Below are 115,343 nucleotides of genomic sequence, written 5' to 3'. Positions count from 1 at the left end.
TTTCGCCCAGCATTTGATTCTTCTCGATCACATGGAGTGTCTGTGCAGATAAGGATTGGGAATGGGATTCTACTTCTGCAGCCATCCTAGCTTCCAATAAATTGATGTTTTCCTTTTCCGTAGCAATCAATTTCTCTTTTATTTCCAATAGCTCTTTTTGTCTTTCTAATAAATCCCTGCTGCTCCGGATTTTGATTTTTTGACGATTCAACATCAGCCAAGCCAAAACGATCAGAGCAAGAACAATTAAACTCAACAGCCAGCGTGTGAGAATTTCCTTTTCATGTCTGTGCTCAAACTCTGCCAATTGGGTGATTTTCTTATTTAATTCATACTGGACCTCCCTGATAGCCAACTGTCGTGCTGCTTCTTCAGAAAATATCTGATCATTGAGCTGTCTGGATAACTCCAAATAATCATAGGCTTCAGAAAATTCTCCCAATAGCTGAAGGCTTTTGGCTACATCCACAGTGGCGCTTCTAAGCTGATATGTATTACCTAATCTATCACTCATATCCATCGCCAGTTTTGAATACTCCAATCCTTTTTCAAAATCACCTGATTTGCGATATGCATCCCCGAGGTTATTGAGATTACCAATCATATTGGAACTGTCTCCTGCGATCAAATGCAGTTCATAGGATTTTTGAAAAAAGTATTTTGCAGAATCATATTCCTCTAAATCCTCTTTGATACTGCCTATATTCTCTAGAACGATGGCAAATGCAGTGATATCCTTTGCCGACTTCACTAAATCCATTGCTTCCCACTGATATGACAAAGCCTTTGAATAATCTTCTAGCTTCTCATACATGGTACCAATAAACCCTAGAGTTTTGGCCATTCCCAATACATTGTTTGTGTTTTTGTAAATTGATAAGGCCTGCTCATGTCTGGCCATAGCAGCTTCAGGAGATTTAATCTTGTAATAGATTTCCCCTAAAGAATTATGGGTCTCAGCAAGGCAAGGCTGACAATTCAATTCCTTGAATAATTCTTCAGAAATATAAAGCGCTTCTACTGCCTCTTGGTATAAAGCAAATTGAAATAGAAGTTGTCCCTGGAGCTGATGAGCTTTTGCTTTGATCAAAGGACCTTCACTTATGTTATTTTGAAGAACTTCAGAAACCAAACTAAATGATCTCTCAGGTTCAGAATCAGCAATGTTATTTGCTTCTTCTAACTTTTGGGCAACCTGAGAATCGATTTTCTGAGCAATAGAAAGAACTGTAATCAAACAGCAAAAAAGAGAAAACAGCAATCTTAGTAACATAAGGTAAAATTCAGAAATTGCCTTCACCCCAGTGTTACCAAATTATTTTCAATTCATTACATAATTACCCATGGTTCACTTAAATTACTAACATTCAATGGGTATACCTTGGTCGTAATTTTAATTACTCCTATTTTGAATCCTGTTTCAAAAAACCCTTTAAACCTATGAGAAAAATATCATTCTCTATGTTGGCTTTACTAGCCATAATTTTTAGCTGTTCACCGGAAAAACCTAAACTTACTGACGAACAATATTCTCAATTAACGGATGAGGAAAAACGCTCAGCAGACCATGCTATAGATGGAATAGTGGTAGCTGATGACCGGCTTGACCTGACACTTTTTGCATCCGAACCTATGATGATCAATCCAACAAATATGGACATCGATGACAAAGGTCGGGTTTGGATCACTGAAGCTTATAACTATCGATCCAATCTCAATCCAAGAAATCCCACCAGATCTGATGGCGATCGGATTTTAATCATGACGGATACCGATGGAGATGGGGTTGCAGACGAGTCAAAAGTTTTTTACCAAGGAGAAGAGATCAATGCAGCGCTTGGAATAGCTGTTTTGGGAGATAAAGTATATGTTTCTGTCAGCCCTTATGTTTATGTTTTCACAGATGCTGATGGAGATGATGTGCCTGAGAAAAAAGAAATTTTATTCGAAGGTGTGGGTGGCGTGCAGCATGATCATGGTATGCATTCCTTCACTTTTGGTCCTGACGGAAAGCTCTATTTCAACTATGGAAATGAAGGCAAAGGAATTCATCATGCCGATGGTTCTCCGATTTTAGATCCTTTGGGAAGACCCGTTAACAGCCAGACCCAACCTTATCGAGAAGGAATGGTATTCAGAATGAATCCTGATGGATCGGATGTGGAAGTGTTGGCATGGAACTTCCGGAATAACTACGAAGTCGCAGTTGACAGCTACGGCAGAATGTGGCAATCAGATAATGATGACGACGGCAACCGAAGCACCAGAATCAATTATGTCATGGATTATGGCAATTATGGATTCAAAGATGAAATGACAGGAGCCGATTGGAGAACCAGAAGAATCAATCTAGAGGATTCTGTTTACCAGCAACATTGGCATCTTAACGATCCGGGCGTGGTTCCGAATATGCTTCAAACTTACGCAGGATCTCCAACAGGAATTTTGGTTTATGAAGGAAAATTACTTCCTGAAGAATATCAAAACCAATTGATCCACTCAGATGCAGGTCCAAACATTGTCAGAGCCTATATTCCTTCGCAAGATGGAGCAGGTTTTTCTGCAACAATCAAGAACTTGATGGATGGAAATTCACGTGATAATTGGTTTAGACCTTCCGATGTGACTGTTGCACCAGATGGATCACTGTTTGTGTCAGATTGGTATGATCCAGGAGTGGGTGGACATGCCATGGGAGACCAAGACAAAGGTCGTGTCTATCGATTGGCACCAAAAGGTGTGGATTATAAAGTCGAGAAGCCAGATTACACCAGTGTTCCTTCATTGATCAAATTACTTCAGAATCCAAATAGAGCAACTCACTTCAAAGCCTTCATGGCATTGGTGGACAAAGGAGACGAAGCCAAAGGAGCATTGGAAGAGCTTTTTGCATCTGCCGATTCCAGAATGAAAGCCAGAGCATTTTGGGTGTTAACAAAGCTTCCTAATGGAAACGAATACATTCAAATGGCATCCACAGATTCCGATCCATTGATTCGCGTTGCCGCAGTTAGAGCATCAAGAATTAATCAGCTAAACGATCCTGATTTCTTGTTAAAGATGGCTGGAGATGAGGATATTCAGGTTCGAAGAGAAGTGGCACTGGCCATCAGGTATCAAAATAATGAAGATGTTTGGCTGAAGCTTGCGAACACCTATCAGTCAGGCGACCGATGGTTTTTGGAGGCTTTGGGAATTGCTGCCGATGGTTTCTGGGATGAATATTTAAGTGCTTATCTCTCTGACAAGCAAGATTCTTGGATGAAAACCCAAGAAGCAACTGACATCATTTGGAGATCAAGAAGTACCGAAACTCCAGAACTTTTGGGCAAAATCATCCTATCGCAACCCGGAAGGAACAATGAAAGGTATTATAGAGCGCTGGACTTTCAAGAGCCAAATAGCAAAACGAAAATCCTGAAATCTCTCCTCGCAACTGCTCCTGAGGAAGATCAATTGATCATTTTAAGACAGATTAATTACGATGCGGCTTCTCCAGACAGAGAGTTATTGGCTTTGGCAAAATCAACCGCGGGAAGCATCGCTGATAATAGAGACTTCCTCGATATCGTCAGAAAATATGAAATCAAAGACCAGAAAGACAGATTGAAAGAATTGGTTTATCAATCCGAAAACAACCAACATTCGCAAATGGCCGCCAATATTTATTCATCGCTATACGGCATGGATGATATTAAAAAAGAGATTGATCAAGGAGACGAAGCTCATATGATTATGGCAATCGAGAAGTTCGGATCCATCGATAACGAAGGCATGGCAAAGCTTTTAGCAGGATATTATACAGATGAATCAAAATCAACGATCATTAGAACTGCTGCAATGGAAGCTGCGAAAGGATTTAATTCTGAACCTTATTTATGGGAAATGGTGAAAGAAGACAAAGTCCCAGCTGACGTGCTTCCAATCGCTCAGAAGATATTGCTTTCTTCCTGGAATGGAAATCTTCGAGCTCAGGCAAATGAGTTTTTTGGGGATGCAGCAAAAAGTGATTACGATTTACCAAAAATGCTGGCTGCCAGTGGAAATGTAGAAAACGGAAAAACCATTGCTTCTAATTACTGTTTGGCATGTCACAAAATCGGAGCTGAAGGAATTGATTTTGGCCCTGGACTCACAGAAATCGGCGACAAACTATCCAAAGAAGGGCTATTCAATGCTATCATCAACCCTTCTGAAGGAATGGGATTTGGGTATGAGACTCAATTAGTCAAGCTGAAAGATGGAACCGAATTCACTTGTATCGTCAATTCAAAAACAGAAAATGACCTGATCGTAAAACTGGTGGGAAGTAGTGAGCAGAAGATTTATAAACTGGCAGATGTGGAAAGCGTCACCCAGCAGGATCAGTCTCTGATGCCAAAATTTCCACTTTCTGAAACAGAACTGGTAGATTTAGTGAGCTATTTGGAAACTTTGAGAAAGTAAATTTTTCTCTTCTCTAAAATTTGATCCCAGCTTATAAAAATAGGCTGGGATTTTGTTTGGTGGAGAATCACATAATTTTCGTTTCATTACCTCTTCAAAATCCCATGAAAACATTCTCTCTTTTCACTTTCTTTTTCATCAACTGCTTTATTTTCATTGCAGAGGCACAACAAAAAAGCAGTTCCTATCAATCAGAAACCCTTCAAATCGAGCAAATAAGCCCCAATACTTTTCTTCACATCAGCTACCTGAACACGGATGATTTTGGGAAAGTGGCATGCAATGGAATGATCGTAATCAACAAGGACGAAGCTTTGGTTTTCGATACACCTGCCAATGAGGAAGCCAGTCTGGAATTGATCGACTGGTTGGAAAATGAAAAGCAAGTAAAAGTCAAAGGAGTTGTTGCCACACATTTTCATTGGGATTGTTTGGGAGGATTGAATGAATTTCATGCTAAGGGAATTCCTTCTTATGCGTCTGCCAAAACCATTGAATTAGCGAAGTCAGCAGGATACCCAGTTCCTGAAATCAGCTTTAAAAAGAAATTAAACCTAGAAGCTGGAAGTATAAAAATCGTCAATCAATTTTTTGGAGAAGGCCATACAAAAGACAATTTCATCTCATATGTCACTACCGACCAAGTCATTTTTGGGGGTTGCATGATCAAGGCTCTTGGAGCTGGAAAAGGTAATCTCGAAGATGCCAACCTTTCTGAATGGTCCGCTACTGTCAGAAAGGTAAAATCTGCACTTCCAGATACGCAGATTGTAATTCCCGGACATGGAAAAATCGGTGGAACGGAGTTGCTGGATTATACGGTGGAGATGTTTGAGAAGAAATAAAAATGCCCCGATCTGAGAACGGGGCATTTAACCACTAATTAAACCACTCAATTTTCTTCAATCCGAAATTTTTGCTCTCCAAAATGAACTTGTCCAAATCTGTCAGTTGCTTGTACCCGAATGACATGCTCACCAGTTTCCAGTCCAGAAGGAATGTTTACTCTCCATAAGTGCATACTTTGGGCAGGATTAGAAGGCCTTCTTCCATCTAGCAGCTCTTCAGTCACATCCCATTGTAGCAAATCCACCAAATACCGTGGATCATAATCTTCCACTCTGTTCATGGCTTTCATCTCAGATCCATCAATGCTGATCAGTACTTCATCTTCCGGCGAACCCATAAAAAAGTTTACATAAATTCCCGCAGTGGTTCTTTTCCCTTTTTCAAGGACTCTTGGAGCAAAAATCTCCATTTGATAATCACTGGACTTGCCAGCAACCTGATATCGGATTTTATATTGATTTCCTTCGAAATGAATCAAAGCATATCCTTTTGGAGTGCCATCCCGCATAGTGGAAACCGGAATACCTTTTTCGTCCAAAGTCCCTTTATACCAGTCCCCGGAAGTGGTTCCCACATTGTAGTGATGATGGGGTTTATCCTGCCTCCAACCGTCCTCTTTGTAAAATAAATCCTGCTTTTGGAGATGGGTATGTGCTGAAAGAGACAAAGTATTTGGATAATCCTTTAATAGATCAAACAATTTTTGGCGGTCCTCATCCCGAAATGAATCACCTTGTTCCTTCAATGGAATATGCATCGAGATTACAATCAAATGATCCTTTGGAACGAATTGAAGATCATTTTCCACGAATTGAAGTTGATCTGGGCGCATTCCTCCCCAATACCCATTTTTATCTCTCGGGTCCGGCCATAAAATATCATCAAGCACGATAAAGTGAACTTTCCCTACATTGTAGGAATAGGTACTTGGGCCAAAAACAGCCTCAAAAGATTCGTCAGCCAACTCATCCTGATCCACGTCATAGTTTTGATCATGATTTCCCATAACATTATACCAAGGCAAGCCAACTTTCGATACAGCTTTGGCATAAGGGCCAAATAAACTCAAATCATCCCCTACGAGATCTCCTAGAGAAAGTCCAAAAGCTACATTTTGAATTCCCTCAACCTCACTGACAATACCTCGATCAAAGAAGTCCACTTCTTCCAAAGTATAAGGTTGCGGATCACCGAAAATCAAAGCTGTAAAATCATCCGGTTCATCTGTTTTTACCATAGCAAAATTGATTTCTTTTGGCAACTCTCCTGTAGGCTTTGAACCCGCATATTTAAGTTGAGGAGATCCTGAAGGTTTGTGGGTGTAATAGAATTGAGGCTTGTTTAAAGAATCCAAAGGCGCAGAATACCCACTAGGCTTGATCACAAAAAGAAGTTGCCCTTCTTTTAAACCAATTTCAAAATATCCCTTTTCATCAGTTTGTACTACTTCTATTCCATTGGAAACGCTAACACAGGCAAGTCCCGCTTCACGACGCTGCTTTTTCCCGTTTCCATTTTCATCATGAAACACATAGCCCTTTACCAAATCTTGTGCATGGGCAGTCAAGCATGTTAAAATAAGGGCTGCTAAAAACCCTGTCTGGATCATTCTTTTCATTTTTCCCACCATACTTTTGTATTGATATCATCTGCTCCCATTCGTGCTACGGCAGCTGCATAGTTATCAGGATTATTAATTTGTACACTTACCGGATATCTGAATCTTACCGGCATTATTTGATCATTTAGCATCCCATCATTTTTAGGGAGAACAGGAAGGCCAGTCCTTCTGTATTCAAACCACTGTTGGGTATCATTGAAATAAAGCGCTACATATTTTTGAAGCATAATTCTTTCCAAAGTACCGTCATATGCAGCTGCAGGATTGGCGAAATATCCCTCGGTCAATTCCACTCCCCATTGCTCCATGGCAGACTTGACACCTTTTTCATAATGTTCCTTTGCATCAGAAGAAATCACTCCTCTTTGTGCCAATTCAGCTTTGATAAATTCTACTTCGGCATACGTTAAAATCAAAGAAATCATCGGTGCTTGCACCAAGGCAATATTATGATTACTTGGCAAAAACTGAAACTGGCTTTCATTTCCATCAAAACCGCTTGGAATCCCCTTATATCCAATCGTAGTGGTACCATCCAAATCTCTGGCTTGAGTCATAAATTTTGATCTTCTAGGATCCTCCAGCGCATTTAATTGGTCTGCAAAAAACTCAGAAATAGAACGAAAAGTAGTAAAATCTATCGCTCTGCCCCAAGGAGATAAATTTGGAGTTACCCCTGTAATTTGCAAGATGCCCGATTCGGCAGTGTTTTCAAAAACCGGGTAGTTTTCAGGGTTATTCACCATACTTGCCAGTTTACCAAAAGCATTAACCTCCGTACGATTAGAAACCCTTAAAAGCAATCTCATATGGAGTGAATTGGTGAATTTCCTCCACTTTTTCACATCATTATGAAATAGAATATCATCTCCAAATACCATTGCCTGGCTATCATCATACAAGGAATTAGCCCGCTCCAGATCTTCAAAAATCTGGGCATAAACCTCTTCCTGAGTATTGAAAGAAGGCTGGAAAATTCCATCTTCTCCTCTACTTGCCTCATCCATAGGAATATCCCCAAAACTATCTGTCAATTGACTCAAGGCCAAGGCTCTCAAAGTCAAAGCAATCGCTTCGTAATTCACGTCTACATTGGCGATGGCTGATGCTTCCATTTCTTTGATATTTACCAACCATCTGTAGTAAGTATTCCAGGTAGAATTGCCAGCCGACTCGGTAATATCATAACGGTGAATACCTCCGGAAACACTTGGAAATGGCAATGCCACCTGCATGATCTGAAAAGTAAAAGCATCAGCTCTGTCAGTATTAAAGCTTGCAATGCCATAAATCGTTGGATTCAATAAAGTTCCTGGACTGATCTGGTCAATCCTGTTTGGATCTGTGTTGATCTCTTCAAAATCCTGGGTACAGGAAATCGAAGCCCAAGCCAAAGATCCGATCAATAAAGATGAGATATATTTTTTCATTTGATTTCTGATTAAAACTTAAGTGTAAGATTCACTCCCATGGTTCTTGGAGTCGGAAGTTGCCCCATTTCCACACCTGGAAGAAGAGTGCCTCCATTCAAAGCAGCTGTTTCCGGGTCAAACATTGGAAACTTGGTCCACATAGCTAAGTCCCTTCCGTAGAAAGCAATCGACGCTTGATTGATACTTGTCTTTTGTAAGAATCTTGCTGGAACAGCATACTCTAATCTGACCTCACGAAGTTTCACAAAAGAAGCATCAAAGGAATTGGACTCTACGTTTGCCCTTCTGTAATAATCTGCATAATAGCTCGCTAAATTGACCTCGGTGGTATTTGGAGAAAAAGTCCCATCTCCATTATCAACTACGCCTTCGCCTACAATAAATCCGTCTTCACGGCCTTTTAAGGTATGAGTCAATTTACCTTGCTCAGACATTTTATGGTGTGTTTGAGAATACACAATCCCTCCATATTGTCCATCCAACAGGATACTCATCCGAAGATTTTTATAGATAAACTCATTTCTGAATCCACCTTTCCATTTTGCATAGGCATTACCTATGTATTGGATTTCTGAAGGTCTTGCAGGCAGACCATTTGCGCCATAAACAATTTCACCCTCTGGGGATCTTACAAAACCAAATCCGTAAATATCTCCTGTGGTGCCACCGACTTTGGCAATAATTGAAGCATTTCCACCTGTTCCTATTACCTGGCTACCATCCACTTCATCGGGTAGAGAAAGGACCTCATTCTTATTTTTTGCCCAAGTGACAAAGGAATTCCATTGGAACTTATCATTCTTGATTGGGCTGCCATTCAGCACCAATTCAATCCCTTGATTTCTTACTTTTCCAGCATTCAAAATCGCTCTAGAAAAACCTGTGGTGATGTCTACAGGAACTTCCAAAATCTGATTTTTAGTCTCAGTAACATATAAGTTCAGGTCCAATCCCAACCTTCTTTGGAAGAAAATCAACTCAATCCCTGTTTCAAAACTGCTCGTGATTTCAGGCTTGAAGTCTACATTGTATAGTGTGGAAGGAACAGAGGCTGAGCCAGGAAATTCACTTTGCCCATAATATTTAGAAGTTCTATAAGGCTCTGTGTCATTTCCTACCTGAGCTCCAGAGACCCTAAGTTTTGCAAAAGAGATTTGACTAGGCAAAACAAAAATGTCTGAAAGTACAAAGCTGGTGCTGATTGAAGGATAGAAGAAACTGTTATTTTGAGTCGGTAAAGTACTTGACCAATCATTTCGGCCGGTAATGTCCACAAAGATCTTTTCATCAAAATCCAAAGTCATCAATCCGTAAAGAGAGTTAATTACTCTATTTGCATCATTGGTAGCTAAAACTGGGTTATTTACTCCATTTGCAAGTTTGTAAACACCTGGGATCACCAACCCATCCACATAAGCGCTCATCATCCGGTATTTTCTGCTCATATGATTACCACCCACACTCGCTCTCAAAGAGATTTTCTCTGCCAGATTGCCCTTGTAAGTCAGTAAGAAATCCGAATTCTGCTCGTAATTGGTAACATTTTGCTCCTTGTAATAACCTCTTTGGAAATTTGCCGTGCTGTAAGGCCGCTGTTGAGCTCTCTCCTCCTGACTCATTGCCAAACCGGATCTCAACATGAGTTCAAAATGATCATTGAATGTATAATTCGCTGATAAATTTCCAAAAACAGAATTGTTATTCACCGAATTGGTCATTTCGTAAGCGATCAAATAGGGATTATCAATGAAAGAACTGAATGGATGAACCTGATCTACATTTTCCTGACCTTGTTTCCAGATTGGTCGATACCATTCCAAATCAATACTTGGATTTTGGAAAATCATAAAGTAAGCAATGGACTGGTTGTTATAACCCGTGGCAGGCAGGTTATCTGAATTCTTATTGGTGTAGTTTACTTTGGCATTCAATCTCAATTTCTTGCTGATTTGCTGAGATGCAGACAAAGCCGCCACCAATCGATCAAAACCCGTGTTTGGCATGATCCATTCATTTTTTGTCTGTGTAATCGATGCTCTCAAAGAACCTGAATCATTATTTCCGTCCAATGAAACAGAATTGATCATATTAAATCCCGTTCTCCAAAATCCGGTTACGTTATCTTCATAAGGTCTCCAAAGTTGACGCTCGGCAGATTGACCTTCGAGAGTTGGATCATATTGAAAATAGGATTGGCCATCGAACTTAGGGCCAAAAGCACTACTGGTTCCACCTGTACTAGCTCCGTCTTCGGAAGCACCATAGCTGTAGTAGAGTTCTCCATCTGAATTAAAAGCCCTACCAGTACCTTGTCCATATTCATATTGTCTGTCAGGCCATCTCAGTACATTTTGGAAACTGATGTTAGAATTAATCGTCACTCCAAGACCTTTGTTTTTTTTCGATCCACTTTTCGTCGTTACGATCAAAGCTCCGTTTGCTGCCCGACTACCATAAAGTGCCGTGGCACTTGCTCCTTTTAATACCGTGATGTTTTCAATGTCATCTGGGTTAAGATCAGCTATTCCATTTCCAAAATCCACGGGAACGTCATTTCCAGATCCAGCACCATAAGCATTGCTAACTCCTGATGAGGTCAATCCAGAATTCATTGGAACTCCATCCACTACAATCAGGGCAAAGTTTCCATTTGGATTTAGGGAATTATCGCCCCTTAAGCTAATCTGTGAGGAATTCATAGGCCCTGAACCTGCGGAAAGCACATTCAGACCGGCTACTTTTCCTCGCAATGCATCCGACCAGCTATTAGACCTTGCATCCAGAAGTTCTTCGGAATCTACCTTCTGAGTAGCATAACCAAGGGCTTTCTCTTCTCTTTTGATCCCCAATGCTGTGACAACCACTTCACCTAAAGCCTCGCTGTCCAGCTGCAGCCCAATGGTAAGTTCAGTTTGATTTTCGATCAAAACTTCTTGTCTGTCATATCCTACATAAGAAAAAACAAGTGCTTCTCCGGAATCTACCGTCAACCCGAATTTACCGTCTAAATCTGTTGTAGTACCTCTAGTGGTTCCTTTGATAATGATATTCACCCCAGGCAATGTTTCACCTGTTTCAGCATCCTGAACCACTCCGGTCACTCTTACTCGTTCGATTTCCACTTTATTCAAAGGAGTTTTCTTTTGGGAAGAAACAGCAATGGTATTGTTAATCTGTTTGAACTTTAAAGAAGATTGAGCTGAAATCAACTCCAAAACTCTTTGAAGATTCGCTTTTCTGGAAGCAAAGGTGACTTTGCTGGATAGATCCAATCCACTTTCATAAGAAAAGCTAAAATCTGACTGGTTTTCTATCTGCTTGAATGAAGCAGACAAAGACATTTCCACAGAAGAAAGCGTAATCTGTGTTTCCTCTAATTTCTGTGCTGTGAGCACATTGGCAAACACCATGGAGTGAATCCAACAACTGAGAAGGCAAGCCGTAAATAATCTCATAACCAAGGATTTTAAGGCTGGTGGTAACTTTTTTTTCATAAATTTGATTTGTTCATGTGATGAATGTCGAAAGCGTTTTTCCCTGAACTGAATGGATTCGTTGGCGCGGATCCATTCGCTTTTTTAAGGGCAGTTTTTAAAATGTAGGCTTACATGATTGCCATTGATTTGATAGGTTATAGGAATAGAATAATTGATTAATTCAAGTAGATTCTCCAGGCTCTGTTTTTTAAATGTACCGGAGATTTCACAGGAGATTTGTTTGGAAAGATTGTGCTCTATGGTGACTCCATACCAATCTTCAAGTTCTGAGACCATCGTGCTCATGTCTGTATTTTCAAAAACCAGCACATCTTCTGTCCATGCAAAAAGAGGGGCATTTTCAGGTATTTCTCTCACATTGCCAGAACCATTCGAAAAATCCAGAAGGTAATTGGGTTCAAGAATAAAGCTAGTGTCTGCTTGGTCAGAGACTTTCACCAGACCTGATTTCACTGCTACTACTTCCTTTGCATTCTCTAAATTTTGGATCAGAAATGAAGTGCCGAGAACTTCAGTAACCAGATTTTGGGATTCTACTCTAAAAGGATGGATTGTATCCCTCCGAACATCAAAAAAAGCTTCCCCTGATAGTTTGAGATACCTGTTTTCACTGAAATTCTCAGCAACCTGGATTTGGGAATTATGATATAGCTGGACAGTTGATCCATCAGGCAATTTGATCTTCTTAAACATGCCCGTTCCATTTTCAAAAGTCAGGAAAGACAGGCTTTTTGTTGTTTCAGGTTTTTGCTCATATACCAATTGGTGGAGCAAGATCCCAACACTTAAGAAAAGGAAGATCGAAGCTGCTATCCATACAGGGGATAACTTTATAATATTTCGGATTTTGGATGTGTCAGTTTTTTGAATCTGAGTCGTACGTTGCCTGATTTTAAAAAATATTTCCTTTTCAATATCAGATTTACTTCTTCCTCTATGGTCCACAATTTCCAATCCATCAGAAAGGTCTGAATCATACCACTGATTAAACTGCCCCATTTCTGACGGGGATGCTTTGCCCCGAAGTATTTTACCGATTATTCCTAAAAGGGAAGATTGCAATCTCATGACTTTTGTGTTTCACTGTTATAGTGTCAAAAGTCCTGTCCGACTACCGCTGATTTTTATTAAGTATTTGTGAATGTTTTGATGTCAAAAAATAACTTTGAGGTAACAGTTTCAAGTTTAACCCCCTATGCATAATAATACGATAGGGGTTAAATGCTTGAGCTCACCACGGATTATTTTTAATGATTTAGAGATCTGATTATGAACCGTTTGGGGAGAAATATTAAGTTTCTCAGAGATTTCCTCGACTGAATATCCCTCTATCCTGCTCATTTTAAAGATCAATTTGGATTTCGGAGGTAGAATATCCATTGCCACCTCTATTTGATCAAAAATTTCATCCAAACTCTGTATCTCTTCTTCATATAAGTCAGGCATTTCTGATATGGCTATCATTCGATTTTTCTCAATCGAATCAAAATGCTTCATGACTTGGTATTTGACCGCAGTCAATAAATACCCTTTTACACTCATCCTGATTTCAAGGGATTCGCGCCTTTGCCAGATATCTATAAACACCTCTTGCAGAATATCTTCCACTGTAGTTTGATCTGGGATTTTGCGATAGGCACTTTGATACATCAGCTCCCAATGATCTTTGAAGACTTGCTCGAAATAAGCTGGATTCTGAAAAGTGGCCATAAACCTGATGAAGATTTCCTCCAAAATTAAATCTCAGGCCGACTAAAGTGTAAAATGGAAGATTAAGATATTATTAACAGATTATCTTCAACCCAAAAACCAACCACAGGATTCCTCCAAATCTTTTATTTGAAAGACTGAGCTTACATTATAAACTAAATCCTAATTTTGAGCAATGAAAAGAATCCTTCCGTTAGCTATTAGCATTTTTATGCTCCTTTCCTGCGTTGAAAGTGAAAAACCCAACTCAACAACATCTGACAAATTCAAAGTTAAAGCCATTAATTATATAGCAGACAATGAAGTGATGTATGTCATCTTACATGATTCGATTGGTACGGCACTTGGCTTTCACCAAATCCATAATGGCGAAACGGTAGAATTCGACGTTGACAAAAGCAAAGACTATTTCGTAAGTACCTATACCATCCGTGAAGGTGAATATGGTCTTCAGGAATATATGAGCACATTTACCAATCGGGATTTGACCTTCGACATGATTTTAGAAATAGGAGAATCAACGGCCCCCGTTCAAACTGGCACTTTCAAAGTAAGAGCCAATGATAATGATGAGCCCATTGGAGTTTTTGTGACCGCTAAGGATTGGATATCTGATTTCTCCGTCTCTACTAATCTCTATGATGAGAATGCTAAATTGTTTTCTGGAGTAAATCGATACATGGTTATTGCGAACCAAGGCACTGAAAGACGATTTTCTTATTTAGATAATCCTCAAAAAGATAAAACCTATACCCTTCAATACGACCAAATGCAGGCTTTTGACATTATTTTGGAAGTCCCAAATTTAGATTACTACTATTTCAATTATAACATCAAAAGTTTGGAAGAAAGAAATGGAAAGATTTATCCAAATTTTATCTTCGGAAATTACGGATATTATAATAGTCAAAAAGAAAAGTTTCAACTTCTTTATACTAGTGAAATAAAAAAGTACAGTACGAATATCACTATAAACAAGGCATCTTATCCAAATGTATCCTTTATTTATTCTAAAATAGGAAGTCCACCATCTCAGATCTCATTTTTAGATTTAAAAGAAATAAAGATTGCCAAAAACTCGATCTCAGATTTCCAATTTGAATCTACAGTAGAGGATGCGGAGTATTATAGTGTAGGGTTCCAATCTTCCAAAAGCGTTTCGAATGGATTACCCTCTTCCCGCTCTTTCAGCTGGAGTATCAATGGCCTAGCTACTTCATTTTCTCTAACGGTTCCTGAAGAATTAGTAACAGCTCATCCATTTTTTCTTTCAGATTTCTCCCACCTATTTTTATCAAATGCAGGGATCTCTAAAAAATTAATAGAAACAAAATCTTCAGGGGAAATTGAAATTGAAAATTTCACGATACTCCAATTTTTTGATAATTAATGAACCTATTTGTTCAACTCATTTTGTTAGGAATTTTGTAAATCATTTATGCAGAAATCTCCTCTTGATTTATTATTAGCGACATTCCTGAACTCAACTCGGGAATTGTTGTTTTACATTCATTAAAGAACCTAAAAAATCCATGCAATCACTAAAAGGAAAAACAGCGCTGATTACAGGCGCAGGAAAAGGTATAGGAAAAGCAGTTGCAATAGCTTTGGCCCAGGAGGGAGTTCATTTGGCAATTCTTTCCAGAACAGAATCCGATCTAATCAAAGTAAAAGAGGAAGTTGCAGGAATTGACTCCTCATTGAAAGTGGCAATCGCCGTGGCTGATCAGTCAGATTTTTCAAGCGTGAAAACTGCCATCGCTTCATTGAATCAAGAAGTTGGAGTACCGGATATTTTGGTAAATAATGCCGGAACGGGCAAGTTTGGCAAATTCTTGGATCTCGATGTCAGCGAGTGGGAACATATCGTGAAAGTCAATCTTTTTGGCGTGTACTATGTCATCCATGAAGTTCTGCCGGGAATGCTGGAAAGAAAATCAGGGGATATCGTGAACGTCTCCTCCACTGCCGGCCAAAAAGGAAATGCGATGACAAGTGCTTATAGTGCCTCTAAATTTGGATTAAACGGACTGACTGAATCACTGATGATGGAAGTAAGAAAATCAGATATTCGTGTTTTCAGCATGAGCCCAAGTACCATTGCAACAGACCTAGCCATGGACAATAATTTAACTGATGGAAATCCAGAGAAAGTGTTGCAGCCAGAAGATTTTGCTGAATTGTTGGTAGCGCATCTAAAATTGCCAAAACGTGCATTGGTGAAGGAAGTAGGCCTCTGGTCAACTAATCCATAAAAATATTCTTCAAATGCAACTTTATTGCATTTGTACTGGTTGCTTAACTATTAAAAACCCCTTCAAACTATGGAAAGCAATCAATACGAAGTAATCATTATAGGCGGGAGCTATGCAGGGCTTGCTGCAGCAATGGCATTAGGAAGGTCCTTGAGAAAGGTTCTGGTCATTGATGCTGGCAAACCCTGTAATCGGCAAACCCCGCATTCGCACAATTTTTTAACGCAAGACGGCAAAACACCTTTCGAAATTTCGTCAGTGGCCAGAGCCCAAGTAGAAGCTTATAAAACCATTTCCTTCTATTCTGACACCGTAATTTCAGCATCTAAAAGCGATCCCGGTTTCTTAATCAAAACAAATGATGGGTCCACCTTCTCAGGATTGAAACTCATCTTTGCAACTGGCATCAAGGATATTCTTCCTGAAATTCCTGGCATCCAAGAATGCTGGGGAATCTCTGTCATTCATTGTCCCTATTGCCATGGCTATGAAGTAAGAAATGAAAAAACCGGGATTTTAGCGAATGGTGATTTTGGTTTTGAATTTGGAAAAATGATCACCAACTGGACAAAAGATTTGACGTTGTATACCAATGGAAAATCGACTTTAACTTCAGAGCAATCAGAGAAGTTAACATCCAAAAAGGTCACTATTTCAGAAAAGAAAATAAGCCAAATCATCCATCAAGATGGAAAAATTCAAAGTTTGGTTTTCGAGGATGGATCGCAGGAAAAAATTAATGCACTATATGCAAAACCTGATTTTGAGCAAAGCAGTCCTTTGATTTCAGAACTGGGTTGTGCACTAAAGGAAAATGGCTATGTGGAAATTGATCAATTTCATAAAACCAACGTCCCAGGGATCTTTGCCTGTGGAGATAATACCAATATGTTTCGATCGGTGGCATTTGCGGTTTCCTCTGGAACCATGGCCGGAGCTGCCTGCAACAAGGAATTGATTGACGAAAGTTTCTAATTAATAAAAAGGGCAAATCGATTAAATGATTTGCCCTTTTTCGTTCTTGATTATTTTACCACACCGGATAGTTTTTCAAACACCTCTTTTTTGGGATCCAAGTTCCTGTCAAAAGGCAAAGGGTAATTGGTTCTTCCCCGAACAGGGAAGTTATTCAACCAGCTGTTTCGATCACTTAAACCCCAAAATGTAACTCGTGTGATTTTGTCTTTGTGCTTTTCATAAATCGCAAAAATATCTGCATAGCGCTGGGCCAATTTCGCTTTAGCCTCTGAAGTAATCCCTTCTTTATAGGGATTGTATTCATCTGAATTTGCAAAGTTCATATTCAAATCCGCTCCCTCTGCCCTTCTCGGTCTTGGCAGCACATCCACATCCAATTCCGTGATCATCACTTTAAATCCCGCTTCATGGATATCGATGATTCCTTGCTCAATTTCCTCCAAAGTCGGTGATTCCAGCTGATAATGACCTTGCATGCCAATGGCATCAATTTTAATTCCTTCGGCTTTCATTTCTTTCGCAAAATCCAAAATCCCCTTGCGTTTGGAAGCTCTCCAAACATTGTAATCATTGTAATAAAGCTCTGCTTTTGGATCTGCTTTTTGTGCATTTCGGAATGCCTCTTTGATAAAATCCTTTCCTGCTATCTGAAACCATTTGGATTCCCGGAAACTTCCATCTTCGTTAAAAGCCTCATTCACCACATCCCAACCATTGATTTTCCCCTTGTATCTGCCAGCCACTGTTTCGATATGGTCTTTCATTCTTCCATACAAAACCTCTTTGCTCACCAATTCTCCCGCTTCGTTTTCAAAAATCCAATTTGGCACCTGTTGATGCCAAACCAAACAATGGCCAATCGTGAATGCTCCAAGTTTTTCACCTAAAGCAACGTAGGCATCCCCAAACTCAAAATTGTATTGATCCGGACCGGGATGAACCAATGCCCATTTCAATCCATTTTCGGGACTGAGGCTGTTAAAATTATTTGCGATCAACTCATTTATTTTTGGATCATCGCTATTCACTTGCCTGCCATTTAGGGCAACTCCTATGTAATAACTCTCTTTAAAAATATCTTTCAAGCCTTGCTCTTTTGGTTTATGAGAAGCCAAAAGCAAGGTCATTACTAAGAAAAGAATCGTGTTTTTGATCATGGTTAAATAGGTTTAAGGCAATCTTTTTCTACAGGAGTCGAAAAATCGAAATCCAAAATCTTATATCATACCCCTAGGATCCGCTGCCTTTGAATTGATCTTCTTTATAGGCAAAAAGAACATTGAATGTGGTCAAAGAACCATAACATCTCGTGATATATTGCTGAAGATGCACCCGATCTTCATCATCCAATTTCGGATGATTGTTGATGTTTTGTTCCAACACACGAAGTTTCTCCCTAACCATCACAATCTTATGAAAGAAGGTCTCCATTGGGATTTCTTTCGTTTGAAGATTTTTGTCATTTGGTTCGAAGACTACATTGCCTCCCATCCATTTCCCTCCTAAAGGCACAATTGGAGCTCTCTCTGAAGTTTGCAGCAAGGCTTCTCGAATCGCTTTTTCTACATCTTTCATTGTGAGCATTGGGAAGTCTGGGACTTTCGCATCTTCAATAGTAAATCCCTCATAGTCCCTGGCCAATGTTTTCACTTCCTCTGTGGAATAGAAATAGATTTTATAATAAGTTTCATCCACAGAAAGAATCATTCCTGTGCCAAATTTTGGGTGGGAAAGCTTGCTTCCCGGTGCTAGTTCGCTTGCTGATGCCATTTTTTAAAAAAAAGATTTAGGGAACCAAAATAGGCAATTTTGCGAAAACCTAAACACTTCTGGCTTCGATGAAAAGGTCAAAAACTACCATTAAAAGAAAAGGCTGTAAAACCTTACAACCTTTCCTTATCACATAATTTTTAAACCTTCGAAAGCACCAACTCCTTGTTTTCTGTTTTCACTGCTTTCTTTTTCGCTTTATTCCTTCTGCCCCACCAAATCAAAAAGCCAGTCACAGGAAGGGAAGCAATAATGGCACTTAAAAGGAACGCCAGCACCTTGCCTGGAAGTCCGGCAATTGCCCCAACATGGATGTCATAATTCATCCGCATCAATTTTTGGGCAACATTTGCTTCTTCCAATCTATTATAAAAATGATCGACAGGGATCTCCTCCAACGTGTTCTGATCAAAATATCGATAGTCTGATTTCCAATAGGTCGAAGCATCTGGATTGGCGTTAGCTGCAAGCGCCGAACCTTCGTATTCCGGCGGATGCACCTCTATCCAATCAGCATTGGGATATTCTGCATTCATTTTCATCCATACCGCATCCAGCGCTGGAATCTCCCCTTGATAAGATTCAGTGGAATCTGAAGCTGGATTGTAATACTCTACAAAGTGATCCCCTCCAGAAGCAGTGAAATAAACAGCTTCCCTAAACCATGCAAATCCCCAAATCAATCCGGTAAGCGCGAATACCAAAGCGAATACCATCGTATAAAAGCCCAGCACCTGATGCAAATCGTAATTTTTCCTTCTCCATCTTCCATCCCATTTGATTTTCAAACTCTGCTTTAGGTTTTTCTTTTTCTTTGGCCACCAAAGAATCAACCCTGAAATGATCATAAAAAGGAAAATCAAGGTAAAACTAGCCACTACAGGTTGACCGATTTCAGGAGGCAGCCAAAGATAAAAATGCCCGTCTAAAACGATACGAAAAAAGTCTGCGTACTCATCCTTGAGCTTCAGCACCTCACCAGAATAGGGATTGATGTAGGCGATCTGGTAATGGTCATTTCCCTCTCCATAACTGAAAAAAATCGCCTGCACAGAACGCTCTTTTGTTGGATAGAGCACTGCGTGCAAATGTCCTTCGGGAAAAGCCTGTTGTGCAATTTCGCTGATCTGACTCGGTGGTAAAATAGCACTTTGCTGAGGCTCAACAAACAAAAATGAGTAGGTCAAATCTTTAATTTCCGCCTGAAAAGCGTAAATACAACCAGTCACTGCAACTATAAACACCACAAGCCCGGATGATAGTCCGAGCCAGAGGTGTAGTTTATTTATGGTCTTTTTAAAATTCATCAAAATCTATAATTAAGGCTGATGGATGCATTACGCAAGTTCTGCGGAGTCACGGTAGACCAGCCTGAATAGTATTTCTGATCTGTCAAATTGTTCACTTTCAAAGCCAAGAAATATCTGGAACCAGTATAGGAAAGGGAAGCATTGTAAACCTGATATGCAGGAAGCGCAAAGCTCCCGATATTTGCTCTATTCATAGTGAGGTATTCGCTGGCAGCATTTCCCCCAAATCCTAACCCGAAGCCTTTCAAGGTACCTGCAGAAAAGGAATAGCTTGCCCAGAAATTAAAGAGGTTTTCTGGACCTGCTTCCTCAGGACGAAGTCCTAAATAGCCACTTTCTGCATAATCTTTCGTCACTTCGGCATCATTTGTACTGAATCCAGCTACCAGATTCAATCCTACTATAGGTGTTGCAATCACACTGAATTCAAAACCCTTGCTGACTACTTCCCCACCTTGGATGGAGTTGTTGATATTTGTAGGATCCGTCATCACTCGGTTAGAAACGGTGATATTGTAATAGCTTGCAGTAGCTGAGATCTTGTCTTTGTAAAGATTGGTTTTCACCCCAAATTCCAATTGATTGGCTTTCTCAGGATCAAAAGTTTTTAGTCGGGTATTGGTACCGTCTGCATCGCTTACATTTACAGGAGCAATGTTCACAAAGCCATTCATGTAGTTACCAAAGATGGATACCTTGTCTTTCACTGGCTGATATACAATTCCGAATTTTGGAGAAACTGCAGTTTGGGTATTTTCTTCGGTATCAGTTCCCCAAGCTTCGTTCTTGAAATTATCAATTCTCACACTAGCCATAGCCGAAAGCTGAGGAAGTATTTCGATCACATCAGATACATAGGCACTCATGATGCGTGTGTTTCCTGTGGAGTTTCCTTCGAAGGAATCCTTCAGCAAATCATCCACACCAGCTTGGGTCAAAACACCGGTGTCATTTCCATCAGAAAGCGTCACCACGCCATTTCCTACCCATCCAGTGCTGCTATTTAAAAGATCTGCATCGTAATAATCCAATCCTATGATCATCTTATTTCTCATGGAACCCAAGTTGAAATCACCGATGAAGTTCTGCTGAATATCAGTAGTTACAGTCTGGCCGTTTCTATCAGAAATATATCTGTAGAATGAATCTCCGTCACTTCCGTCAAATAAGTAATGATAATATCCGTCAGTTTTGGTTGAGCTTCTGGAAACCACAGTTTGGGAAGTCCAAGTGTTAGAAAGTTTGTAAAAAGCCTGTGCTTGAAGTGCGTAAGAAGAATTATTAATGCTCAGCTCATTTCCTGTAAAAGATTTCTCATAATTCCGCTCGAAAGGATCAATTGAGTCAAAAGTCAATGGGTTGTTTCTGTTGAGGAAAATCATCGGTGCATTCACAGAATTGGAGTTCAAAAATTCCGTATTGATCAAGAATTTCAGTCTTTCGCTGGCTTCAAACTTGAATGATGGTGCAAAGAAAAACGAGTTTCTTCCTCCTGCATCCTGAAAGGTATTGTTGGACTGATAAGCCGTATTTACACGCATGGAAGCGTTTTCATTCAATGGGACATTCACATCACCGGTGATTCTGTTCAGTCCATAATTTCCGGTAATAAACCCGACTTCGCCTTTGAAAGTATCCGTCGGACGCTTGGTTGTGATATTAATCAAACCACCATAAGAAATCACAGAGCTACCGAAAAGTGTCCCGGATGGACCTTTGATGACATCTACAGTTTCCACGTTTGCAGGATCCAGACCACCGTTGTTCAAGCTTGGCATTCCGTTCACCATAGTTGGCTGGACGGCAAATCCACGCATGGAATAATATTCAGCTCCGTCACCACCACGTCCAGTCGATTCCCAAAGTCTAGTGATACCTGTAGCATTCTTTAAGGCATCATTCATATTGGTCACCACTTGTTCTTTCAGTAATTTTTGGGAAATAGAGTTGTAAACCTGCGGATTCTGAAGGTCAGTCAATGGCAGTTTCCCTACTGTAAAGTTACTATCCGCATAAAATCTATTGGAAGAAAGGTCAGTAACAATCACTTCTGCGAGATCTGTTGAACTTTCTGCCAAGATAAAATTTACAGAAATTGATTCCCCAGCAAGAAGCTGTACACTTTTCTCTTGGGTTTCTATGCCAACAAAGGAAGCAAACAATGTATAGTTTCCGGGTGCAATATTCTTGATTTCAAAAAATCCATTTCTATCGGTAGCCTGGCCTTTAGCTAGGCCTTTGATACCCACATTGACAAATTCCATGGGCTGTTTGTCGGAGGTGGTTACTGTTCCTTTGATGCTTGCAGATTGAGCAAAAACATTTCCTATGCACAGGAAAAAGAGGTTTAAGAGAAGTATACTTATGCGGTTCATATTGGTTTGTTTATCAAATCTGCCACAAACCTATTACTTAGATTAATTCTAAACAAGACTTATTTAGAATTAATCTAAAGAAATTTAAAAAATAATTTCCCCCAAAAGATTCCGATTTATCTGACGCTCTTTCTGGAGGATTTGAATATTTTTATCTTCGATAAACTGACCATATGAAAAAGCTAACTCCATTTGTGATCCAGGGCATTTCTATTTTTCTAGGGTTTACCTTTTGGGGAGCAGGAATGGCTAAACTTTTCTACGAGCATCAGTTTTTTGGATGGATAGGTCCGGTTTGGTTGATTGAGGAACTAACACCCTATGGACTGGGACTTTATGGGGAATTTATTGCCTATAGCCAGATTTTCATCGGCTATTTACTTGTCACCACTAGATACAAATTACTTGGGAGCATCATGATGATTCCACTGATAGGAAATATACTGATGGTCACCATTTCTTTAAACTGGAGAGGCACTCCTATCGTACTTGGATTTTTAATGCTTCTGAACCTCTTTTTGCTTTGGCAATACAGGGATTATTTCAGGCCATTGATTGATGAGAACTCCCTTCGGTATCCTATCAAAAAAAGGATGGAAAGAACTAGAAATGGTCATTTGGTTTGGCTGGCCGGTTTTGTTCTTCAGCTAGTGGCAATCCAAATTTCTTATCTGAATTGGACAATTGCCTGTGGAGTTGTTTTAGTGGGACTGGTATTGTCAGCTTTGAGTTTTAAAGCTGATAAAATAGAGTTATAAATAGTAAATTTCATCTCTGATTCTTTAATAAACTAAATCCCAAAAACTATGAAAATTCATCCTTATTTAAACTTTAATGGACAGGCCAAGGAAGCCATCACCTTTTATAAAAGCATTTTGGGAGGAGATTTTGATGGCGGATTCAGTTACTTCTCTGAAATTCCAGGCATCGACCATTTGTCTGATGAAGAGAAAAATCGAGTGATGCACGTTACTTTAAAAATCTCTGAAGAAGTGAAAATCATGGCAAGTGACATCATGCCAAGTTTGGGACATAAGCTGAACGTGGGCAACCACAATTACATTTCTCTGATGCCAGACAGTAAAGAACAAGGCGAAAAATTCTTTGAAGGATTGTCTGCAGGAGGCAAAATAGAAATGCCTTATGAAAAAGCATTTTGGGGTTCTTACTTTGGAAGTTTTATCGATAAATACGGAAATGGCTGGATGGTCAATTATAATTTGAAAGAAGGAGAAGAATAATTCCAAATTCAATCTGATCTCAAAAAATCCTAATGCTGCTTAGATTCATTGTGGCATTAGGATTTTGTGGTTATTCCGAAGATATTTTTAATTATTTCCCGAGAAAATGATTTAAATTTTATCATTTCAGCAAGATTCTGGCTTGCTTCTTGGTCTTTACGATTTGAAAGTTAATTTTCGTAGTAGGCACATTCTTTTATCTGTCATTATCAAAAGGTACCTGATTAAATTTCTCAAGATCACCGGCATAGTTTTAGGCTCAATTTTGATCCTTTTATTTGTCCTGATACTTTTTATCCGTAGCCCTTGGGGTCAGGGAATCATTGTGGACAAAGCAGTTTCTTACCTTCAGGATAAAACAGGTGCTGACATTTCAATTCAGCGACTCTTCATCACTTTTTCAGGGAATATCTACTTGGAGGATTTTTACATTTCTGATGTAAAAGGAGACACGTTGCTATATTCCAACGAATTGGAAGCTGGTTTGGCGTTGGTTCCGCTGATCCGAAATGGTGCAATTCATGTGAGTAAGTTTGAATGGGAAGGTTTGACCGCAAGAATAAAAAAATCTGAAGAAAGCGGCATCTATAATTTTCAATACTTAATTGATGCTTTTGCAACTACGTCTAAAGACACGGTGGATACTGCACCTACAGCAGAATCCTCACCATTAAACATTTCCTTATCACCCGTCAAACTAAAAGATTTCGATATCGAATATTTGGATGAAGTCATGGGCATTGATGCCTCGTTAAAAATGGGTGTCTTTGAACTGGAGATCCCGAATTTGGATTTGGACAAATTCATTTTCGGCATAGAAACCGTCTCCCTTTCCAACACAAAAATAACTTACAAGCAAACCAAACCTTTCGAAGAAACTGAAGAAAGCCAAACTGAATCAACTCTTCCAGTCGTCCGTCTTGAACAGCTTAGTTTGGATAATGTGGAGCTTGATTATGACAATCAAGTAGACCAACAAAAAGCCCAGCTTGCAATCCAGTCCTTAGGTCTGGCGATGCCAAAATTGGACCTCGCAAAACAACTGGTCGAAATAGACGAAATCACTCTGAATGAATCAAACATCCTATTTCATGATTTTTCTATTCCTTTAGAAACTTCTACCACTGAAACGGATACAGCTAGTTTTACCTGGCCAGAATGGAATGTGAATCTGAAGAAAATCCAACTTGCCGAAAATACTATTGACTACAAGACAAAAGATATCTCGGCAAGTTCAGGTGAATTTAACCCCGAGGTCATCCAACTGAAAAACTTCAATTTTGAAGGTTCTGATATCTTATTGGATAAAGAATCCTTGACATTGAATCTGGAAGAATTCAAGTTTAAAGAAGGAAGTGGCTTTGAATTGAAAGACTTGGGTTTTGTATTAGCTATGAATAAGCGAACTTTGGAAATTGAGAAATTCCATGTGGAAACCAATAAAAGCCGCTTGGTTTTAGATTCTAAAATCGGATATTCTTCTCTGCAAAACTTAATCGAAAATCCTGATCAATCTCAGGTAGCACTGGATATTCAAGAGTATTCTTTGGACGTTAGAGATGGATATTTCTTTGCTCCTGAATTGAAAACCGACACTTTGATTCAGGAAATCGCAAGAAACCCAGTTCAAGGTCAGCTGGCAATATCTGGCACATTATCCGAACTTGAGATAGAGGATTTTCTTGCCAACTGGGGAGAAACCAGAGCAAGTGTAAAAGGGAGTGTTTCCAATACTTTATCCATTGACTCGCTTTACTTTGACTTACCCGAAATCCAACTTAGAAGCAATCGGGAAACGATCAATCGATTTGCAAATGAATCAGATTTTGGGATTCAGTACCCTAATGAGCTGCAAATCCAAGCAAGTGCAAAAGGGACTTTATCTGATATCATTTCGGATTTAAAACTTGTAACAGACCTTGGCTCCATTTCCTTAGCCGCAAAATATCAAGACACCGATCATATTGCCTTCGATTTAGATCTGGATATTGATCAACTCCAGTTAGGAACTATCCTTCAAAACCCTGATCTCGACACTTTGTCTATGGGACTGAAAGCGCAGGGAAGCGGAAGTTCATTAAACGATCTTGATGCCAGTTTGACGTCAAACTTCGAAAAACTTGAACTCTTTGGTCAAAATTATGCTGGTCTCCAGTTGGATGGAAAAATGACTCAAGGCGAAGGAGAAATCAGCCTTTTATTAGATTCTGAGTATTTGGATTTCGACTTTGAAAGCACCTTAGATCTAGACACTGTCAATTCCAAAATCAGCGCAAGTCTTGATCTCAAAGGAGTGGATTTTCAAGAACTCGGATTATCCGGAAAAGAATCAAGGGCAAGATTAAAATTGGATGTTGATTTCGAAGGAAATCTTGAGGACTTTAAAGTCACTACTAAATTGTATGATGGATTAATCCTCTATGATAAAAACACATTCCCTTTAGGTCAAGCAGACATTCAGGCGATGGTTAGTCCCGACTCGACGAGTTTCTCCATATCGAGTAAAATCGCAGATGGCTATTTAAATACCAATACCAATCCTGCCGCTTTGGCACAAGCTCTAGAAAACCACTTTTTACATTATTTAGGGCAGCGAGATTCCACTAATATTCCTTTGGATAGCAGCATTGTGATGCAAATGGATTTCTCCATTTATGAAGATCCTATTTTAAATGAATTTTTACTTCAGGGACTGGAGCAGCTGGATTCCGGCAGCATCCAACTCGCATATTTTCAAGACATAGATTCTTTAGCAGCAACGATTGATTTCCCATACATCAATTATTCGGGGACGGAAATCGACAGCCTTGGCCTGGATATGATCTCCAATCACGATAGCTTAAGTTTGGATTTTGGCTTTATGGCATTGCGATCCGGACCTTTACAGATGGATAAAACGCTCCTAAATGGAGAAATGAAGGACTCAAGAATCTATTTTGATTTCAGTTCATACGAAAAAGATTCTTTACTATTTCATGTCGCATCAGACATTGGATTGACTGGTGATACTGTCAGTGTCCACATTGATCCAAAAGATTTAGTCCTTAAAAAAGCCAATTGGAATATCCCAGAAACAAATCAGGTGCTTTACGCAGACAAATACCTGGATTTTCAGGATTTCAATTTTACCCAAAACACTCAACAGTTAACGATTGAACGGAATATCGAAGGATATACTGACGAAAACATTGCCCTGCTTTTCAAGAATTTTAGGCTATCGACCATCACCAGCTTGTTGAATCCTGAAGAGATTATTGCCGGGGGAAAATTAGAAGGACAATTGGTTGTAGAGAATCCGTTTGATGCGATTGGCCTGATGGGAGAATTGAAAATCGATAGTTTAAAAGCTGTGGGAGTACCTCTTGGAAATTTAAATTTAAAGGCGACAGCAAAGAGTCTAAGCAATTACATTCTCGCACTTGAGTTAAGAGATGACGGGATAGATTTGGATGTTGATGGTGAATTTTCCGCAAACGAGTCCGGAGGAGACTTTGATATTGACATCAATCTGATCAAAGCGGAAATGACAAAAATCGCCGCACTTTCCCAAGATCAAATTCTAAATACTTCCGGTTATCTAGAAGGCAAAATAAAAGCAAGTGGTACCACAGCAGAACCTCAATACCAGGGAGAATTCCAATTTCATGATGCAGCATTTGTACCTGCACAGCTAAGCACTAAATACCTGCTTTCTGATGAGAAATTATCTGTTGATAATGACGGGATTTACCTGAATCAATTCACCGTCCGAGATGCTGATAACAATACTTTCACCATTGATGGCAAGATCACTACTGAAGACTTGACTAATCCTGCTTTTGACCTACAACTCAATGCCAAGAACTTCATGGTGGTCAATTCCACAGATGAAGAAAACGAGTTGATTTATGGAAAAGGGACCATCGATGCGGATGTCAAAATCACCGGTGATTTAATCCTTCCTGTGGTCAAAGCAAATCTCAACATCAAAGAAAATACAGATTTAACCCTAATCATTCCTGAATCCCAATTGGATCTTGTAGAAAGAGACGGGGTCGTCCTTTTTGTCAACAAAGAAAATCCCGACGACATATTGACAGCCCAAGTGGAAGAAACTACTTCCGCATTTTCCGGATACGACATTCAGGCAATGCTGACTGCTGATCCCAAAGCAAAATTCACAGTAGTTATAGATCCAAAAACCGGTGACAATTTATTGATTTCCGGAGAGGCCAACTTACAGATGGACATCAATCCAAATGGAAGAATAACCTTGAGCGGAGATTATGAAATTTCCGATGGACACTATGAGATGTCTTTGTATAATCTGATCAGTAAGAAATTCCTGATTGATCCGGGAAGTAGAATCACCTGGAATGGCGATCCGATGGATGCAACGATGGACATAAGAGCGATCTATAAAGTGGAAACTTCTGCCACAGAATTGATGACTTCACAGTTGACAGGCAGTAATCAGGAAACCAAATCTCAATACAAAAGAAGGCTTCCATTTTTAGTATACCTAAACGTAGCCGGTGAGTTATTAAAACCTGAAATTTCCTTTACGCTTGATATGCCGGAAAACGAGCGAAATGCTTTTGGAGGTAATGTATATTCTCAAGTGCTTCAAGTGAACGAACAGGAGGATGAGTTAAACAAGCAGGTGTTTTCACTTCTCGTATTGAACCGATTCTTCCCTTCTCAGGGAAGTGATGGATCCAATGGAGGTGCAGAAAGTATCGCGAGAAATAGTGCCAGCCAGGTTCTTTCAGATCAAATGAATGCCCTCTCAAATAAATTATTTGGTGACAGCGGTTTCCAAGTTGGATTTGATGTAAACTCCTACGAAGATTATCAATCAGGTAGTAGTCAATACCGAACCGATTTGAACATCAATGCTCAGCAAAGTTTATTTGACGATAGACTTATCGTGCAGGTAGGAAGTCAGGTAGATCTCGAAGGTAGCCCTCAAAATCCCGAGCAAGCCAACTCAATTTTGGCAAATATCAGTTTTGAATATATGCTGACCGAGGATGGAAGATGGAGGATCAGGGCATTCAGAAAAAATCAATTCGAAAGTATCATCGATGGTCAACTAGTGGTCACTGGAGCCGGTTTAATTTTCAATCGTGAGTTTAATGAATTCAATGAGATTTGGAAAGCACCTGTTCAAGATGAACAGAAGACAAATCCGATTGATGAACTGAAAGAAAAGCAAGAAAAAAAGGAGGAAAATGAAAATTAAACAAAGCATCATTTTCTGCATAGGATTATTGATTTGGCTGAGCGGATGCCAGATCAAAAAGTTCATCCCTGAAAATGAACTGCTGTATACCGGTGCAACTCTGGAAATAGAAAAACCAGACGACATCGAAGATTTCAAGAGTGTGGAAGAGGAGTTGAATGGACTTTTAAGACCAGAGCCCAATTCAAAATTTCTGGGAATGTATGTCGGACTTTGGTCTTATTACAAAAGTCAGAAAGATAAACCTGGGTTTATTATTCGATTTATGAATAAGAAATTCGGTGAAGAGCCTGTTTACATGAGTCAGGTAAATCCTTCCCGAACAGAAGAGTTGATTTTGAACAGGCTGGAAAACAGAGGTTTTTTCTATGGAACTGCAACTTCTGAGGAAACCAGAGGGAAGAAATTTGCTGAAGTCACCTATTCTACCACTGTTTCCCACCCTTATCTGTTAAAAGACTTTATTTTGGATAGAGATTCCTTACAAATCGAGCATGACATCCAAAGTCTATTACCGGAGACAGAATTAAAATCCGGAAGTCGTTTTGATTTAAATGCCTTGAACCTAGAGAGAGAGCGATTGGACGAAGGATTAAAGCAAAAAGGCTACTATAACTTTAATAATGATTACCTCATTTTTGAAGCAGACACTAATATTTCAGATTCATCCAGACAGTTTAATTTATACCTAAGACTGAAAAAGGAAGTGCCTGAAAATGGACTTCTACCCTACCGAGTGGATCGAATCCAGGTATTCCCAAATTACTCATTAAATGAAAGTGCTGAAAAGTTGGATACTGTTTCCCTGGATGGAAAAGATTTCATTCAAGGGAATCTGGTATTCAAACCGAGGTTGCTAAAAGATTACATCTTGATTGAAAAAGGAGCATATTATGATCCAAACAAATCAAAATTATCCAGCAACCGCTTAAGCTCTATTGGTAATTATAAATTCGTAAACCTTCGATATGAGGAGTTAAAAAAGAAAGATTCTATTGGCCATTTAGCCGCCAATTTCTACCTCTCCCCTATGACTAAGCGATCCGTCAGAGCAGAATTATTGGGTGTTTCTAAATCCAATAATTTTGCAGGCCCAGCTTTGAATCTAGTTTATAGAAACAGAAATCTGTTTAATGGCGGAGAGACCTTTAACCTATCGGGAAAAATAGGATATGAATTTCAAATCGCGGGCGGAGATCGATCTAATTTACACTCTTTGGAACTGGGTCTAAGAGGTGATTTAATTTTCCCAAGAGTCATATTTTTCGTTCCTATCAAAGAAAAATTCAGCTATTCCGTACCAAAAACAAAAATTAGTCTTGGTACAGAATATCTCAGTCGAGGAGGACTTTATAGACTCAATTCCTATTCGACCTCCTATGGCTACTTCTGGAATGCCAATACCTATGCATACCATGAACTCAATCCTATTAGCATCAGTATCATCAATCTTTCGAAATCCTCTCCAGAGTTTGATGAAATTTTGAACAGCAACCCTTTCCTAAAAAGAAGTTTCGAACAGACATTTATTGCTGGTATCAATTACACTTTTAATTACAATAAACTGAATGATCGATTCCGCGAACATGGATACTTTTTCGGCCTCGGGCTTGATTTTGCAGGAAACACTATAAATGCCATAGAAAAAATATCTGGCAAAGATGATGGAAAGGTATTCGGATTGGAATATGCCCAATATGGCAAAGTAGATCTGGACCTGAGATATCACTTTAATTTCACCAAAACACAGACCATTGCAACGAGATTATTTGCAGGTCTGGGTGCACCTTTTGGCAATTCTTCATCACTTCCATATGCCAAGCAATATTTCTCTGGCGGCCCAAATAGCATTAGAGCATTTAGAATTCGATCGATCGGTCCGGGAAGTTATAGGCCAGAAGCTTTTGATAATAATTCTTATTTTGACCAATCCGGAGATATCCGATTAGAAGGTAACATCGAGTATCGTTTCCCTATTGTTTCTTTTCTGAAAGGAGCATTATTTATGGATGCGGGAAACATCTGGCTGATGAATGAAAATGAGGCTCTGCCGGGTGGTAAATTCAGCTCCAACTGGTGGAAAGAAATTGCGGTAGGTACAGGTTTTGGATTAAGGGTGGATATCCAATTTTTTGTGATTCGATTTGATTTGGCCACACCACTCCGCGTACCTTATGGAGATGAAAGATCTCGCTGGGGCAATAACTTTGATATCGGTAGTAAAACCTGGAGAAGAGAAAACCTGATTTTCAATTTTGCGATCGGTTATCCATTCTAAATAATACTGGCTTAACATCAATTAATAAAGATTGAATCGTTTTCCTTTTTCTGGCAGAAGGAATAAACTATTTTTCTAATAAATCTAGCCCAAATGAAATTCCCTTCGTTAAGCCAACTCCAAAATGATGCTGTCACAGCGATCAATAGATTCCCTTTAAGTTTAGTTTCTGCTGGATTCGGTTCATTTTTATTTATTTATCTCATAGAGATAGACCAATTCCAACAAAACCTGGAATTAGTCAATTTACTGCTAGCCTTTGCACTGGGCATTCCTTTATTTTTCTGTATAGACATCTATTCTGAAAAGAAAAAACTCAAGCCAACCCATCAAAAAATAGGATGGGTCATAGCTCTTATTATTCTGATAATCATATTTTTATCATTCCCACGAGAAAACACTTTTACTACTACAAGGGTCCCATACATTCGGTATCTGGTATATAATCTCACAACGCATCTGCTAGTTGCATTTGTCGGCTATTTGAAAGAAAAAGAAGACCATGCTTTTTGGAAGTTCAATGAAAGTCTCTTTCTCAGAATCGCTCTTGGGGCTTTGTATTCAATTGTACTTTATACCGGCATTTCCCTGGCATTAGGTGCCATCCATTTACTTTTCTCACTTAAAATTGAACCCGAAACTTATTTTCAAATCTTTATTCTGGTCATGGGATTGTTCAACACTTGGTTTTTCTTGGCTGGGATTCCAAAAAATCAAGAAAAAATCATTTCACCTGAAAGCTATCCAAAAGGACTGAAGGTCTTTACACAATTTATCCTAATTCCTCTTTTACTAGTTTACTTGACCATCCTCTACTTTTATGGAGGAAAAATCATCTTGACTTGGGATTGGCCAAAAGGTATCGTGAGCTACATGATTATTGCAATTTCCGTTTTGGGCATTTTTACTTATCTCCTGTTATTTCCTATACGAGATCTGAAGGAAAGTTCCTGGATCAAAACATTTTACCGAGCATTCTATTTTTTATTATTCCCGCTGATAGTTTTACTTTTTCTGGCAATCGGAATACGCGTTCAGGAATATGGATTGACGGTCAATCGGTACATTATTTTATTAATGGGCATTTGGCTCACATTTATTGCACTTTATTTCATTTTTGGAAAAGCCAAAATCAAAACAATTCCTATTTCGCTCGCTGCTTTTATGATTTTCGGGGCATTTGGTCCTTGGAGCATGTTCAACCTAAGTGAATATAATCAGCTGGATCGCTTGGAAAATATTCTTCAGGAGGAAAACATTCTAAGAGATGGTAAGATCCAAAGGGAAGTAAAATGGGAAGTTACAGAAGTAAATAAATTTGAAGCGATAGGTTCTAAAAGCACAAATCAGTTGGATGCAGAAGCATTGGATGAAGTCAACTCCATCGTCCAATACTTGGAAGACTATCATGGTTTAGAGGCGGTATTGGACTGGTTTGAGCAGGATTTATCAGCACTATATAGGAAAGCTTCAGAAAAAAATAGGATTTATTTTTATATAGACTATAGTCAGTTTGTCATCGAGTCAATGGGATTAAAATTTATTCCTGACTATTTGATTGGTCAGGATTACCCTTCAGATAAATATTTCTCTTATGCTATAGAACAAGAAAGTATTCGTATCATAACCGGATTTGATTATGAATTCAACTTTTATTCAAATGAAGGCAACTACAAACATCAATGGACTCTTCCAGCAGGTGTGGAGGCTGATATGGACTTTGATCCGGAAACACAACAGTTATATTTCAGTTTAGAAAATAGTTCGGTGCAATTAGACCTTGCATCTTTCTCAGATGATTTGAAAAATAAATTCGGTTCTGGCCATGTTGGGGAATTGTCAGAAAAAGAAGTTTCCTTCAATTATAGTGATGAATCAGTTCAACTGAGGATCATTTTTCATTCTTTAAACAACAATGGAGGCGAAAATGGAAAAGTAGATCAGTTTTCAGGAGTCATTTTAATCGGCAAAAAAAACTAAAATGAAAATAGAACATTTGGCACTCTGGGTAGAAGACTTAGAAATGATGAAAGATTTCTATTGTCATTATTTTAATCTTTCCTCTGGAGAAAAATATCATAACCCAATCAAAAACTTCACCTCCTATTTCCTTTCTTTCGAGTCAGGTGCCCGAATCGAATTAATGCATAAACCGGGATTACTAAATCATTCTGAAAAAAATAATCTCTTTGGTTTTACTCACATAGCTATCTCCACAGGTAGTAAGGAAAATGTCCTCCACCTCACTGAAACTTTCCGCAAGGCGGGAATTCAAATTATCGGTGAACCTAGAACAACTGGCGATGGGTACTTTGAAAGCGTTATATTGGATCCAGAAGGCAATTCAATTGAACTCACTATTTAAACTTTAAACCATTTAAAATGAAAACAATCAAGTTTTTTACAATTGCTATTTCAGCTTTACTTTTTTTCCAAGTAAAAGTTTTAGCACAGCAGATTGAACCCCCTAAGGGATATTCTCAGGACATAGGCAATATGGTAGCCATGCTGGACGATATCAAAGGTAGAATCCATCGGTTGACGATGAGCATGAACCAAGAACAGGTTGATTTCCTGCTAGATGATCAGGCAAATAGAATCGGGGCGATAATTATGCACTTAGCTGCCACTGAGAAGTTTTACCAGGTTTACACATTTGAAAATCGGGAGTTTAATGAAGCTGAAGAGAAAGAATGGATGACCGGATTGATGCTGGGGGATAATGCCCGGGAGACTTTTCAGGCCAAACCTATTTCTTACTATTTTGAAATCTGGGATCAAGTGAGAGCCGATACCAAAGAACTTTTAAAAGAGAAAGACGACAAGTGGTTTGCATCTAAAATCAAGGATTCTAAAGCAAATAACCATTGGGCTTGGTTTCATGTGATGGAGCATCAATCCAACCATATGGGACAAATTGCCCTGATCCGCTCGAGATTACCGAAGTAAAATATAAAAGGCAGCTAAACGCTGCCTTTATTCATTTCATATAACTTTCACGGATTGCCCTGAATTCAGAATTTGGTTTCCATTTCGGCCAAGTATCCGAATTCGCCAAGTTTTTTCCAACCTCATAAAGAAGCTGAACATCGTCAACGGCTCCTTCTAGATTCCATCTTGTTGGGTCATATTCATCGGATGGGTTATGATAATACTTCTGCACATATTCTTCTTCCATTTCTTTTCCATATTCTTTTCCCTTTTCAAAATGATCAATACCATTGCTGAAATAAAGAGCCGGCACTCCGATCTTCGCAAAATTGAAATGGTCTGATCTGAAATAATAACCCGCAGAAGGTGTCGGATCCGGAGCTGAATATCTTCCTACTTTTTCCAGCTCCACATTCAATAAATCTTCCATCTCCGATTGACCAATCCCAATCAAAGAAACATCTTTCATCTTTCCATAAGGATTAATTCCATCCATATTGATGTTGGCAACGGTCTTTTCTTTTGGGTAAATCGGATGCTGGGCGTAATAAGCGGAACCCCATAACCCCTGTTCCTCCGCAGTAACAGCTAAAAACACAACAGTTCTTTTAGGTTGAGGGTCGGTTTTAAATGCTTTCGCCAAAGCTAAAAGTGCCGCAGTTCCCGAGGCATTATCTAATGCCCCATTGTAAATACTATCTCCAGTTTCATCAGGAGCACCAATTCCGAAATGATCCCAATGGGCCGTATATACAATCACTTCTTCCGGCTTACTAGAACCAGTAACTTTGGCGATGACATTTTTAGAAACATTGTATTCTGAAACCACATTCATTGACGAACTCGCTTTTAGGTTCATCGGAATTGCCTGAAAGTCAGCTTTTCTAGCTTTAGCAAGCAATTCTCTTCCGTCGAGACCAGACATTTCAAAAAGCTTGTTTGCGGTAGGTAAAGTCACCCAACCTTCAAATGCTGGTTTATAATTGTCTGCTCCTCTTCCATCCAGATATAAAATAGGAGAGTTCCATTTTCCCTGCACCACATTAAATCCATAGCCCGCCGGAATAGTATTATGAACGATCAAGCAACCCAAAGCTCCTTTACGGATTGCCTCTTCATATTTGTAGGTCCAGCGACCATAATAAGTCATGGTATTCCCTTTAAAAAAGGCTTCATCTTCTGTTCCAAAACCGGGATCATTGACTAAAACCACCACTATTTTCCCATTGACATCTATGTTTTTATAATCATCCCATCCATATTCCGGGGCGACAATTCCAAAACCTGCAAATACCATTTCAGCATTTTCAAAACTCACCAAGGAGTCTGTTCGCTGAGTCCAAAGCACATAGTCTTTTAATCCTTCAAAACTTACTGTCTCATTCCCTGAGCTTACGGTCATTTCTGCAGCAGGAATAGTTTTTATTGAAACCAAGGATACATCCTGAAAATAAGAATCACCATTTCCGGGTTCTAATCCCATGGTCTTGAATTCACTTTCCAAGTAATCCACTGTGATTTTTTCACCTTCGGTGAATGGCATTCTTCCCATAAATTCATCCGAAGCAAGTTTGCTCAACTGAGGTTCGAGATCTGAAATTTGAAATTTGTAGCTTGGCTTTTCTGAAGGGTTGCAGCCCCAAAAAACAAAAACAGCTAATAGTGCACCTAATATCCGGACTTTCATGTAATTAGAGTTTGGTATTCTTAAATCTAAAGAATTTCCAATTAGATTTTTTGACTTTAGCTGATGATCAAATTTTTCTACTCATTTTATTCCAATAAATTGAAATTCCATTTCCCAAAACACCTATCCTATGAAACGCAGCACGCTAATTACATTGATTTTTCTGATGAGTTTTCAGGCATTTTGTCAGCAGAAACTTAGAGTTGGCGTCGCAGGGTTGACTCATGGGCATGTCGGGTGGATTTTGGATGCTGACAAAAGAGATGATATTGAAATTGTCGGTATTGCAGAGTCGAATAAAGAACTGGCAGAGCGATTAACGAGTCAATATGGAATTTCTATGGACTTGGTTTTTGATGATTTGGAGGAAATGCTGATTGCAACTAAACCAGAAGCTGTAACTGCCTTTGGAAATATTTTTGATCATTTGTCTGTAGTAGAAGCTGCAGCTCCAAAAGGCATTCATGTGATGGTAGAAAAGCCTTTGGCAGTTAGTGTAGACCATGCTGAAAAAATGGCTGCATTAGCCAAAAAGCACCAAATCCATCTGATTACTAACTATGAAACTACATGGTATCCATCGGTAGAAAAAGCCCAAGAAATTCTTTCTGAAGGTGCAATTGGTCCCATGAGAAAACTTATTGTAAGGGATGGTCATCGTGGCCCAAAAAAGATCAATGTCAGTTCTGAGTTTCTAGAATGGTTGACAGATCCAAAATTAAATGGTGGTGGTGCCATTATCGATTTTGGTTGCTATGGTGCGAATCTATCTACTTGGCTTCACGAGGGGAAACGCCCCATCTCAGTCACTGCAGTTACTCAGCAATTACAACCAGAAAACAACCCAAAAGTAGATGATGATGCCACAATAATCCTTACTTATGAAGATTCACAGGTTATTTTAGAACCATCCTGGAACTGGCCTATAGGCAGAAAAGACATGGAAATCTATGGATTGACAGGTGCTCTTTTTGCTGATAATGGAAAAACATTAAGAATAAGAATGGCAGAAGGCTATGATGGATTTGATGAAGAAACTTTAAAGTTTGAAAAAAGAGAAGCACCGTTTGATGATCCTTTCACATTCTTCAAATCAGTGATTAGAGGAGAAATAACACTTTCACCATTTGATTTAAGTTCCTTAGAAAACAATCAAATCGTCGTAGAAATCCTGGAAGCTGCAGTAGAAAGTTCTAATACACATAAGACCGTTTTCCTGAAATAGCAATTTCTTAATTTACAGGATTCACTTCTAGCATGTATTGGGTTTTTTCCACCTTATTAGACACTGGTTCTAAAGCCATCAAATAGCGATAGATAGCTCTTAAATCTACATCTGTCATTCTAGCAAAACTGCCCCAAGGCATGGGGGAATGTTCATATAATCTTCCAGCTCTAAACCTAGCCACAAAAGCATCTTCAGACCAATCTGCAATTATTCCGGTTTCTGGATCCGGCGTTAAATTGGGAGTAATAAAATTAGCTCCTGGCGCTTCTTCAAACTCCAATCCTCTGCTGAATTTTGGTCCTATAAACTCACCACTCATTAGGTCTCTTGGGGAGTGACAACCCACACAATTGGCTACTGAATTAGCCAAGTATTTCCCATAAACTTCTGATGGCTCAATTGCTATAGATTTTGGTGGGGTTCCCGAAGGCCCTTCTGGCTTTATCAAGCCAAAAGCTAGAACAGCTTTGCCCATAAAACTATATTCTGTAGGCTTCACAAAATGATTGACGGGCTCTTGAGATCTCAAATAAGATAAAATCGCAACGACATCTTCATCAGACATATTCTGAAATGGCATCAAAGGAAATATGGGTCGGCCATCAGCTCCTATCGAATTTCTCATTACTCGAGCCACTTCTCCATCTGTCAGCTTCCCTATTCCCGTTTCCAAATCTGGAGTAAGGTTTCTAGATCTGATGACTCCAGGCTCAAATACAAATTCAGCTCCGCCTATCAGTAAAAGATCTTTCCCATTATCTACTTCAAGCGATCGCTCCGCAGTGTTATGGCATCCAGCGCAATGAGCAGGTCCATAAACAAGGTATTTTCCCCTTGCAATCAAGGTAGAATCCGAGCTGGCCGCTAATTCAGGATATGGTGCATCATACTTCTGATCCCATTTGAGGAGAACAAAGCCCACAAAACACAAAACGATGATGACAATAACGCCAACCATCCAACCGAAAAATTTCAAAACTCTTTTCATTCCTAATCTATATTGGTGGAAAATAAATTTCAAATACATGGAATGAATTCAACTTCAGTCTTAAAAAAATCTAAACTGGAGTAAATTCAAAAAATACTTCTACCTAAAAACAGTTTTAACTATTTGAAATGCAGTTTTTTATGGTTTAATAAGTTAAATATAATTTTTTAATCAACCATTGTATTATTCTTAGTTATTAAAAAAACCGGCTTCATTTGAATGAAGCCGGCTTTACTCTTTTCAGTTTCTATGAAAAATCAGAGTGCTACTCGCATGCCTGTCTCAGCAGATTTCAAAATTGCCTGCACAATTCGGATATCTCTCAATCCTTCTTCTCCAGGCACTAAGACTGGTTGATCATCCAAAATGGACTTGGCATCGCGATCCATTTGATATGCCTGTTGACTAGGAACTTGGTAAGGAAAATTAATTTCTCCTAATGGACTTTTCCCTTTGTTGCCATTATATCCTGAGAAAGGAGCTATTTCTATCTTACCCTTTTCGCACTGGATGTTTAGGAAGTTTGTATTCTCAAAAAACGAAGTTTTGATGGTCGCCATTACATTGTTTGGAAACTCAAGCTGTGCTTCCACCACTTCCCCTAATCCATCCTTGTAGATTTCTGGTCGCTCTGCCCATACTTTTGCAGCTTTAACAGCGATTGGCTCCATGCCTGTCCCTAACCTTGCCCCTTGGATCGAATATACCCCCATATCATAAATTACACCGCCCCCCATTTCACGTTTCTGCTTCCAATGGTCCGTTCTTCCCTCACGATATCCTGCTGCGCAGTCCACGTTTAATACATTCCCCAATTTTTTATTATCTACTATATCTTGATACGCCATCGTATTTGGCTCGTGCTGACATCGGTAACCAATCGATAACTTCACGCCATTTTCGTTACAGGCATCAATCATCGCTTGACATTCCTCTGCAGTAACTGCCATGGGTTTTTCACACCAAACATGCTTCCCAGCTTTGGCAGCTCGGATTACATATTCTTTATGCATGGAAGGGGGTAAAACGACATAGACCACATCTATTTCTGGATTATCCGCAATGGAATCGAAATTCTCATAATTATAAACATTGCCTTGAGGGATATTATATTTCCCTCTCCAAACAGGGATTTTTGATGGCGTACCTGTCACAATGCCAGCCAAATAACAATTTTCGGTTTGTTGGAGTGCCGGAGACAAAAGATCTGTGCTATAATATCCTAACCCAACAAGTGCAACACCCAGTTTATCTTTTTTTCGGGTTTTACCGAAAATAGAAAAAGGGGAAATCAAGCTGGCTCCGGTTGCTAGAGTAATACCTTTGATAGAATCTCTTCTGGTAATTAGTTTCATGAAATCAGGGTTTGGTGGATGAATAAAAATTTGGTACTCATTAAGTTAATCGAAAAATAAACCCGAGCCAAAAAAGATGATGCAAGAAAAATGTCTCGAATTAAATAATAAAGGAGCTTGATATTCTAACAAGCTCCTTTATTATTTTACAAATCCCACTTGATTGTCAGTAAACCATACCTAGGTTGAACCAAATAAGAATAGGTACTAATCAGGTTATCTGTAAAGCTATCTCTACGGATGGATCGGGTGTCTAAGATATTCCAAACAGAAACTCTAAACTCCCAAGGGCTTGATTTTCCTTGATAACTCAAAAAAGCATTTAGAAAATCAAATTCACTTTGAGTTCCAGAGCCCTTGTTATTATAGGTATTCAGTGCGTAGTCCGCATTTAGTTTTAATCCCTTCCAAATATCCCAGTCTACTTCGATTTTTGGAGTATGGGTATTGAAAGTGTTTTGAGTGCTCTGACCTTGGTATTTATTGGTCGCAAATGTATAACTCAAATCGACCTCTACTTTTTTGAAAAAGGTAGTAGTCCCTTTCAACTGATAATTCTGCGAGAATTGCTTGTTCTGATTGACCTCATCATTGATCAGGTTATTGGTAGTGAATGAATTCCAACCTCCACTTGCACTCATTTTGAAGGTGTTGAATTTCTTATCCACATTGAAATTCCCATTCAAGGTCTCATTCACCGGCTCAATATTCATTACTGTCAAAAACCGATTAATGCCTTGAAAATCCGTGGTATTTACAATATCATTTTTCTTTCGCTGCCAATTTACAGTCCCATACATATTCAGGGATGAGAAGAAATCATAATGGGTATAGTAAAGTGAATGATTGGAAAACAAGCCATTATCCAACATCCTGTTACCAGTAAAAATGGAATTGTAGTCTTGAATAACAAACCCTTCGGCAAGCTTCTGCACATCCATAAAACTCGCTGTTTGCTGGAATCTGTAAACCAAAGACCGGTTTGATTTAATAGCCCATTTGGCATACATACCAGGCAAGAACAGAAACTTTTCGGTATCTCTTTGGTTTTCAAACTGGATATCCTGCCATGCATAACGATGAGCAAAAACCGATGGACTCAATATTAAATCCTTCCATTTGGTTTTATAAGTCATTCCCAAATACGCGTCCTGAATTCCAAAACGATTGTCATTAGAAAATTCTGAAAAAGAATTCTCAGAGTCTGGCAAAATCTGATTCAAACCGGAAATCATATCCTGTCTGGTATTGGTATATCCTAAATTCCAATTCAAGTGATTGGTGGCATTGAGAATATGATAATAGTTAAAGGACCCCTCTAAAGTCCTCGAATGAACTTCTTGCTGTTGTAAAAACCGGTAAGACTCGCTATCCATCACCGGAAGTAATCCTACAAATGGTTTCTGATTCGTAGTCAAATCATACAGCGGATCCTGATACTTTTTCTCCCAGTTGAGTTCCATCGAAAAAACCCTTTTTTCCGAAGGAGCATGATACCATTCTGCTTTTTGCTGAATGCTGTAAGGTCTTCTTGATTGGAGATTATTGATTTGCTGTCTAAAATTTCCAAAATCAGAATCCATGATATTTCTATTTTGGATATCAGACATTTTGCCAAAGACCGAGTATTTCACATAGGTTTCCTCTCTAGGAGTATAGGTCAAAGCATATTTCATCAATCCAGAGGCGTTCTCTACAGTACTGGCTGTACTCAGATTTTCCTGGTTATTTTCATCATTTCGCAGATAGGTACGCTGAGAATTGCTACCCAGCTTATTCTCAGAAGTTGACCCGATAATAAACCCAGAATGCCTCCATTTAGAACTTGGATGGTAATTTAAATTAAACGCTCCCAATGCAGTTTCTAAGGATGCCGCATTATTTCGTTGCGCCATTGGAATCCCCATATCTTCCCCACTGAGGGAAATAGAAGAACCTGTTCTACTTCCTAGGCCTGACATTCCTCCACTAAACCGGAAATAGTCTTGTAAGGTGAAAGGAAGCTCCCCGACATTATTTGCATCTGCGATTAAATTCAGATTAAGTTTTGGGGAATAATAAAAAGCATTGGCATGTCCCAAATACCTTTCTTTTGGACCTCCTCCAGCTTGCAAATCCCCAAAAACCATCCTTTTCTTTCCATCTTTCAGTTGAATATTCAATGCCAAAGATTCGTCATTATCCAGACCTCGAATCGGAGAAACTTCATTGAAATTTTTTAGTACCTGAACGCGATCCACTGCATTTGCAGGCAAGTTTTTAGTGGCCAATTTGGTGTCTCCGTCAAAAAAATTCTTCCCATCTACCATGACTTTATCCACTGTCTTTCCCTGAACTTTTACTCCCCCATCTTCATCCACTTCAAATCCCGGAAGTTTCTCCAAAACATCTTTGAGCTTTCTTTCTGTTCCGGTGGTGAAAGCATCTGTTTTATAGGTTAGCGTGTCTCCCTGCATCGTTACTGGCAATTCTGTTACCACCTCTACCTGATCCAGCATGGTTTCATCAGTGGACAAAACCACTTGAATAGGCTCGTCAGGAGACCATTCTGTAAACACTCTTTCAAACTGCTTATACCCTACAAATGAGATTCGAATCAAATATTCTGAACCTGGAACCAAAGCTAGTTTAAATCGCCCTTCCGCATTGGTGATTGCAAAAGCGCCGATCTTCTGGGTGCTTTGATTGACAGCCACCACATTGGCGTAACTGATAGGATGATTTAAGGAATCCAAAACTTGCCCTACAAAATTCTTCGTCTGGGAAAAGCCGGAAAAAGACATCAAACTCAGTAGAATTACTCCTACAAAAACCCTAAAAATCAATTTCATGTTGGTTTAGTTTTCTTGATTTTAGCGGTTTATTAATTCCCGATTTTGATAACCATCTGATTCTCTCCCGGCTTTCCTTGGTATTTTTTCATCATATCCTGCATCTTTTCCTCTGCCAAAGCTCGATAATCTGCACTGCTCATTTCCTTCCCTTTATTGGGAATTTGAATCTCTACTTTCTCCTCAGGATTCAGGACAATTTTTTCGCAGATTAGGGTAGATCCAGCATTATGAAGTTCCAAAATCAATCCTGGTAATCCCCAATACTCTGAAGGTCCATGGCTGACAGGAATTTGCGGGGTGTACCAAGCTTCGATAAGCACTGTGTCTTTTACAGATTCCATTTCTTCCATTCCTGTGGAAAAGCGCTTGGAGTCTACAATTTTCGAATAGGTTGCTTTTTGACAGGTGTAATTCCCAATGGTTTTGGTTTCATCCGACAATTCCCAATCGTAACTATTCAATTTATCATTGACCAAAAATTCTTTTCCCATCAGATCCTTTTCTTCAAGATATTTTTGATCGGCTAGGTTTTTATACAAAACCAAGTCGCTGCTGCCGGTGTTGATGACGATTGTCGCTCCACCAGAAGAAGCTGAAGCTGGGCCAGACCCCAAACTCTCTGCTTGTTTCCAATTCGATTCCCCTTGTGTGAAAGTCAGTACATACTCTTTTTCCATTTGCTTTTTCAACTGGCGTTGAATATCTGCCATTGCCTCTGGAGCCATTTTGGAGCTATCCATGGAAAACTTGAAACTTGATGAAGACTTATAGTAAGCTCTTCCAGTCAATCCTTGAGCATTCGTCGTTCCGACAAAAGCCATTAAAACAATAAATCCGAGTAGTAAAATTTTGGTTTTCATAGTTATCTTTCTTTGCTACAAAGAACTAAAATCGGCCTAAACAGCTGAGTTAACCAGTGTTAACGTGTGTTAACATTCAGGTTTTCAATTTCTATGCTCCTAATTTAGCATCGTGAAAAAGCTGCAATTCAAGCGTATTGGTATCCTTATCGGGTTCACTTTGGTGATCAGCATCGCTGTGCAGATTTACCGAAACATCTCTCAATTTCATCAAATTGAGGATCAGCTAATCAGTGATATCCAGTTGAGTTTAGACAATGCTTTGGAAGCCTATTTTGCTGATTTGGCAAAAACTGATGTTTTCACCTTTACCGAATCCACTCCTAAAACAAGCACCGTTACTATCCCAGACTCAGTTGACACCGATAGCATCAAAGGAAGCTTTTTTAAAAGAATAGGAAAGAGCAAAATGATTCTGAGAACATTGGAATCGGCAGAAGGATTTGATTCTCTTAGAGCTTCTTTGTCCACTGGAGATTCAATTGGCGATTTTGATTTTATTCCAAAACTGAGTTTTGATTCGCTGAAAAACATGGCAGTGGATGAGGTAAATCACATCAACATTTTTCGAGGATTGGAATCGGCGGACAGCATTCACAGACTCAAAGCTTTGACCAATACGATTATCATTTCGATCACTCGTGATTCATTGAATTTCAATAAAATCAATGAACTGTTTCAAGCAGATTTGGACCGAAAAGGGATCAGCATAGATTATGGAATGTTGCATTTCGAAAAAGACACCATCGCTGGTTCCTATAATTATCCGGCCTTGGAGCAAATGCCTTTTAAAACTGTTTCTAATTCTACTTTCTTGCCAAGGGGACAAAAATTAGAATTGTATTTTGAAAACACTGCACTCAATATTCTCAAAAGAGGAATCTTCGAGATTTTGACTTCTTTGATCTTTTTAATGATCATTTCTTATGCTTTCTACTATCTCTACCAGACGATAAAAAATCAAAAAGAAGTAGCAGAAATCAAGCAAGACCTGATCTCTAACATCACCCACGAATTCAAAACCCCTATTGCGACCACCCTTTCGGCGATCGAAGGAATCGAGCAGTTTAACCCGACAAACGACCCTGAAAAGAACAAGCGATATTTGGGGATTTCAAAAATGCAGTTGCACAAACTGAACCTGATGGTGGAGAAGTTACTGGAAACCGCCACCTTGGATTCGGAGCAATTGATGCTGAGAATGGAAGAAATTGACCCTGAACCGATCCTCCGAAGCCTGCTTCAAAAGTACCAGACTTTGGCACCAGAGAAAGAAATCGAACTGCAGGTCCCAGCTCAGATTCATCCGATTTTGGTGGACTCTTTTCACTTCGAAAATGTAATTTCTAACCTGCTGGACAATGCCATCAAATATGGTGGTGATCAGATAAAAATCAGTCTGGATCAAAGCAATAAAACCAAAATTAAGATTTGGGATAATGGAGGAAAAATATCCTCAGGGCAAAAAGAACGGATTTTCGAACAATTTTACCGCATTCCGCAAGGAAATCTTCATGATGTAAAAGGCTTTGGAATTGGTCTTTATTACGTCAAAAAAATCATTGAAAAACACGGAGGAGAGATCGATTTACAGATCGCAGCAAAAAGCACTTCCTTTACCACGACTTGGCCATGAATGCAAAAACAAAAGTAGTACTGGCGGAGGATGAAATCTCATTGGGGATGATCATCCAGGAAAGTTTGGAAAGCCGGGATTTTGAGGTAATTCTATGCTCAAACGGGGAAATTGCATGGGAAAAATATAAATCTAACAAACCTGATATTTTGGTCTTGGATGTAATGATGCCTAAGAAAGATGGATTCAGCCTTGCCGAGCAAATAAGGAAAATCGATCCTTTTACGCCTATCATTTTTCTCACTTCAAAAGGCCAGACTGAGGATGTTGTCAAAGGGTTTGGATACGGTGCAAATGATTATATCCGAAAGCCATTTAGCATGGAGGAATTGATCGTCAGAATTAATGCACAACTGGACAGAAAAGCTCTTAGAACCCAGCAAAGTGATTGGCTTCAGATAGGTAAATTCGAGTTTCATCCTACGAGACAATTGCTAAAATTAGGCGACAGTGAATCTCCATTAACTGCCAGAGAATCCCAGCTACTTCAAATTCTTCTAGAAAACTGCAATGACATCACCGACAGAAGTCTGATTTTGACTCAAATCTGGGGAGCAGATGATTTCTTCAACGCCCGTAGCATGGACGTTTTTATCACCAAACTCCGCAAGAAACTTCAGGATGATCCAGAGATCCAAATCCTGAATATTCGGGGATATGGGTACAAATTAGTTTGCTAAAAACCTTTCGTCACGAATCATTTTTCCACAGGCAATCTTGCTCCAGTCTCTTCTAGCCACTTCTCAAGTTTGATTTGAAGCTGATCGGCAATGGCTTTACGCGTCGAAATAACATTGACTTTTTCCTCCATATCAAAATCAAGATTATACAACTCATCCTGACTTCCATCAAAATAATGGATCAACTTATAATCTCCTGATCTGACAATCGCATAAGGAACTATGTCATTTAATCGATAATGAGGAAAATGCCAAAACAGATCCCGATCAACTTTCTGAGACGGGTTTTCCAAAATTGGCTTCAATGAAATTCCTTCCAATCCTTCCTGAACAGGGTTCTCTCCCATAAAATCCAAGATAGTCGGTATCCAATCCATCGTAATTATTGGGCTTTCACTAAGAGCTCCCATCGGGAGTTTTCCTGGCCAACTGACAATCGTCGGCACCCTGATTCCCCCTTCGTATGGATAGCCTTTCTGTGATTTTAGTGGATAATTATTGGTAATTGGGTTCTCATAATCCCAAATCAAACCACCGTTATCGGATGTAAAAATCACTAATGTTTTTTCTCTCAAGCCCAGCTTATCTAAAGCTTCAATCACTTTTCCTACATTCTGGTCTACGCTTTCCACCAAGGCAGCATACTCAGGATTTCTTTGATTTCCTGGCTCTTTTTGCTTGTATTTCTCCACCAGATCAGGCTTTCCCATGATCGGCGTGTGAACAGCATATGGAGCCCAATGAATAAAAAATTTCTTCTCTTTTTTACTTCGAATGTAGTCAACTACTTCATCCCCTTCTCTATCAGTTAGGAATTCACCTTCTTTCCGTGGCTTCAAAGTGGTGATCTCATAGAAATCTCTTGGTTGAGCTGGCAAATAGGGATCAAAATAACTCGGTGGTTGGCCCAAATCATTACCTCCTATATTCACATCAAAACCTTGGTCTGTAGGATAAAAGCCTTCTTCTCCCAAATGCCATTTCCCCACATGAAGGGTCTCGTAGCCATAACCTTTCATCCTTTCGGCAATCGTCACTTCTTCGAGTGGCAAAAAGCCTTGGATTTTTGGGGTCTTAAGTGGTTTATCTTCAAAAACTTCATACTCTCTTGGCAAACCGGAAGTAGTCACTCCTTGGAATTTTGCACGTATCCAATCCGTAATCCCCAATCTTGCCGGATATTTCCCTGTCAGCATCGCCGCTCTGGTTGGAGAACAAATAGCCGCAGCAGCATAGGAATTGGTAAATAGAATCCCTTCGGAAGCGAGCCGATTAATATGAGGTGTTTCATAAAAATCACTTCCCAATGGCTCAATATCTGCCCAGCCCAGATCATCTACATGAATAATCAGGACATTGAAATCTTGGGGAAATGCAGGTAACGCAACTAAGCCTATAAGGGAAAGCACCAAAAATATTCGCTTCATAAAATTTGAATTTGCCTAAAAGTAAAAATTCCGAGTGAAAACCCGGAATTCTGATAAAAGCAATTCAATTAATATCAATTTTGACTTGCGAGCATTTCTTTACTCTTGGCAAGATTTTTCCTGAATAATTCTAAATCGCGATGGGAATTCTCAGTCCCCAATTCAATCGCTTTTTTAAAGTAAGGAATCGCTTCTTCGATTTTCCCAAGAGCAAGTAATCCATCTCCATAGGAATCATAAACATTGGCCGATTCAGGATTTCTTTCTAGATTTTTCTCGAATAAAACTAAAGCCTGTTCATTTTTATCGTGTCTCATAAGACTATAGCCTAGCATATTGTAGACCCTCTCACTCAAAAGCGACTTTATAATGTAGCTTTCTAAGCCATTTATAAATCCTTCAAATTCTTGAGGGTCAGATTCCAATGCAGCTGACATGATAGACAGATTAACATCCGTATTAATTAATTGCTTTACAGCCATTGTGATCTCCAACGATCTTTGATTGGGAAGAAAATTCATTCCTCCTGAAGTCAAGACCAAGGAAGCATTTTTGTTTTCAAGCGTGTATTCCTCAAAAAATTCAACTTTTCCATCGATAATAAGTTGGTAGAATTCTCTAGAGTTCATGGAAAGCTTGCCCATCATAGGATACATATCATTTCCTCTCCCAAGTATTATGATTGATTTCTTGTTGGGATTTTCTTTGGCTTTCCAGTTAAGCTTATTCTCTTCTAAAAGCCCCAAAAATGAATTTACTTCCTGTTCGTTTACGTCTGAATGGCGACTTTTTAAAAATTTCTGAAATTCAAGATATTCTTGCCCAAGCAACTCGCCATCTAATCCTTTTTCATCTAAATATGCGGTCAAATTTGCAACATTCTCCAAATCCATCACTGGATCAAGGTAGATCATTCCTTTGACTTGATTTGGGTATTTAACAGCAAACTCTCGGGTCACTTCATTCCCCCAATTATTTCCAACCAAAATATAGGGAGGCTCAATTTCAAGAGTTTCCAGTAATAATTGAAGCTGATCCGCCCTACTTTCTACAGTAACCTTCTCTCCCATTAGTTCAGACCATCCTATACCGGAGCGGCTATAAGATAGGACCGGTGAAAATTCAGCTACCTGATCTACCACTTGATCCCAAACATTCAATTCCTCAGTCAACCCAGCCTCAAAAATGACTATTGGCTGCTTAATTTTTCTTTCCTCTAAACCAATCTTTCTAACTTGTATTTGGCTCCCATTGACCTCAACAGTATCGTACTTCACTTGAGCTTGAAGGGAACAATTAATAGTTAAAACCACTATCAGTCCTGCTAAAAATATCTTTTTCATTTGACAAGGGATTATAATGAACTAATAATTTATGTCATATAATCTGCTTTTCAAATATTTCTGGCTGATTTATAGAATTTTAACTAAAAATCAAATGGATTATTTGGCTCTATTTTTCCCATTTTCTATTCTAGAGCATTAATACTTCAAGCTCTTTAAATAAGCAATACTTTTTGGTAAGTTTTCTAACTCTTGATCACTTTCATCCTCGATAAACATATGTTTGATTCCAATCCGATTTGATTCGCGAAGAATACCCGGAATATCCAGCTCTCCTGTCCCAAGCGGCACATCATTTTCAGGACCTGTCAAACCTGTCATATCTTTTGGGGCACCTTTTCGGAAATCTTTCAGATGTAGAGAAACCCATCGATTCCCGTATTTTTTCAACAATGCCACTGGATCGCCACCTCCAAAATGTGTCCACATCACATCCATTTGGAGTGAAACATATTCAGGATTCGTGTTTTCGATGATATAATCCAGTAAAGTACCATCTCCGTAAGGCTGAAATTCATATCCATGAACGTGGTATTTGAAAATAATCCCGTTTTCCTTCAACACCTTACCTCCTTCATTGAATGCTTTGATCGCACGGTCTGCATTTTCTTTTGTGAAATCTCCATTGTGAGGAATCCAAGCACACATCACGTACTTGGCTCCGAGAGCTTTCACGCGATCTGCCACTGCCTGTGGATTTTCCTCCAACTGCTCAAAGCCGGTTCCAGTAGATGGGATACTGATTCCTCGCTCCGCACAGAGTTTTTTGAATTCTTCCGGCGAAAGGCCAGCCGTTCCTCCTTCGTATTCTTTAAATCCCAGTTTTTGGATAATGTCCAGAGTTTGCTCAACTCCTTTCGGAAACTCATTTCTAAAAGTATAAGCTGCTATTCCCAATGGAGCCTGAAACAAAGGATCTCCTTTTTGCTGTGCAAAGGAGTCCACGGATCTAAAGGAGATTAAAAAAGTAACTAAAACGAGAACGAATATTTTTTTCATTTCTATAAAATTGAATTCAATATTTTTTGAAGGGATTGAATAAAAAACCGACCGAGGTTGTTTTCGGCCGGCTCATAATTACAGATTCTGCTTATTTAACTCTTCCACTGCGTGATTAGCAGCTCTTGCCGTCAGAGCCATGAAAGTCAGAGTTGGATTTTGCGTACTAGTACTGGTCATGCAAGCACCATCGGTTACGAAAACGTTTTTACAATGATGCAGCTGATTCCATTCATTGAGCAATGAATCTTTAGGGTCTTTCCCCATTCTTACACCTCCCATTTCATGAATATCTGAGCCAGGAGCAGAATGCGAATCCTCCACTTTGATGTTTTTAAATCCTGCTCGCTCATACATTTCTGTTTGTTGAGCCACGAAATCAGCAGCCATTTTATCATCATTTTCTTTCCATTCTACCGAAAGAATAATCTGAGGAATTCCATATTTATCCACTTGATCTGGACTGAGTCGCATATGATTGTCCTCAACCGGAACAGTTTCACCCTGCATCCAAGAAGCTAAGCCCCAGACATCATTATACTTTTGGTTAAGCAAATTATCGCGCAATTCATCTCCAATCATACTGGTATCAGAACCCAATCCTCTTCCACCCGACATGCCGATGGAATATCCTCTTAGAAAATCAGTGTCCTGCTTAAACACATTTCTAAACCTTGGCACATAGGCATGGCCAGGATTCCTTCCCAGATTGGCTTTATCCAAAAATCCTTCAAAGGTCGCATATCCTTTTCCTCTATAGTTATGACATGCTAGAAATTTACCCATCAAACCATTTTCATTTCCGATTCCACCTGAAAATGTAGAAGATTTCGAATTCAATAAAATCGCATTGGACGCAATGGTAGAAGCATTAACAAAAATAATTTTCGCATAAAACTCAATCGCTTCTTTGCTATGCCTGTCGATGATTCTTACCCCTGTCGCTTTGCCCTTGGCATCGTCATATATAATGGATTCGACAACAGAATCAGGTCTGATCGTTAAATTCCCTGTCTTCTCAGCCCAAGGAAGTGTCGATGCATTGGCGGAAAAATATCCTCCATAAACACAACCGCGATTACACATGGCCTGATGCTGGCATTTATTTCTACCCTGTTGCTTATGGATTTCCTGAGGATCTGTCAAATGCGCGCATCTACCTTGAATCAAGTGTCTATCTCCATAATTAGACTTCAGCTGCTCTTTGTAATAATTCTCGATACAGCTCAATTCAAAACCTGGCATTACCTCAGAATCCGGAAGTTCGGGTAATCCGTCCTTACTTCCTGCAATTCCTGCAAATCGCTCCACATATTCATACCATGGATTTAGATCTTTGGCTCGAATCGGCCAATCAACTGCAAATCCATCTCTGGCAGGGCCTTCAAAATCATAATCCGACCAGCGCTGAGTGGCTCTGGCCCAAAGCAAAGATTTTCCTCCTATATGATAGCCTCTAAACCATCGAAACGGTTTCTCTTGGATAATTGGCTGCTCATCATCTGCCAATGCCCAATGGGCGGTTTCTTCTCTCAACCATCTACCTCCACCGACTCCTGATCTCTTTTCTAAAGGCACAGCACCACGGAATTCAAACTCCCAAGGAGCTTTGGAGGCAGTTGGATAATCTTCAATATGTTTGACCATTCTTCCTCTTTCGAGCACGAGTGTTTTCAAACCTTTTTCCGTCAATTCTTTTGCTGCCCATCCACCACTGGCTCCAGAACCAATAACTATGGCATCGTATGTTCTTTTTTCTTTTGAATCTTGTAGCATTTTTTCTGTCTCTTAAGCTTGGGCTGGAACATCTGCACATCCGGTATAAAAACCAGGGGCAACTTTATAATCTCTATAATCCACCATTACTTCTTTCACAGTGGTAAATCCTGTAATCGTTTCTGATTTCATCAGGTCAAAAAACTCCTGATCAGCTTCGACTTCAGAATCTTTCAAGCTTAACAACATCGCTTCTCTCTCTTCTTTAGAAGCTTTCAGAAAGCCTTTTTCATCCAAACTCGCCAATTGCAATTTGATTTGATCCTGATCTTCCTTTTCGAAGCAATGTTCAAAAAGCTTCATCATATAGATGTCTGTTCCGGTGCTTAATGCTCCAATGGGTTTGGCATCTGGAGTTGGAGTTTTTGGAGGCAGACCTTCAGGGATAATAGTGTCTGCTATGGCGGAAATAAGCTTTTCCTCCTTAAAAGTAAAAAATCCTTTGTGATTGATTCCGTCCAGGAGTTGCCACTTCCAGTCTGCGAGGACCAGTCCGGTAATACCAACTACAGTTCCTCCCAGAATCTTGAGAGACTTTCTTCGGTTCATAATAGGTTAGATTGGGTTATAATTTTACCAATATACTTAAACTAGCTAAATCCAAAACCCCAAATCCGCTAATGGTGAGACAATTGGATCAATGGTTTCTTGACAACCATTCTAAAAAATCACTTTATCCTTCTTGACGATATACTGGAATAATTCAAATTTCAATTTATCTTGAACAATTAAATCCAAACAAACCTATGAACAAAACCTTATTGAAAATCACTCCAGCAATTGGAATCATTGCTGTTTTGGTATCCTGTAGCAAACCCTCTGGCAATTCTGAAACCGAAATAGCCACAGAAGTAGAGGAAACAGATTCTAACTATCTTTCCCAACCATTAATTACCGACAACTTTACCGCTGATCCTTCAGCACATGTTTTTGATGGAAAAATCTACATCTATCCTTCCCATGATATCGAATCAAATGTTCCTCAGGATGATCTGGGGTCTCATTTTAATATGATGGATTATCATGTTTACTCAATGGACTCTCCATCTGCGACCCTTGTAGATGAAGGAAAGGTCCTCGCAGTAGAAGATATTCCTTGGGCAAAAAGACAACTTTGGGCACCAGATGCCGCCGAAAAAGACGGAAAGTATTATTTGTATTTTCCGGCCAAAGATGAAAACGATATTTTCAAAATAGGGGTGGCAGTGGGAAATACACCTACCGGACCATTCACTGCTCAGCCGGAAGCTATCAAAGGTAGCTATAGCATCGATCCTGCTGTTTTTGAAGATTCAGATGGATCCTATTATATGTATTTCGGAGGCATCTGGGGAGGCCAACTTCAGAAATACAGAAACAACAAATTTGATGATAAAGGATCTGCTCCAACGGATGGTTTACCTGCAGATGATGAACCTGCTTTAGGTCCAATTATCGCCAAGATGAGCGATGACATGCTAGAATTTGCAGAGACTCCTAAAGAAATTAAGATTTTGGATGAAAACGGATCTCCTCTATTAAATGGTGATAACGCAAGAAGGTTCTTTGAAGCAGCCTGGGTTCACAAGTATGATGGAAAGTATTATTTATCCTATTCCACAGGCGATACTCATTTCATCGCATATGCCACTGCTGACAATCCTTACGGACCATTTACCTACCAAGGCGTTGTATTGAATCCTGTAGAAGGTTGGACCAACCACCATTCTATAGTAGAAGTAAACGGGGATTGGTACTTATTCTATCATGACACTCAGCTTTCCGGAGAAACGCATTTGAGAAACATCAAAATGACAAAATTAACCCATCAGGCGGACGGGACTATCCAAACTATCGATCCGAATAATTAAAGGAATATCCTAAGGAAAAGTAGGAGCGTAGTTTATTGTCTTTGTTATTGCTGCTGACTCCAATTGTTATCGGTCCAAGGATGGATTGGTAGGTCATATCAAATCCATATCCAGCATAGGTTTCATCTTTAAAAATACTATTGATGAAACCTTCTTCTTGGAACCTATACGCTTTACTAAATCCCAAATAATTGATTCCTGCTCTCAAGTAGACTTTTTTGATCGGGATAAATTGAGTCGTTAGACCTGCTTTCACAAAATTGGATGTTTTGACTTCTCCATAATTGAGCCCCCAGAAATTGGTGTCATTAAACCGAATATTTTGATATCCTCCCACAAAAAATTCCTGAAAACTTTTTTCTGCGGAGTTATTTGTGACGATTAATGCACCTGCAAACTCAGGTTTTAATTGAAATCCAGGTGTGATTTTCAAAAATTTTGAATACCTCCCCAACAAAGTAATATAAGGATCTGGTGTCAAATCCTCCGCCAAGCCATCCAGAACATCTTTAGGTAAAGAAACGATTACACCATCCAAATTGACATCTACCGTATCAAATCCTGCCTTTAAATTTATTTTGAGTTTATTATCAAAATGGAAAACTGATTCCAATAATCCCTCTGCTCCCCGGGTAGGATAATTTCTATTATCCTGTGAATTTCTATAATACCTAAACCGTAATCCTAAGGTCCTTTCTGTACCATTTTTTAGTGCATCGGAAAATATTCTATTGAAGCGATATCGAGTTTTGCTGAGTTCGTAAACAGCTCCAAATGCAAAAGACTGCTTTAAAGAGCCAGTCGTCATAATCTGAGCAGCAAAATTCGTATTTCTATCAACGGCAACTTCTGTTTCTTTCCCTTCAGTATATTCTGGAAGTTGCTGGCGCAATAAGTTTAATCGGGCATTGAATGCTAGATTTTTATTCTTTGAGAAGTAGTTATAATAATCAATTCGAGCTTTAGGATTTTCTGAAACATCTAACAGAAAGACAGTTCTACTGGATTTGCTTAATAAATCCCTAACTGTATAATTCACTAAAATCCCTGCCGAAAACTGATTATCGTAGTGAACAGCCAAATTCAAGAGTGAAGCTGGTTTTTCTTTTAACCTTACTTTGATATTATACCTGTTTTCACCGAATGGAATTAAGGAAAAATCCACTTTATAAAACCCATTGATTCCGTAGATTCGATCAATTCCTTTTTGGATTTCATCTCTTGTTTTAAAGGAGCCTACAGAAATATTAAATTTAGATTGCAACAGACTGTTGGTGAAAAGTTTATTCCCAACAAACTCAATCCCGCTCACTTGGATAGGGGCTTCTTCAAACCCCAAACCTGAAATCACATCTTTTCTTCCCAAACTATCGGCAAGTTGCTTGAAGTCATCATAGTATTTTTTTCCTGTAGAATCACCGAGAGCCAATATTTCTCGGTAGTTCCCAAAACTTCCTGTGGAATAAACCCCTAAGTCTGGTTTGATATATATTTCGCAATCCTCAATATTATCCTTGGTCTTTTTTAGAGATCTGGACATGGCAACTTGCATCAGAATTCCTCCGAAGCCACCCAATTCATCCACAGCCAAAAAATCCTCATCCGAAACATTAACACCAATGACTATATCTGCTCCCATTTGTTTGACCACATCAACCGGGAAATTATTAACAACACCGCCATCAACCACAGAAGTAGAATCCAGATCAAAGGCAGTAAAGGCGGTTGGGATGGCAATACTGGATCGCAACGCATCATGCAGGTATCCTTTGTCAAAAACAATTTCCTGTCCAGTAGAAATGTCAGTTGCTATACATCTAAATGGAATAGGGAATTCATCAAAATTCTTGTATTTATTCGCTGGCCAAGTATAATACTGTAAAACCTCAGATAGTTTTTGACCTTCTATCAGGCCAGAGGGGAGAGCTACTTTTCCATTTTTCACTGGAAGTTCAACCAAATAACGATTGTAATATTCCTTTTCCTCAAAAGCAATTGAGTTGAACTCCACCCTATTTGAAATCAGCAAATCCCAATCAATATTCAAAACGATTTGCTCTAGTTCATCGGCATTGTAACCTAGTGCATAAAGACCTCCAATCACGGATCCCATGCTTGTACCTACCACAAAATCAGGTTTGATTCCAGCTTTTTCCATGTAGCGGATTACACCCACATGGGCCATACCTTTGGCACCTCCTCCACTTAAAACCAGACCTATTTTAGGTCTGGTCTCAGTAGATGGTTCTTTTTGAAATGAAAATGAATTAAAGCTTGTGAACAAAAAAAGTAGGAGCGTTAAAACATAAATGTTGCTGCTTTGTCTCATGTTCACCAATTCTTATTTCCTGTTATTTTCTGTAGTCTAATGGAGCACTACGCTCTCCAGTTAAAGCTTCATAAGTAAATCCAGCACCTCTTCTCTTATCCAATTCAACTTTGGCTTTTTGAGCGATACTTGGATCTTTCAATAGATCAATGGCTGTTAAGGTAAGTGTTTTTGCTGCCACCATCATCCCTTTTTTACCAATGCTTGTCCCACCGGCAGCCACTGCCTGCCAAGTGTGTGCGGATGTACCAGGAACCCAAGTTGCTGTGCCTAGGCCAGCAGTAGGCACTAACCAGCTTACATCACCTACATCTGTAGATCCACCAGAACCTTTTTCATTTACTTCAAAGGGAGCGATTTTGGTTGCATCTTCAGGAGATACGATCACTCCGGCTGGATAGGTTTTAATGATATCCTCTGCGAATTTTCTTTCCTCATCATTATAAGATACTCCTCCTACCTTTTCTAGATTCTTATGCATTACAGATGCCAAAGTCTCATTTGGTAATAAGTTATAAACTCCATTGATTATTTCATATTCCATCCGAGTCTGAGTACCTAGAGCAGCTCCTTCAGCAGCATCCACCATTTTCGCAAAAATCTCTTTTACTTTCATGGCATCTGGGTGTCTGACATAATGATAGGATTCTGCAAAAGCCGGAACCACATTTGGAGCTTCACCACCTCTTGTGATCACATAATGCATTCTTGTTTCCATTGGCACATGCTCGCGCATTAAATTCACCATGAAGTTCATTGCCTCCACTGCATCTAAGGCAGACTTTCCCCGGTCTGGAGCTGCAGCAGCATGAGATGCCTCACCATAAAATCTGAATTTGGTAGAGATATTTGCCAAGGAAGAATTAGCTCCGGCATTATTGGCAGAAGACGGGTGCCAGTGAAGCATTGCATCTACATCATCCATAATTCCGGATTTAGCCATATATACTTTTCCTCCTCCGCCTTCTTCTGCAGGAGTTCCATAAACACGGATAGTACCTTGAACATTATTTTCCTTCATCCATTCCATCGCTGCTATCCCTGCAGCCACTGAAGCTGTTCCAAATAAATGGTGTCCACAAGCATGACCTGCACCTCCTTCTACAACTGGCTCTCTAAAGGGAACTGCTTTTTGAGACACACCCGGCAAAGCATCGAATTCGGCCATGATTCCTATAACAGGTTTTCCTGAACCATATTCCGCCATAAATGCTGTAGGAATATCAGCAACTCCAGCTTTTACAGTGAATCCTGCATCTGTCAATGTTTTTTGAAGCAATGCGGAACTTTTGGTTTCCAGGTATCCCAATTCTGCATAATCCCAGATAGTTTGGGAAACTTCTGAATAGAAAGGCGCCTTTTCATCCAGTTTTTTCAAAACCTCGTCTTGCGCTTTTACTCCAAAAGCCAAAAGCGAAAGACATGTGATCAATATTTTCTTCATTTGATTAGGGTTGTGGTTGATTTGCAATCGAAAAATAAGGATTGAATAACAGAATATTACAGAAGCTGTCCAAAAAATAAAAATGAATATTTTTCTGATTATGAAATACATTTTAGTATCTATCAAAGATTTTATTTGAAATTATTCATGAATTATAAAGTTTCCACCAACTCGATTTTTTCAGAATAAAATTTTACTTAATTTCCTGATTACCAAACCAAATCATTTTTTATGAAAACATTTTTAAAAGTAATTGGCTGCCTACTTGGAGTGGTAGTAATCATTATTCTTGGTGGATTGGCATATTTACAAACTGCCTTCCCTAATGTCCCAGAACCGGAAGATTTCAAAGTTGAATACAGCCAGGCGAGAATTGAACGGGGAGCCTACTTAGCCAATCATGTGACTGTATGTATGGATTGCCATTCTACCAGAGATTTTTCTCTGTTTTCCGGACCTCCGGTACCTGGTACTTTAGGCAAAGGAGGCGATAAGTTTGACCATAGCATGGGTTTCCCAGGTGTATTTTATGCGAAAAATATTACTCCGGTAGGTATTTCCGACTACACGGATGGTGAACTTTATCGCGTGATCACCACAGGTGTGACCAATGATGGTCGTGCAATGTTCCCTTTGATGCCTTATTTATATTATGGCAAAATGGATCCTGAAGACATCTATTCTATCATTGCCTATATCCGGTCTTTGGATCCTATAACATCTGACATTCCGGATTCTGAAGCTGATTTTCCTGTAAATCTGATAATGAAAACCATCCCTCAGGAAGCGCAGCCTGAATCAATCCCTGATCCTAGCGACCAAGTAGCATATGGTGCCTATATGGTCAATGCCGCAGGTTGTGTGGAATGCCACACCCCAGTAACTCCTCAAGGTCAAATAATCCCAGAACAAGCATTTTCTGGAGGACGAGAATTTGCAAATCCGGATGGTTCAGTATTACGGTCTTCCAACATTTCTCCGGATCTAACAGGTATAGGTCAATGGACCGAGTCTCAATTTGTCCGACAGTTTAAACAATATCAGGACTCAGGATATGTAATTCCAAAAGTAAAACTAGGTGAGTTCAATAGCATCATGCCATGGACTATGTACTCCGGAATGAAAGAATCTGATCTCCAAGCAATTTATGCTTATTTAAAAACGGTGAAACCTTACTCCAACCAAGTTGTGAAATTCACTCCGGCTGGAGCATCCGAATAAATTACCTGTTAAACCAAAATGCTTACTCCTGATATTTCATTGGGGTAAGCTTTTTTTATATCAATTGAAGATGAAAAGGTCTAAAAGCATCCAAAAGTTCGTTGCTTGGATCAAGCTCTGTCACTAAGATATCTACAGCGGACATATCACAAGTCTTGTATTTTTGAACCGAATGCAATTTATCTGAGACGGACAAAATCACCGTTTTCTTTGCTGCTCTGATCATGGCTTGCTTCACTTGGATAACTTCCCAGTCAAATTCGGTGAGTCCAAATTCAGCATCCAAATATCCAGTGCCTAAAATGCACATATCTACTCTCAATTGGGAAAGTGAATTCACAACTGTTCCGCCCACGGCGAACTTGGCATCATGCAATAGCTTTCCCCCTAAAAAAATCACCTCTACCTCAGGAAGTTCCAATAACTCCATTGCCACATGAAGACTTGGAGTAAATACCGTCAAGGCCATCTTTTTAGGGATCATTTTCGCCACTTCCATATTGGTAGTGCCTCCACTCATTAGAATCACCTGTCCTTCGGAAAGCAGTGAAACAGTCTTCTCCGCAATGGCAATTTTTTTGGATTGCAGGTAAACATTTCCCTCATCCTTTCTGAAATTCATAAAGCCAAATGAGGTCGCTCCTCCATGAACTTTTTTTAATTTCCGATCTTTTGCCAATTCTTTGACGTCTCTCCTTACGGTATCGATCGAAACATTTAGACTTTCTGACAAATCGTTTAATAACACCCGATGGTGAAGATGAACCTGATCTAGGATAAACTTTTGTCTTTCTTCTTTCAGCATGATTATATGAATTGAAAGCTTAAACTAACAAATGCTGCAAGATCATGCAAGAATTCTCGCCGATTGTAAAAAAACGGCAAAAAATAGCGAGACCTTTCTCCGATTCCTCCCATTTTCCTACTAGTTTAGCTACTGATTAAAAATTCCGCTATTGCATTATCCCACTGATATTAACCCATAAACCAAGTCCGATTCAAAAAACTATTTGATAAAATGAGACATTTAAAGCTATCCTTTCTTTGGTCCTTATTTTTAGCCTCCATGTTATTTTCCTGTAGCTCCAAAGCTACGTTTCGGATTTTTGAAAAGCCTATTGCATGGAATGAAGAACGGGAACAGCTTTCATTACAATATCTAAAAGAAAGACATGGATTAGATCAAAAGGAGGCGGTGATCAAGCCTACAATGGTGGTAGTACATTGGACAGCTGTTAATTCGATAGAATCAACTTTCGATGTTTTTGATTCTCCGACATTGGGAGGCAGAGCGGATTTAACAAATGCCAGTAACCTGAATGTTTCCAGTCAGTTTTTGATCGATCGAGATGGTACGATTTTTAGGCTATTACCAGAAACCACTTTTGCTCGACATACTATTGGACTAAATTATACTGCGATAGGAATTGAAAATATCGGTGGGCCAGAAGATCCTTTGACTAAAGAACAGCTGAAAGCCAACGAAATGCTCATAAGACACCTTCGAAAAAAATATCCAATAGATTATGTGATCGGTCATCATGAATATCAAAATTTCCAGGAAACAGACATTTGGAAAGAGGCTGACCCAAACTATAGAACTGTCAAAACTGATCCAGGAGATAGTTTCATGCAAAAGCTTAGAAAAAATCTGGAAGATTTAAATTTAAAACCAATACCAACGCTCTGATTACCCATTTTATGAAGTTCCTTTCTAGGTATCTATTTCTTATTCTTGCTTTTGCCCTGCTGATTTCAGCATGTAAAACATCAAAAACTACCAGTTCAGGCTCTACGCCGACGAACCCAATCAAAACCTCTCCTAATACAAATTCCGGGACAAACTTCCCTGTAAAAACATTACCAAAAGCTCCAATTGCTTTGGCTCCTTTGTCCTATCAAATGCCAGAAATGCCTAGGGAATTTAGGGGTGTTTGGATTGCTACAGTTGCAAATATTGACTGGCCAATCTCCCCAGATGATCCTTACGAGAAGCAAAAGAGAGATTTTCTTGAGATTTTGGACTATTACAAAGATCTTAATTTCAATGCTGTCATCGTACAAGTGAGGACTGCCGGAGATGCTTTCTACCCAAGCAATTTGGCTCCTTGGTCCAAATACCTCACAGGAAAACAAGGGAAAGCTCCAAATACCACTGAAAATCCACTCACTTGGATGATCAATGAATCTCATGCAAGAGGAATGGAGTTTCATGCCTGGCTCAATCCATACCGAGCCACAATGGATCTTAAGACTGAGGAACTCAGCCCAGATCATGATTACAACCTTCATCGGGACTGGATGCTGAAATACGGCACAAAATATTATTACAATCCCGCTTTGCCAGAGGTACAAACTCATCTATTGAAGGTCATCAAAGAGATTGTAGACAATTATGATGTCGATGCGATACACTTTGATGATTATTTCTACCCATATAAAATCCCAAGGGAGGATTTCCCAGACAAAGCCACTTACAATAAATTCAAAAAGCCTGGGCAAAGTCAGGACGATTGGAGAAGGGAAAACGTCAATCAATTGATTTTCGCCCTAAATAATACCATCAAAGCCAGCAAGCCTTGGGTTCAGTTTGGCATTTCACCTTTTGGAGTTTGGAGAAATCAGGACAAAGATCCGAAAGGATCTCCCACCCGCGCTGGACAGACGAATTATGATGATCTCTATGCCGATGTACTCTTATGGATGAAAAATGGCTGGGTAGATTACATGATTCCCCAGCTTTACTGGAGTATGGAACATCCTTTGGCATCGCATCGACTTCTGAACGACTGGTGGGCAAGAAATCACAACAATACCAATATCTACATTGGTAATGGTCCTTATAAAATCCGTGAGGACTCAGATGAGGCTTGGAATAATCCAAAAGAGATAAACAGTCAAATCTCTTACACCCGAACGCTGCCGACGATTCAGGGAAATGCCTTTTTCTCTGCAAAATCCATGAAGATCAAAAACAGGGATGTTGCCCAACTGCTAAAAGGTGAGCTTTATAACGAACCGACACTTCCTCCATCTTTCCAGCCTAAAAGCCCTGCAATCATAGATACCCCTACTGTTTTCAGTGTAGAAGCTAATTCTGAAGTCACTTCCATCCGAATGGCAAATCCACTGGATCCTGCGATACGATATGCATTGATACAAGGAGCTGACGAATTGGACTTACTTGCCGATGCAGAAATTCATCCGGTTTGGGTAGGAGGAATGAGAGCCAGAACATTGGAAGTGACCAGCTTAAACACCAAATATCTGGCAATTAGATGGATTGATCATTTTGGCAGAATCGTACAAACCCAAGTCTACCAAATCCCTTAAAATCGATGCTATGAAAGACATGCTTGTGAGATTGATTGGACTTCCAGACACCTCGAAGGAAGAACAAACATTAGCTAAAAAAGAGAGAATTGTCTTTCGTAGAGCCATCGCTCCTGAAAAACACCTAGTCAGTGATTGGGTGAAAACACATTTCGGAGACTATTGGCAATCCGAGGTTGAAGTTGCTTTTGCCAGGCAACCAGTCGCCTGCTGGATAGCCCAGCGGGAAAATGATATTTTAGGTTTTGCCTGCTACGAAAGCACAGCAAAGAACTTCTTTGGACCGACAGGGACAGTAGAAAATGAAAGAGGAAAAGGAATCGGTAAAATTCTTTTGATCAAAGCACTACAATCCCTGAGAGAAATGGGCTATGCCTATGCCATCATCGGGGGAGTGGGGCCTTCAGAGTTTTACCAAAAAGCCGTAGATGCTAAATTGATCGATGGGTCAGAAATCAGTATTTACGAAAATTTGATTCGCAAAAAATGACAAAAAACACCCAAAAATCTCCTTGGCTTTGGATTCCTTCTCTGTATATGACGGAGGGAATTCCATACATCGTGATCATAGTAGTATCAGTGATTATGTACAAAAAACTGGGAGTTTCAAATTCAGACATTGGCCTCTACACCAGTTTACTTTATCTCCCTTGGGTTATCAAACCGATCTGGAGTCCGATAGTAGACCTTTTTGGCACTAAGAGAAAATGGTTTTTAAACATGCAGTTTATTCTGTCCCTGGTTTTTCTAGGGGTTGGATTAAATACAGGAGGTAGTCAGTTTTTCTTTGTCACCTTGGCCTTTTTCTGGATGGGAGCATTTGCTTCCGCCACCAATGATATTGCCTCTGACGGCATGTACTTGATTGCTTTAAAACCGGATAAGCAATCTTTCTTTGTGGGTTTGCGTGGTACGTTTTATCGCATCGGAATGATCACTGGTCAAGGACTTATCGTGATGGTGGCCGGATATCTGGAAACAACTCTTGGAGACACTACCAGAGCCTGGTCTTATACCATGATTACCGTTGCTTTATTGATGTTAACATTAACTTTTATCAATTTCTTAACCACACCAAAAGTAGAAGAAGAAGTTGTCCCGAATAAATCAAATGAGGCTAGTTTCGGAAAAGTTTTCTTCACGTTTTTCACCAAAAAGAACATAGGGATATCTCTGGCTTTTGTCCTGCTTTATCGCTTAGGGGAATCTCAATTGGTGAAAATGGCCTCACCATTTTTATTGGATGCCAAAGAAACCGGTGGACTTGGATTGAGTACTTCTGAAGTGGGATTTCTATATGGAACAATCGGAGTGATAGCCTTGCTACTGGGAGGAATCCTAGGGGGAATCGCAATTTCTCGTGATGGACTGGGAAAATGGATGATTCCTATGGCTTTATCTCTTAATCTTCCCAATTTACTCTACATTGCATTGGCACATTTCCAACCGGAAAGCATTCTTTACGCAGGTACAGTGGTTGTCATCGAGCAATTTGGATACGGTTTTGGTTTTGCTGCATACATGATCTTTTTGATCTACCTTGCAGAAGGTATTTTCAAAACTTCACATTATGCGTTGGCAACCGGGTTTATGGCGATGGGAATGATGTTTCCGGGCATGGTATCCGGCTATATCCAAGAATGGTTAGGCTACACAGGCTTCTTCATCTGGGTAGGTATTGCCATGATTCCAGCCTTGATCATGGCAAAATCCGTAAAATACCCTAAAGAGTTTGGGAAGAAATAGTGTTGAGAAAAATCATTTCTAACACCAAACCATCCTTACTTGATTAATCCAAGTCGAGGATATTCACAACAAAAAAAGAAGCAATAGACCTATTTTACCCAATGAACTCAAACTTATCAAAACGCCAAAAAGTAGCCCAATTATTCTTTCCAGCAGCTTTTGTGCATGATTCTGAAGAGAATTATCAAGCTTTGGAAACCCTGATCAAAGAAGAAGAAATCGGCGGTTTGACTTTTTTTCACAGCAGAATTTCAGCTGCTGCGAATTTTGAGAAAAGACAGGAAGTTCTGGATGTTTCTGATACGTTAGAGAAATTGATTCATCTGATCAATCGCTACCAGGCCGCATCAAAAATCCCATTGATTATTTCTATTGACGGAGAGTTTGGCCTGGCGATGAGAATAGAAAAAACTCCAGCATACCCTTTTGCAATTTCACTTGGCGGAATCAGCTTGGAGGGAGAAAAGCAAGTGGAAGAAGTTGGATATAAAATGGGTTTGGACATGAAAAGTGCCGGCATCCATCTCAACTTGGCTCCATGCGCTGATGTCAACACCAATCCCTTAAATCCCGTCATCGGATATCGCTCCTTTGGATCTGACACCAATAGCGTAGCAAGATTAGCTTTGGCAGCCTATAAAGGCATGAAAAAAGCTGGAATAGGTGCTTGCTTCAAGCATTTCCCCGGTCATGGTGATACTCAAGTGGATTCTCATTTGGGTCTACCAGTTGTCAATAAATCCAAAAAAGAGCTATTGGCAGAGGAGCTTTATCCTTTTCAATACGGAATCGACCACGGTGTGGAAATGATCATGGTTGGGCATCTAGCCGTCCCTGCTTTGAGCAATGGAGCAGAAATTTCAGCGAGCATCAGCCGGGAAATCATCACAGATTTATTGAAAAATGAAATGGGCTTTAATGGCTTGGTGATTTCTGATGCATTAAATATGAAAGCTGTCGCAAACCTGTTCCCTACTCCCGGACAATTGGAGTATGAAGCATTTTATGCTGGAAATGATATTTTATGTTTTTCCGAAAATGTCAAAGAAGGGATCGAAATGATTACCGAAAAAGCTGGGGAACAAGAAATTAATGATGCCTACGAAAAGCTTCATCAGCTGAAATTAGATCTTGGTGTTTTTGAAGCCAAAACAATTGAAGTCCCAAAATTCAATTGGGAAAACCATGAAAAATTTCTGGAAAAACTGTCAAAAGAATTCCTATGCCAATTAACTGGAGAAACCAATTCCATTAAAATCAGGGATCTGGGAGAATCTGGGAATCTTGGACTCAGAAGTTTTCCCAATGGCATTTCTGATATTTTTGCCGGTCAACTCCAAGAAGCATTTGGAAGAAATCTTCAGGATGTATCGGACAAAAAAGCAGATTTGATCATCATTACTTTATTTGTTCCGTCTGCAAAACCAATCAATAATTTCGGACTGGATCAAAATATTATTGATGAGATCAAACAATTGGCGAAAGACAAAAACTGTATCCTTTATCTATTCGGAAATCCGCTTTCTTTGCGTCATTTTGGAGATTTAAAAGCTTTCACAAGTATCATTGTAGCTTATCAAACTTTTGAGGCCACTCAAAAAATCGCTGTTAAACATCTTCTTGGCGAGTGGAAAGCGATCGGAAAAATGAGCGTTACTTTATAAAAAAAATCCCAAATCTTTACGACTTGGGATTTTTCAATTGTGGTAATCTAAGGTTTTTAGAGACCTTCAATACCAATCTCAGCTTTCACCAACAAGGCTTCGGCTTTGTGATCTTTTACGATTCCAAGAGATTTTTCAGCATATCCTGAAATTGTGAAATTCTCACCATTGTCAATTTGATTTTCAAACATAGACATGGAATCATTCAAAAGGTCAACCTGAAAATTGATAAAGGCTTTATCAAATTCCTCCCCTTTCAAAGCAGCTAATTCATCATACTTAGCCTGCATTTCAGAAGTAATTCCATCGGAAATCTCCACGTCTTTACCATCAGCAATTGCGGCCAGTTCCTCCTTGCTTTCCGTGTTTTCATCTACGAGCAATCTGGCATATTCCAAAACAGAATCATCTTCTCCATTAGACAAGGCCAGCTCTCCAAAACTAATTTGTGCATTGGTATGCTGCGATGCGGACATGGCAAAATTCATATCTTGCTCACTGACTGTATCCACAATTGGCTCATCATCTTCATTTTCGCAAGAACTCAAACCGCCAATGGCAAAAGCGGCTAATAATACAGCGCCAGACATCTTCAGCTTATTTCCGAAAGTTCTGACTGGGGTGGATTGTTGAAAATTGGTTTTCATAAGTACTAGTAATTATAGTTGGTTAAATGTTCGACTACTTACTTGCAAACCCTATTCCCAACGCTTCAAATGCCCAATACAGTGATTTACGATAATATCTATGGGTAAAAATTCACCAGTCTGTTGAAAGAATTTCTCGATAAAATCAATTTTCAACAACTTCCCAAATCTCATAAGGATAGTATTCCATCTCTTCATCCCCCTCACTAACTTTTACTAAAAATCTATTATTTGGAAGAGGCATTTCGATCAATCCTGAGGAAATCATGTGCTCGCCTGGCAGCTGAACCCCATCTTTAAAAAGGATTAATCTATATGATTCAGGATCTTTTAATCGACTTTTTATACCGGTGTTTTTTCTAGATTCAAAGGAAGCTTCAGATTCTCCCAAAATATAAACTAATCCAAGTAAATCAGAATCAAACATTAATAGCTTTTGGTTCTCAGCGTATAACTTATATCTTTCTACTCTATCAAAATTCGTCTCTTTAAGAGGTATATTATCTAAAGGTTTAAACTTCTCATGTTTCACTTTAATTCTTTTGACAACAAACCAGTTGATCGGATTATAGACGGTAATCTCATTATCTATCGTTGTAGTCAAGTATAAGAGGTTCTCTTTAGAGTTTAATCCATAAATGGAATAAATAGGCACAGGAGTTTTTTCATCTTGATACCCTTGAAAAACCGCTCTTTCTGATAGAGGAGCAATAGATTGAACTGATTGCAAAGAAGGATCATAATATTCTATCAATTGAGTTTTTGAAGGAACTTCGGGCCCCAATGCCATTCCTGAAATATTTGAAACACTGGTCAAAAATGAAATCTGATCTCCTTTCGACAAGGGAATAAACTTCTCCCTTGGCCCAGAATAAACCTCAGTCGTGAATTTTGGCTCAAAGCGGATTCTTTTGATCACATTAAACTCCCGATCATATTTCAGAAACTCCGTGGAAGTTTGTACAAATATCCCCTCATCAGGAGCAAATCCCATCGTCAAGGCGGAAGAAGAATAATAGTTTGGGCCATCTCCTCTCCTGACTTCACTAACCAAAATTTTTCCTTTCGAGTCAAAAATCGCCAATTCCAATCCATCAGAACCTTTATTGACAAAACCTAGATATTCGTCTTTGACAGGATCATAATCCCGGATACCAACTGGAGCCAAACTCTCAATATTCAAATCGGCAACCTTTTTTAACTGGATTTTTTGGGCAAATCCGGACGAGGACAAAAAAATAGCACCCAGTAAGAGTGCTAAAAAAGTAAGTTTGTTTTTCATGGGTTATTGTTTAAAAAAACAAACTAACTAATTATTTGAAATTCTGAAACTTATCCTTTCGTTATTTTTCTACCTCAAATTTAAAAACTATTTCATGCACATATTTTTCTCCGGGTGCCAATGCAGCTGAAGGGAAATTAGCATGATTCGGACTATCCGGCCAAGCTTGCGGTTCTAAGCAAAAAGCCCAAAAAGGTTGATAAACTTTACCTTCAGCGCCTTTAAAATTCCTCATGCCATTTGAAGTATAAAATTGAACTCCCGGAGCTGTGCTAAATACTTCCATGATTCTTCCACTCTCCGGATGTTTTACTTTGGCGATTTCCTGGAGCTCCGAGGAATTTTCTCTTTTCGTGACATAATTATGATCAAAGCCTCCTCCTTTAGCTTCCATTTGCTCTCCCAAATTCTTTGGAGTTCTAAAATCAAATGGTGTGCCTTCTACCTCGAGTATTTCACCAGTTGGAATTGATTGATTGTCCACCTCAGTATAAGCGTCTGCCATTATTTGAACTTCGTGGTCTTTCACGTCACGCTTGATTCCGCCTAAGTTGAAATAACTATGATTGGTCAAGTTGACAACTGTTTTCTTGTCGGTAGTCGATTCAAAGCGGATTTTGATCTCATTTTCCGAAGTCAGCTCCATATACAACCAAGTTTCCAACTTGCCAGGAAAACCTTCTTCTCCATCTGCACTCATATAATGCATTTTTACGCCGATTCCATTTTCAGAATCATAAGGCTCAGCCTGATCCCAGACTTTCACACCAAACCCTTTTCTCCCTCCATGCAAGTGATTCTCCCCAATATTTTTAGTCACTTCCACTTTTTCTCCATCCAGTGTAAAAGATCCTTTGGAAATCCGATTTGCGTATCTCCCGACTGCAGCGCCTAAATAGGGGCCATTTCCGGTGAAATACTGTGGAATGCTATCCAAAGAAAGGACGACATTCTCAAGAATTCCATTTTTGTCTGGAATTAGGATTTTGGAAATAATCCCTCCAAAATTCGTCATTTCCACTTCCATAAATCCGTTGCCCAAACTGTACTTAAAAACATCTTTCCCTTCCCAGTCCCCTACTTTTTCAGCTTTGAATTCAAAGTTGATTTCTCTGGTTTCTTCCATTACTTTTTTCTCCGCAGTCTTAGTTTGGCAAGCCAAAAACAAAGTGGCAAAGGCAACAGCCCATCTTTTCTTGAATTTTAATTTCATAGCATCTTGGAAAAAAATTATCGTTTATGGTTTGCTTCAATCTTTGCCAGTTCTTCCTGAATCCTATTTTGATCAAAATATTCTCCTCTCATCACTACTGCAATCGGATTTTTCAATGTCTCCAGATCTTCCAAAGGGTTATTTTTAACCAGCACAAAATCCGCAGAAGCTCCATTTTTAATCACTCCCCATTCTCCTTCTTCATCAAAATACCTTGCAGGATTGACCGAACCGGTTTTTAGAATCTCATAATTAGACATACCAGCATCAGACATCAATTTGATCTCATGGTGTATAGAAAATCCCGGTACATTAAAAACCTGTGGCGAATCCGATGTCATCAATACCGGAACACCAGCTTGATGCAAGGTCATGAAAAGCATATTTCTAAACTCCAGATAGGGCTTCACATTTTCTTTGGTCAATACACCGGCATCTTCATAAGGCGTTTTGGCATTGATCCAGTTTTGAACTTGCTCGGCAGACATGTATTTCATCTCTGGAATGTTCCTGTATTCTTCCGCAGGCTTGTACCCAAAATATCGATCAAATAATGTTAAAGTTGGAGCGATCCAAGCTCCAGTTTCCAAAGTCATTTTCACTAATTCCGGAAGCTTGCTCAAATCCGCTTCTTTAACGAGCAACATGGTAAATGGCCCAGCTTGTTTTGGATCCAAAACTTTTGAATAGTCTGGAATCAATGCTTCCACATAACCATCCATATGTTCGATGGATTTATATCCTCCTTTCAAACTGGCTTCCAGTCCCACATTCAAAGAAACATGCCCTCCAAATGGAATATCCAGTTCCTTGGCCGTATTAGAAATCGCCAAAAATTCAACCATCTCCAATCCAGGGTGTAACTTGAGATGATCATAACCTGCAGCTTTCTCATCCCTAACCATTTGTGCGGCTTGTTCGGCCGAAGAAACCGAAGTACCGCTAAAAGAAGGGCCTGAAAGATATAATCTTGGACCATCGATTTCACCACTATCAATTCTCTCTTTTAAAGGTAAATGGGAAGCATGTCCGATCATTCCTCTAACCCTTAAAACGCCATTTGCCAAATAAAGCCACATAGCCTCTTCCTGAAGTTGTGTATTGCCATTTTGAGCCACGGGAATATGAGAATGGAATTCTGCCAAGCCGGGAAACACATAAGCTCCTCCTCCATCGATTACTGTCGAACCTTTATAGTTCCCAACTTCAGACATCGGAAGAATTTTTACAATTTTCCCATTTTCCACCAAAATTGCTTGATCTTTCAAAACCTCATCATTCTCCATCGTGAGCACATGTACATTGCTCACTAGTTGGACTTGGGAAAAGACCTGAACCAGTGGTACGAAGCAACAAATAAGAATATAAACTAGTGTTTTTTTCATAGCTGAATTGGATAGTGACTTTATTAAGTTCGTGTATTCAAAAATTGAAAGCAACCATTTTAGAGAAAGCAAAAACTTCTTCCTCTATAAATTGAATGATTCTGGTAAGTCATACCTCTTTATCTAGAAAGGAAATGGCTTGAGAAATCATTTCCTCGGGGCTTTGTCGGATGGATAAATGCAGTCCATATGCGGGATCTTCCCAAGTGGCAATTTGAGAATCCAGCATTCCTGCTTTCATATAATGATTTTTCCTGGCCAGCATGCGTTCCCAGATTAAATCCCGATCTCCTTTCAGATGAATCCAGCGAACCTGATCTGATACATTTAAAATCTTCCGATAATCCTCTTTCAAAGCCGAGCAAGCCAAAACCGCCCCTCCTGACTTTTGTGATTCGATCAGTTTATTAGCCAAAGCCTGAAGCCAAGGCATGCGATCTTGATCATCAAGTGGGAAACCTTGACTCATTTTTTCAATATTCTCTGCAGGGTGAAAATGATCTGCATCAAAAAATGGTAAATTGAAATGATTTGCAAGTCCGGAAGCAATAGTGGTTTTGCCTGTTCCTGAGACTCCAGTGACAATTATTAACATGCCTCCAATTTAGGAATTTAAATTATTTTCAGGTACTCAAAATTTTTACTCTATGGATTCCTCCATGCTCTCAATTTCCGAACAGTTTTACTCCAAAAGAATATCGGATCTTCATTTTAGACATTTGAGAATCGCCAGTCCGGATACAAGTGTTTCTGATTGTGCCAAAAAAATGGCTAAAGAAAAAGTGAGCTGTTTGTTTATCGGAAAATCCCAGGAAGAAATAGAGGGATATATCACTGATATTACGCTGCGAGACCGACTTCTTGCCGAGGACCTTTCACCACAAATCCCGGTTTCTAAGATCATGGAGTCAGATATGGTCACTATCCATCTTGAAGCCTTTTTAGTGGAAGCATTGGTGCTGATGTTTCAGACCAAATCCCGATATCTTCTGGTGGTCAAAAATGGAAATTATGTAGGTTGGATAAGTAGAACAAAAATCCTGACAGAGCAATCTCAAGGTCCTTTTATGTTTATCCAGTCTGTAAAAGAGGCCCGTCAAATCCCGGAATTAAAAGAAAAATGGAATCGAATGCCAGAGATCATTCACCTCCTTTTATCGAGGGGAATGAAAGCCGGCATTGTAAATCAAATTATCTCCACTATTGCAGACACGATCACCCAGCGGGTAATAGAAAGAGTCATTAAAGATATTGGTCCAGCACCAGCCAAGTTTGTCTTCTTTGTTTTGGGAAGTGAGGGCCGTGGAGAACTCACATTGAAAACAGATCAGGATAATGCGATTATTTATGAAGACAAAGCAAACGAGCATCGGGAAGAAGTCAGGGAATATTTCCTGGATTTTGCCAGCCGAGTCTCTACAGCATTAGACGAAATAGGTATAGTATTTTGTGAGGGAGAGTTAATGGCCATGAATCCGAAGTGGACGCACTCGCTTTCACATTGGAAAAGGAATTACGAAAGTTGGATTCAAGACGCCACACAAGAAACCGCCATGAATTATGCGACATTTTTTGATTGCAGGGCAATTTATGGGGAAAGCTCCTTGCTGGACGAGTTAAAAGATTTCATGGATTTTCAGCTTCAAAAAGCTCCTGAAATTTTTTACACCAAACTTGGACATAATGCATTGCAATATGAGCCGCCGTTGACATTTTTCAGAAAGATAAAAGCTGAAAACATCGATGGTGAAAAGCAGATCAACCTCAAACACATCATGCGTCCTATGGTAGACCTGGCTCGGGTCTATGCTCTCAAATACCGGGTCTTTGAATCCAACACCATCAGAAGGATAGAATTACTCACAGAAAAAGGAGTTTTTTCGAAAAAAGAATCTCAAGAATTAATTCATGCCTTTGATTATTTGATGGCATTGCGTCTGGAGAATCAAGCTTTTTTAATCTTGAATTTGAATGAAAAGCCTAAAAACTTTTTGATCCTTGATCAAATCACGAAAGTTCAATCAGTAACACTTCTTGAAATTTTTAAAGTTTTAGAAGACTTCCAGGCCCGAATAAAGATGGCTTTCACGAGAACTTTGTAAGTATAGTGAAGATACTTTTATAAAATTTTTATTAAAGTGCTTTTTATTCAAAAACTTTTTTTAAATTTGTTTAGTCAGATTTAAAATAATTCTTCTGACTTTTCGCCAAATAATATTTTTAATTATTACATAAAATTAGGCATATTGTCCTTTTAATGTGAAAAAATTATTAAATATTCTTTGGAATTGGAGTTTTACAAAATTATTATTCCCAACAAAACCAAACCTGTTCCAACAGCATGCTAAGTAAGTATCCACTTTCAGAAGTAGAAAAAAGTTTTCTTAAGGAATCCGGGGTTGAGAAAATCAGCACTCTTATCCCCTATTTAACTGTTGACAATTTCCCAAAGCTTGGCCTGCTTACCGCATGTCGATTCTTAGAATGGGCTGCAGAAAACCCAAATGGAGTAATCAGTTTACCAACTGGTAAGTCTCCAGAATTCTTTATTAAATGGACACAGTTTCTTTTAGAAAACTGGGATAATAAGAAAGGTAAAGACGTCAGAGAAAAGTACGGTTTAGGCAATTGCAAAAAACCGGTTTTGAAAGACTTGACCTTTGTGCAGATTGATGAGTTTTATCCAATCTCCTCCAAGCAACACAACAGCTTTTACGATTACGTAAATAAGTTCTATATCCAGGGATTTGGGCTTTCCAAAGAAAATGCGATTCTGATCAATTCAGATGAAATTCCTTTGGCAAATGGCTTGACTTACAAAGAAGTATTCCCAGATCTTAAAGTTGATCTTTCTTTAAGATTCAGAGATCCTCAAAATGACCTTGAGAAACTTCAGCAGGAATCCATCTATTTGATTGACAAATGGTGTGGAGATTACGAGCAGAAAATCCGCGATAAAGGTGGAATCGGATTTTTCTTGGGAGGAATTGGTCCTGATGGACACATTGCCTTTAACACAAGAGGATCACATATATTTTCTGTTACTAGATTGACAGAAACTAACTTTGAAACACAAGCTGTAGCAGCTGGTGACTTAGGTGGGATTGAAGTTTCTGCTAATAGATTGGTAATCACGATCGGTTTGGATACCATTGTATACAATCCTGAGGCAGTTGCGATCATCATTGCTGCTGGGGAAGCCAAAGCGGGAATTGTAAAAGACTCTTTGGAAACTCCTTTGGACAATGTATTCCCTGCTACCGTTCTTCAAAAACTTAAAAATGGTAGATTCTACCTTACAAAAGGAGCTGCTGTGAAATTGACCGATTCCATGGACGCTTACTATGAAAAGGGCGAATGGACTTGGGAAAAGACCGAAAGAGCGGTCATCGATCTTTGTAAAAAAATCGGCAAATACGGACATAGAGTTAAGCTTTCTGATCTGAAAGCAGACAAATACACCAAACTGATCCCGGATCTTTCTGAAGAAACTGTGAGTTTGGTCATGAAAAGTACCGAGGCTAAATTAGCCAAAGGTCTTGAGCAGGAAACCGATGAAGTTTTATTACATACAGGACCTCACCACGATGATATTTCTTTGGGAATCCTCCCTCATATCACCAACCAACTTCATGAACCTTCCAACGAAGCTCATTTCTCTGTATTGACTTCAGGATTCACAGCGGTGACTAACACCTTTGTCATCGATACTTTACAGCACACCAAAAAACTTCTTGACGAGGATCGTATCCAAATGGTCAATTTCGAGGATTTCTTCGAAGTAGGCTACAGCTTGAAGACTGATAAAGACGTGTATCATTTCCTGACCAATGTAGCTTCTGAAAGAGCTGAGGAGCGAGAAAGAGGTCTTTGTCACAGAGTGGTTCGTGCATTGGTGATTGTTTTTGGAGTGAAAAACAAAGCTCAGCTTAGAGAAACAATCAACGAAGTCATCAGCATTTTGAGAAATAGCTATGATGGCGAGAAAAACCCATCAAAAATCCAAAAACTGAAAGGAATGATCCGTGAGTTTGAGGAAGAATTGGTATGGGCACACTTTGGTGTACAAGTGAAGAATGTTCACCACCTAAGATTAGGGTTCTATACAGGGGATATTTTTACGGAGCAGCCAGATAAAAAGCGCGATGTGGAACCGATCGTGGAAATGTTCAGAAAAGTTAACCCAACAAAGATTAGTTTAACACTTGATCCGGAAGGTTCTGGTCCAGACACTCACTATAAAGTATTGCAAGCGACAGCAGAGGCAGTACGTCAGTGGGGAGAAGAAAAAGATATCAGTAACTTAAGGATTATTGGATATAGAAATGTTTGGTTTAAGTTTGAGCCACATGAGGCAAATGTGATTGTTCCAGTATCACTCGGCGATATGTCAGTAATGGAAGATTCCTTTGCTAATTGCTACCTAAGCCAGGTAAATGCTTCTTTCCCTAGTTATTCTCACAATGGAAAATTCAGTACAGTTGCCAAAAGAATTTGGGTAAATCAGCTGAATGACATCCAGTTATTGCTAGGTAAAAATTATTTCTATCAGCATGACAGAGCAAAAGTGAGATCTAGCCACGGTCTGATTTTCTTCCGTGACATGAACGTTGAGGAATTCTTGGCCACTGCCAGAGAATTAGAAAAATCAATCGAAGGAATGCTCTAAAATTAAATAAATGGATTGGGCATTGATGATCCAAACACATCAATGTCCTTCTTTTAAACCTATTAGCTAAACAGTAAACCAAAACGAATGGAAAAAGCCATTTTGGGATTGGACATCGGAGGAACAGGCATCAAAGGAGGTGTATTGATCAATGGACATCTAGAAGATATCCGGTCGATCGCTACTCCTGCCCATCAAGATAAAGAACATATCCTGGAGACGATTGCCTTGTTTATCGAGTCTTATCTGCATCATGATGTCGCAGGAATTGGAATAGGAATCCCAGGCTTGGTAGATGTAAACGAAGGCATAGTTTTAGGCCTTGCAAATATCCCTGCTTTCCAGCACGTGGAACTCAGAAGATTTCTTGTTGAACGCTTCGCAAAACCGGTTTTCATCAATAACGATGCAAACTGCTTTGCCTTGGGCGTACATAAATATGGCGTTGGCAAAGAATTCAAAAACCTGGTCGGAATTACTTTAGGAACCGGCGTGGGAGGAGGAATTGTGATCAATGGTCATCTCTACAGTGGAGTTACTTCTGCTGCCGGAGAATGGTGCAGTGCACCTTATCTTGATAATAATTTTGAATATTACTGTAGTGGTAAATTCTTTCATAATTTTTATCATCAAAGACCAAAATCAATGGCTAAAATGGCCTTAAACGGTGACCCAACTGCCATCAAAGCATTTGAAGAATATGGACATCATTTGGGAGAATTGATAAAACACATCCTTTATGCCTTGGCTCCAGAAGCCATCGTTTTAGGTGGGTCAATCAGAAAGTCTTTCCCCTTATTTGAGAAATCCTTGTATAAAACATTATCCACTTTTCAGTACCCTACTGTTCTGGAAAAATTCCAGATTTTGCTATCAGAGCTTGACGAGACTGCAATTCACGGCGCTGTGGCATTAGTAGAAGTAGAACCTGAAGTGGTAAATAGTTAGTTAATAAGTTGGTTTAGATAGATTAAAAATGCGACTCTTTTTGAGTCGCTTTTTTTTGAAACAGTAAGGTCTTAGGAAATATCCCAAGGCCTTACTTTTATTTTGACTTTAGAAGAAATAAGAATTCTCTCCAAGCTATCAAATTCCTCTTCCAGAAGCCTTCAAAGGAATATCTGTCATATCCTGAACCATTACAGGTTTTCCAGACTCAATGCTATTTCTAGCTGCGATTCCAACTAAGATAGACATCGCCCCATCTCTACTTCCGGCAGATTGCCTCCATGGATCTGCTGCGGCGGGATCTTTGAAAATTTTATCCTTCAATCTGGTATCTCCTCCACCATGTCCACCTCCGCCATGAGGTACCACGATGATTTCACTTTCCCCAAAGTTTTTGGTCAGACGTATTTCATCCTTAGGCTCTTCTTTCCAAGGCTGGCTTTCCTTCACCCAAGCCTCCAAACGACCTTTAGTTCCATTAAATGCAATTCTATAACCTTCATAAGGTGAATAAGTCGTCAAGGAATAACTTACCTGAACTTTATTTTTATATCGGATCTGAACAGCCATTTTATCATAAATATTGATATCCTCTCGGAAAACACAACCATCCCGGTGGTAACCATCATATTTCTCATTTTCCACATAAAGCTTGGTCAGATGTTCATTTTTAGTCACATCCCAATAAAAGTCACACTTCCCTTTGTGAGGACAACTTCTGCACGTCTCTCCTCGGTAGGGACCATTCTTTCCGTAAAACTCCAGCTGACCGAAAGCAAAAACCTCCTCGGGATCTGAATCAAGCCACCAATTAAGTAAATCGAAATGGTGCGTTGATTTATGGACTAAAAGTGTCCCACTCTTTTCTTTATAGCCATGCCATCTCCTGAAATAATCCGCACCGTGAGAGGTGTTGAGATACCAGTGAAAATCAACGGAAGTAATATCCCCTATTTCACCTGCCCTCAACAATTCATAGATCTTTTGTCTATGTGGAGAATAGCGGTAATTAAACGTCACAATAAGTTTTTTACCTGATTTTCTTTCTGCATCAAGAATATCCTGGCATTTAAACTCATCTGTAGTCATGGGCTTCTCCGAAATGACATTTCTCCCAGAATTCAATCCTTTAATGATAAATTCATGATGGGTACTATCCATGGTAGTCACAATAATGACATCAGGTTTAGCCTCAGCTAACATTTTATCAAAGTCAGTATAAACCGGGCAATCCACTCCGATGTATTCTTTTGCATAGGCTACACGACCTTCATTTTTATCACAAAGTCCGACAAACTCCACCTGATCATTATAGACTTGTTTCACACTTCGACCAAACATCGTGGTCCCTCTGATGCCGGTACCTACCAAGCCGATTTTCATCTTTTCACCTGGTTTATCCCATAGAGTTAAGGCTTCTCCGATCGGGTGAATAAAAATAGAACCGGCCAATAAACTACCGGATTTAGCAAGGAAATCTCTTCTTGAATTGAAAGATTTTGTATTCATGGTTTTAAGGGTTTATTCAATTTGGATGAATAATATAATCAATTGATTTTTTTAACAACCTGAAACTTACGGAATCGTTTTTTTCTTGAATCCGTTTTGAAAAAAAGGGTTAATGAACTGATTTAGACTATTTTTGCGTCATGAATGCCATCAGCATGGACAGAACGATTTCTTTTGAAGGACTATTCCGGATCAGTAGACCTATCAATCTACTTATGGTAGCCTTTGCCCAAATCATGACTGCCTATTTTTTGGTTGGCAAAACAAATGCTGGCATCCCAGTTTTACAGGATTACAATTTATACTTATTGGTGTTTTCTACTGTGATTATCGCTGCAGCTGGATACATGATCAATGATTATTACGATGTGAAAATTGATTATGTCAACCGGCCAAATGAAGTAATAGTAGGCAAAGGGATAAAAAGAAGAGTAGTGATTTTCCTCCATACTATTTTGAATCTCACTGGGATATCACTAGGATTCATTGTTTCACCGAAAGTAGGTGTGGTAAATATAGTTGCCGCCTTCCTTCTCTGGATTTATAGTAATCGGTTAAAAAGAGAACCATTTATAGGGAATTTCACGGTGGCTCTTTTAACTGCCACGACCATATATTTGGTTGGGTTTTACTATCAAAAATCTGAATTGCTGATTTTGACCTACGCGATTTTCGCTTTCTTTTTAAACTTGATCAGAGAAATCATCAAAGACATAGAGGATCGTCCTGGAGATCGAAAACACGGTTGCAGAACATTGCCTATCGTGATCGGTTTTCATAATACCAAAAAGGTCATTTTTATGATCGCTTTGATTTTTGTGAGTTCGATCTTCGTAGTGACTTTCAAACTTGACCGACCTATTATATTCTATTATTTCGGTGGTTTGGGGATCTTTTTCAGTTACTTCATGTACTTGATTTATCAAGCTGATCGCAAAGACCAATTCTCCAAATTAAGTACCTATGCGAAAATCCTGATGCTTGTCGGAACGATGAGTATGGGATTATTGTAGAAATTACGAGGTAAGTAATGACCAAATTAATCGGATCTATTATTTCAAATTTCGAATAGATTCTCACTTCAATGCGCCATTCTTAGCAATTCCATTTCATCTTCCCTATTTTCAGGCAAATTTTTCGATTATGCTGAACAGCAAGCTGCTTGTCATCAAAATAGGATCCAATGTACTCACCCAGGAAAACGGCCTTCCTGACATTGAGCGCATGCAAAATCTCGTCAATCAAATCCAAAAACTGATTCAATCAGGCAAAAAAATCGTCTTGGTCAGTTCTGGAGCTGTTGCCTTTGGAAGACAGTCTATTCCGCTCCCCGAAAAATTAAACCCTGTTTTCAAAAAGCAAATCTGGGCCTCAACAGGCCAGGTGAGATTGATCAATCAATACCAAAGTCTTTTCGAAAAACACGATCAGGCAGTCGCTCAGATTTTGGTCACCAAAGAAGATTTCAGAGACAGGAAGCATTTTCTCAATATGAAAAACTGCGTTCAGGCATTGCTTTCGCAAGGAATCTTACCCATCATCAATGAAAATGATACAGTCACCATCACCGAACTGATGTTTACTGATAACGATGAATTAGCGAGTCTGACTGCGGCTATGATCAATGCAGATACGCTGATGCTTCTGACGAATGTGGATGGTATTTTCACCGGCAATCCATCTGACCCAAAATCCCAACTAATCGAAAAAGTGGCTTCCAGTATGCCGGAAGTCAGCAATTATATTTCAGCATCTAAGTCTTCATTTGGAAGGGGCGGAATGCTGACAAAATATGCCATGGCAAAAAAATCGGCCGATCTGGGAATTCAAGTGATCATTGCCAATGGTAAAAAAGATGAGGTACTTCAGGAGTTTTCTGACAAGACACTTCGGTGTACCTGGTTCGAACCAAAAAAGGCAAAGCAAGGAGTCAAAAAATGGCTAGCCCATGGAACGGAATATTACAAAGGCATCATCATAGTCAACGAAGGCGCCAAAGCCTCGTTAAATTCCGAAGTGATTCGAAGCCTCCTTCCTATCGGAATCACCAGCCTTGAAGGTGAATTTTCCAAGGGAGATATCTTATTGATCAAAGATGAAAAAGGTCATAAAATAGGCTTGGGAAGAGCTGAATATTCTAGCAAACATGCCTTGGAACGCATCGGGCAAAAAAACCAAAAAGCATTAATCCATTACGATTACCTCTATATTTTCGATCATGACTGAGTACCAATCTATATTTGAAGAAGTAAAAAAAGGAGCTCGAAAACTGACTGGAATCAGCAATGATCAGGTCAATTTCGTGCTGCATAATCTAGCTGCTCTTGCAGTGGAAAATGCACCTTTTCTTTTAGCAGAAAATGGTAGAGATCTTCTGAAAATGGATTCTGAAGATCCGATGTATGATCGCCTTTTATTGACAGAGGAAAGAATAGCAGCAATTGCTGGGGAACTAGTATCTGTCAGCGCTTTGCCAAGCCCCTTGCATCATGTTTTGGAAAGCAAAACCTTGGAAAATGGACTGTCTTTGGAAAAAATAACCGTGCCATTAGGCGTGGTGGGGATTATCTATGAAGCAAGACCTAATGTCACGTTTGACGTATTTTCACTGGCTCTAAAATCCGGAAATGGCTTAGTGCTCAAAGGCGGTTCGGATGCAGATAATTCCAACCGAGCGATCATGTCTCTCATTCACCAGGTTCTGGAAAACCATGGATTGCCAACTGCTGCATTTCAACTTTTGCCAGCCGAAAGACCAGCTACAAAAGCCTTGCTTGAAGCGGTTGATTATGTAGATGTGATCATCCCTCGCGGTTCGCAAGGTTTAATCAATTTCGTGAGAGAAAACGCCAAAGTTCCGGTGATAGAAACCGGTGCAGGAATCGTCCATACCTATGTGGATGAATCAGCAGATTTGGAAAAAGCAAAGGCAATAATCTTCAACTCGAAAACCCGAAGACCAAGTGTTTGTAATTCGTTGGATTGTTTAATTATTGACGAAATAAGGCTCTCGGATTTAAATTCTTTACTTGACCCATTATTGGAAAAAGGTGTTCAGGTTTTTGCTGACGAAAAATCTTTTGAAGCTTTAGAATCAAATCCATTGATCCAAAAAGCAGATGAATCGCATTTTGGAACCGAGTTTCTAAGCTTAAAAATGGCTATCAAAACTGTTTCATCAATCGATGAGGCTTTAGATCATATTGCACAATACTCCTCCAAACATTCAGAGGCGATTGTTTCCGAAAGTCCAGAAAACATCCAGCGCTTCTTGTTAGAGGTAGATGCCGCTGCTGTTTATGAAAATGCATCCACAGCGTTTACCGACGGAGCTCAATTTGGACTTGGAGCGGAAATAGGGATCAGCACTCAAAAACTTCATGCCAGAGGCCCAATGGCCCTGAAGGAATTATGCAGCTATAAATGGATAATAAGAGGAAATGGACAAGTGAGGACATGAAGTAAGAAAGCTGAATTCAAATGGCTGAAAAAAATCAAGTTTAAAAATATAGCGCCTTCACGCCATTGCGGAAGAATTCCTTTAATTTCGCAGGTATCCAACAAAACCTCCAATCAATTGAAACGTCTAGCAATTCTAGCATCGGGAAGCGGCTCAAATGCCGAAAAAATAATGGCTCATTTTCGGCATTCTGATAAAGCAGAAATCGCCCTGATAGCTTCAAATAAGTCCGATGCATACGTTTTAGAGCGAGCAAAGAAATTTGACGTACCCACTTTCACCTTTTCCAAAAAAGAAATGGATGCTGGGGTCCTTCTTGAGAAACTTCAGGAAGAAAAAATTGATTGGGTGATTTTGGCAGGTTTTCTTTTAAAAATCCCAGTCGAACTGACACGTGCTTTTCCAGATAGAATGTTGAATATTCACCCAGCATTATTACCGAAATATGGAGGAAAAGGCATGTATGGAGCCCATGTTCATGAAGCTGTGAAAGCTGCAGGAGAAAAAGAAACCGGTATTACCATCCACTTAGTGAATGAAAATTACGATGAGGGAAAAATCGTCTTTCAAGCTTCCACTGCAATTGATGAACTTGACAATCCGGATAGCATTGCTGCAAAAGTCCATGAATTGGAACATAAGTATTTCCCTCAGGTGATTGAGGAATTGCTCCTAAAGCAAGAGGATCAATAAGTTGATCCGTTAAACTTGATTACTTTTCTAAATAAATTATTTGTCTAACCATTAGCAAAAGGCATTTTCTAACCTCACCAATCACACCAAATTGGCCTCTTCTGTTTAATCACCCAATTACTTTGATCGGGATTAGATTTCAAAATAAAGACATCAAACTCCTGACTTTTTCGAGTTCTTCCCAAATTATATTTTATTTACCCTCTTTAATCTCTTTTTTCCTACCTTTGCAATCCGCTTTTGCGGACAAGGTTATCCTTTAGAAATCAAACAAATCCATTCCCAAATGGCTACAAAAAAAATTCAATCTGCCTTAGTCTCTGTCTACTATAAAGACAATCTTGAACCTATTATCGCTTTATTGAAAAAACACGGAGTTACTATCTATTCCACAGGTGGTACTCAGAAGTTTATCGAAGAGCAAGGTGCTGAAGTTGTTCCTGTTGAAGAATTGACCAGCTATCCGTCTATCTTCGGTGGAAGAGTGAAGACCCTACACCCAAAGATTTTTGGAGGTATTCTATATAGAAGAGACAATGATGGAGATCTTTCCCAGGCAGCAGAATTTGATATCCCTGCGATTGATTTAGTGATTGTAGATTTGTATCCATTTGAAGAAACTGTAGCTTCTGGAGCATCTGAAGCGGATATCATTGAGAAAATCGATATTGGTGGTATTTCTTTGATCAGAGCTGCAGCTAAGAATTTCAAAGATGTGATCATCATTGCTTCTAAAGATCAGTACAAAGAATTGGAACAGAAATTAGCGGACCAGGATGGAGCAACTACCATCGAAGATCGTCGCTATTTCGCCGCTCAGGCATTCCAGGTTTCTTCTAATTATGACACGCATATTTTCAATTACTTCAACAGAGTTGAAAATATCCCTGCTTTGAAAGTTTCTGAAAACAAAGCTAAAGCGCTTAGATACGGAGAAAACCCTCATCAAGCAGCTCATTTCTATGGCGACATGGATGCACTTTTTGACCAGTTGAACGGAAAAGAGCTATCTTATAACAACTTGGTAGACGTAGACGCAGCAGTGAATTTGATCTCTGAATTTAAAGGAGAGACTGCTTTTGCAATTTTGAAACATACAAATGCTTGTGGCGTTGCTTTGGCACCTTCTGTAAAGCTAGCTTACCAAAAAGCATTTGAAGCGGATACTATTTCTGCATTCGGAGGTGTTTTGGTCACCAATCAAACTGTCGATAAAGATGCTGCTGAAGAAATGCACTCTCTTTTCTTCGAGGTATTAATCGCTCCAGACTTCACTCCTGAAGCTTTGGAAGTGTTGACTTCCAAGAAAAATAGAATTTTGCTTCGTCAGAAGATAGATCTTCCTGGAACAAAAATGATGAAAACCCTTTTGAACGGGGTAATCGAGCAGGATAAGGATTTGGCCACTGAAACCAAAGCTGATTTCAAAGTTGTAACCCAAGAAGCTCCTACTGAAAAAGAAATGGAAGCAATGGTTTTTGCAGCTAAAATCTGTAAGCACACGAAGTCAAACACCATCATCTTGAGTAATGACAATCAGATGTTCTCTTCCGGTGTCGGTCAAACCTCAAGAGTGGATGCTTTGAAGCAAGCAATCACAAAAGCACATGAGTTTGGATTCGATTTGAATGGGGCAGTAATGGCATCTGATGCTTTCTTCCCATTCCCTGACTGTGTGGAGATTGCTGGAAAAGCTGGAATCACTGCAGTAGTTCAGCCAGGAGGATCCATCAAAGATCAGTTAAGCATTGACTATTGTGATCAGCATGGCATGTCTATGGTGATGACAGGAGTAAGACACTTCAAACACTAATTCTGGATACTAGATTTTAAAGCCAAGAATCAAGACCTTCGGAATTATTTATTTCGAAGGTCTTTTTTATTAAATCGCAAACATCATAATCTCTACATTGCAAGAGCTTGCGTCATTTTTTTAAAAAGTGAGTCTTAAGTCAAAGTTTCTAGATCAGAAAAATATTATAAATAAATCATCCTATAAAATTATTAATTTCGTTTATTTATACATCTGGTTTTAAATCATTTAGAAAATGAAAAACGTGCTCAATTATTTTTTGCTTTTTAGTTTAGTTTGGTCCATTACAAGTTGTGAGGTCGGGATAAAAGAGGAAGACATTTTGGAACCTAAAAATGAACCCTATTACTCTTTTGATCTATTGATTCAAAAAGCTGTGCCTTCTCAAACTAAACCTAACAGGGTCACGAGATATCAACTAGATAGATTCATGAATCATAAAGACAAATACTATGACGCTCTGGAAAATGAATTAATGGATATTTATCTCAATGAATCATTGGATACTACAGGGATCACTATCTATTCGTACTCAGAGGATTTAGTTCAGGAATTAAACCACTATTCGAAAAACGAAATGGGGTACTTTCTTTCCTCCACTCTTAAATACCATTATAATTCGGATAATACCTTGAGTCAAACCACGAGAGATGGAGAAAATTACATGTTATATAAATACAATTCCCTTGGTCAAATTAGCGAAATCCTATTGGGATCAAACCTAGAGGTAGCTGATGTCTATTATTATTTTTATGATGAAAATGGAAGAACAATCCGCCAAAAATGGGGTAATCAGAATATTGATGATGTTCCAATACGTGATTGGCACTATATCTATGATGAAAATGGAAAACTCTTATTCAAATCCATCCCTTATTCTCCCTCAGGAGAGCTAATTCCAATGTTTGTCTATTCTTATGACGATCAAGATCGAATGATTCTTGAAGAGGAGCTATATCCTGAATATGGGTTTTCTTCGTATTTCAAAACATTTTACAGCTACAGCACAGTAAACTGAGTTTGGATTAGCATTCTCTTTCATTTCCAAGTCTTAATCCCCTATTTTGCAGCCTGAATCATTTTTGGGCTTTTCCCGTTCTTGATTCTTTATACTTGAATCTTGATTCTATCAATGAAATCGCATCAATTAAAGCTTTACAACACTCTTTCCCGCAAGAAAGAGAACTTCCAAGCCATTAACCCACCTTTTGTAGGATTATATGTCTGCGGGCCAACCGTCTACGGAGACGCACATTTGGGACATGCCAGACCTGCAGTTACGTTTGACACAGTCAATCGATATCTAACTCATCTTGGATATCGCGTCAGATATGTCAGAAATATCACAGACGTAGGACACCTTCAAGGAGATGCTGACGAGGGAGAAGATAAAATTGCTAAAAAAGCCAAACTCGAGCAGTTGGAACCGATGGAGATTGCGCAGCAATACACGGATTCCTACCATCGTGACATGGCCTTATTAAATACTTGGAAACCGAATATCGAACCAAGAGCAACAGGTCATATTCCGGAGCAAATTGCCTTGGTCGAAGCCATTCTAAAAGAAGGATTAGCTTATGAAGTTAATGGCTCTGTGTATTTCGACACTCTGAAATACAATGAGAAAACTCCTTATGGGAGACTTTCCGGCAGAGTCATCGACGAGTTGATGAGCGGAAGCAGAGACCTTGACGGTCAAAGCGAAAAGCGTAATCCAGTTGATTTTGCACTTTGGAAAAATGCAGCACCAGAGCACCTGATGAAATGGGATTCACCTTGGGGAGTGGGATTTCCGGGATGGCATTTGGAGTGTACAGCTATGAGTTCCAAATATCTCGGAACCAATTTTGACATTCACGGAGGTGGAATGGACTTGATGTTCCCACATCACGAATGTGAAATCGCACAAGGAAATGCATGCAATCACAAGGATCCTGTCAACTACTGGATGCACAATAACATGATTACCATCAACGGAAAGAAGATGGGCAAATCTTTGGGCAACTTCATCACATTGCAGGAGCTTTTCAATGGAGACCATGACTTATTGGAGCAGGCTTATAGCCCAATGACGATTCGTTATTTCATGTTGACAGCCCATTACCGCTCAACTTTGGACTTCTCCAATGACGCGCTGAAAGCAGCACAGAAAGGATATAAAAAACTGATCAACGGACTGCGAATAGCCAAAATGCTGGAATATCAAGCTGCAGACGTTGAAGTGGATCAAAAGCAAATAGAGCAGATTGAAAACAGCATCACCAGTGCATATAGCGCAATGGATGATGACTTCAATACAGCACAGGCTATTGGCCATTTATTTAATTTGTTGAAAAAGATTAATTCCATGTACACTGGACAACTTCAGTCTGCAGTACTTGGAGAAGAAGTGTTTAATAAATTGATTTCAACATTTATCACGTTTGTAGAAGATATTCTTGGACTGATTGAGGAGAAATCTGATTCTCAAAATAAGATGATCCAATTGCTTTTAACACTTTATTCTGAGGCAAAAACCGCTCGTGATTATGCCAAAGTAGATGAAATCAGAGCTGGATTGAAAGACCTTGGTTTTGTTGTCAAAGACATGAAAGATAAAATTGACTGGGCATATGAAGAATAGAATTTGGATTCTGGGTTTATTCCTACTGGCGGTTGCTTGTAGCTCTCCGGAGAAGAAAACCGAGACAGTAGCGGAAGTTCCTGCAAAGCCATACCCTTCATTTAGTCCTGATTCAGCTTACTCTTTCATCCAAAAGCAAGTGGATTTTGGGCCGAGGGTACCGGGAACAGCCGGCCATGAAGCAACTAAAAACTGGATCATTTCAAAGTTTGAAAGCTATGGCCTAAGTGTGAGCACCCAGGACTTCGAAGCTAAAACCTATGATAATCTAACTTGGAATCTCAGCAATATCATCGCATCCTATAATCCAGAGGCTAAGAAGCGCATTATGCTTTCAGCGCATTGGGATAGTCGAAGAATTGCCGATAAGGATTCTCAGGACATGGAAAAACCGATTGATGCGGCTAATGATGGTGCAAGCGGGGTTGGCGTTTTAATTGAAATTGCCAGAACCATTCATGCACAAGAATTGAAACCTGATGTAGGAATTGATTTCATCCTTTTTGATGGTGAAGATGATGGGGAGCCTGAGCAAACTACTGTTCGTAATACTTCTCAGGATTTCTGGTGGTGTTTAGGATCACAACATTGGTCCCAAAATAAGCATATCCCTAACTACAGTGCCTATTATGGGATTTTACTGGATATGGTCGGAGCCAAAGGAGCTAAATTTTATTACGAAGGTTATTCTAGACAATACGCTTCGGGGATTCTTAGAAAAGTCTGGGAAAATGCCGCAAAAATCGGTCATAGCGACTTTTTTGTAATGCGTGATGCAGATCCAATTTTAGATGACCATGTATTTGTGAATGCCAAAGCAGGTATTCCTATGGTTGATATCTTGGACTTCTCGCCCGACTATGGTTTTGGTCATTATCATCACACGCACAGCGATAATATGGAATTGATTGATCGCCGAACCTTGCAAGCTGTAGGAGAAACTGTTTTATTTACAGTTTACCAAGAGTAAATAACTTATCTTTCCAATTCACTTCTGTCTAATGTGCAATAGAATGCGCTTTAGCTAACCAAAATTTACCCATGAAAAAAGGGCATCAGGTAACAATGAAAGAAATCGCCAAGAAATTAGGCGTATCGGTTTCTACCATTTCCAGGGCCTTGAAAGATTCTCCAGAATTGCATCCGGAGACCAAGAGGAAAATTGTGGAAATGGCTAAGGAGATGAATTATCAGCCGAATCTTCTTGCACAAAGTTTACGAATCAGCAGGACAAAAACTCTTGGTGTGATTGTTCCAGAGATCACCTCACACTTTTTTGCGTCTTGTATTTCTGGTATTCAGGATCAAGCTACCACTCGTGGATACAATATCATGATCTGCCAGTCCAACGAGCATTTGGAATTAGAAATTGCCAATATCAAAACCTTGGTATCTAGCCAGGTAGATGCGCTTTTGATTTCATTAAGCCGAGAGACTAACCATTACGAACACCTTTTTGAGTTGTATAATAGAGAAATCCCTTTTGTGCTTTTCGATAGAGTACAAGAAGATATTCCAGTTTCAAAAGTTACTTTCAATGACGTAGGTGGAGCCTATCAGGTCACTAAGCATTTATTGGAAGTGGGATGCAAAAGAGTCATGTATGTTTCTGGACCTGAAGATTTGTACATCAGCAAAAAAAGGAAAGAAGGTTATTTAAAAGCACTTTCAGAATTTGGGGTAGCAGAAGATCCAAGTCTTATCAAAATCACTGATTTGACTACGGAAGGTAATATGGCTGTCGCAAAAGAAATACTTCAGATGGACAATAGGCCAGATGGCGTTTTTTGTATGATTGACCCAGTGGCAGTGGAAGTAATGATGCACTGGAAAAGCCAAGGAATCCGAATTCCTCAAGATATTGCACTTGCAGGATTTACAAACAATCCTGCGGCTGCAGTGGTGGAACCTCCATTGACTACTGTATTACAGCCAGGTTATGAAATGGGTAAACTAGCAGTAAGCCATTTGCTGGATCAGCTCGATGGCATTGCTTCGGATGATCCTATTTCTATTGTTTTGGAAACCACACTCATCCCTAGAAAATCCACCGAAATCAGTCATTAAATGCGTGATTTGATCACAACTTCTTTTCTTGAGATTTTTTCTCAGGAACCTATTCTTGCTTTTGCCCCTGGAAGGATCAACCTAATTGGAGAGCATACCGATTATCAGGAAGGTTTCGTTTTTCCAGCAACAGTAGCCCAAGGAATTTGGGTAGGAATTCAAAAAAACAACACGAATTCAGCAAATATCCATTCCCTGGATTTCAAAGAAGATTTTGTTTTTGATGTGACTTCCTTTTCTCCAAAAAAGGGACATTGGGCAAATTATGTGATGGGGATGGTGGCTCAGTTTAAGCAGGCTGGATACCCTGTAAAGGGTTTCAACATGGTTTTTGGAGGGACAATACCGGTAGGCTCTGGGTTATCTTCTTCAGCAGCTTTGTCTGTTAGTATCGGAACAGCTCTTTCCGGACTTTTTGAATTCAAAATACCCAAAAAATCCATTGCGCTCTATGCGCAAAAATCGGAACAACTTTTTGAGGGTCTGAATTGCGGTATAATGGATCCTTATGCTTCGGCATTTGGCAAGGAAAACCATGCTCTATTACTGGACTGCAGATCAAACAGCCATGAGGAAGTTCCTATAGCTCTGGAGAAATATTGCCTGCTTCTGGTAAATACAAAAGTAAAACACAAGCTGGCTGATTCTGCCTACAATAAGAGACGTGCTGCCTGTGAAGAAAGCGTCCGTATACTCTCCGATACTTTCCCCGGGATCAAAACCCTTCGTGACTTAAAAGAATCTCAACTTGACGCAGTGAAAAGCATTTTGCCGGAAGATTTATTTCCAAAAGCAAAACATGTCATCTTAGAGGATGCCCGAGTTCATCAAGCTGGAGAAAGCTTAAAGAAAGGAGATTTGATCAGGTTTGGGGAATTAATGAAAGCCTCTCACGAAAGTTTGAGCAAAGACTATGAGGTGAGTTGTGCCGAACTAGATTTCCTTGCTTCAGAATCTTGGGAGAAAGACTATGTTTTAGGTTCAAGGATGATGGGTGGCGGTTTTGGTGGATGCACTATAAACCTATTGGAAGAAATTCACTTAGCTGATTTTAAAAATTTTATCTCCGATCGCTATCAGGAAAAATTTGGCATTGAGCCTGATTTCATTGAAGTCAAGCTATCTGACGGAGCTCATTTGGTGGATTAATCAAAGATTTTTTTTTGTTCATCCCACAGTCTATTGTCTCAATTAGAAGAAATTGAAATTTCTGATTTAAATATCAGTTGATTTTCGGTTATTTAGGGCGAATTATTTTATAATTCCCTAATTTCCGAAAATTTTGATATTATGAAATTCCCAAAAAACCTACGTAACCTGCTACTATTGGTAGTACTTGTAAGTTTGGGAACCTGGAGCTGTAAGAATAAACGCTCGGGTACACCAAAAGTACTTGTATTCAGCAAGACAGCAGGATTTCATCATGAATCTATTCCTAATGGCATTGCAGCCATACAAAAACTCGGTGCTGAAAACGGCTTTGAGGTAGATACTACTACTCAGTCTGAAAAATTCACCGAAGAAAATCTAGCCCAGTACTCGACAGTCATATTTTTGAGTACTACTGGCGACGTTTTAAACAACTATCAAGAAGCCGACTTCGAAAGATACATTCAGGCAGGTGGTGGCTACGTGGGTATCCACGCAGCAGCTGACACTGAGTACAATTGGGGCTGGTACGGCAGACTTGTTGGTGGATACTTTACAGATCACCCAGGTATCAACGACCCAAATCCTAATGTACAGCCAGGAGCTATCACTGTAGTGGATGCAAACAATCCTGCGACTTCTTTCCTTCCAAACCCTTGGGAAAGAACAGACGAGTGGTATAGCTACAAAAACATGAACCCTGAAGTGCATGTGCTCTTAAATCTTGATGAAGACTCCTACAAGGGAGGCTTTGATATGGGAGAGCATCCAATCGCATGGTTTCACGACTTCGACGGTGGTAGAGCATTTTATACCGGCGGAGGTCACACGGATGAGTCCTACACCGAAGAGCTTTATTTGAAGCATTTATTGGCAGGTATTCAATATGCAATCGGAGACAACCTTGAGCTTGATTACAGCAAAGCAAAATCAAAGAGAGTTCCTGAGGAAAACAGATTCACCAAAACTCCTTTGGCAGTAGGTGAATTCACTGAACCTACCGAGATGACCATCCTTCCAAACTTGGACATATTGGTTGGACAAAGAAGAGGAGAGATTTTATTCTTCGATAATGAAACAGAAGAATTAAAGGAGATTGCGAAGTTGGACGTGTATTGGAAAACTGAAGTAAAGGGTGTGAACGCAGAAGAAGGCTTAATGGGTATCCAGAAAGATCCGAATTATGCTGATAACGGGTATGTGTTTGTTTACTATGCACCTGCAGGTGATGAGGAAATCAACAGACTTTCAAGATTTACTTTCAAAAATGATACTTGGGACATGGCTTCTGAAGTCGTGATCTTGGACGTTCATTCTGATAGAGATATTTGCTGCCATACTGGTGGATCTATTGCGTTTGATAAAGATGGAAACTTGTTCCTTTCTTTGGGTGATAACTCTACTCCTTTCAACCAACAAGATTCTAAATATGTAAACAATGGCTTTGCACCGCTTGACCAAAGACCAGGAAGAGAGCAATTTGATGCTAGAAGAAGCTCAGGTAATGCAAATGATCTAAGAGGTAAGATTCTTCGAATCAAAGTAAACGAAGATGGTTCTTACGACATTCCTGAAGGAAACTTGTATCCAGTAGGAACAGAAGGAACAAGACCTGAAATCTATGTACAAGGAAACAGAAACCCTTACCGAATTTCAGTTGACCAGAAAAACGGATATTTATACTGGGGTGAAGTTGGCCCAGATGCCAATGCTGACAGTATGGCTACAAGAGGTCCTAGAGGTTATGATGAGTTAAACCAAGCGAGAAAAGCTGGTAATTTTGGCTGGCCTTACTTTGTAGGGAATAACTACCCATACCGTGAGTTTAATTATGAAACAGGTGAAGTAGGTGCAGCATTCGATCCGAATGGCCCACAAAACAATTCAGTAAACAATACTGGAATTAAAGATCTTCCGGAATTGGCACCAGCATTTATCTGGTATCCATATGCTGCTTCCCCAGAATTCCCATCTTTAGGTACAGGAGGCAGAAATGCTATGGCAGGTCCAGTTTATTACTCTGACTTGTATACTGCGGACACGAAATTCCCAGATTACTACGATGGAAAAATCTTTATCTATGATTGGATCAGAGGTTGGATTAAGGCTGTAACCATAAAAGAAAATGGAGATTTTGATAAGATGGAGCCATTTATGGCAAGCTCTAAATTCAATGCTCCTATCGATATGGAAATGGGCCCAGACGGAAGAATCTACATTCTGGAATACGGAAATGGATGGTTCTCCAAAAACCCTGATGCTGGATTATTTAGGATTGACTTCAATGGCGGTAATAGAGCTCCTGAAGTAAGTTCTATTAGCGCTGACAAAACTTCTGGTAAAAACCCATTGACTGTCACCTTTACAGCAAAATCTTCTGATCCAGAAAATGATGCCTTGACCTATACTTGGGACCTTGGAAATGGAGAAACCAAAACCACTGACGTTCCTACATTGACTCATACTTTCAATGCAATTGGAGAGTACGATGTGAAAGTGACCGCTGCCGATCCGGCTGGTTTAACCGGTGAAAGTGGCTTTGCAAATGTGTATTCAGGAAATATTGCTCCGGAAGTGAAGATCAATATCAAAGGAAATCAGTCATTCTACTTCCCTGGCAAAAAAGTCGCTTATGAAGTAACTGTTTCTGATGCTGATCATCCTGAAGCTTCCAATGATTTGAGTACTCTGTACGTTTCTGCAGATTACATCGAAGGAATGGATCAGGCAGAATCTGATATGGGACACAAGGTAATGACCGAGGCGATGATTGGTAAATCATTGTTCACGACTTTGACTTGTAAAACTTGTCATAAAGAAGCAGAAGCTTCAGTAGGCCCTGCCTATGAAGATGTAGCTAAAAAATACAGTGCTAGAGATATTGATTATCTGAAAAACAAAATCAAAAACGGAGGCGGCGGCGTTTGGGGAGAAACTGCCATGCCAGCAAATCCTGATTTGAAAGATTCTGATTTGAATGCATTGGTAGCCTATATCCTGTCTCTGGGACAAGAAAGCACTCCTTCTTTACCAGCTTCTGGAAGCATTGATGCTACTTTAGGCAAGAAAGCTGTTCCAAATGGTGTCTTGATGATCAATGCTTCTTTCACTGATCAAGGTGGAGAAAACATTAAGCCTTTGACTGGATCATCTACTTTAATCCTGAAAGGAAATACAGTGGATATGGGTACTACAACGGACTATGCTGGAGGATATAGCAGCATGAGCTATGATGGTAACAATCTGGTTATGGTTCCTAAAAATGAAGCTTCTTTTGCCTTAAATGGAATTGATCTGACAAATGTAGGTTCTGTGACAGCTATTAGTGTAACAATGGGTAGCCTGGGTGATGAATACGAATTTGAATTGAGATTAGACAGCCCTACTGGTGAGTTGGTCGGTTCAAAAACTTTTACTCAAGGTCCTTCAAATGCTCCAGAAGGAGCTCCAAACTTTGCCCCATTTACTATTCCAGTTACTGGAAATGCAGATGGCAAGCTGCACAAACTATTTGTCATCACGAAACCAAAAAATGATGGTGGTGCCGGAACATTTATTATCTCAGGTATGACTTTCAATTCAAAATAATAACCAACCTTATAATCAACAAAAAGCCATCCTCAGTTTGGGGATGGCTTTTTTCTTGTATTGAAAATCTAGGTTTTGGAAACAATCGCCTGATGAAACCAAATAAGCTTATTCTCCAAATACCTTTTTCAGAATCAAACTTTGAATAGCTGTCGGCTCTATTTGTTTTTCAGAAGTTAGAGATTTATCAGATGCGAAAAATACAGGATGATCCAGCTTATCTTCTGGAATCCTTCCATGAGCTCCTTTTACCAAGCTAGCGTCCAATGGAATTACATCCATCAAATACCTGAATCCCAATTTCTTTTTCAAAACCTTCATACCCACTTTGACCATAGGAAGCTTGAATTCAGGATTAACAAATAACTCTACAGGATCATATCCTGGCTTTTGATGAATCGCAACGCATCTTGCATAATCTGGGGCTTTGGCGTCGTCCAACCAGAAATAATAGGTAAACCAGGAATCTTTATCAGCAACCACTACAAAGTCTCCAGATCTCTCATGATCCAAGTGGTACTTTTTCTTCCCTTCCTCATCCAAAATCAACTCAACTCCAGGAGTTTCTTCCAAAAGCTTTTTAACCAAAGGAAGATCTTTTTTGTCTTTTACATGTATATGCGCCAACTGGTGATCTACCACTGCAAAAGCGCGACTCGTCCCTGCATCCAGCGTTTCTAATCCTAATTCATCTTTTACCTGAATCAACCCTGCTTTTCTGAAAACCCGGTTCAAGTGAACAGGATTATTTACAGAAGTTATTCCATATTCAGAAAGCAAAATCACTTCTGCTCCTTGCTTCTCATAATATGTGATCAAATCTTCTAGAACAGCATCAATCTCATTCAGATCTTTAGAGATTTTCGAGAAATCAAGCCCATATTTTTGAAGCCCGTAATCCAAATGTGGAAGATAGATCAATGTAAGCGTAGGGTTCTTCCACTCATCGACTTTTTTGGAAGCTTCAGAAATCCATTTCGTTGAGGAAATATTCGTATTTGGTCCCCAAAAAGTAAATAATGGAAACTGTCCCAATTCCTTTTGAAGGCGGTCTCTCAAGTCCATCGGATGAGTATGGCAATCAGGAATTTTTCTACCATCTGATGGATATAGAGGTCTTGGTGTCACCTGATAATCGGCAGTTGAATACATATTGTACCACCAAAACATATTGGAAACCGTAAAATTCGGGTCTTTTTCCTTTGCCAGATCCCAGACATTTTTGGCCTGAACCAATTTGTTGGACTGTCTCCAGAATTTGATTTCACACTCATCTTGGAAGTACCAGCCATTTCCGACGATCCCATGATCTGTTGGCCATTTCCCCGTCAAATAGGTCGACTGAGCAGAAGTAGTTACGGCCGGCAAAACCGGATTGATAGTGGCTTGATGTGACTTGGAAGTCCACTTTTTTAAAAATGGAGTATGTTCCCCAATCAGTCTTTGTGATAATGCTACCACATCTATGACGACTGTTTTTTTCATGCTTATTTTAAATTATCCGCTACCCAGGAAAGCTCTCTTATGATGGAGCTCTGTATATCGATGTTCATTCCTTCTGGAAGGACATCCCAGGTATAAGTTTCTACTTCAAGATGATCCGCGATCTTTTCTTTTTTTAGGAAATTCAACACTTCCAAAATATCTGACTGTGTCGATGAAACTTTCCCATAATCAGATAAAAAAACAGGCACATGAAAATGGATTCTCCATTCATTTTGATCGGTTTGATCTAATGCCTCCAGTGCTTGATCAAGATCTCTGAAAGACTCCAGTTTATCATTTTGATCTTTGCCAATCACTTGGTGCAAATACGTCGATTCAGCAAATGGCAATAAAGTGTTTCGAATTGCTGCTTTTTCTTCTATCGATTCTGGAATAGCCAATTTTAAGGCGGCAGAGATCTGAATTTTACCGATTTTAATCCCGGCTGCTTTCATCGCATTAAAAACATCCTCCGGCTTTTCGTACACCAAAGCAAAATGGCAAACATCATAGCAAAGTCGAATATGCTCTTTGATGGCTGACTCTGCATCTTCTCTGCTCATCGCCAAGGTGTCCATCAAATCTCTTGTTCCCATAGGAATCAACCAATCCTTGAAGTAGGCCAACATTTCGGCCGTATTCTCCAAAATCCCATCTGGCTCGGGTTCAATATCCAAGTGAAGAACCTTTCCAGTCTTTTGTTTGATTTCAATTAATTTGGCAACAACCTGGGCAAGGTGAGTTGTGGACTTGGTGATTGCTCGATCCAATTCTTGCTGATTATTAAACCAAAATCTATAAGAAAGTGGGGAAGTGGAAATTCCTCCTTCCATTTTTTCAGGAAGCAATTCAGCCAGAATTTCAAAAAGTCGAATAGTGTAATCTCTCCTTTCTCTGGTGGTCCAATCAGGAGTATGAACATCATCTTTTACTACCTGTCCATGAAATCCTCCGTAAGGGAAACCATTCATAGTAAACACGTAGCAGTTATTTTCTTCTAGCCAAGCTTTGAAAGTCTTCAGTTCACCTGGTTTTTGTAAAACCAAACTTGCCTCATTGGAAAGCCGAAGTCCGATACCAAAAGATTGGCTAGAAGCTAATTCTTCCTTGATATTCGGAATGTATTTTTTAAGATTATCGAAGGTTTCCTGCCAGCTTTCCCCAGGGTGAATATTGGTACAATATGTCAGGTGCGTTCCTTCTTTTATGATCATTTTTGTAATTTTTTCTTGATTAAAACCGAACTCAATTTGCGATAAGGCGGTCAGATTGAAAGACCTTCAATTTCTCAACTGCTTCAAGCACAAGAGACTGATCCATCTCATGAACTTCTTGGCCTTTGCCTAGTTTCGAAAGCAGCATAATGGTCAATTCACCACCTAAATGCTCTCTGAACTCTTCTAGTCCTTTGAGTAACATTTCGCCGGAAAGCACTTCATGATAAAGGTTGAATCCAAGTTCAGAAATCATAGAAATTATCCTGTTCAATTCACCTTCCGTTAGCATTCCTTTCAGGAAAGAATAGGTTGAGTCCAATGCAATCCCCATTGCCACAGCTTCTCCATGACGGATTTCATATTTGCTGAGATGCTCCATTTTATGCGCTGCCCAATGTCCAAAATCCAAAGGACGAGAAGAACCCATTTCAAATGGATCTTTGCCTGCAATATGATCCAAATGCATTTGTGCACATTTCACAATTAATTCCTGCATCGGCTCCATCTCACGGGAAGCCAAAGCTGTTGCATTTTTCTCAATCCATTCAAAGAAATCCAAATCCTTGATCAATGCCACTTTAATGGCTTCAGAAATTCCAGATCTCCAATCTCTATCATCGAGAGTTTTTAGGAAATTGAAATCATTCAATACTGCGAATGGAGGAGCAAACGTCCCTAAATAATTTTTCTTCCCGAAGAAGTTGATGCCATTTTTCACACCAACAGCAGAATCATTTTGAGAAAGAACTGTAGTCGGAATTCTTACCAAACGGATTCCTCTATGAGATACGGCTGCCGCAAATCCCACCATATCCAATACTGCTCCACCGCCGATTGCTACGATGTAAGAATGTCTGTCAATTCCATATAGATGAGTTGCCTCCACTACTTTTTCGTAATACTGAGGATCATTTTTGGAAGCTTCCCCACCTGGAACAATCAAAGGTTCAGCACAAAGCTTGAATTTCTCCTGATGAGCAGTGGCATAGGCTTTTACCTGCGAAATCAATTCAGGATGTGAATCTGAAACGCCACTGTCAATTACGAAAAACGCTTTTCCTCCTTTGCCATTATCAAGCAAGTCCGCCAAGGTTTGATCTCCAACATTGAAAATGTTCTCAGAGAAAATTACCGGATAGGTATAAGGCACAGCAAATTTTTGCTCAATTATTCTTTTCATCAATTACTCAATCTAAAACAGGGGCAAAAGGTTCTTTCAACTCGCAATTTATGGCTTTACTCCTTGCTTTGGCTTATGTTACAGCAAATTTTCTCGCCAACCATAAAGAAATTGGCAGCAAGATTAATACGAGTAATGCATACATCCATCCTGCAAATGCAGCAGACAGTGAAGCATTTAATATAATCAATGAAATCACGGCTGCTTTGACAGCTTTGCCGATCAGTTTCGGTTCCTGCTTCTTGATCGCTTTTATCAGAGGTGGGAATACCATGTAAACGAATAAGAGAAGAAAAGGCAGTACTTCCAGAGGCTTCCCTCCTAGCATAAATGCTAATGTTACAATACTTGCTACGATCAGGATATACATCGCCAAGCCTCCAAATAATGCTTTTCGGTTTTTTCCATGAACTTCACCACGACTAATCATCGTAATCGCCGCCACGAAAACAAGGGGGATTAAGCCAATAAAAGCATATTCTTGAACTAATTCAGGGATGACACTGATTCCTAATAGCAAATTAAAAGTTCGGCAAAGCCCCATATTGATAGGGCCTAAAAAGTTTTGATGCTTACCCCAGTAATCATATAACACTGCCAAAACTGCTACTGTCAATGCTATGATTGCCGAAGTAACAGTGACTTGGGCAGCGGCCACAACCCCCATCAGTAATAACAGGAAAGCCATAATCGAGGCACTTTTTACTGTTGCCCGACCGCTTGGGATAGGTCTTTCAGGACGCTCCACCGAATCGAGATCGGCATCAAACACATCATTAAAAGCTACTCCTCCGGCATATAACCCAATGGTGGAAAGTGCCAGCCAGCAAAGATCGGCCAAATACCCTCCTTCATTGGAAAAACCGGTAAGGTAAGCTCCCATCCCTGCGATGGCAAAGCCCGCCATAATATCTGCAATTGCCGTCACCACATTTGCTGGCCTTGTCAGCTGCAAATGGGCAAAAATCCTCGAATTACTCATGTATTAATTTTCCACCCGATCACTTGGTCCGTCTACTCTCGGCACCTGACCACCTCTCAACACTGAATTTCCTGACATTTTTTTGGTTTGGTCGATTGGCTCAGCATTTAACCAATCCAATTCATCCATCTGACCACTTTGGGCGTAAGCTGTCAATGCATTTTGATAGCAGGTCATTCTGATATGTTCTTCTGGAATTCCCATTTTACGCATCAGAGCTGCTGTTTTTGGCACAGCCAAAGGATCAGAAATCCCCCAATCAGCCGCTGAATCAACGATAATCCTTTCTGGACCATATTGCTTCACAATTTCCACCATCCGCTCAGAACCCATTTTGGTGTGCGGATAAATAGTAAATGCAGCCCAATAACCACGATCCAACACCTCTTTTACAGTCTCTTCATTATTATGATCTACGATGACCATATTTGGAGCCAAACCATGCTCCTCACTCACATCCATACTTTTGGTTGTGCCTTTTTTCTTATCTCTATGAGGAGTATGAATCATCACCGGAAGATCCATTTCTTTCGCCAGCTCCAGCTGAAGTCTGTAGAACTTATCCTCCGCAGCAGTCTGATCATCATATCCGATCTCACCGATGGCAACAACTCCTTGCTTTCCAGCATAAAGAGGTAGCAACTCCATCACCTGCTCCGCCAAAGGTTCATTGTTTGCCTCTTTGGAATTCAATCCGATGGTGCAGTAATGCAAAATCCCGAATTGCTTTGCCCGGAATCTTTCCCATCCTACCAAACTGCTGAAATAATCCTTGAAACTTGCCGCTTCAGTTCGTGGTTGCCCCAACCAAAAAGCCGGTTCAATGATGGCTACAATACCTGCTTTTCGCATGGCTTCGTAATCATCGGTAGTTCTGGAAGTAACGTGAATATGGGGATCTATGTACATTTCCATGTCTGGTGATTTTGAGATTCTATAATATTTTTTGAGTTAACCGATCAGATCAGGCGTTGGCTAAAGCCTCTTCACCGATCCAATTCCAATTTAACTTTCCTGATTCTATTTCTTTTTTCACTTCTGGATACTCGTTCAGAAGTGCTTTTGCCCCATTAAATGAGGACATGCTACAAGCTAACAAAGCAGCTTTACGCTCTAGTTCATTTCCAGTTTCTACAACTTTTGAAATATCTTGGATTTTTTCTGAGTCAATAAATGGCCCTACAAACCTCCACAATTCTGGGATTACATTCCTTCCTGCCGACCATCTTTCATGAGAAAAATCGATAATGATATTGGCAAGTTCCTGATTGACTCTGGATTCAGCATGTTGAATTTTAAATAGAGGCCTTTGCATAAATATGGCTTTGACCACCATCTGATTCCAGGCACTTTCATCAAAGTACTTCGCAGGAAATGGATTGTTTAATGCCACCGCATCAAACACAGAAGTGATATTAGTCCTTAATCCTTCTCTTGCTCTACCGATCATTTCTTCAGGATAAGGCATCAGAGGCAATGCTGCATACAAAGCCTCTATTTCCAGCATATCTCCTGTTTCAAATAGCTTTTGCAAAGTTCCCATCCATGATGTAAGATCGGGAGAGGGAAATTGAAGAACTAGATACGTTCTTGCTGTTTGAAGTTGTGTCCAAAGATCCAACCTGATTCCTTCACAAATAGCATCTGCTTCCTCGATCTGCTCTTTGGTCAAGATCAGGCGATTATTCTTAAAGTATCTTGACACTTGGCTAAATGCCATAAAGAAATCCATCTCTTTGCCAGACAACAAGATTTTCTCTCTTTTTTGGGCAAGCCAGACCAAGGATTTTTCCTCCACCTGCTCACTTAATGCTGAAAGTAAAAGGGATGTTATTGGGTTTACTTGATTTGAAATTGACATATCGAACAATGAATTTCGAATGATAAATCTGGGTGAATAAAGGTAAGGCAATATTCTATTTTTTTGATTGTAGAATCATACCAGTGGTCAAAAAAAGCCTGTTTTTCAGCTGAAAATGAGAAAAATCATATTTCTCAATCAGATAAATTTCAGAACCATTTCCAATTCCGACCTTCATTAAATCTAACGAATCACAAGTTTTGAAATACTCTCTACTGCGCTTCTTTTTCGGATCTATAAAATGAGAATTGAGGATTCTGACGATGAGACTCATTCATCAGATTTTCTAATTCTTCCAATTTCTCAGGAAATTCAGCAGCTAGGTTTTTTGTCTCCCCCGGATCAGTACTTAAATCATAAAGCTCGAGAATGGGCTGATCACTTTTGAAAACTTCCAGTTTGACAGCTTTCCATTTCCCCTGACGAACCGCCTGCTTTCCTCCTTGTTCATGAAACTCCCAGTATAAATACTCATGCTCTTTCTGGTCTCCTTCTCCAGTCAAAGTCGGTAAAAACGAAATCCCGTCAATCGTTTCAGTGATGGTATTACCGGCCACTGCTGCAAAAGTTGGTAGCAAATCCCAAAATGCAGCTATATGATCAGTAGTTGTTCCTGCTTTGATTTTCTTTGGCCACCAAGCTATCATCGGAGCGCGAACGCCCCCTTCATACAAGTCTCGCTTGAACCCTCGGAACTGACCATTGCTATCAAAGAATTCTGGATCTGCTCCACCTTCCTGATGCGCTCCATTATCTGAGGAGAATATGATTAGCGTATTTTCAGCAATGCCTTTTTCTTCTAGTTTATCCAAAACCTCGCCTACATATTGATCAATTCGATGAACCATCGCCGCGAAGGTTGCATGCGGGTAAGGCTGAGATTGATATCCGGGAATTCTCATGTCAGGTCCATAATCCGCTCCTTTTCCACCTACGTAAGGTTTCTCTTCTGGAAACATCTCTTTATACTTTGCCAATATCTCATCATCAGGAGCTGCCAGCTCAGCATGAGGAGTAACAATTGGCATAAAAAGGAAAAATGGCTTTTCTGCATTTTCATCTATAAAAGCCAATGTCTTTTCTTGAATTATATCCGGTGCATAGTCACCCGTCGTAGTCCAGTCATTCCCTGGCAAATCAATTTTCTGGTCATTATGCCATAAATAGGCTGGATAATATCGGTGAGCATAACGCTGACAGTTATATCCAAAAAACTCATCAAAACCTTGGTTTACCGGCTCACCTGTAGACCCAATAAATCCTAGTCCCCATTTGCCAAAAGCACCAGTAACATATCCTGCTTGCTGCATTGCTTTTCCAACGGTCATCACAGAATCAGGCATAGGAAACTGCCCTTCCGGCTGCACTTCGGTATTCCCTCTGATTGGCGTATGGCCAGTATGCATTCCAGTCAAAAATGAAGATCTCGAAGGAGCACAAACTGTGGATCCAGAATAGAAATTAGAGAAAAACATTCCCTCCTTTGCCAAGCGGTCGATATTTGGTGTTTCGATATATTTCTGACCCAAAAAACCTAGATCGCCATATCCAAGATCATCTGCCAATATAAAAACGATGTTGGTTTTTGATTCTGAAACCGTTTCTACCTCTTCCTTTTTTGATTCACAACCAATAATGAATGAAGCAAAAGCAAGCAGTATAAGTAGCTTGGAAAAACTATTAAATATTTTCATTAGGGGATCTTTAAGATTACAAAAAAGCTCAATCAAGAATAATTTGATTGAGCTAGTTTTAACATTCTAATTTAGGGAATTTTATTTTTCAACCCATTCCACTCCGGTATCTTTCCAAGCTCGCTCATTGGCAGAATTGATCACTGCCTCACAAACTTTTTGGGTCTCATAAGCATCTCTGAAAGTTGGATGACAAGGAGTTCCTTCATCCAGGCTCTTAAAGAAATCAGCTACTTGATGAATAAATGAATGCTCATACCCAATGGAAGTTCCAGGAATCCACCAACGATCCATATAAGGATGATCACCATCAGTCACATGAATGGATCTCCAGCCCCTCACTTGTCCTTCATCATCATGATCAAAATATTCCAATCTGGTAAGATCATGCAAATCCCATCGGATGGATGCATGCTCCCCATTGATTTCAAAAGTATACAAAGCTTTATGACCACGTGCATATCTTGTCGCTTCGAAAAGCCCCAAAGAACCATTGTCAAAATGGCAATGGAACACACAAGCATCATCAATTCCAACTTTTTTCTTTTCTCCAGTGCCTTGATGAACTCTCTCCTTGATGAAAGTCTCAGTCATAGCCGAAACATCCTTGATTCCACCATTGATCCACATGGCTGTATCGATACAGTGAGCCAATAAATCCCCGGTCACACCTGAACCAGCGGCTTCAACATCCAATCTCCAAAGAGCATCACCTCCCTGAGGCAAATCTGGACTAATCGTCCAATCCTGAAGGAAATTAGCACGGTAATGGAAAATTTTGCCAAGCTTACCGGATGCTACGATCTGCTTTGCCAAGGTAACTGCAGGAACTCTTCGGTAATTATACCAAACAGTATTTTGAACTCCAGCAGCTTCAATAGCCTCTACCATAGATTTTGCTTCAGCCACTGTTCTTGCCAGAGGCTTTTCGCAGAGAATCATTTTACCAGCTTTTGCTGCAGCAATGGCAATTTCAGCATGCATGTCATTTGGTGTGCAGATGTCTACAGCATCAATATCATCCCTCTCCAAAAGTTTCCTCCAATCAGTTTCTACCGATTTGTATCCCCACTGCTCTGCAAATGCTTCCACTTTTTCTTTTCTTCTGGAGCATGCTGCCTGAAGCACCGGTCTATGCTCATATTCAGGGAAGAAATCCGCTAATCTTTTATATCCGTTTGTATGGATTCGACCCATCAGTCCAGTTCCGATTAGGCCAATTCGTATATGTTTTTTATTCATGATTGTAAAATTTTAAAATTGTAAGATTGGGTTGAAAGGTTGGAAAGTAAGAAGGTTGTAAGGCGCTGTATCGACGGAGGCTTGAATTGAAAATAATGATTAACATATCTCAAACCCTCGTACCCCGAAAGCAATATCGGGGCGTGATTTGTACTTAGCATACTTTTCAGATTTCTGATTTTAGCCTTCAGCTTTTCCATCCATGTGCGTCCCTAACTTTGATCATCGCAGCCAAGATGTCATTCCAGGTTTGCTGACTCTCCATTACAGAATTAGGGAACATACATCCATCCCAGCAGATATGCTGAAATGCTTTGGTCAATTCGCCTTTCTCATCCCGAAGCCAATATCCTGCATCATGTGCAATATCAAGGACTCCATTAGGATCAGTTGCTTGGCAATGTCTTCCTGTCTTATCGTGAGATCCGGATCCGAAAACAGACCCATCGTTTTGAGCCACGTGGAAATCTATTGTCCAAGGACGAAGCGCATCAGTCACAGTTTTTAAAGCAGCTTTCACCGCTTCACGATCTTTAAGATCCGCGTCTTTAGGAAGAATTCTATGCTCAGGAGCATTGTAGCCCATCGTATAAAGGAAGGTATGGGACATATCCGCTTGAAAACCAATATTTGGTCTATCTACCATTTCCAATAGCTCAACCATGTATTTCCAGCTATGCATGGCTCCCCAGCAAATCTCACCTTCGGCCGCAAGCTTCTCACCATAACCAGCTGCTACATCGCAAGCCTCTCTAAAAGTCTCAGCAATTTGCTTAGTATTTCCAACAGGATCTTTAGCCCAAGCCTCCACAGAAGAAGCAGAATCGATTCTGACGATTCCATATTGCCTCACACCAAGATCTTTCAATTGCTTTCCAAATTCGCAAGATTTGCGAACCATGTCCACAAAGGTCTTGCGCTGATCTGCAGTTCCCATGGCTGCCCCTGCCCATATTGGAGCTACTAAAGAGCCAATATTTAAATTATGTTTTGCGGCTTTTTCTGCTATTATTTTAGCCTCATCCGGATTGTCCAAATTGATATGAGGCTCCAAAAGCCCAATATCCAAACCATCAAATTTCACTCCGTCGACTTCAGCTGCAGCTGTCATCTCCAAAAGCGAATCAAAAGGAATAACCGGCTCAGAATCCGGTCCTTTTCCTACCAGTCCAGGCCAAGTTGCGTTATGTAGTTTTGGAAAATTATTTTGACTCATTGTTACGTGGGTTATTGTTTATTTATAAAAAACCGAAGCTTGGAGACTGAATTAGATAATCACCTCTATTTTTCTCCAATATTCGACGTTCAATCTTTTTAAATCTAAGGTATTAATAGCACTACTTTCTGAATCATTGATTTCTAATTTGGTGTAAACTCTGAATTCAATGTCGTCAATCAAAAATCAGAACTTACTCCACAACTTTTAAATCCGGGTTATTCGGACCAAAGTGCTTCAACATGACAATCGGATCAGTTTTAGAATGATTTGTGATCTTCACACCTGCTTTTGCAGCATCCTCAGAAACGAAATATTCGTCATGAGTCAGCTGTCCAAATCGGATCAAAGCAGGAGTCTCAATATCCCAATCATTCATCTTTCCATAGCCTTGCATCATGATCATTCCATATGCTGCGGAATCTTTGATTGTCACTGTTTGACCAGGGAAAACGGTCAATTCCTTCGCTGAATAATCATGGGATCTGTAGCAAATCCATTTATCATCGTATCCTGCGGCATTCATTTTCTCACGGTCCTCCACAGGAATCGGCTCCATATAATGGTTATCCATGATATTTGGATTGACATTCAATTCCCAATCAATCATTTCAACTAACAAATCATAATCTCCCCATCTGTCTTTCGGAGTGGCATTCCAAAGTAATTCATCCGGAATAATCGCTTCATTCACCAATGACTGATACATCGCGAAAATATCGGAAGCTTTTTGTGGCTCGTAGGTACACAAACTTCCCGGTGCGTGAAGCATTCCCGGAGGAACATTCCATCCTGTTCCAGGCTGTAATTTAAATGCCTGGGAATAATTGGTGATTTTATTATCTCCTTTATTGAAGTTCTTCAAGCATTCCAGAATTGTTTCTTTAGAAGTACCCGGAGCAATTCCGAAAAAAGTATAAGGAAAATCACCACCATGATTATTGACCTGAGGAGGGAAATAATATGCTTCTGGCTTACCATTTTGCCCGGTCAACTTCCCAAACTCATCACTAGGATGAATATGATGCGGCAATGGCCCCATGTTGTCAAAAAACTTAGAATACATGGGCCAAGACTTGTATTTATTCCAAAGTCTATCCCCTATAATCTTTCCTCCAAGTTCATCAATGGCATCTTTTAAAAGAAAAAGTTCTGTTTTCCCACCATCTTCATATGCGACATGGCTTAAGCCTTCATTTTTACTGGTCAAAGGGCCATTTTCGGCAGGCGTAGTGGAAGAAAACCAACGCTCATCTATTCCTCCTCTCTCACCACCCAGACTATAATAATCATCTGGATGCAATTTGATCCTTCTTCCAGGCACACAAAAAGACCGAGGCACCCAAGTTGGAGTCAATCTTAGTATTCCTTCTCCTTGTTCGAGCGCTTTTTTTGCTAAACTCATTTCTATTTATTGGTTAATGGGTTATTGAGTAATTTATTTTTTAAAATGGATGACTTCCATTTGAATTATGCTATTTAAAATCCTGTACACCACTACCGGAAACAACCTCAAGATCTATTTCATAAGATCGGCTTTCTCCTGGCTGAAGCAGAATTAAAGTTCCGTTTTCCCTTGCCGCCGCTTGTCCAATAGGTGGATTTGTAGCCGGTTCCAAAGCTGTCACATATTCATTTTTTCCCCAATGTTGCCAATGGATCAGCCAAGGCATTTGGGTTTTAGAAAACGAAATTTTCAATCCTAATTCCAATTGGTCATTCGCAAATCCACAAACCACCTGATCTGAATTAGATGGTTTTGGATTAATAAAAGCGACATCCTCACCAAAACCACTATGCTCCTCTAAAACGGGTGCACATCTGGTAAATTGATGCTTTTTATTAAACTCGGTATTATTTACATCATTTGCTTTTGGCACAATCTCACCATGCCACACGATTCTGGTTCCTTCGTCGATCAGTGGCCATCCACAATTGATATGGTACAAAACCATATGTGGAGCAGGGGTATTTCCTCGATTGACCACAGTGTCAGAAATTCGAATCTTTGCAGACCCCAACTTACCTGAAATGGTTCTTGTCAACTCCAGGCTAGGCCCAAATGTGGTCGTTTCTCTTATTTTCCCTACCAATTCAAAGCTCAAATCATCCGAATAGATATCCGGTTGTTTGATTGAAATTAGCTCCGCAGGAATATTGCTGAAATTCCCATGCAAACCTCTTTCTCCATGCTCATCGGAATTGGGCGGACCTGCATTTGAAAGTCCACAGGTAGTCAACAATCCTCCACCAAATGTTCGAAGCCAATCTATTCCTTTATTGGAAAAAGGCTGGGGGCTTACCCCTCCAGCGTGGCTTATCCACGCCAGACTATTTTCATTAAAAAAGCAATCCAAAATATCAAATCCCCGATCAAGTAGCACCTTAAAACGAAGACCGGCTCCGGTATTTACCCAAGCAACCCGGACACCTTTTCCAGGTCCATTATCCAGAACGGAAGTTTCTATTCCCCCAAGTTGCTGAGTGTTAGAAATTTTATGTTTCCAGTTTTCTGCCTGGGATATTATGGGTGAGCTCATACTTAATTTAATACCTTAATTTCTCATTCAATAGCCTGTCTTCCATCCTGTAGTGTCAGGTTTAAAAGTTAACCGTATCGCTTTATTATACCAACATACTGTTGATCAACGGTAGTTTTTAGTTAAAAAAAAGGCACCGATAAGATGCTGTAATTCCTATCGGTGCATTTAACACTAACAATTAATCTATTCCCAACCCTATTAATTCATTTTAAGCATGAGGTCTTTATATTCCACCTTCATAGGAGGTCCTACATGAACCTGAACTCCCAAGTATCCCTTTGCAGAGAAATTCGCAGGGTCATCATCATGTACCTCACTCATCAATATTCCATTTACATAATGCTTTAGAACATTACCTTTAGCTACGATGTGAATTTCATTCCAGTCTTCTGACTTGATTTTTGTCTTCAACTCATCACGATCACCCAGCTCCTCAATTACATTCAATCCTTTCCAGGCATTTCTCTCCACATAATCACGGAGGTTTCCGCTTGGATTTTCCTGAGGAGTGATCTTTGTTTTTTGGCCTCTGTAGGCCAAAGTCGTTCTCTTTCTTTCCTCATAATTCTGTCCGGTATAATTGATCTTTCCATCAATATCTGCCTGATATCCTTTGAGGGCAAAAGGAACTCCTTCTACCATTTCACTCCGATAATTGATTCCTGAATTACCGCTTTCAGAAATTCTGAATTTGGCTTTCAGTTCAAAATCTCCCGGCTGTCCACCTTGCCAAATAAGGAAAGTATTTGCCTTCAGCAGCGTTTCAGGGGTAATCAACCCCACAATAGCTCCATCTTGAACGGACCAATAAGTAGGGTCTCCTTCCCAACCATCCAGGCTCTTCCCATCAAAAATAGATTTGAATCCAGCGAGATCCTCTGTGAAAATCGGTTCTGATTTTTTTGCTGGGATCATGCTCAACAGCAGCCCCAAGGCTACTGTTGGAATGATTCCTATCAATAAATAATTAATCTTTTTCATTTATTCACTTTTTGATTGTGATGCTGCTCCTTTGAATACTTCATTGTCTGGATTGCCTCCAGAAATCAAATAAGCCATCAAATCTTTCAATTCCTCTTCGTTCAATCTGTTGATCATACCTGGTAGCATGATCGACACGTCAGAAACTTTCACTGAAGAAACACTTGACTTAGGTACAGTTCTGATTGTTTCTGGAGCGAAAGGATTCTGGGAAACATAATAATTTGTATCGTCCTCATTTGTTACTCGACCCACCACAGAATTTCCATCATTCAGAATCAAAGCTGTTGCCGCATATTGATCTGAAATCACCGCACTTGGATCAATAGTCGCTTCCAAGATATCTTTTGGAGAGAAACGAGTACCAAGCTGAGTAAGATCAGGACCAATGATTCCTCCTTCACCTTGCATGGTATGGCAAGACTGACAAAGAGTAGCCTGGAACATTGCTTTTCCTCTTACAAAGTCTCTTCCAGAAAGGTTTTCTACCAAAGGAGCCGCTTCTTCAACAGTCCATCTTCTTCCCGGGCCTTCTGGCTGAATGGATGACTCTACGATGTCATTTCCATTTCCGGTAAGTAGTGCTGCTCCTGACATCTCATCGTATTTAGCAGTTTCGGAAGAGGAAACATGTGTCAAAGCCATTTTTCTAGCTCTATCAATGAATCCTACATAACTTCTTCCTCCTTTATAATTGAATGCATTTCTGATCCAGGTAAAATACTGATCATGCAGCTCTGGGGTCCATCCTTTTTCTGCCCCACCTAATACAACAGCCAAATAAGTCTGCTGTGCAGGCGGCACATTTGCCAACATATTCGCAATGTCCATTCCGTACTGAGGGTTTCTCATAATCAAATCAGAAGAGGAGGTAAATGTCTTCTGATAAGAATCATCATCTTTTGCGGTCTCTAACTGGGCAATGATTTTACTAACAGCATCTGGAGCTCCAGTATACGAAAGAAGCTTCGCTAGTTCTCTATCTAGATTATTGTTTCCAGATGGGAAATGTGGGTCCAAATAAGAAATCACTTTTGGATAAGATGCTTTTGATGAGTTTTCAAATCTGAAAAGAGTCAGTTCAATCGCTCTTAAAATATTTTGCTTTCCTGTCTCTGAAAGAGCATCATAATCAATGCTGGTCAACTTATCTAAAAGTGGAGTTGCCACACTTGCATTTCCATGTCTTGCCAAGGCAATTGCTCCCTGTATAGCGATATCAGGATTTTCTTCAGCTAGAACTTTTGACTGCCATTCCGATACTGGCTGGTGTTCTACCGCGATTCTAGCAGCATACTGAACAAAACGATCAGAATGTCCTAGGTTTGGCCAAGCTGCTTCGATTGCTCCAGCTTTTGGACCTCCAATATGAAACTCCTCCATTTTTCTGCGAAGCATGTGCTCTTCAGTCAAAGTTTGTTTCGTATCAGTTCCAGCAGCATCATCGCCATCATAATAAACTCTGTAAAGATCTGATTCGAGTCTTCTACCACCTGTTAAAAAGTACATAGATCCGTCTGGACCAAACTCTCCATCTGTCAATGGAAGTGGTGAACCGGAAATAAATTCTTCAGCACTTGCTGCGTAAGCTGCGCCTTCTGGAGTTAAAGTGGTAGCATAAATAATACCGAAACTCCAATCAAAAGTGTAAAGTGCTTTTTTGTATTTTTCAGGAAACTTGGAATTCGTTCCAAACATCACATTTGTCGGGGAACCCTGTCCAATATTCAAAGCAGCTGGCAAATTGTCTGGATAGTTTGGAGACCATTTTTGATTTCCTGTTCTCCAACCAAATTCAGCTCCACTTGGCACATAACAGATTCTGGTTGGTCTATACCAAGGCATCCCAAAATCCCATTCCATATCGGAGTCATAGGTAAAAAGATCTCCATTTTCATTGAAAGCAATATCAAATTCATTTCTAAAACCTGCGGCAATCAATTCCCAGGTTTTTCCTTCTGGATCTGTTTTGGCAATCCATCCTCCAGGAGCCATTCTACTATTCGCATGACCTCTTGGATCCTTGATTTCCGGGAATAAATTATCACGATCCCAAACTCTTGGTAAACGATAAGCATCCATTTCTGGCACATCCACATGGTTACCTGCTGAAATGTAAATTGACTGTCCGTCAGGTGATAAAATCATACTATGTGGACCATGTTCACCAGGATCACCTTCCAGTAATTTTATCAAAGTAACCGTTTCATATCGATCATCTCCGTCCAAATCCTGGATTCTGTACATCCCAGTGGTTCTTTCAAACTCGTCATTACCTCTGTGATTTACCATCACATAAACGCTGTTAAAGGCGTATAACAAACCTTGGGCATAGCCCATTCCTAATTTTTGGTCGGTCTCATTTCCTACGACCAACTTTTCTACTTTTGGGGCAAGAGAATCCGATCCGATAGCAGGAATATCTAATCGATACAAAGCACCATACTGATCAGCAGTGATCATTCTGCCTTTGTTATCAAAGGTCATCGCAACCCATGATCCCTGATCATTTTCTCCCGGGCTGTAAATATGTTCAGCTACAAAACCTGGAGGTAATTTCAATTTTTCAACCTTTGGGTGTAAAGGTTTTTGTTCTTCTTTTTTGGCACAGGAAACCACCCCAAAAATTACAAGGGAGAGAATCAGAATACGAGCCAGATGATTTTTATGATTCATGGGATATAGGGGAATAAAATTTTTAGCTAATTGACTGATCTAAGCAATGAAAACAATTCTTAAATAAATTGCACGAATAAATACAAGAACGGCTTGAATAAAGAATAACTCCTGCAAAGAGCGAAACGATTCGCTCTTTGCAGGGTTATTGACAAAATTAAATTTAGAAATAAGGACTCAGATCAGATTCAGCGGCAGGGTATGCATAAAACTTACTTAGGTTTGTGAATGCATTTGATCTCGGAACAGCTCCTTCAATTGGCGGATAATAATAGTCCAATGGATTCGCAATAATTCTTTGTCCATATGGTCTAATGATCTCCTCAATTCTATCTGTTCTCTGAATGTCAAACCATCTCTTGTTCTCAAAAGCCAGTTCAACACGTCTTTCTTTAAAGATCGCTTCTCTCATCTCTGCTTGTCCTGAAGCAGTGGTAGCATCCAATCCAGCTCTATCTCTTACTTGATTTAAGTAAGCAGCAGCCTCTCCTGGCTTACCTTGCTCATTCAGGATTTCAGCCATAAACAACAAGACCTCTGCATAGCGATAAACCACCCAGTTAGTACCAGTATTATTGTGTTGAGAATGTTGTTTTGCATGTTTCTTAATATAAGGGTAAGTCTTGTCATCTCTGAAACTTCCAGATAAGAACACATACCCAACAGAAGCATCTTCTCTTAAATCTCCATCTTCATAGGCTGCAATAATATCTGGAGTAGGAATATTGTTTCCTTCACCATCGATGTTTTGTGGATTGCTTGTTCCCATGATTGGCTGAAGTTCTGCTGCACTGATTGGTCTTGGCATGAATTGATAGATAAAGTTACCATTCAAACCAGCTGCTCCTTCCAAAAACTGAACTTCAAATACAGATTCCGAATTGTTTTTATTGGAAGCATTTCCTGGAAAAGCCATGGCATAATCCGCCATAAGCATATATTCCCCGCTAGTCACAACAGGAGTCAAAACTTGCTCAGCCTCAGACCATTTCTTTTGGTTGATAAAAACATTTGCCAGTAATGTTCTTGCTGCTCCTTCAGTAACTCTTCCCGGATCTTGTGCGGATTTCTTTGGTAACAATGGAATTGCTGCCTGTAAATCCTGCTCTATCTGAGCATAAACTTCTGCTTCAGGTGAAAGGTCCAATGCTGCTTCTTCTCTAGTAGCTACCGGAGTCAAATGCAATGGAACACTTCCAAAATATCTTACCAATTCGAAGTAGGCATATGCTCTTAAGAAAAGCGCCTGACCTTTTACATTGTCCTTAGCTGCTTGGTCAAATTCCACATCATCGATTAAAGTAAGAATTTGATTAGTTCTGGAAATGATCAAATAATCCTGTCTCCATTGATTCAAAACATGGGTATTTGCCGAAGTTCCATTCGATTCTGGGATAGAGAAATCTGCAATATCTTCCTGATTATCCGTAGCACCGAAAAGGACATTTCTGGCGTAATAGGTATTATCAGAATGCATTTCTCCAAGCAGCCATGCTCGATCATTCGTGATCGTTCTCAGCGGAACGTAAGCTGCATTAACAGCCTGCTCAAAATCTTTTTGATTCTTGAAAAAGGTAGCCGAACTCAATTGGGTCTCAGGAACTACCGTTAGAAAATCTTCACAGCCAGTCAATAAAATACATGCTACTGCAAAGCCTAATATATGTTTTTTCATTTTTTCTACAGTTTGATTTTTACTAATGAGATGAGATCAATCAAAAGGTGATATTCACACCAAATGTGATGGTTCTTGGAACTGGATAACCAGCCAAATCCACTCCTGGACTTAGGTTACCACCATCTCCTTGACCATTGTTCTGCATACTAACTTCTGGGTTAGACCCACCCCAATACTTGGTAAAAACCCACATATTCTGTCCTGATGCATAAAGACGTGCAGACTTGATAGACTTTGGCAGATTTGTGAAAGTATAGCCTAGCGTAATGTTTCTGATTGTGAAATAAGAGGCATCCCAAACAAAGTTACTATTTGGCCAATCACGCTCAATACCAGTTACGTTACCTCCACCTACTGTAGTACCAAAAATCCCTTCACCTGGATTTTCTGGAGATCTGAATCGGTCTTTAACTTTTGCCACCATGTTAAACACACCATCTAGGTTAGCTGTGGAGTACAGGTGTCTCATGTACAACTGATTTCCTTGAGAACCCGATGCCACAATACTTGCATCCCAGTTTTTCCATTTGAAGTTGTTTGTAAAACCGTAAACGAAATCAGGGAAAGGATTTCCGATGATAGTTCTATCATCATTATCACCCCCGAAAGTGATTACACCGTCTCCGTTTACGTCTTCAAGCTTAATACTACCCACCGTGGATCTTCCAGGGATTACAGGAGAGTTAGCCAAATCTTCTGCATTGGCATAATTACCCAACTTGTTTAATCCATAGAATTGGCCAAATGGCTGGCCAACTTGTGTGATATGCGCAAATCCGTAAACCCTATCAATTCCGTCTGCCAATTCCAACACTTCGTTTCTGTTGATAGATAAATTCGCATTGACAGACCATCTAAATGCTCCTGGAGCTATCACAGCATTGACTGTAAATTCATGTCCCCAAAACTTAATCTCTCCAATATTATCGTTGAAATTGGTAAAACCGGATTCCTGAGGCACCTGTACGGCGTATAAAAGGTTGGTGGTGTTTTTAGTATAGTAATCATACCCAAAAGTCACTCGATCTTCCCATAAACCTAAATCAAGTCCTATATCAAATTGAGCAGTGGTTTCCCAACCAAGATTGGTATTACTTAATGAAGTAACTGCGGCTCCTGGCACGACATTGTTATCAAAGGCTGCATTAATGGTGTTATTCACCAAAGCATACTGCGTGTAGTTACCAATATTGTTGTTACCAGTCACCCCGAAACTTGCTCTCAGCTTCATAAAGGAAACAGTAGAACTCGTATTTAAGAAGTTTTCATCAGACAATACCCAACCTACCGAAGTGGAAGGGAAAATACCCCAACGGTTGTCTGCACCGAATCTGGAAGAACCATCACCTCTTACAGCTGCAGTAAACAAATATTTACCCTTGAAGTTATAGGTCAATCTTGAAAAAACAGATGTCAAAGTCCATTCATCTACATCGGAAATCGTTCCTCCCCTGTTGATATTGATAGCACCCTGAATAGTTGGAAGTCTATCATCAGCATAAGTATCTGCCTGAACTCTAGTTCTGTCTCTTCTAAATTGCTGATTGGAGAAACCTGCTAAAATCTCAAAATTGTGGTCACCAATATTATTAGTATAGGTCGCAATGTTTTCATTCAACCATGAAAAGTCACGGAAATTATCTCTGATTGAAACCGCCACTGTTGGAATTGCCACATTAATCTGGTTTGTGGCAGTAGATGGATTAAAGAAGAAATAATTTGAATTCCTGATTTCTGTATTAAAGGTTGACTTTAAAGAGAGTCCTTTGATGGGTCTCCACTCCGCATAGGTATTCGCTAAAATATTTACCCTTTTGGTCTGATTGGTAATTTCATCCGCAGATCTTAACCAGTTCGGATAAGCAAAGATATTTCCTGTTTCAGCTGGAAATCTGTTGAAAAAGGTCAAGTCGCCATTCTCATCATAAATATCCATCACTGGCCAAGTGTGCAAGGCATTGAATAAAATACCTGTACCTCGGGATCCATCTGTTTGTGGCGTATTGTCCACGATGTAGCTAGGAGCCACATTCAAGCCAATAGAAACCTTATCAGAAACCGTATAATCGGTATTCATTCTTATCGAATATCTTTCGTAGTCCGTATTTCTAACTACCCCTTTTTGATCAAAAACGCCTGCTACAATTGCAGTATTTACTTTCTCCTTATTAGAAGTGATAGTCAGGTTATAGTTAGTAATTGGAGCAGTTTCCAACATAGCGCCGTACCAGTCGTTATTTTTTCCGCGGAAATCAGCAGGGTTTTGAAAAATTGCAGGCACTGGCTGACCAGCATCTGTGTAATATTCCTTTTTAAATTGGGCAAACTCTTCTGCAGTCAACATTTCTAATCTGCCTTGCTCAGGCACTTTTTGAAAACCTGTGTAAACATTCAGAGTTACATTTGTCTGACCAACTTTCCCTCTTTTTGTGGTGATCAAAACAACACCATTGGCTGCTCTAGAACCATAAAGTGAAGTCGAAGCAGCATCTTTCAAAATGGTAATATCCTGAATTTCATCTGGGTTGAGCGTATTGATATCTCCAGTAATCGGGAAACCATCCACTACATATAAAGGATCACTACCACCGGATACTGACAATTGACCACGGATTCGGACGTTCATTCCTTGTCCTGGCTTACCAGTTGTCTGGTTGATCTGAACACCTGCAAGTTTACCTTGTAATTTTTGAGCAGTGGTGGTCACAGGCATGTCCTTCAATTCATCTTCACTGATAGATTGAATGGCACCTGTCACCTCTTTTTTGATCTGGCTACCATAACCTACTACGACCACCTCAGAAAGATCTGACATGGAGGTATTAATAGTAATGTCATAGGTAGTTTGCCCGGATTGAACAGCCACTTCGGAAGGAGTATAACCGATAAAGCTGACCACCAAAATACTTCCCGGTGCAGCTTGAATATTAAATACTCCATCTATATCAGTCACGGTACCAACTTGAGTACCTTTCACCATCACAGTCGCTCCTGGCACCACTTCACCTGTCTCGTCTTTAACAGTACCTGTTACATTTGATGACTGCGCAAATGCAGAAAGGTTAGCTGAAAGAATAATAAAAAGAAGAAGCAAAAACCTCTTCTTTAATAATAAATAATTGTTTTTCATAGATTCTGGGTTTTATGTTAATAAGCGGTAATTTCTTCTAATTAACCTATATAAAGACCTGAATCTATCCTGTCGCATCCTGCACTTATGAATTAAAAATAGATTATAAAAAAAGTTTGTTTAAACTCAGGACAGAACAGGATAGATAATAAAAAACAAACAGTTCTTTAAACATTTACACTACTCATTAATTATATGACACATTTTTAATTTAGGACTTATACTTTTGATAATCTAAACAAGAAGATTCATTAAAAAAATCACAATCAATTTGTTATCAATACTTTAATTCAAATAAAAAATTTATCGCAAAAAAATTTTTTCTATATAAAAATCCTTTTTAAAATTCTAATCAAATATCCTTTGAAAGGAAAAAAAATAAAAAAGCACCCCAAAGAAGATTATTTAACAGTATAGAACAGGATAGAACAAAAACTACTTTATTCTAAATTGATTAATCCTATATAATCAATCAAACCCAAAATACATGAATACAACTAAACAATCATTTAATCATGTCAGCTATTTATGGGATGATAAAATAGCTGCCACGATGGAAGGAAACGAAGTTGACCTATTAATCTATAGATCCAATATCCTGGGGGCTGATCTACGCATCACCAACTATGGCGGTGGGAACACCAGTTGCAAGACCTTTGAAGCGGATCCCCTGACCAAAGAGTCTGTCGAGGTCATGTGGGTCAAAGGATCTGGCGGAGACATCGGAACCCTCACCAAAGCCGGACTGGCAGGACTCTATGTCGATAAACTCCGGGCCCTTCAAGGAATCTATCGCGGCATTGAATTCGAGGACGAAATGGTCGGACTTTTCAACCACTGCATCTACGACCTGGACTCCAAAGCTCCGTCCATCGATACACCTTTACATGCTTTTTTACCTTTCAAACACATTGACCATCTCCATCCCGATGCTGCCATTGCCATCGCCGCTTCCAAGGACGGAGAGCAGATCACAGCTGACCTATGGAAAGGACAGATCGCCTGGGTGCCTTGGCAAAAGCCAGGTTTCGATTTAGGCCTGCAACTGCAGCAGACCTTGGCGGACAATCCGGGTATCAGAGGAATCATGCTCGGCGGTCACGGTCTGTTCACTTGGGGAGACACTTCTTTTGAATGTTACATCAACAGTCTGGAAGTCATCGAAACTGCTTCGGCTTATCTGGAAGCCAATTACGGCAAGACAAGACCGGTTTTCGGCGGTCAGAAAGTAACTTCTCTTCCGGCTGATCAGCGTGCTTCCCAGGCGGCTTTGCTCGCTCCGGTACTTCGTGGACTTGCTTCTTCGGAAAAGAAAATGGTCGGAACATTTTCCGACACCGAGGTAGTACTGCAGTTCATCAACTCCCATGATCTGGGAAAACTGGCTCCGATGGGGACTTCCTGTCCCGATCACTTCCTGCGTACCAAAATCTCTCCTTTGGTCTTGGACATCCCAGCAGACATTGATCTTTCCGATCCTTCTTCCCTAAAGGCTGATCTGGAGGTGGAATTCCAGAAATACCGGGAGATGTATGCCGATTACTACGAAAAACACAAGCACTCTAATTCACCAGCCATGAGGGATCCCAATCCGGTGATCATTCTTTGGCCGGGTGTAGGGCTGTTCTCCTTTGCCAAGGACAAACAGACTTCCAGGGTTGCTTCCGAATTCTATATCAACGCCATCAACGTGATGCGCGGAGCTGAGGCGGTTTCCTCTTATGTTTCCCTTCCTCTTCAGGAGGCGTTCAACATCGAATACTGGTTATTGGAAGAGGCCAAGCTCCAGAGGATGCCAAAAGAAAAACCATTGTCCAGACGCATTGCCCTGATCACGGGAAGTGCCGGGGGAATCGGAAAAGGCATCGCAGAAAAATACCTGCAGGAAGGTGCCTGCGTGGTAGTGACAGACATCAATGCCGATCGCCTTGCTGAAACCGAGGCGGCCATGCAGAAGAAATACGGGAAGGATGTCTTCCTGGGAGTGACACTGGATGTGACCGATACAGACAGTCTCAAAAAGGCCATGCAGGAAATCTGCCTGAAGTTCGGCGGTGTGGACATCATCGTCAACAATGCCGGGATCTCCATCTC

81 protein-coding genes (1 of these 81 running past the window's edge) are annotated in these 115,343 nt (G+C 39.7%); 37 read left to right on the top strand and 44 right to left on the bottom strand.

The window, feature by feature from the left end; all coding sequences use genetic code 11:
- Window positions 1-1,273: the 5' portion of a tetratricopeptide repeat protein gene (locus FHS59_RS22660; RefSeq protein ID WP_184498581.1), read on the bottom strand. Its footprint begins 359 nt before the window's first position; only the first 1,273 of its 1,632 coding nucleotides appear in the window; the start codon lies at window positions 1,271-1,273; its stop codon lies beyond the left edge, outside the window.
- A 167-nt stretch (window positions 1,274-1,440) separates the two neighbouring features.
- Here FHS59_RS22660 and FHS59_RS22655 point away from each other — a divergent pair, with 167 nt between their 5' ends.
- Both FHS59_RS22655 and bla read left to right on the top strand, forming a co-directional pair.
- Complete coding sequence (locus FHS59_RS22655) at window positions 1,441-4,446, top strand: PVC-type heme-binding CxxCH protein (protein ID WP_184498580.1); 3,006 nt, start codon at window positions 1,441-1,443, stop codon at window positions 4,444-4,446.
- Window positions 4,447-4,550: 104 nt separating this feature from the next.
- The gene (bla, locus tag FHS59_RS22650) at window positions 4,551-5,291 is read left to right on the top strand and encodes a subclass B1 metallo-beta-lactamase (protein ID WP_184498578.1); all 741 of its coding nucleotides are present in this window, start codon (window positions 4,551-4,553) and stop codon (window positions 5,289-5,291) included.
- A gap of 47 nt (window positions 5,292-5,338) precedes the next feature.
- Here the strand turns inward: bla and FHS59_RS22645 are convergent, their stop codons facing one another.
- The 5 genes from FHS59_RS22645 to FHS59_RS22625 form a co-directional block, all read right to left on the bottom strand.
- Entirely contained in the window at window positions 5,339-6,913 is a 1,575-nt protein-coding gene (locus FHS59_RS22645; RefSeq protein ID WP_184498576.1) for a calcineurin-like phosphoesterase C-terminal domain-containing protein, read from the bottom strand.
- The gene (locus FHS59_RS22640; protein ID WP_184498574.1) at window positions 6,910-8,346 is read right to left on the bottom strand and encodes a SusD/RagB family nutrient-binding outer membrane lipoprotein; all 1,437 of its coding nucleotides are present in this window, start codon (window positions 8,344-8,346) and stop codon (window positions 6,910-6,912) included. Before FHS59_RS22640 ends, FHS59_RS22645 begins: the two co-directional genes overlap by 4 nt.
- 11 nt (window positions 8,347-8,357) lie before the next feature.
- Window positions 8,358-11,843, bottom strand: coding sequence for a SusC/RagA family TonB-linked outer membrane protein (locus FHS59_RS22635; RefSeq protein ID WP_184498572.1), 3,486 nt, complete (start codon window positions 11,841-11,843; stop codon window positions 8,358-8,360).
- An 84-nt stretch (window positions 11,844-11,927) separates the two neighbouring features.
- The gene (locus FHS59_RS22630) at window positions 11,928-12,914 is read right to left on the bottom strand and encodes a FecR family protein (RefSeq protein WP_184498570.1); all 987 of its coding nucleotides are present in this window, start codon (window positions 12,912-12,914) and stop codon (window positions 11,928-11,930) included.
- A gap of 117 nt (window positions 12,915-13,031) precedes the next feature.
- Entirely contained in the window at window positions 13,032-13,556 is a 525-nt protein-coding gene (locus FHS59_RS22625) for a sigma-70 family RNA polymerase sigma factor (RefSeq protein WP_184498568.1), read from the bottom strand.
- A 175-nt stretch (window positions 13,557-13,731) separates the two neighbouring features.
- On the opposite strand from FHS59_RS22625, the gene FHS59_RS22620 reads away from it, so the two are divergent.
- The 3 genes from FHS59_RS22620 to FHS59_RS22610 all read left to right on the top strand — a co-directional run bounded on the left by FHS59_RS22620 (window position 13,732) and on the right by FHS59_RS22610 (window position 16,786).
- Window positions 13,732-14,946 (top strand): hypothetical protein, encoded by a 1,215-nt coding sequence (locus FHS59_RS22620; protein ID WP_184498566.1) that lies wholly within the window; start codon window positions 13,732-13,734, stop codon window positions 14,944-14,946.
- A gap of 142 nt (window positions 14,947-15,088) precedes the next feature.
- Window positions 15,089-15,811, top strand: a complete 723-nt coding sequence (locus FHS59_RS22615) for a 3-ketoacyl-ACP reductase (RefSeq protein ID WP_184498564.1) — start codon at window positions 15,089-15,091, stop codon at window positions 15,809-15,811.
- A 69-nt stretch (window positions 15,812-15,880) separates the two neighbouring features.
- A complete protein-coding gene (locus tag FHS59_RS22610; protein ID WP_184498562.1) occupies window positions 15,881-16,786 on the top strand; it encodes an NAD(P)/FAD-dependent oxidoreductase in 906 nt (301 codons plus the stop codon).
- A gap of 50 nt (window positions 16,787-16,836) precedes the next feature.
- Here FHS59_RS22610 and FHS59_RS22605 read toward each other — a convergent pair whose 3' ends face one another.
- From FHS59_RS22605 to FHS59_RS22590, 4 genes are all read right to left on the bottom strand, one after another.
- Window positions 16,837-17,946 carry an endo-1,4-beta-xylanase gene (locus tag FHS59_RS22605; RefSeq protein WP_184498560.1) on the bottom strand — a complete coding sequence of 370 codons (1,110 nt, stop codon included), beginning with the start codon at window positions 17,944-17,946 and terminating at the stop codon, window positions 16,837-16,839.
- Window positions 17,947-18,019: 73 nt separating this feature from the next.
- Window positions 18,020-18,559 carry a hypothetical protein gene (locus tag FHS59_RS22600; protein ID WP_184498558.1) on the bottom strand — a complete coding sequence of 180 codons (540 nt, stop codon included), beginning with the start codon at window positions 18,557-18,559 and terminating at the stop codon, window positions 18,020-18,022.
- A 140-nt stretch (window positions 18,560-18,699) separates the two neighbouring features.
- Entirely contained in the window at window positions 18,700-19,866 is a 1,167-nt protein-coding gene (locus tag FHS59_RS22595; protein WP_184498556.1) for a PepSY-associated TM helix domain-containing protein, read from the bottom strand.
- The gene (locus FHS59_RS22590; protein WP_184498554.1) at window positions 19,866-22,244 is read right to left on the bottom strand and encodes a TonB-dependent receptor; all 2,379 of its coding nucleotides are present in this window, start codon (window positions 22,242-22,244) and stop codon (window positions 19,866-19,868) included. Before FHS59_RS22590 ends, FHS59_RS22595 begins: the two co-directional genes overlap by 1 nt.
- A gap of 173 nt (window positions 22,245-22,417) precedes the next feature.
- On the opposite strand from FHS59_RS22590, the gene FHS59_RS22585 reads away from it, so the two are divergent.
- From FHS59_RS22585 to FHS59_RS22555, 7 genes are all read left to right on the top strand, one after another.
- Window positions 22,418-23,002, top strand: a complete 585-nt coding sequence (locus tag FHS59_RS22585) for a hypothetical protein (protein WP_184498552.1) — start codon at window positions 22,418-22,420, stop codon at window positions 23,000-23,002.
- A gap of 48 nt (window positions 23,003-23,050) precedes the next feature.
- Window positions 23,051-23,485, top strand: coding sequence for a VOC family protein (locus FHS59_RS22580; protein WP_184498550.1), 435 nt, complete (start codon window positions 23,051-23,053; stop codon window positions 23,483-23,485).
- A gap of 265 nt (window positions 23,486-23,750) precedes the next feature.
- The gene (locus FHS59_RS22575; protein WP_184498548.1) at window positions 23,751-28,709 is read left to right on the top strand and encodes a translocation/assembly module TamB domain-containing protein; all 4,959 of its coding nucleotides are present in this window, start codon (window positions 23,751-23,753) and stop codon (window positions 28,707-28,709) included.
- Window positions 28,699-30,987, top strand: coding sequence for a translocation and assembly module lipoprotein TamL (gene tamL, locus FHS59_RS22570; protein WP_184498546.1), 2,289 nt, complete (start codon window positions 28,699-28,701; stop codon window positions 30,985-30,987). Before FHS59_RS22575 ends, tamL begins: the two co-directional genes overlap by 11 nt.
- 93 nt (window positions 30,988-31,080) lie before the next feature.
- A complete protein-coding gene (locus FHS59_RS22565) occupies window positions 31,081-32,967 on the top strand; it encodes a DUF4153 domain-containing protein (RefSeq protein ID WP_184498544.1) in 1,887 nt (628 codons plus the stop codon).
- Window position 32,968: 1 nt separating this feature from the next.
- Window positions 32,969-33,352 carry a VOC family protein gene (locus tag FHS59_RS22560; RefSeq protein WP_184498542.1) on the top strand — a complete coding sequence of 128 codons (384 nt, stop codon included), beginning with the start codon at window positions 32,969-32,971 and terminating at the stop codon, window positions 33,350-33,352.
- A 17-nt stretch (window positions 33,353-33,369) separates the two neighbouring features.
- Window positions 33,370-33,936, top strand: a complete 567-nt coding sequence (locus FHS59_RS22555) for a mycothiol transferase (RefSeq protein WP_184498540.1) — start codon at window positions 33,370-33,372, stop codon at window positions 33,934-33,936.
- 31 nt (window positions 33,937-33,967) lie between these two features.
- Here the strand turns inward: FHS59_RS22555 and FHS59_RS22550 are convergent, their stop codons facing one another.
- Entirely contained in the window at window positions 33,968-35,605 is a 1,638-nt protein-coding gene (locus FHS59_RS22550; RefSeq protein ID WP_184498538.1) for a M28 family metallopeptidase, read from the bottom strand.
- A 130-nt stretch (window positions 35,606-35,735) separates the two neighbouring features.
- On the opposite strand from FHS59_RS22550, the gene FHS59_RS22545 reads away from it, so the two are divergent.
- Window positions 35,736-36,830 (top strand): Gfo/Idh/MocA family protein, encoded by a 1,095-nt coding sequence (locus FHS59_RS22545; RefSeq protein WP_184498536.1) that lies wholly within the window; start codon window positions 35,736-35,738, stop codon window positions 36,828-36,830.
- 7 nt (window positions 36,831-36,837) lie between these two features.
- Here the strand turns inward: FHS59_RS22545 and FHS59_RS22540 are convergent, their stop codons facing one another.
- From FHS59_RS22540 to FHS59_RS22525, 4 genes are all read right to left on the bottom strand, one after another.
- Window positions 36,838-37,821: a c-type cytochrome gene (locus FHS59_RS22540; RefSeq protein ID WP_184498534.1), complete on the bottom strand. Its 984-nt coding sequence runs from the start codon at window positions 37,819-37,821 to the stop codon at window positions 36,838-36,840.
- A gap of 257 nt (window positions 37,822-38,078) precedes the next feature.
- The gene (locus tag FHS59_RS22535) at window positions 38,079-39,176 is read right to left on the bottom strand and encodes a Gfo/Idh/MocA family protein (protein ID WP_184498532.1); all 1,098 of its coding nucleotides are present in this window, start codon (window positions 39,174-39,176) and stop codon (window positions 38,079-38,081) included.
- Window positions 39,177-39,322: 146 nt separating this feature from the next.
- Window positions 39,323-42,007, bottom strand: a complete 2,685-nt coding sequence (locus tag FHS59_RS22530; RefSeq protein WP_184498530.1) for a carboxypeptidase-like regulatory domain-containing protein — start codon at window positions 42,005-42,007, stop codon at window positions 39,323-39,325.
- 32 nt (window positions 42,008-42,039) lie between these two features.
- The gene (locus FHS59_RS22525) at window positions 42,040-42,870 is read right to left on the bottom strand and encodes a GLPGLI family protein (RefSeq protein WP_184498528.1); all 831 of its coding nucleotides are present in this window, start codon (window positions 42,868-42,870) and stop codon (window positions 42,040-42,042) included.
- 112 nt (window positions 42,871-42,982) lie between these two features.
- On the opposite strand from FHS59_RS22525, the gene FHS59_RS22520 reads away from it, so the two are divergent.
- Together FHS59_RS22520 and FHS59_RS22515 are read left to right on the top strand one after the other, a co-directional pair.
- Window positions 42,983-44,506 (top strand): sensor histidine kinase, encoded by a 1,524-nt coding sequence (locus FHS59_RS22520; RefSeq protein ID WP_184498526.1) that lies wholly within the window; start codon window positions 42,983-42,985, stop codon window positions 44,504-44,506.
- A complete protein-coding gene (locus tag FHS59_RS22515) occupies window positions 44,503-45,186 on the top strand; it encodes a response regulator transcription factor (protein WP_184498524.1) in 684 nt (227 codons plus the stop codon). Before FHS59_RS22520 ends, FHS59_RS22515 begins: the two co-directional genes overlap by 4 nt.
- Before the next feature lie 17 nt (window positions 45,187-45,203).
- Here the strand turns inward: FHS59_RS22515 and FHS59_RS22510 are convergent, their stop codons facing one another.
- From FHS59_RS22510 to FHS59_RS22490, 5 genes are all read right to left on the bottom strand, one after another.
- On the bottom strand, window positions 45,204-46,613 hold the full coding sequence (locus FHS59_RS22510; protein WP_184498522.1) for a sulfatase: 1,410 nt from the start codon (window positions 46,611-46,613) through the stop codon (window positions 45,204-45,206).
- Window positions 46,614-46,687: 74 nt separating this feature from the next.
- Complete coding sequence (locus FHS59_RS22505) at window positions 46,688-47,956, bottom strand: alpha/beta fold hydrolase (RefSeq protein ID WP_184498520.1); 1,269 nt, start codon at window positions 47,954-47,956, stop codon at window positions 46,688-46,690.
- Window positions 47,957-48,094: 138 nt separating this feature from the next.
- Window positions 48,095-48,955 carry a sugar phosphate isomerase/epimerase family protein gene (locus FHS59_RS22500; RefSeq protein WP_184498519.1) on the bottom strand — a complete coding sequence of 287 codons (861 nt, stop codon included), beginning with the start codon at window positions 48,953-48,955 and terminating at the stop codon, window positions 48,095-48,097.
- 78 nt (window positions 48,956-49,033) lie between these two features.
- Entirely contained in the window at window positions 49,034-50,731 is a 1,698-nt protein-coding gene (locus FHS59_RS22495; RefSeq protein ID WP_184498517.1) for a GMC oxidoreductase, read from the bottom strand.
- A 12-nt stretch (window positions 50,732-50,743) separates the two neighbouring features.
- Window positions 50,744-51,280 carry a gluconate 2-dehydrogenase subunit 3 family protein gene (locus tag FHS59_RS22490; RefSeq protein ID WP_184498515.1) on the bottom strand — a complete coding sequence of 179 codons (537 nt, stop codon included), beginning with the start codon at window positions 51,278-51,280 and terminating at the stop codon, window positions 50,744-50,746.
- A 197-nt stretch (window positions 51,281-51,477) separates the two neighbouring features.
- Here FHS59_RS22490 and FHS59_RS22485 point away from each other — a divergent pair, with 197 nt between their 5' ends.
- Window positions 51,478-52,581, top strand: a complete 1,104-nt coding sequence (locus tag FHS59_RS22485) for a glycoside hydrolase family 43 protein (protein WP_184498513.1) — start codon at window positions 51,478-51,480, stop codon at window positions 52,579-52,581.
- Here FHS59_RS22485 and FHS59_RS22480 read toward each other — a convergent pair.
- Window positions 52,562-54,910, bottom strand: a complete 2,349-nt coding sequence (locus FHS59_RS22480; protein ID WP_184498511.1) for a patatin-like phospholipase family protein — start codon at window positions 54,908-54,910, stop codon at window positions 52,562-52,564. The two genes, FHS59_RS22485 and FHS59_RS22480, sit on opposite strands and share 20 nt — an antisense overlap.
- Before the next feature lie 22 nt (window positions 54,911-54,932).
- Window positions 54,933-56,354, bottom strand: coding sequence for an amidohydrolase (locus FHS59_RS22475; protein ID WP_184498509.1), 1,422 nt, complete (start codon window positions 56,352-56,354; stop codon window positions 54,933-54,935).
- Between the two features lie 231 nt (window positions 56,355-56,585).
- Between FHS59_RS22475 and FHS59_RS22470 the strand changes: the two genes are divergently transcribed.
- Window positions 56,586-57,575: a c-type cytochrome gene (locus FHS59_RS22470; protein WP_184498507.1), complete on the top strand. Its 990-nt coding sequence runs from the start codon at window positions 56,586-56,588 to the stop codon at window positions 57,573-57,575.
- Between the two features lie 55 nt (window positions 57,576-57,630).
- On the opposite strand, the gene FHS59_RS22465 is transcribed toward FHS59_RS22470, so the two are convergent.
- On the bottom strand, window positions 57,631-58,380 hold the full coding sequence (locus tag FHS59_RS22465; RefSeq protein ID WP_184498505.1) for a DeoR/GlpR family DNA-binding transcription regulator: 750 nt from the start codon (window positions 58,378-58,380) through the stop codon (window positions 57,631-57,633).
- A 213-nt stretch (window positions 58,381-58,593) separates the two neighbouring features.
- On the opposite strand from FHS59_RS22465, the gene FHS59_RS22460 reads away from it, so the two are divergent.
- The 5 genes from FHS59_RS22460 to FHS59_RS22440 all read left to right on the top strand — a co-directional run bounded on the left by FHS59_RS22460 (window position 58,594) and on the right by FHS59_RS22440 (window position 64,318).
- The gene (locus FHS59_RS22460; protein ID WP_184498502.1) at window positions 58,594-59,265 is read left to right on the top strand and encodes an N-acetylmuramoyl-L-alanine amidase; all 672 of its coding nucleotides are present in this window, start codon (window positions 58,594-58,596) and stop codon (window positions 59,263-59,265) included.
- Window positions 59,266-59,276: 11 nt separating this feature from the next.
- On the top strand, window positions 59,277-60,908 hold the full coding sequence (locus FHS59_RS22455) for a glycoside hydrolase family 10 protein (RefSeq protein WP_246388585.1): 1,632 nt from the start codon (window positions 59,277-59,279) through the stop codon (window positions 60,906-60,908).
- Between the two features lie 10 nt (window positions 60,909-60,918).
- The gene (locus FHS59_RS22450) at window positions 60,919-61,398 is read left to right on the top strand and encodes a GNAT family N-acetyltransferase (RefSeq protein ID WP_184498500.1); all 480 of its coding nucleotides are present in this window, start codon (window positions 60,919-60,921) and stop codon (window positions 61,396-61,398) included.
- The gene (locus FHS59_RS22445) at window positions 61,395-62,654 is read left to right on the top strand and encodes an MFS transporter (RefSeq protein WP_184498498.1); all 1,260 of its coding nucleotides are present in this window, start codon (window positions 61,395-61,397) and stop codon (window positions 62,652-62,654) included. Before FHS59_RS22450 ends, FHS59_RS22445 begins: the two co-directional genes overlap by 4 nt.
- Before the next feature lie 101 nt (window positions 62,655-62,755).
- Window positions 62,756-64,318: a glycoside hydrolase family 3 protein gene (locus FHS59_RS22440; RefSeq protein ID WP_184498496.1), complete on the top strand. Its 1,563-nt coding sequence runs from the start codon at window positions 62,756-62,758 to the stop codon at window positions 64,316-64,318.
- A 56-nt stretch (window positions 64,319-64,374) separates the two neighbouring features.
- Here the strand turns inward: FHS59_RS22440 and FHS59_RS22435 are convergent, their stop codons facing one another.
- The 5 genes from FHS59_RS22435 to FHS59_RS22415 all read right to left on the bottom strand — a co-directional run bounded on the left by FHS59_RS22435 (window position 64,375) and on the right by FHS59_RS22415 (window position 69,440).
- Window positions 64,375-64,965, bottom strand: coding sequence for a DUF4142 domain-containing protein (locus tag FHS59_RS22435; protein ID WP_184498494.1), 591 nt, complete (start codon window positions 64,963-64,965; stop codon window positions 64,375-64,377).
- A gap of 145 nt (window positions 64,966-65,110) precedes the next feature.
- Entirely contained in the window at window positions 65,111-66,247 is a 1,137-nt protein-coding gene (locus tag FHS59_RS22430) for a hypothetical protein (protein ID WP_184498492.1), read from the bottom strand.
- A 61-nt stretch (window positions 66,248-66,308) separates the two neighbouring features.
- Entirely contained in the window at window positions 66,309-67,460 is a 1,152-nt protein-coding gene (locus tag FHS59_RS22425; protein WP_184498490.1) for an aldose epimerase family protein, read from the bottom strand.
- Window positions 67,461-67,477: 17 nt separating this feature from the next.
- Window positions 67,478-68,845: an amidohydrolase family protein gene (locus tag FHS59_RS22420; protein WP_184498488.1), complete on the bottom strand. Its 1,368-nt coding sequence runs from the start codon at window positions 68,843-68,845 to the stop codon at window positions 67,478-67,480.
- Window positions 68,846-68,954: 109 nt separating this feature from the next.
- Window positions 68,955-69,440: a gluconokinase gene (locus FHS59_RS22415; protein ID WP_184498482.1), complete on the bottom strand. Its 486-nt coding sequence runs from the start codon at window positions 69,438-69,440 to the stop codon at window positions 68,955-68,957.
- A 52-nt stretch (window positions 69,441-69,492) separates the two neighbouring features.
- Here FHS59_RS22415 and FHS59_RS22410 point away from each other — a divergent pair, with 52 nt between their 5' ends.
- From FHS59_RS22410 to FHS59_RS22400, 3 genes are all read left to right on the top strand, one after another.
- The gene (locus tag FHS59_RS22410) at window positions 69,493-70,947 is read left to right on the top strand and encodes a DUF294 nucleotidyltransferase-like domain-containing protein (protein WP_184498480.1); all 1,455 of its coding nucleotides are present in this window, start codon (window positions 69,493-69,495) and stop codon (window positions 70,945-70,947) included.
- Window positions 70,948-71,186: 239 nt separating this feature from the next.
- A complete protein-coding gene (locus FHS59_RS22405; RefSeq protein ID WP_184498473.1) occupies window positions 71,187-73,514 on the top strand; it encodes a PIG-L family deacetylase in 2,328 nt (775 codons plus the stop codon).
- A gap of 87 nt (window positions 73,515-73,601) precedes the next feature.
- The gene (locus FHS59_RS22400) at window positions 73,602-74,462 is read left to right on the top strand and encodes an ROK family protein (protein ID WP_184498471.1); all 861 of its coding nucleotides are present in this window, start codon (window positions 73,602-73,604) and stop codon (window positions 74,460-74,462) included.
- 138 nt (window positions 74,463-74,600) lie between these two features.
- Here FHS59_RS22400 and FHS59_RS22395 read toward each other — a convergent pair whose 3' ends face one another.
- The gene (locus tag FHS59_RS22395) at window positions 74,601-75,971 is read right to left on the bottom strand and encodes a Gfo/Idh/MocA family protein (RefSeq protein WP_184498469.1); all 1,371 of its coding nucleotides are present in this window, start codon (window positions 75,969-75,971) and stop codon (window positions 74,601-74,603) included.
- A gap of 140 nt (window positions 75,972-76,111) precedes the next feature.
- Here FHS59_RS22395 and FHS59_RS22390 point away from each other — a divergent pair, with 140 nt between their 5' ends.
- The 11 genes from FHS59_RS22390 to FHS59_RS22340 all read left to right on the top strand — a co-directional run bounded on the left by FHS59_RS22390 (window position 76,112) and on the right by FHS59_RS22340 (window position 91,364).
- Window positions 76,112-76,984, top strand: a complete 873-nt coding sequence (locus FHS59_RS22390) for a geranylgeranylglycerol-phosphate geranylgeranyltransferase (protein ID WP_246388583.1) — start codon at window positions 76,112-76,114, stop codon at window positions 76,982-76,984.
- A 130-nt stretch (window positions 76,985-77,114) separates the two neighbouring features.
- Window positions 77,115-78,197, top strand: coding sequence for a glutamate 5-kinase (proB, locus tag FHS59_RS22385; protein WP_184498467.1), 1,083 nt, complete (start codon window positions 77,115-77,117; stop codon window positions 78,195-78,197).
- Window positions 78,190-79,431, top strand: a complete 1,242-nt coding sequence (locus FHS59_RS22380; protein WP_184498465.1) for a glutamate-5-semialdehyde dehydrogenase — start codon at window positions 78,190-78,192, stop codon at window positions 79,429-79,431. The genes proB and FHS59_RS22380 overlap by 8 nt, the downstream gene beginning before the upstream one ends.
- Window positions 79,432-79,548: 117 nt before the next feature.
- A complete protein-coding gene (purN, locus tag FHS59_RS22375) occupies window positions 79,549-80,124 on the top strand; it encodes a phosphoribosylglycinamide formyltransferase (protein ID WP_184498463.1) in 576 nt (191 codons plus the stop codon).
- A gap of 286 nt (window positions 80,125-80,410) precedes the next feature.
- The gene (gene purH, locus FHS59_RS22370) at window positions 80,411-81,937 is read left to right on the top strand and encodes a bifunctional phosphoribosylaminoimidazolecarboxamide formyltransferase/IMP cyclohydrolase (protein WP_184498461.1); all 1,527 of its coding nucleotides are present in this window, start codon (window positions 80,411-80,413) and stop codon (window positions 81,935-81,937) included.
- Between the two features lie 235 nt (window positions 81,938-82,172).
- Window positions 82,173-82,955 carry a hypothetical protein gene (locus FHS59_RS22365; RefSeq protein ID WP_184498459.1) on the top strand — a complete coding sequence of 261 codons (783 nt, stop codon included), beginning with the start codon at window positions 82,173-82,175 and terminating at the stop codon, window positions 82,953-82,955.
- Between the two features lie 114 nt (window positions 82,956-83,069).
- Window positions 83,070-84,560 carry a cysteine--tRNA ligase gene (gene cysS / locus FHS59_RS22360; protein WP_184498457.1) on the top strand — a complete coding sequence of 497 codons (1,491 nt, stop codon included), beginning with the start codon at window positions 83,070-83,072 and terminating at the stop codon, window positions 84,558-84,560.
- Window positions 84,550-85,530: a M28 family peptidase gene (locus FHS59_RS22355; RefSeq protein ID WP_184498455.1), complete on the top strand. Its 981-nt coding sequence runs from the start codon at window positions 84,550-84,552 to the stop codon at window positions 85,528-85,530. The genes cysS and FHS59_RS22355 overlap by 11 nt, the downstream gene beginning before the upstream one ends.
- A 71-nt stretch (window positions 85,531-85,601) precedes the next feature.
- The gene (locus FHS59_RS22350; RefSeq protein WP_184498453.1) at window positions 85,602-86,627 is read left to right on the top strand and encodes a LacI family DNA-binding transcriptional regulator; all 1,026 of its coding nucleotides are present in this window, start codon (window positions 85,602-85,604) and stop codon (window positions 86,625-86,627) included.
- The gene (gene galK / locus FHS59_RS22345; RefSeq protein WP_184498451.1) at window positions 86,628-87,776 is read left to right on the top strand and encodes a galactokinase; all 1,149 of its coding nucleotides are present in this window, start codon (window positions 86,628-86,630) and stop codon (window positions 87,774-87,776) included. It abuts the gene before it with no gap.
- Between the two features lie 141 nt (window positions 87,777-87,917).
- A complete protein-coding gene (locus FHS59_RS22340; protein WP_184498449.1) occupies window positions 87,918-91,364 on the top strand; it encodes a ThuA domain-containing protein in 3,447 nt (1,148 codons plus the stop codon).
- Between the two features lie 108 nt (window positions 91,365-91,472).
- Here FHS59_RS22340 and FHS59_RS22335 read toward each other — a convergent pair whose 3' ends face one another.
- The 15 genes from FHS59_RS22335 to FHS59_RS22265 all read right to left on the bottom strand — a co-directional run bounded on the left by FHS59_RS22335 (window position 91,473) and on the right by FHS59_RS22265 (window position 113,249).
- Window positions 91,473-92,849 carry an alkaline phosphatase family protein gene (locus tag FHS59_RS22335; protein ID WP_184498447.1) on the bottom strand — a complete coding sequence of 459 codons (1,377 nt, stop codon included), beginning with the start codon at window positions 92,847-92,849 and terminating at the stop codon, window positions 91,473-91,475.
- 2 nt (window positions 92,850-92,851) lie between these two features.
- Entirely contained in the window at window positions 92,852-94,063 is a 1,212-nt protein-coding gene (eboE, locus tag FHS59_RS22330; protein ID WP_184498445.1) for a metabolite traffic protein EboE, read from the bottom strand.
- A 31-nt stretch (window positions 94,064-94,094) separates the two neighbouring features.
- A complete protein-coding gene (locus tag FHS59_RS22325; RefSeq protein WP_184498443.1) occupies window positions 94,095-95,246 on the bottom strand; it encodes a 3-dehydroquinate synthase in 1,152 nt (383 codons plus the stop codon).
- Window positions 95,247-95,319: 73 nt separating this feature from the next.
- Complete coding sequence (eboC, locus tag FHS59_RS22320) at window positions 95,320-96,228, bottom strand: UbiA-like protein EboC (protein ID WP_184498441.1); 909 nt, start codon at window positions 96,226-96,228, stop codon at window positions 95,320-95,322.
- Between the two features lie 3 nt (window positions 96,229-96,231).
- Complete coding sequence (locus tag FHS59_RS22315) at window positions 96,232-97,143, bottom strand: TatD family hydrolase (protein ID WP_184498439.1); 912 nt, start codon at window positions 97,141-97,143, stop codon at window positions 96,232-96,234.
- Window positions 97,144-97,192: 49 nt separating this feature from the next.
- Window positions 97,193-98,089 carry an EboA domain-containing protein gene (locus FHS59_RS22310; RefSeq protein ID WP_184498437.1) on the bottom strand — a complete coding sequence of 299 codons (897 nt, stop codon included), beginning with the start codon at window positions 98,087-98,089 and terminating at the stop codon, window positions 97,193-97,195.
- Window positions 98,090-98,301: 212 nt separating this feature from the next.
- On the bottom strand, window positions 98,302-99,783 hold the full coding sequence (locus tag FHS59_RS22305) for an arylsulfatase (protein WP_184498435.1): 1,482 nt from the start codon (window positions 99,781-99,783) through the stop codon (window positions 98,302-98,304).
- Between the two features lie 81 nt (window positions 99,784-99,864).
- Entirely contained in the window at window positions 99,865-101,025 is a 1,161-nt protein-coding gene (locus tag FHS59_RS22300) for a Gfo/Idh/MocA family protein (protein WP_221444568.1), read from the bottom strand.
- A gap of 187 nt (window positions 101,026-101,212) precedes the next feature.
- Complete coding sequence (locus tag FHS59_RS22295; RefSeq protein WP_184498433.1) at window positions 101,213-102,241, bottom strand: sugar phosphate isomerase/epimerase family protein; 1,029 nt, start codon at window positions 102,239-102,241, stop codon at window positions 101,213-101,215.
- A gap of 193 nt (window positions 102,242-102,434) precedes the next feature.
- A complete protein-coding gene (locus FHS59_RS22290; RefSeq protein ID WP_184498431.1) occupies window positions 102,435-103,646 on the bottom strand; it encodes a hypothetical protein in 1,212 nt (403 codons plus the stop codon).
- Between the two features lie 70 nt (window positions 103,647-103,716).
- Entirely contained in the window at window positions 103,717-104,781 is a 1,065-nt protein-coding gene (locus FHS59_RS22285; protein WP_184498429.1) for an aldose 1-epimerase family protein, read from the bottom strand.
- A 201-nt stretch (window positions 104,782-104,982) separates the two neighbouring features.
- Window positions 104,983-105,765: a 3-keto-disaccharide hydrolase gene (locus FHS59_RS22280; RefSeq protein ID WP_184498427.1), complete on the bottom strand. Its 783-nt coding sequence runs from the start codon at window positions 105,763-105,765 to the stop codon at window positions 104,983-104,985.
- Window positions 105,766-108,441 (bottom strand): c-type cytochrome, encoded by a 2,676-nt coding sequence (locus FHS59_RS22275; RefSeq protein ID WP_184498425.1) that lies wholly within the window; start codon window positions 108,439-108,441, stop codon window positions 105,766-105,768.
- 163 nt (window positions 108,442-108,604) lie between these two features.
- On the bottom strand, window positions 108,605-110,116 hold the full coding sequence (locus tag FHS59_RS22270) for a RagB/SusD family nutrient uptake outer membrane protein (protein WP_184498423.1): 1,512 nt from the start codon (window positions 110,114-110,116) through the stop codon (window positions 108,605-108,607).
- 40 nt (window positions 110,117-110,156) lie between these two features.
- Window positions 110,157-113,249 carry a SusC/RagA family TonB-linked outer membrane protein gene (locus FHS59_RS22265; RefSeq protein ID WP_184498421.1) on the bottom strand — a complete coding sequence of 1,031 codons (3,093 nt, stop codon included), beginning with the start codon at window positions 113,247-113,249 and terminating at the stop codon, window positions 110,157-110,159.
- Between the two features lie 487 nt (window positions 113,250-113,736).
- Between FHS59_RS22265 and FHS59_RS22260 the strand changes: the two genes are divergently transcribed.
- Window positions 113,737-115,343, top strand: a 1,607-nt coding sequence (locus tag FHS59_RS22260) for a bifunctional rhamnulose-1-phosphate aldolase/short-chain dehydrogenase (RefSeq protein WP_184498419.1), incomplete at its 3' end; no start/stop codon positions are given.

Origin of the sequence: Algoriphagus iocasae (assembly GCF_014206875.1) — a bacterium.
GTDB lineage: Bacteria > Bacteroidota > Bacteroidia > Cytophagales > Cyclobacteriaceae > Algoriphagus > Algoriphagus iocasae.
Note: the sequence above shows the minus strand (reverse complement) of the source record. Positions and strands in the feature narration are given on the sequence as shown.

Excerpts from the sequence above, each read along its gene's own strand:
- FHS59_RS22545 (WP_184498536.1), top strand. The coding sequence starts at position 35,736 with ATGAAACGCAGCACGCTAATTACATTGATTTTTCTGATGAGTTTTCAG.
- FHS59_RS22540 (WP_184498534.1), bottom strand. The coding sequence starts at position 37,821 with ATGAAAAGAGTTTTGAAATTTTTCGGTTGGATGGTTGGCGTTATTGTC.
- FHS59_RS22510 (WP_184498522.1), bottom strand. The coding sequence starts at position 46,613 with ATGAAGCGAATATTTTTGGTGCTTTCCCTTATAGGCTTAGTTGCGTTA.
- proB (WP_184498467.1), top strand. The coding sequence starts at position 77,115 with ATGCTGAACAGCAAGCTGCTTGTCATCAAAATAGGATCCAATGTACTC.
- FHS59_RS22640 (WP_184498574.1), bottom strand. The coding sequence starts at position 8,346 with ATGAAAAAATATATCTCATCTTTATTGATCGGATCTTTGGCTTGGGCT.
- FHS59_RS22365 (WP_184498459.1), top strand. The coding sequence starts at position 82,173 with ATGAAAAACGTGCTCAATTATTTTTTGCTTTTTAGTTTAGTTTGGTCC.
- FHS59_RS22625 (WP_184498568.1), bottom strand. The coding sequence starts at position 13,556 with ATGGCCACTTTTCAGAATCCAGCTTATTTCGAGCAAGTCTTCAAAGAT.
- FHS59_RS22485 (WP_184498513.1), top strand. The coding sequence starts at position 51,478 with ATGAACAAAACCTTATTGAAAATCACTCCAGCAATTGGAATCATTGCT.
- FHS59_RS22285 (WP_184498429.1), bottom strand. The coding sequence starts at position 104,781 with ATGAGCTCACCCATAATATCCCAGGCAGAAAACTGGAAACATAAAATT.
- FHS59_RS22470 (WP_184498507.1), top strand. The coding sequence starts at position 56,586 with ATGAAAACATTTTTAAAAGTAATTGGCTGCCTACTTGGAGTGGTAGTA.
- FHS59_RS22325 (WP_184498443.1), bottom strand. The coding sequence starts at position 95,246 with ATGAAAAGAATAATTGAGCAAAAATTTGCTGTGCCTTATACCTATCCG.
- FHS59_RS22630 (WP_184498570.1), bottom strand. The coding sequence starts at position 12,914 with ATGAGATTGCAATCTTCCCTTTTAGGAATAATCGGTAAAATACTTCGG.
- FHS59_RS22265 (WP_184498421.1), bottom strand. The coding sequence starts at position 113,249 with ATGAAAAACAATTATTTATTATTAAAGAAGAGGTTTTTGCTTCTTCTT.
- FHS59_RS22605 (WP_184498560.1), bottom strand. The coding sequence starts at position 17,946 with ATGATCAAAAACACGATTCTTTTCTTAGTAATGACCTTGCTTTTGGCT.
- FHS59_RS22635 (WP_184498572.1), bottom strand. The coding sequence starts at position 11,843 with ATGAAAAAAAAGTTACCACCAGCCTTAAAATCCTTGGTTATGAGATTA.
- FHS59_RS22410 (WP_184498480.1), top strand. The coding sequence starts at position 69,493 with ATGGATTCCTCCATGCTCTCAATTTCCGAACAGTTTTACTCCAAAAGA.
- FHS59_RS22295 (WP_184498433.1), bottom strand. The coding sequence starts at position 102,241 with ATGAGTCAAAATAATTTTCCAAAACTACATAACGCAACTTGGCCTGGA.
- eboC (WP_184498441.1), bottom strand. The coding sequence starts at position 96,228 with ATGAGTAATTCGAGGATTTTTGCCCATTTGCAGCTGACAAGGCCAGCA.
- FHS59_RS22475 (WP_184498509.1), bottom strand. The coding sequence starts at position 56,354 with ATGAAGAAAATATTGATCACATGTCTTTCGCTTTTGGCTTTTGGAGTA.
- FHS59_RS22505 (WP_184498520.1), bottom strand. The coding sequence starts at position 47,956 with ATGAAAAAGATATTTTTAGCAGGACTGATAGTGGTTTTAACTATTAAT.
- FHS59_RS22600 (WP_184498558.1), bottom strand. The coding sequence starts at position 18,559 with ATGGCATCAGCAAGCGAACTAGCACCGGGAAGCAAGCTTTCCCACCCA.
- FHS59_RS22290 (WP_184498431.1), bottom strand. The coding sequence starts at position 103,646 with ATGAGTTTAGCAAAAAAAGCGCTCGAACAAGGAGAAGGAATACTAAGA.
- FHS59_RS22580 (WP_184498550.1), top strand. The coding sequence starts at position 23,051 with ATGAAAATTCATCCTTATTTAAACTTTAATGGACAGGCCAAGGAAGCC.
- FHS59_RS22535 (WP_184498532.1), bottom strand. The coding sequence starts at position 39,176 with ATGAAACTAATTACCAGAAGAGATTCTATCAAAGGTATTACTCTAGCA.
- FHS59_RS22420 (WP_184498488.1), bottom strand. The coding sequence starts at position 68,845 with ATGAAAAAAACACTAGTTTATATTCTTATTTGTTGCTTCGTACCACTG.
- FHS59_RS22560 (WP_184498542.1), top strand. The coding sequence starts at position 32,969 with ATGAAAATAGAACATTTGGCACTCTGGGTAGAAGACTTAGAAATGATG.
- FHS59_RS22450 (WP_184498500.1), top strand. The coding sequence starts at position 60,919 with ATGAAAGACATGCTTGTGAGATTGATTGGACTTCCAGACACCTCGAAG.
- FHS59_RS22415 (WP_184498482.1), bottom strand. The coding sequence starts at position 69,440 with ATGTTAATAATTGTCACTGGAGTCTCAGGAACAGGCAAAACCACTATT.
- cysS (WP_184498457.1), top strand. The coding sequence starts at position 83,070 with ATGAAATCGCATCAATTAAAGCTTTACAACACTCTTTCCCGCAAGAAA.
- FHS59_RS22380 (WP_184498465.1), top strand. The coding sequence starts at position 78,190 with ATGACTGAGTACCAATCTATATTTGAAGAAGTAAAAAAAGGAGCTCGA.
- FHS59_RS22595 (WP_184498556.1), bottom strand. The coding sequence starts at position 19,866 with ATGAATTTTAAAAAGACCATAAATAAACTACACCTCTGGCTCGGACTA.
- FHS59_RS22610 (WP_184498562.1), top strand. The coding sequence starts at position 15,881 with ATGGAAAGCAATCAATACGAAGTAATCATTATAGGCGGGAGCTATGCA.
- FHS59_RS22565 (WP_184498544.1), top strand. The coding sequence starts at position 31,081 with ATGAAATTCCCTTCGTTAAGCCAACTCCAAAATGATGCTGTCACAGCG.
- purH (WP_184498461.1), top strand. The coding sequence starts at position 80,411 with ATGGCTACAAAAAAAATTCAATCTGCCTTAGTCTCTGTCTACTATAAA.
- FHS59_RS22585 (WP_184498552.1), top strand. The coding sequence starts at position 22,418 with ATGAAAAAGCTAACTCCATTTGTGATCCAGGGCATTTCTATTTTTCTA.
- FHS59_RS22310 (WP_184498437.1), bottom strand. The coding sequence starts at position 98,089 with ATGTCAATTTCAAATCAAGTAAACCCAATAACATCCCTTTTACTTTCA.
- FHS59_RS22495 (WP_184498517.1), bottom strand. The coding sequence starts at position 50,731 with ATGCTACAAGATTCAAAAGAAAAAAGAACATACGATGCCATAGTTATT.
- FHS59_RS22500 (WP_184498519.1), bottom strand. The coding sequence starts at position 48,955 with ATGAAAAAAATATTCGTTCTCGTTTTAGTTACTTTTTTAATCTCCTTT.
- FHS59_RS22315 (WP_184498439.1), bottom strand. The coding sequence starts at position 97,143 with ATGGAAATGTACATAGATCCCCATATTCACGTTACTTCCAGAACTACC.
- FHS59_RS22550 (WP_184498538.1), bottom strand. The coding sequence starts at position 35,605 with ATGAAAGTCCGGATATTAGGTGCACTATTAGCTGTTTTTGTTTTTTGG.
- FHS59_RS22445 (WP_184498498.1), top strand. The coding sequence starts at position 61,395 with ATGACAAAAAACACCCAAAAATCTCCTTGGCTTTGGATTCCTTCTCTG.
- FHS59_RS22645 (WP_184498576.1), bottom strand. The coding sequence starts at position 6,913 with ATGAAAAGAATGATCCAGACAGGGTTTTTAGCAGCCCTTATTTTAACA.
- FHS59_RS22590 (WP_184498554.1), bottom strand. The coding sequence starts at position 22,244 with ATGAACCGCATAAGTATACTTCTCTTAAACCTCTTTTTCCTGTGCATA.
- FHS59_RS22435 (WP_184498494.1), bottom strand. The coding sequence starts at position 64,965 with ATGAAAACCAATTTTCAACAATCCACCCCAGTCAGAACTTTCGGAAAT.
- FHS59_RS22280 (WP_184498427.1), bottom strand. The coding sequence starts at position 105,765 with ATGAAAAAGATTAATTATTTATTGATAGGAATCATTCCAACAGTAGCC.
- FHS59_RS22335 (WP_184498447.1), bottom strand. The coding sequence starts at position 92,849 with ATGAAAAAAACAGTCGTCATAGATGTGGTAGCATTATCACAAAGACTG.
- FHS59_RS22430 (WP_184498492.1), bottom strand. The coding sequence starts at position 66,247 with ATGAAAAACAAACTTACTTTTTTAGCACTCTTACTGGGTGCTATTTTT.
- FHS59_RS22270 (WP_184498423.1), bottom strand. The coding sequence starts at position 110,116 with ATGAAAAAACATATATTAGGCTTTGCAGTAGCATGTATTTTATTGACT.
- FHS59_RS22655 (WP_184498580.1), top strand. The coding sequence starts at position 1,441 with ATGAGAAAAATATCATTCTCTATGTTGGCTTTACTAGCCATAATTTTT.
- FHS59_RS22515 (WP_184498524.1), top strand. The coding sequence starts at position 44,503 with ATGAATGCAAAAACAAAAGTAGTACTGGCGGAGGATGAAATCTCATTG.
- FHS59_RS22395 (WP_184498469.1), bottom strand. The coding sequence starts at position 75,971 with ATGAATACAAAATCTTTCAATTCAAGAAGAGATTTCCTTGCTAAATCC.
- FHS59_RS22350 (WP_184498453.1), top strand. The coding sequence starts at position 85,602 with ATGAAAAAAGGGCATCAGGTAACAATGAAAGAAATCGCCAAGAAATTA.
- FHS59_RS22460 (WP_184498502.1), top strand. The coding sequence starts at position 58,594 with ATGAGACATTTAAAGCTATCCTTTCTTTGGTCCTTATTTTTAGCCTCC.
- FHS59_RS22620 (WP_184498566.1), top strand. The coding sequence starts at position 13,732 with ATGAAAAGAATCCTTCCGTTAGCTATTAGCATTTTTATGCTCCTTTCC.
- galK (WP_184498451.1), top strand. The coding sequence starts at position 86,628 with ATGCGTGATTTGATCACAACTTCTTTTCTTGAGATTTTTTCTCAGGAA.
- FHS59_RS22340 (WP_184498449.1), top strand. The coding sequence starts at position 87,918 with ATGAAATTCCCAAAAAACCTACGTAACCTGCTACTATTGGTAGTACTT.
- FHS59_RS22440 (WP_184498496.1), top strand. The coding sequence starts at position 62,756 with ATGAACTCAAACTTATCAAAACGCCAAAAAGTAGCCCAATTATTCTTT.
- FHS59_RS22530 (WP_184498530.1), bottom strand. The coding sequence starts at position 42,007 with ATGAAATTGATTTTTAGGGTTTTTGTAGGAGTAATTCTACTGAGTTTG.
- FHS59_RS22490 (WP_184498515.1), bottom strand. The coding sequence starts at position 51,280 with ATGAACCGAAGAAAGTCTCTCAAGATTCTGGGAGGAACTGTAGTTGGT.
- FHS59_RS22275 (WP_184498425.1), bottom strand. The coding sequence starts at position 108,441 with ATGAATCATAAAAATCATCTGGCTCGTATTCTGATTCTCTCCCTTGTA.
- FHS59_RS22455 (WP_246388585.1), top strand. The coding sequence starts at position 59,277 with ATGAAGTTCCTTTCTAGGTATCTATTTCTTATTCTTGCTTTTGCCCTG.
- FHS59_RS22300 (WP_221444568.1), bottom strand. The coding sequence starts at position 101,025 with ATGAATAAAAAACATATACGAATTGGCCTAATCGGAACTGGACTGATG.
- FHS59_RS22390 (WP_246388583.1), top strand. The coding sequence starts at position 76,112 with ATGAATGCCATCAGCATGGACAGAACGATTTCTTTTGAAGGACTATTC.
- FHS59_RS22480 (WP_184498511.1), bottom strand. The coding sequence starts at position 54,910 with ATGAGACAAAGCAGCAACATTTATGTTTTAACGCTCCTACTTTTTTTG.
- FHS59_RS22525 (WP_184498528.1), bottom strand. The coding sequence starts at position 42,870 with ATGAAAACCAAAATTTTACTACTCGGATTTATTGTTTTAATGGCTTTT.
- FHS59_RS22305 (WP_184498435.1), bottom strand. The coding sequence starts at position 99,783 with ATGAAAATATTTAATAGTTTTTCCAAGCTACTTATACTGCTTGCTTTT.
- FHS59_RS22465 (WP_184498505.1), bottom strand. The coding sequence starts at position 58,380 with ATGCTGAAAGAAGAAAGACAAAAGTTTATCCTAGATCAGGTTCATCTT.
- FHS59_RS22615 (WP_184498564.1), top strand. The coding sequence starts at position 15,089 with ATGCAATCACTAAAAGGAAAAACAGCGCTGATTACAGGCGCAGGAAAA.
- eboE (WP_184498445.1), bottom strand. The coding sequence starts at position 94,063 with ATGATCATAAAAGAAGGAACGCACCTGACATATTGTACCAATATTCAC.
- bla (WP_184498578.1), top strand. The coding sequence starts at position 4,551 with ATGAAAACATTCTCTCTTTTCACTTTCTTTTTCATCAACTGCTTTATT.
- FHS59_RS22405 (WP_184498473.1), top strand. The coding sequence starts at position 71,187 with ATGCTAAGTAAGTATCCACTTTCAGAAGTAGAAAAAAGTTTTCTTAAG.
- FHS59_RS22400 (WP_184498471.1), top strand. The coding sequence starts at position 73,602 with ATGGAAAAAGCCATTTTGGGATTGGACATCGGAGGAACAGGCATCAAA.
- FHS59_RS22425 (WP_184498490.1), bottom strand. The coding sequence starts at position 67,460 with ATGAAATTAAAATTCAAGAAAAGATGGGCTGTTGCCTTTGCCACTTTG.
- FHS59_RS22355 (WP_184498455.1), top strand. The coding sequence starts at position 84,550 with ATGAAGAATAGAATTTGGATTCTGGGTTTATTCCTACTGGCGGTTGCT.
- tamL (WP_184498546.1), top strand. The coding sequence starts at position 28,699 with ATGAAAATTAAACAAAGCATCATTTTCTGCATAGGATTATTGATTTGG.
- FHS59_RS22555 (WP_184498540.1), top strand. The coding sequence starts at position 33,370 with ATGAAAACAATCAAGTTTTTTACAATTGCTATTTCAGCTTTACTTTTT.